The sequence below is a fragment of the Serratia sp. OS31 genome (genome assembly GCF_014164835.1).
GTDB classification, from domain to species: domain Bacteria; phylum Pseudomonadota; class Gammaproteobacteria; order Enterobacterales; family Enterobacteriaceae; genus Serratia; species Serratia liquefaciens_A.
Window position 1 is genome coordinate 1 of the sequence record NZ_JACJFQ010000024.1, and the last position, 81,129, is coordinate 81,129.

An 81,129-nucleotide genomic window follows, 5' to 3' on the forward strand; every position below is an offset into this window, starting at 1 on the left:
GCTGGGCGACTGGTTCTCGTTAGAGGAGTCGTTGTTCCCGGTCAGTGGAGGCGCATTATAGGGAGTTCTCAGAAGGCCGCAACCCCTAAATGCAAAAAACTTTTCAAGCGCTCAAATAACCATCAATAAAGCTATTTTAGGATATTTATTAGACGAAATTACGGGGTTTTAGCGCCATTTCCAGGGCAAACAGCTTGAACCTATCGAAAGCAGATAAAAAAAGGGAGCGGTCACCCGCTCCCTTCATGACTATATAGTCGTTACTGTTTGGCAACGATATGCTCGTCTTCCACATCCAGCGTCACCGGTATACCCGGAATCAGCTTGCCGGAAAGGATTTGCTGCGCCAACGGGTTTTCGATCTCCTGCTGAATAGCGCGTTTCAACGGACGAGCCCCATATACAGGATCGAAACCGGTCTTGCCCAACAGCTCCAACGCAGGTTCGGTCATAGTCACTTCGTAACCACGCTCTTCCAAACGTTTGTACAGACGCGCCAACTGAATCTTGGCGATCTCAGCGATGTGTTTCTGGCCGAGCGGGTGGAACACTACCACCTCATCTATACGGTTGATGAATTCCGGACGGAAGTGGTGTGTGACCATTTCCATTACCGACTCTTTCATCTGCGTATAGTTCATCTGACCAAAGTGCTCCTGGATCAGATCAGACCCCAGATTGGAAGTCATGATCACCACAGTATTACGGAAATCGACGGTACGACCCTGGCCATCGGTCAGACGACCGTCATCCAATACCTGCAGCAGGATGTTGAACACATCCGGGTGTGCTTTCTCCACTTCATCCAGCAGGATCACTGAATAAGGTCTGCGACGCACCGCTTCGGTCAGATAACCGCCCTCTTCATAACCGACATAGCCTGGAGGCGCGCCCACCAGCCGCGATACCGAATGTTTCTCCATAAACTCGGACATGTCGATACGCACCATAGCGTCGTCGCTGTCGAACAGGAACGAAGCCAGCGCTTTACACAGTTCGGTTTTACCTACCCCGGTCGGACCGAGGAACAGGAACGAACCGATAGGCCGGTTTGGATCTGACAGCCCGGCACGGCTACGACGGATCGCGTTGGATACCGCGCTCACCGCTTCGTTCTGGCCAATGACTCGCGAATGCAGCTCTTGTTCCAGACGTAACAGCTTATCCCGTTCGCCTTCCAGCATTCTGGCGACAGGAATACCAGTAGCACGAGCCAGCACTTCCGCGATTTCTGCGTCGGTCACCCGGTTACGCAGCAGCTTCATGGTCTTGCCTTCGGCCAGCGTGGCGGCGGCAAGCTGTTTTTCCAGCTCTGGGATCTTGCCGTACTGCAGCTCCGACATCCGCCCCAGGTCACCAACGCGACGCGCCTGCTCCAGGCTGATTTTGGCCTGCTCAAGATCCGCTTTAATATTTTGCGTGCCGGAGAGCGAAGCTTTTTCCGCTTTCCACTCTTCTTCCAGCTCTGAATATTCGCGTTCTTTCTGCTCCAGCTCACCGCTGAGCATTTCCAGGCGTTTCTTGCTGGCGTCGTCCGACTCTTTGCTCAACGCCTGCTGCTCCAGCTTGAGCTGAATAATGCGACGCTCAAGGCGATCGAGTGATTCCGGTTTGGAGTCCATCTGCATGCGAATGCTGGACGCCGCCTCATCAATCAGGTCAATGGCCTTATCCGGCAACTGACGATCGGAAATGTAGCGGTGCGACAGCGTCGCCGCAGCAACGATTGCCGGGTCGGTGATCTGCACGTGGTGATGCAGTTCATAACGCTCTTTCAAACCGCGCAAGATAGCGATGGTGTCTTCAACACTGGGTTCCGCCACAAACACTTTCTGGAAACGACGTTCAAGCGCCGCGTCCTTCTCTATATATTGTCGATATTCATCCAGTGTTGTCGCACCGACGCAGTGCAGCTCACCGCGAGCCAACGCCGGTTTCAACATATTGCCGGCATCCATGGCGCCATCGGCTTTACCCGCGCCTACCATAGTGTGCAGCTCATCTATAAACAGGATGACGCTGCCTTCCTGCTTGGACAGATCGCTCAATACGGCTTTCAGACGTTCTTCGAACTCACCGCGATATTTAGCACCGGCGATTAACGCCCCCATATCAAGGGACAACACGCGTTTATGTTTCAGGCCTTCCGGTACTTCACCATTAATAATGCGCTGCGCCAGACCTTCGACGATGGCGGTTTTACCCACACCAGGTTCGCCGATCAACACCGGGTTGTTTTTGGTACGACGTTGCAGCACCTGAATGGTACGGCGGATCTCTTCGTCACGGCCGATAACCGGGTCCAGTTTGCCCTGTTCAGCACGTTCGGTCAGATCGATAGTGTATTTCTTCAACGCCTGACGTTGGTCTTCAGCACCTTGATCTTCCACGCTATCACCGCCTCGCATTTGCTCAATGGCCTTACTGATTTTATCGGTCGTCGCCCCTGCGGCCTTCAGCAGATCGGTCAGGTTGCCGCGATCTTCAAGCACCGCCAGAACAAAGAGTTCGGATGAAATAAACTTGTCCGCCCGCTTTTGTGCCAGCTTGTCGCACAAATTCAGCACGCGCACCAGCTCATGGGACGGTTGAACGTCGCCACCGGTACCTTCAACTTGAGGCAGACGAGACAAGGCCTGCTCGATCTCGGTGCGCACGCGCCCGGCATCGATACCGGCAGAAGTTAATAATGGGCGAACCGTGCCCCCATCCTGATTGAGCAGAGCGCTCATCAGATGTAACGGTTCAATAAATTGGTTGTCGCGCCCAAGGGCTAAAGATTGGGCATCGGCGAGGGCAAGCTGGAATTTGTTGGTAAGACGATCCAGACGCATAACACCTCCAAGATTGGTCGAAATTGCTACTGGAGATTAAATGAGGTCATCCCTCAAATTTTCAAGGTTATTTCGACTGTATATTTTCGGTACTACATCATGCGCCGTTGGACCGTCCTAATTCAATAGGTTATATCAGCCAGATTAAACTTGCCAGACGTCCGGTTATTCCATCGCGTCGATAGGAGAAAAAATGACTGATTTCGCTCACCGTACAACGGTCGCCGCCGTAGATGGCGTGGACCCCTGCGCGCTGTAGACGCTGGCGAGCCAGTAAATAGATATCTGCGAGGTATTTATCGCCACGGGGCATAAAAGCCAGCTCAGCGGCGGCATCGACGGCAATAAATGCCGCACGGACTTCCGGCCCCACCTCAAATTGCTGCGGGCCGATCGCCGGGCCAAGCCAAACGCTGATGTCTGCAGGCTGAGCGGAAAACGCGGCTAAAGTCTGCCCGAGCACGCCGTTACACAACCCACGCCAACCGGCATGGGCTGCTGCTACTTCATCACCAGACTGCGAGCAGAATAAAACCGGCAAGCAGTCTGCTGTCATTACCGCACACACCTGCCCTGGCACATTGCTGTAAACCGCATCCGCTTGCAGATCGGCAGGCGTTTGCCCATCCAGCCGAACTACGCGCGTGCCATGCACTTGCTCCAGCCAAACCGGCATCTGCGGCAGGTTCGCCGCCGCGACCAGGCGTTGACGGTTATCCGCCACGGCCTGAGCCTCGTCACCCACGTGAGTGCCGAGATTGAGCGAACCGTACGGCGGCAGGCTAACGCCACCATTACGGGTGGTGCTGCAGGCTTTAACTCCAGCAGGCAGTGGCCAATCGGGCAGGATAAGCGAATCCATTACCAGTTCATCTGATCTTTGAATTCTTCGGTATCAAGCTTCAGCGCGTTAATCAGATCGACCATATCCTGCGGCAGCGGCGCATGCCACTCCATCTGGATACCGCTGATGGGATGATATAAACGCAGCATGGTGGCGTGCAGAGCCTGGCGATCAAAACCGCGCAGCGTAGCAATGAATGCCTCCGAAGCCCCTTTTGGCGGGCGTGGACGGCCACCGTATAGCTGATCCCCCACCAGCGGGTGGTTAATATGCGACATATGCACACGGATCTGGTGAGTACGGCCGGTTTCCAGACGCAAGCGCAGACGGGTATGCGCGCGGAAGTGCTCCATAATGCGGTAATGCGTCACCGCCGGTTTCCCCATCGGGTGCACCGCCATATGGGTACGCTTGGTCGAATGGCGCGAAATCGGCTCTTCGACAGTCCCGCCGGCGGTCATGGTGCCAATGGCGACAGCTTCATATTCGCGGGTGATTTCGCGTGCCTGCAGCGCTTCTACCAACCGGGTTTGCGCCGGAACGGTTTTCGCCACCACCATCAGACCGGTGGTGTCCTTATCCAAACGGTGCACGATGCCGGCACGCGGGACGTCGGCAATTTCAGGATAGTAATGCAGTAGCGCATTGAGCACCGTGCCGTCCGGGTTACCGGCGCCAGGATGCACAACCAGGTCGCGCGGCTTGTTGATGACCAGAATGTCGCTGTCTTCGTAGACGATATTCAGCGCGATGTCCTGCGGTTCCCAACGGGCCTCTTCTTCTATCTGTGCATCAATGGCGACCGTCTCTCCCCCCAGCACCTTCTCTTTCGGTTTGTTTATCGTTTTGCCATTGACCTGCACCCGATCGTCCAGGATCCAATCTTTTATGCGAGATCGTGAATAATCAGGGAACAATTCGGCCAAAGCCTGATCTAAACGTTGTCCGAGTTGAGATTCGGCCACCGTTGCGGTGAGTTGTACTTGTTGTGCCATATGCAGCTTCTTCGTTAACGTTGGGTTTTCACGGCGATGCCGTTTAATATAATGTGCTATTGTAACTGGTCTTTGTCGGGAGCTTAACGGACAGTCTCCCGGAATAACACCCTGAGGATAATCAAAACGTCATGACGCGTATGAAATATCTGGTGGCGGCAGCCACGTTGAGCCTGGCGCTGGCAGGTTGCTCCACATCCAAGGATGCGGTTCCCGACAACCCGCCTTCGGAAATCTATGCTACTGCCCAGCAAAAACTGCAGGACGGTAACTTTAAGGGCGCGATTACGCAACTCGAAGCGTTAGATAACCGCTATCCTTTCGGACCTTACTCTCAGCAGGTACAGTTGGATCTGATTTATGCCTACTATAAATCTGCCGATTTACCTATGGCTCAGGCATCTATCGATCGTTTCATGCGTCTGAACCCAACGCACCCAAACATCGACTACGTGATGTATATGCGTGGCCTGACCGATATGGCGTTGGATGACAGTGCACTGCAAGGCTTCTTCGGGGTCGATCGATCAGACCGCGATCCACAGCATGCCCGCGCTGCATTTCGCGATTTCAGCCAGCTGATTCAGCAGTACCCGAACAGCCAGTATGTTACCGATGCCAACAAGCGTTTGGTGTATCTGAAAGACCGCCTGGCCAAGTATGAGCTTTCGGTGGTGGAATACTACACTAAACGCGGTGCCTACGTCGCGGTCGTTAATCGTGCCGAACAGATGCTGCGTGAATTCCCTGATACTCAAGCGACGCGCGATGCGCTGCCGCTGATGGAAAATGCGTACAAGCAGCTGCAACTGAACGGCCAGGCCGACAAAGTGGCCAAAGTGATTAGCGCCAACCCGGCTTAGTCTGGTGAGTAGCGGCAGAAAAACAAAACGGCAGCTTCGGCTGCCGTTTTTATTGGCTGAGCATCTAGCCAACGCTGGATAAATACACAAGCAAAAACACGATGTTAGCAAGATTGCGACACCGCTTATCCTTTCAATAATGCGCGTTCCGATGCCAAGACTCAAGCGTTAGATGACCATTTCAAATGCTGAATCACAGATTGAACTAACTTTGCAAAAAGTGACAAAAAAACGTGATTTTCATCACGCATTTAAGCAAAAAGCGGGGTATGCTGGACTCATCCAAGACGGAAAGACAGAGAGGTAAGTTATATGACATTGAACATTACCAGCAAACAAATGGATATCACTCCCGCAATCCGCAGTCACGTCGAAGACCGTCTCACCAAACTGGAAAAATGGCAGGCCCAACTGATTAACCCACATATCGTCTTATCCAAAGAACCGAAAGGGTTTGTTGCCGATGCCACCATTACTACCCCTAACGGCCCGCTGGTCGCCAGCGCAAAACATGAAGACATGTACACCGCCGTTAATGAGCTGATCGCCAAGCTGGAGCGTCAGTTGAATAAGGTGCAGCACAAAGGCGAAGCTCGCCGTGCCGCCGCCAGCGTGAAGGACATCGTTCCGGAAGTGGAGCCGGAACAGGAATAACCGTTTAGCGGCTGTTTCGCATCAAACGCGCCTGAGGGCGCGTTTTTTGTCTGGTTTTTTTATTGACGGGATAAAAGCCTGCGGTTACTTTAAAACCTGTCTCATACACTTTGGATAGCACATGGCCCGTAAACCGTTTTTCTTCGCATTCTTTTTTACCTTCCCCTGATTGGGAGGCGTTTCGTCGTGTGATAAAGAATGCGAAGACGAACAGCAAAGCCTCCTGAAACCAGGGGGCTTTTTTTATGGCTATTTTACGACGTATAAAAAATAAGGCAGAAGCTGATTATGACCGACAACCCGTTACTCGTGCTGCGCAAACGCATCAGCGCATTGGATCTGAAACTGCTGTCTTTACTGGCAGAACGCCGTGAGCTGGCGGTAGAAGTAGGAAAAACCAAGCTTCACTCCCATCGGCCAATCCGTGATAAAGAGCGCGAGCGGGATCTGCTGGATGCACTGATCGCCGCAGCCAAACCCTACGATCTGGACGGATTTTACGTCACCCGTCTGTTCCAACTGATTATCGAAGACTCCGTGCTGACTCAGCAGGCACTGCTGCAGCACCAGCTCAACCAAATCAGCCAGCATTCTGCCCGCATCGCTTTCCTTGGCCCGAAAGGCTCTTATTCGCACCTGGCTGCCCGCCAATACGCCGCTCGTCATTTCGATCAGTTGATCGAGTGCGGTTGCCAGAAATTCCAGGATATCTTCACTCAGGTCGAAACCGGCCAGGCGGATTACGCCATCCTGCCAATCGAAAACACCAGCTCCGGCTCAATTAATGACGTTTACGACCTGCTGCAACACACCAGCCTGTCGATCGTCGGCGAACTGACCAACCCTATCGATCACTGTGTGCTGATCGCCAGTGATACCGACCTTGCTCAGATCGAAACCGTCTATAGTCACCCGCAACCTTTCCAGCAGTGCAGCCAGTTCATTAATCGCTACCCGCACTGGAAAATCGAATACTGTGAAAGCACCGCTGCGGCAATGGAAAAAGTGGCAAAGTTGAACTCACCAAAAGCGGCGGCGCTGGGCAGCGAAGCCGGCGGCGCACTCTATGGCCTACAGGTACTGGAACATAACCTGGCCAATCAGCAGCAGAACATTACCCGCTTCATCGTATTGGCACGAAAGGCTATCGAAGTTTCTGAGCAGGTGCCGGCTAAAACCACGCTGATTATGGCCACCGGCCAGCAGTCGGGTGCCTTGGTGGAAGCACTGCTGGTACTGCGCGACAACGGCATCATCATGACCAAGCTGGAATCTCGCCCGATTAACGGTAACCCGTGGGAAGAAATGTTTTATATCGATGTGCAGGCTAACCTGCGTTCTGAAGCGATGCAGAAGGCACTGAGAGATCTGACGCCTATCACCCGCTCGCTGAAGGTTCTGGGATGTTACCCAAGCGACACCGTGGTACCGGTTAACCCGTCCTGAACGCAATAAAAAAGGGTTCGGCATGACCGAACCCTTAACATTATTGCCGGCTGTCGTTCGCCTGACGTAGCAGCGAGCGGCTTTCCACCAGGAAACGCTGCGCATAGTCACCAAACCAATGCTCGACCTTCTGGAAGCTCTGGATAAACGCCTGTTTATCGCCCTGCTCCAACAGTTTTATTGCTTCGCCAAACCGCTGGTAGTAACGCTTGATCAGCGCAATGTTCTCTTCAGAAGACATAATGATATCCGCGTACAACTGCGGGTCTTGAGCAAACAGCCGCCCGACCATCGCCAACTCCAACCGATAGATCGGGGAAGATAGTGCCAGCAATTGCTCCAACTGCACGTTTTCTTCCGCCAGATGCAAGCCATAGGCAAAGGTCGCGAAGTGGCGTAACGCCTGAATAAACGCCATGTTCTGATCGTGCTCAACTGCGCTGATGCGGTGCAAACGCGCACCCCATACCTGCAGCTGTTCGAGCAACCATTGGTAGGCTTGCGGCTCGCGGCCATCGCAATAGACCACCACCTGCTTGGCCACGCTGCCTACGTCTGGGCCAAACATGGGATGCAACCCCACCACGGGGCCGCTGTGCGCCGCCAGCATGGCATTCAACGGGCGATTTTTTACCGAGGCCAGATCAACCAAAATACAGTCGGCAGGCAATGGCGGTAACCGCTCAATCACCTGTTCGGTCACGTGAATAGGCACGCTGACAATGACCATACCGGCATCGGCCAGCAGCGTATCAGCCTGAGCCCAGTCTTCCTGGTCCAACACTTTGACCTGGTAACCGGACAGCGTCAGCAAGCGATTAAACAACCGCCCCATTTGACCGTTGCCGCCGATAATCACGATTGGGCGCAGTTGCGGATGTAGCGTTTTAAAGCCTTTGTCATTCTCGCTGACGTAAGACTCGCGCATCACCCTGCGCAGCACGTCCTCAATCAGATCGGGCGGCACGCCAAGGTTTTCAGCTTCTTTGCGCCGCGAGGCCAGCATAGCCGCCTCACGCTCGGGAACATACACCGGCAAGCCATGGTGGCTTTTAACCTCTCCTACTTCCGCCACCAGGTGCAGGCGTTTCGCCAGCAGCTCCAGTAGCGCCTTATCCACTTCGTCGATTTGATCGCGCAACGCGGTCAGTTCAGCCACCATAACTTACTACTCTCCAGTGCGTGCCGTCAGCGCGGCGCCGAGTTCCTGGTGCATATGGCGCAACAGCGTCTCTGTACTTTCCCAGTTAATGCAGGCGTCGGTCACAGAAACACCGTAGCGCATATCTGCACGCGGCTGCTCAGACGACTGGCTGCCTTCGTGCAGGTGGCTTTCCAGCATGATGCCGGTGATCGAGCGGTTACCCGCCTTGATCTGCTCTACCATGGACTCGGCAACCGCCGGTTGACGGCGATAGTCTTTATTCGAGTTGCCATGGCTGCAATCTATCATCAAGGACGGGTGGAGTCCCGCATCCAGCATCTGTTTTTCACAGGCCGCTACGTCTTCGGCACTGTAGTTCGGTGTTTTCCCGCCGCGCAGGATCACGTGGCCATCCGGGTTACCTTGCGTCTGCAGCAGGCACACTTGCCCCGCCTGATTTATGCCGACAAAGCGGTGTGGCATTGCCGCGGCGCGCATGGCATTGATCGCCGTGCCCAGGCTGCCGTCGGTACCGTTCTTAAACCCGACCGGCATTGACAGCCCTGAAGCCATCTCACGGTGAGTTTGTGATTCCGTCGTACGGGCCCCAATGGCTGACCAACTGAACAAATCGCCCAGGTATTGCGGGCTGTTCGGATCCAACGCTTCGGTTGCCAACGGCAAGCCCATACCAACCAGGTCCAGCAGCAGGCGACGCGCAATGTGCAGACCGGCTTCAACGTCAAACGAACCGTCCATGTACGGGTCGTTAATCAGGCCTTTCCAACCGACGGTGGTACGAGGTTTTTCAAAATAGACACGCATAACGATATACAGCTGATCGCTCAATTCAGCCGACAGGGTTTTCAAATGACGGGCATAATCCAGTGCCGCATCCGGGTCATGAATAGAACAAGGTCCGCACACCACCAGCAGGCGATGATCGCGCCCCTGCAGAATATCGGCGATGGTTTTGCGTGCAGTGGCGATTTCATTCTCGTCGCTGGCACTAAGCGGGAACTGGTTCTTCAGCTCTTCCGGAGTAATCAGAATCTGTTCTGCACTGATATGAACGTTATTGAGCGCGTCTTTTTGCATGATGCTATTCCTGTCGTTTGCCGTTATGCGTAAGCGTTGATAGAACATTGAGCGTTTCAGGTTCTAACCCTACCACGAAATGTAAAGATTTCAATCCATTTACTGTAAATAAAAAATTACCGCTAATAAAAAGCGCTAAAGACGTCATAAAAACAATAAATATAACAAATTAAGATAATGATTATTAATGACTTTTTAGGCAATAGCCCCTTAAAGTTCTTTGTATACACTAAGATCCTAAAACTCGACACAAACGTAAACAATTCGATACACCACAAACTCAATAACCCACGTGTCCATCCACCGAACGTGCACAAAGCCTAAGGTTTACGTTTTCCCCCGCAGAGAACCTTAACGGGTAAATCAAATTACCTAAAAATTAAACAACTGAAATACAAATAACAAACAATTAACCGGGGATTTATTTTCAATTACTTTCATCTGTAAATTTCAATACGAAAAGATGAGTAAAACCATTGAATAAATATTGCGTAACCTCACAGTTATCACGCGAAAAATAAATAATTATGGTCTTATTCGTTCGCACCTCTTTAGGGGTAATCTGCGTAGACAGAGCCCGTGTCACCTGCATTGAGAATGTATGAGCGTCAGCAGCTTTTCATTTCTTGACAAGGGACTATCATGATCACTTTGCAGTTCTCCATTATTATAATCTGTTTATTAGTTGGCACTCGGTTTGGCGGTATGGGGCTGGGCCTAATAAGCGGCATTGGCTTATTCCTGTTGTGTTTTATATTCGGCCTGGAGCCAGGTAAACCTCCCGTTGAGGTTATGCTCACTATTCTTGCCGTGATAGGTTGCGCTTCGGTGTTGCAAACTGCCGGTGGTTTGAACGTGATGATGCAATATGCAGAGCGACTACTGCGCCGCCACCCTCAGCACATCACGCTGCTTGCCCCTTTCACCACCTGGACTCTGACCTTCCTGTGCGGTACGGGCCATGTGGTGTACACCATGTTCCCGATCATTTCCGATATCGCCATCAAAAAAGGGATCCGCCCAGAACGCCCAATGGCCGTGGCTTCCGTCGCCTCTCAAATGGCCATCACAGCCTCGCCAGTTTCCGTGGCCGTAGTCTCCCTGGTTTCAATCATTGCCGCAGGACATGGGATTGGCAAAGCTTACACGCTGGTAGAGATTCTTGCCGTTTCGATCCCGGCTTCATTAGTCGGGGTATTAATGGCGGCCTTATGGAGCCTGCGTCGCGGTAAAGATCTGGATAAGGACGCTGAATTCCAGGAGAAAATCAAAGATCCAGAGCAACGAGCCTATATTTTTGGCAGCACCGAAACGCTGCTCAACCAGAGATTCCCCAAGCAGGCTTACTGGTCCACAGCGATCTTCTTTGCGGCCATCGCCATCGTCGTACTTTTGGGGGCCTTCGCTGACTTACGCCCTTCCTTTGCAAACGCCAAAGGGGTACTGAAACCGCTGTCGATGAATCTGGTGATCCAGATGATGATGCTGATAGCCGGCGCCGTTATTCTGATGGGCTGCAAAGTCAAACCCGGCGATATCGCCAACGGCGCGGTTTTCAAAGCCGGTATGGTCGCCATTTTTTCCGTGTTCGGCGTGGCGTGGATGAGTGACACCTTCTTCCAGGCACATATGGGAGACTTAAAGCTGCTGTTGGAGGATGTGGTCAAAAGCCAGCCATGGACTTACGCGATCGTTCTGTTTCTGGTTTCCAAGCTGGTTAACAGCCAGGCGGCTGCGCTCACCGCCATTGCCCCAATGGCTCTGCAGCTGGGTGTCGACCCCAAAATGCTGCTGGCTTTCTTCCCGGCCGCGTACGGTTACTTCGTCTTGCCCACTTACCCAAGCGATTTGGCCTGTATCGGTTTTGACCGCTCCGGAACAACGCGCATCGGCAAATTCATCATCAACCACAGCTTTATTATTCCAGGCCTGATCGGCGTGCTGTGTTCCTGCATCACCGGGTATCTTCTGGTCACCACCTTCCTGTAATCACTTTCTGGGCGGCGACGGGATCCTGTCGTTGTCGCCAACACCATTATCCCTGCAAATAATAATGGCAATCAGTATTTTATGCCGTTAACAGCGTTAAAAGTCAGTAGAAGAAAAGTGAATAAGTGAGGACAAAAAATTAAAAACTTAAGCTAATAGTCGCTATTTTGGTCGCAATGGCGAACCGATATAATGTGACCGAAATCACTTATAACCACTCTTAACAACTGGATCAAAAATGCTCTCTTTACGCGCTCGCCGCGCTATTCCGCTGTTCATTAGCTGCTTAACGACTTTCACCAGTGTTTCAGCCCTTGCCGACAATACGCTTTTCACCGCGATGGACGATCCGGCCACCGCCAAAAAACCGTTTGAAGGCAACGTCCAGGCCGGTTACAACTCGCAGTCAGGCAACTCACAAAGCTCTACCCTGTTGGCCAATACCAGCATGACCTGGTTCAACAGCGACGCCGCCTACAGCCTTTGGGGAGCGGCCAATAACACCACATCCTCCAACGTGCGCTCGTCGGAGAAGTATCAGGCCGGCGGCCGTACTCGTTATAATCTGTCCGACCGCAACTACCTGTTCGGTCAGGCAAGTTGGCTGAGCGACCGCTTCAACGGCTATGATTCCCGTTCCACGCTGACCGGCGGTTACGGTCGCCAAATCCTTAATGGGCCACTGAGCGATCTGCGAGTTGAATTCGGTCCGGGCGTACGTCACGACGAATACCATGGCGGCGGGCGTTCAACCAAAGCACTGGCTTACGGCGCAGCCAACTATTCATACCAGTTGACCGACAACACCAAGTTCTCCGAAGGCGTTTCCGCTCTGGCGAACGAAGAAACTACGCTGAACTCCGAAACCGCACTCAGCGTCGCCATCAATGAGAAGTTCGCGCTGCGTCTGGCTTACACCGTGACATACAACAGCAAGCCTCCAGCCTCTGCGCCGAAAAATACCGACACCACCACTTCTATCAGCCTGGTGTACGGTTTGTAATTCTTCTCACTTCTGCACCTGTTATACGACTAAGCCCATCATTGATGGGCTTTTTTTATGCCTGGAAATCAAGTTTAGACATTTTGCTAAAAACATAACGTTTACTATTGACGAGTTTAGCAAATAGCTTAATACTGTATGTATACACAGTATTAATTGAATGGGTGCAGGGCATGAGCAAATTCAATCATCGCGGCTGAAGCCGCTACTACCATCAGGAGTGTCCGTTAATGAGCTGGGGGTGTAATTCCCACCTGATTGGGCTGGCTACTGATTTTGATTGTGGCTCAATGCCCAACCCGTTTTCACTTAAAATATTGCAAGGGGGTTTTTATGATGCACTGTCCACTCTGCGGTAGCGTGGCCCATACTCGCTCCAGCCGTTATCTAAGCGAAGCGACCAAAGAGCGCTATCACCAATGCCAAAACATTAACTGCAGCTGTACCTTTGCCACGCACGAGTCTGTCGCGCGCGTGATTGTAAAGCCTGGCGATATCGTTCCTGCGCAGCCGCATCCGGAAAAAAGCAAACAGCGCGCCGCAGCGCTGTAATGCAAAGAGCCTGCAAACGCAGGCTTTTTTATGCCTGTAAAAACAGACATCCTGGGAACATTTTCGCCTCTTGCAGATGCAATCCCCGATCTGCAGGCATAAAAAAAGGGGTTGGCACAGTGCCAACCCCTTCATAGCTATTAACTTTTGGATGCAGCGTTAGCCGACGCGGTTCAGACGCTCTTTGATACGAGCAGACTTACCAGTACGCTCACGCAGATAGTACAGTTTGGCTTTACGAACGGCACCACGACGTTTAACAGCAATGCTGTCAATTACTGGTGAGTGAGTCTGGAATACACGCTCAACACCTTCGCCGTTGGAAATCTTACGAACAGTGAATGCAGAGTGCAGACCGCGGTTACGGATAGCGATAACCACGCCCTCGAATGCCTGCAGACGTTTTTTGCTACCTTCAACGACCCATACCTTAACTTCCACGGAATCACCCGGACGGAATGCAGGTACGTCTTGCTTCATCTGCTCTTGTTCAATTTGCTTAATAATGTTGCTCATAATATGTCTCTTACCCTAGGTAAACTGATATATCGGTCCCGTCGAGCCAATTGCTCAGACGTTCCCTTCATAGTCCTGTTGCTTGGCCTGATGTTCCCGTTGGAACTCAGCCAGCAACACCGCTTGCTCGTCAGTCAGAGCTAGGCTTTCTAGAAGTTCAGGTCTTCTAAGCCAGGTACGGCCCAGCGACTGCTTTAAGCGCCAGCGACGTATCTCGGCATGGTTGCCCGACAGTAAGACTGGCGGAACCTCCACCCCTTCCAACACCTCAGGACGGGTATAGTGCGGACAGTCCAGCAATCCATCGACAAAAGAATCTTCTTCTGCTGAGGCCTGATGGCCCAGTACACCCGGTATAAAACGGGCGACTGAATCAATCAGGGTCATTGCCGGCAGTTCTCCGCCGCTGAGGACGTAATCGCCGATTGACCATTCTTCATCAATTTCGGTTTGGATTACGCGCTCATCTACCCCTTCATAACGACCGCACACCAGAATCATCTTCGGGTTGGTCGCCAGTTCGCGTACGCCGGTTTGATCCAACTTACGCCCCTGAGGTGACAGATAAATCACCTTTGCTCCCTCGCCTGCCGCTGCTTTTGCTGCATGAATGGCTTCCCGCAAGGGTTGCACCATCATCAACATTCCCGGGCCGCCGCCATAAGGGCGATCGTCCACGGTACGATGCCGGTCGTAGGTGAAGTCACGCGGACTCCAACACTGCACGCTCAGCAGGCCATTTTTTACTGCCCGGCCAGTCACCCCGTAATCGGTGATTGCGCGGAACATCTCAGGAAACAGGCTTACAATACCAATGAACACAAGCCAATCCCCATACTGTCATTCCACTTGTTTCGACCGTTTAATTCGGAGGTCAAAAACCAGGATCCCAATCTGCTTCAATCACGCGAGCAGTGAGATCGACTTTCTTGATAACCTGCCCATGAAGAAACGGGACCAACCGCTCCTTCATGCCGAATGCATCTTTCAGGTTAGCTTTCACCACCATCACGTCGTTTGAACCGGTTTCCATCATATCGACGACTTTACCCAGTTCGTACCCGGTGGTCGTGACTACCTGGCAACCCATAAGGTCTTTCCAGTAGTAATCATCACCCACCAGTGGAGGAAGTTGTTCCGAATCCACCAGAATTTCGCAATTGGTCAGTAGATTCGCAGCATCCCGATCGTCAACGCCTTTGACTTTGATGATCAGATCCTGACTGTGGCGCTTCCAGTCTTCCAACTCGACAAGCTGCCATTGACCCGCCCGCTGGATAAACCACGGCTGATAGTCAAAAATGCTTTCGGCGTTCTCGGTGGATGAAAATACTCTGAGCCAACCACGAATGCCGTAAGTAGACCCCATTTTACCGAGTACAATCGGCTGCTTAGGTGCTACCGGTTTGAGTTGCTTGCTCATTGCCACCACCGCGACAGATTAAGCTGCTTTCTTAGCGTCTTTGATCAGCGCGTGAACGCGATCAGAAACGGTTGCACCCAGACCGACCCAATGTTCGATGCGGTCCAGGTCCAGACGCAGTGCTTCAGCCTGACCAGATGCGATCGGGTTGAAGAAGCCTACGCGCTCGATGAAACGACCATCACGAGCATTGCGGCTGTCGGTCACTACTACTTGATAGAACGGACGCTTTTTAGCGCCGCCACGTGCCAAACGAATTGTTACCATAACATCCTCTTTAGTTAATAAAACAGCCGGGCCCCATTGAGGGAACGGGGCCCGGTTGCAATATAAAAAGCCCGAAAATTTTACTCATTTTGGCGCAAAAAGCAATCTAAAGCGTAGATCAGCGTCAACTACTTTTTCGGCCAGCAATATTTCGGGCGGTTTTTGCCGCGAGCGGCAAATGCTTAAACACGCTCACCCCAGAGGGCAAGCGCCTGTCAGCGGCCTGGGAAGCCCGGCGGCATCATACCTTTCATGCCGCGCATCATCTTCGCCATTCCGCCTTTCTTCATCTTTTTCATCATGCGCTGCATTTCGTCGAACTGCTTCAACAAGCGGTTTACGTCCTGCACCTGCATACCGGACCCCATCGCAATGCGACGCTTGCGCGAGCCTTTGATGATTTCCGGTTTGGCGCGCTCTTTCAGCGTCATCGAGTTGATGATTGCTTCCATACGCACCAGAACCTTGTCGTCCATTTGCGATTTCACATTGTCCGGCAGTTGGCCGGCGCCAGGCAGTTTGCTCAGCATGCTGGCCATACCGCCCATGTTACGCATCTGCTTCAGCTGTTCCAGGAAGTCGGTCAGATCGAAACCGTCGCCTTTCTTCAGCTTGTTAGCCAGTTTCTCCGCCTGCTCGCGGTCAACTTTGCTTTCGATATCTTCGATCAGCGACAGCACATCGCCCATGCCGAGAATGCGTGATGCCACGCGGTCCGGATGGAAGGGCTCCAGCGCTTCGGTCTTCTCGCCCACACCAAGGAACTTGATCGGCTTGCCCGTGATGTGACGGATAGACAACGCGGCACCGCCGCGCGCATCACCGTCGACCTTGGTCAGTACCACACCGGTCAGCGGCAACGCTTCATTAAAGGCCTTGGCGGTGTTGGCAGCATCCTGGCCAGTCATGGCGTCGACCACAAACAGGGTTTCCACCGGCTTGATCGCCGCGTGAACCTGCTTAATCTCGTCCATCATCGCTTCGTCAACGTGCAAACGACCGGCGGTATCGACGATCAGTACGTCGTAGAACTTCAGCTTGGCCTGTTGCAGTGCACGGTTAACGATGTCGATCGGTTTTTCTTTGACATCAGACGGGAAGAAGTCGATACCGACGCTTTCCGCCAGGGTTTCCAGCTGTTTGATCGCCGCAGGGCGATAAACGTCGGCGGAAACCACCAAAACCTTTTTCTTCTGTTTTTCTTTCAGGAACTTACCAAGCTTGGCGACGCTGGTGGTTTTACCGGCACCTTGCAGGCCCGCCATCAGCACCACTGCCGGCGGTTGCGCCGCCAGGTTCAGCTCGGTGTTCACTTCGCCCATCGCGGCAATCAGCTCGCTCTTGACGATCTTGACGAACTCTTGCCCCGGCGTCAGGCTTTTGTTGACTTCATGGCCTACCGCGCTCTCTTTCACGCGGTTGATAAAGTCCCGCACGACCGGTAGAGCAACGTCCGCTTCCAGCAATGCCATGCGCACTTCACGCAGGGTTTCCTTGATATTTTCTTCGGTCAGCCGCCCACGGCCGCTGATATTGCGCAGGGTGCGCGACAAACGATCGGTTAAATTTTCAAACATCGTCTCATGCTCAACGTGTAATGACAGGCCGCTCTGGCGACATAATTGCGGCGATTATAACACGAAGCGTAGAGGATCTCTGCCTCAGCGTTGGAGATCGGTTGGAGTGGGACGCGCTCGACGCTATACTGACAATCCAATTCACCACGTCGAAGCAAAATTAAACGCTATGCCAGTTTTCTCCATTGTGGCTTTGATCGCCTACCTGCTCAGCCTTGGACTGATTATTCCCAGCTTGCTGCGGAAGAACAGCGCATACCGTCGGCTTGCTCTCGTCTCGGCGGTGGTGGCGCTAATTTGTCACGCCATCGCACTTCAGCAGCGTATCTTTGACGTCAGCGCCGGGCAAAATCTCAGCTTGCTGAACATAGGTTCGATAGTCAGCTTGATCATCTGCTCGGTCATGACCTTCGTGGCTTCGCGCGACCGCGGCTGGTTCCTGCTGCCTATCGTTTACAGCTTTGCGATGATCAACCTGGCCTTCGCCAGCTTTATGCCGGGTGAGTTTATTACGCATCTGGAAGCCAGCCCGGAACTGATGGTACATATCGGCCTGGCGCTGTTCTCCTACGCTACGCTGATCATTGCCGCGCTGTATGCGCTGCAACTGGCCTGGCTGGATTACCTGCTGAAAAACAAAAAGCTGTCTTTCAGCGCCGATATGCCGCCGCTGATGAGCATCGAACGCAAGATGTTCCACATCACCCAGATTGGCGTCGTGTTGCTCACGCTCACGCTGTGCACCGGGCTGCTTTATATGGATAACCTGTTCAGCAAAGAGAACGTGCACAAAGCCGTGTTGTCCATCATGGCGTGGTTTGTGTATATCGTCTTGCTGTGGGGCCATTATCACGAAGGCTGGCGCGGTCGCCGCGTCGTTTGGTTCAGCTTTGCCGGTGCCTTCCTGCTCACGCTCGCCTACTTTGGCAGCCGTCTGATTCAGCAAGTGATGGTTCGCTAAGCTCTCAGGCACTCTTTCTCCATACATAAGGAATACCGCGTTGGAGCACGTTTCGACAGGGAGCCTGATCATTATCCTGGTGGTCATGATTGTGGTTTCCGCTTACTTCTCAGCATCCGAAACCGGCATGATGACGCTGAACCGCTATCGTCTGCGTCATCTCTCCAAGCAGGGCAACCGCTCCGCCCGCCGGGTCGAAAAGCTGCTGCAAAAACCGGATCGTCTGATAGGCCTGGTGCTGATTGGCAATAACCTGGTCAACATTCTGGCTTCGGCGCTGGCCACCATTGTCGGCATGCGCCTGTATGGCGATTTAGGCGTTGCCATCGCCACCGGCGTCCTGACCTTCGCCGTGCTGCTGTTCGCCGAGGTGCTGCCAAAAACCTTTGCCGCCCTGTATCCGGAACGCATTGCATTCCCCAGCAGCTTCTTGCTGGCACCGCTGCAAAAGGTGATGTTCCCGCTGGTGTGGCTGCTCAATGGTATCACCACGCTGATTTTACGGCTGTTCGGCATTCGCACCAATGTGCGGATCAGCGACGCGGTCAGCAAGGACGAGCTGCGCACCATTGTGAAGGAATCTCACTCGCAGATTTCTCGCCGTAATCAGGACATGCTGATCTCGGTGTTGGATCTGGAGAAGGTGACGGTCGATGACATCATGGTGCCACGCAATGAGATTGTCGGCATCGATGTCAACGACGACTGGAAGTCGATCATGCGTCAGCTAACTCACTCCCCACACGGTCGTATCGTGCTTTACCGCACCTCGCTGGATGATGCCATCGGCATGCTGCGGGTACGTGAAGCCTACCGCCTGATGACCGAGAAGAAAGAGTTCAACAAAGAGAACCTGCTGCGCGCCGCCGACGAAATTTACTATGTGCCTGAAGGTACGCCGCTGAACGTCCAACTTGTGAAGTTCCAACGCAACAAAGAGAAAGTCGGCATCGTGGTCGATGAATACGGTGATATTCAGGGGCTGGTGACGGTCGAGGATATCCTGGAGGAGATCGTCGGCGATTTCACCACGTCCATGTCGCCAACGCTGGCAGAAGAGGTAAATCCGCAAAGTGACGGCTCCGTTCTGATCGACGGCACTGCCAACGTGCGCGAGTTAAACAAGGCATTCAACTGGACGTTGCCGGCCACCGATGCGCGTACCATCAACGGCATGCTTTTGGAGGAGCTGGAAGAGATCCCGGAAGTCGGCATCCGAGTCCGCATCGGCCATTACGACATCAGTATCCTCGACGTGCAGGACAATATGATCAAACAGGTACGCGTCACGCCGATCAAATCGCTGCAGTCCAGCGTTCAGCAACACTGACCGCCCGCCAGAAAGGAAAAAAGACGCGAAAATCGCGTCTTTTTTTATCGCTGTAGCCCGATGGCGAACTAGATGTGCAGTTCCTGCAGCTTCTCTTTCGGCAGCGCCAGCTCTTCGTTGTGGTTCACTACGACGTCATGGTCAAGAATGTGCTTCGCGATTTCCTGCGCTTCTTCCAGCGAGTGCATATGGTAAGTCCCGCACTGGAATTCATTCAACTCAGGAATTTTACGCTGGTCAGTCACTTTCAGCACGTCGGCCATCGCCGCTTTCCACGCATCGGCAACACGCTGCTCTTCCGGCACGCCAATCAGGCTCATGTAGAAACCGGTGCGGCATCCCATTGGGGAGATATCGATAATCTCGACGCCCTGACCATTCAGGTGGTCACGCATAAAGCCGGCAAACAGGTGTTCCAGCGTATGAATGCCGCGCTCTGGCATCACTTCCAGGTTCGGTCGACAGAAGCGCAGATCGAACACGGTGATGGTATCGCCATGAGGAGTTTTCATGGTTTTCGCGACGCGGACAGCCGGGGCTGCCATGCGGGTATGGTCTACGGTGAAGCTATCCAGCAGTGGCATTTCGTTACCTCCTCGTAAAAGAGTATTTATTTCGAAACTTTTTTATCTAACCAGGAAACCTTTTCCAACCCAGCGAGTCTGAGTATGTGAAAGACGCGCATTTGTTATCATCATCCCTGTCATCAGAGATGCATATTTGGCCACATTGATGTGGCCTTTTCTTTTTTTAGCCCCCGCCGTGTTGCTTCAGGAACTCTTCAAAGCTTAGCGTATCACTGGCTTCTATGTTGCTTTGACGCTGCCACGACGCTTTCTGCTCTTGTGCCAATTCAGCTTCCGTCAAAATCTCCAACGGCTCCTCCGTCAGCATCTGACGATACTGTTCAGCCAGCTGCAGGCCCACACGCCCCGTCCCCTCTTCCTTCATGGCCTTCAGGATACGAGCGGAAAACGTCAAATCAGGATCGTCAAACGCCGCGACCAGTTCGTCACACACTTGTTGATACTGGCGATCGCCGGCTTCGCTATCCAACACTTCCGCCACACGACGCAGATCGTCAAACAGCGCTTTACCCACCTTGGCCAACGGCTCGCGGCTATCGTCACACCCGATGCCAATGGTTTGGCCCGGCTTGCGCCCTTCCAGGATCACCCGGTTCCAGTTCTTGCGCGTACACAGCAATTCATCGCTGCTCATCTCTGGCGCATCGGCCAGCACGCACCACACCAGGAACAGGTCCAGGAAACGCGCCTGAACCGCATCCACACCGATAGGCGAGAACGGGTTGATGTCCAGCGAGCGAACCTCAATGTATTCGATACCGCCACGCAGAAGCGCATCTGACGGTGTCTCGCCACTTTTGGTCACACGCTTCGGCCGGATTGGCACATAGAGTTCGTTTTCGATCTGCAACACGTTACTGTTCAGTTGCAGATAACGATCGCCATCCTTCACGCCCAGTTTGGCAAACTCTTCGGAAGGCGTGACAATCGCTCGCTTCAGGCCTTCAACATAGCTTTGCAGGTCGTTGAAGGTGATACCCAAATTGCTCTGAGATTTATTGGTATAGCCCAGGTCACTCAACCGCAGCGAGGTGGCATACGGCAGATAACACATGCCCTGCTCGGTACGCTCGAAAGGCAACGAGGTTTCACGCCCTTTCAGGAACGAGGAACAGATTGCCGGCGAGGCGCCGAACAGATACGGGATCACCCAGCCAAAACGGTAATAGTTACGGATCAGGCGGAAATAGCCCGCCGAAATCTGTTCTTTGCCGCTTTCGGCATCTTTAACGCCGGCCCATGCCTGCCAGAATTCCAGCGGTAATGAGAAATTGTAGTGCACGCCTGAAATGGTCTGCATCAGCGCACCGTAGCGGTTCTTCAACCCTTCGCGGTACAGCGTTTTCATGCGGCCAATGTTCGACGAACCAAACTGTGCCAGCTCAATGTCTTGCTCGGCTTCAATAAAGCACGGCATGCTGAGTGGCCACATACGCTCATCACCCAGATTACGCGCTACGTAACGATGAATATCACGCAAGAACGTCAGCATGTGATCGAGGTTATCGTCAACCGGCGTAATAAACTCTAACAGCGCCTCAGCAAAGTCTGTGGTTATCCAATGGTGCGTTAATGCCGCCCCCAGTTTCTCCGGATGTCCGGTTGTTGCCAGCGTTCCGTCTTCGGTAACACGCAGCGTTTCACGCTCAATGCCGCGACGGATGCCTTTTAATGCATGGGGATGGGCTTCCAACCAAGAAAGCGCCTGGGATACGTCCGGGATCAAATTGACCTCCCGCTTCTAAAAACAATAACTCGTAAGCATACTGAATCTGCACCCGAGAGAATATTGAGTTATATTCACGTCGTTAATGCCACCAGGCCATTCCCTGTAACGTTATCATAGTCAAAATGATGTAACGCAGCGCCTTTCCGATACACAGAAACAGCGCGACAGGGCCCCAGGGCATGCGCAGCCAGCCTGCCAACACGCACAACAAATCGCCCACTACCGGTACCCAACTGAGCAATAGCGCAGCCGGGCCAAAGCGTTGCATCCACCCGAGCGCTGTATCCAGCCCTCGCTGCGGTTTCAACGCCGGTAACAGGCGCCCGATAATGACATTGGTCAGCCCGCCAAGGGTATTCCCCAAGGTCGCGGCCAACACCAGCAACTCTGGTGAGGCACGGCTGTTGGTCAGCAAGGCGACCAAAACAATTTCTGAATTTCCCGGCAGCAACGTCGCACTGAGGAAACTGCTGCCGAATAACGACATGACTGCCAGCGTACTACTCACAGCGTACGGACGTCTACCACGGACATATTGGCGCTTTTCGCGGCCTGAATACCGAAGTCTGCGTCTTCAAACACCACGCATTTCTCCGGTGGCACGCCAATCAGTTCGGCGCAGCGCAGGAAGGTATCCGGCTCCGGCTTGTGGCGTTGCACGTCATCGGCACCCACAATCGCATCGAAACAGTGGAGCAGGCCCAGATGGCGCAGCAGGGTTTCTGCCATTCGGTGCTCACTGCCGGTGCCCACCGCCATTGGGCGGCGGCCATGATAAGTTTTGACTACCTCGATCAACGGCAATGGACGCACGCTGTCCAACAGCATCGCTTCTACCGCGCGGGTTTTCTCTGCAGCCAACTGATGGGGATCGAGATCGGCTTGATGGCTGGCAAGGATCGCCTGGGCAATGCGCCAGGTCGGAGAACCGCTCAACGCCACCATCGCCGCCTCATCAAACGTCATACCGTAACGGGACAGTACCTCGTGCCACGCCTTGCGGTGCGTCGGCTCGGTATCGAGAATGGTGCCGTCCATGTCGAAAATAAGACCCTGATAGCGGTCGTACATCGTTACTCCATGATCGTTGAGGAAAGAAAACTACTTTAGCGTAAAGCCGGAGGGTTGTCGCTGATCGCGTAATAGCGGAATGTGCTGTGCGGGAGAGTGAAGGGCCGGGGGGTCAATAGCCTATACCTGGAGCCAGAAAGCGAAAAACCCGCCGAAGCGGGTTTTTCTTTAGATGGTGCATCCAGGAGGATTCGAACCTCCGACCGCTCGGTTCGTAGCCGAGTACTCTATCCAGCTGAGCTATGGATGCATTACTAATTTTTGGTTTGTCTGCTTGAAGAAACAAGTGCGACAGAAAGAATGGTGCATCCAGGAGGATTCGAACCTCCGACCGCTCGGTTCGTAGCCGAGTACTCTATCCAGCTGAGCTATGGATGCACAGGAATTCTTTTTTGATACCGTATGGTACGTTGTTACTACCCCACCATACTGCAAAATATGGTGCATCCAGGAGGATTCGAACCTCCGACCGCTCGGTTCGTAGCCGAGTACTCTATCCAGCTGAGCTATGGATGCAAATGGCGGTGAGGCGGGGATTCGAACCCCGGATGCAGCTTTTGACCGCATACTCCCTTAGCAGGGGAGCGCCTTCAGCCTCTCGGCCACCTCACCATACGCTTCTTTCGAATTGTGCCTAACTTGCTTTGGAGAAGCTCATCGGCACTGCGTGGCGCACATATTACTTTCTCCGACTTTTAAGTCAAACAATTTTTCCCAACTCATGCGCGTTTGCACAATTCCCACTCAACATGGGCGATTTCACGGCAAAAAGAGTGTTTTATCAACAGGCAACCACAGCGAAATAGCAAACAAAGTCAGGGAGGCGGCAAAAAGATTTAATCGGAGAAGTCAGGAAAGGAACGGTGATGGGCACAAAAAAGCGCAGTAGCGTCTCGCTGAGCAACGAGACGCTGCTTCGAAATCAGTAAGTCGTCTGTTGAGACTTCTCTGCCTGAATGCGCTGATAGATTTCTTCGCGGTGAACTGACACCTCTTTGGGGGCATTCACACCAATACGAACCTGGTTGCCCTTGACCCCTAGCACTGTGACCGTGACCTCATCGCCAATCATGAGGGTTTCACCAACTCGACGAGTCAGAATTAACATTCTTTGCTCCTTGAAAGATTAAAAGAGTCGGGTCTCTCAGTTTCCCCGTCATTATCCATCATATGCTGTGAAAACGTAAGCCATGTAACCCACAATAAGTGTAAGCAGACTTGGTCTCACCTCAGATAATGATAAGTTTAGCCGACCTGAAAAACTTTGTTCCCGTAATTGTAACCAAATTGTGTTAGCACAGTTTAAAAACGCCATAATCAGCAATGAGTTATGGCGTTTATAAGTGCTATTTATTTATATTCACAGTTTCGAGGCCACCCAGGCTTCTACGCTGTCTAGTGCCGCCGGCAGGGCACTGACGTCGGTCCCCCCTGCCTGCGCCATATCAGGGCGTCCGCCCCCTTTACCGCCAACCTGCTGCGCTACGTTGCCGATCAACTCGCCGGCTTTCACCCGGTCGGTCAGATCTTTGGTCACGCCGGCAATCAGGCTCACCTTATCATCGGCCGTGGTGGCCAGCACGATAATCGCGGAACCCAGTTGATTTTTCAGATCATCAACCATGGTACGCAACATTTTTGGCTCGACGTTATCAAGCTGGCTGACCAACAGCGGGACGCCGTTAACCATTTTCGCCTTGCTGGACAATGAAGCGCTCTCCTGCGCCGCCTGCTGATCCTTCAACTGCTGCAGTTCTTTTTCCAACGCGCGAGTGCGATCGAGTACCGCACGCACTTTGTCCGTCAGGTTGTTGTTATCCCCTTTCACCAGGTGCGCAACGTCCTGCAACAAATCATTTTGCTGATGCAGGGTAGCAATCGCGCCTTCACCGGTAACGGCTTCAATACGACGAATACCCGCAGCGGTACCTGATTCGCTCAGAATGCGGAACAGGCCGATATCACCGGTACGGCTGGCATGGGTGCCGCCGCACAGTTCGGTCGAGAAGTCTCCCATGGTCAGTACGCGCACGTTATCGTCGTACTTCTCGCCGAACAACGCCATAGCGCCCTTCTCTTTGGCATCATCCAGCGCCATGACTTCGGTTTGTACCGGCAGGTTACGACGTATCTGCTGGTTCACCAAGTCTTCTACAAGGCGGATTTGCTCCGGCTTCATCGCTTCAAAATGCGAGAAGTCGAAACGCAGGTATTTATCGTTAACCAACGATCCCTTCTGTGCCACATGCTCACCCAGCGTCTGACGCAGTGCAGCGTGCAGCAGGTGAGTTGCGGAGTGATTCAGACGGATGCGATTGCGGCGAACGGTGTCGATCTGCGCATCAACGCGGTCCTTCACCTTCAAAGAACCTTGAACCAGCTTGCCCTGATGACCGATAGCCTGGCCATATTTCTGGGTATCGCTCACTTCAAAATCAGCGCCGGCGGCTTTCAGCACGCCTTTATCGCCAACCTGACCACCGGATTCACCGTAGAACGGGGTTTCATCCAGCACCACTACGGCTTCTTCACCGGCGTGGATCTCATTGACCGACTGACCGTCGCGGAACAGCGCGATCACGGTTGATTGTTGCTGCTCGTGGTCATACCCACTGAACTGGCTGGCGCCATCAACGCGGATCATGCTGTTATAGTCTGCGCCGAAACCGCTGGACTCACGTGCACGACGACGTTGTGCTTCCATAGCCAGCTCAAAACCGGCCTCATCCACTTTCAGGCCACGTTCACGGCACACGTCCGCAGTCAGATCGACCGGGAAACCGTAGGTGTCGTAAAGACGGAAGGCCGTTTCACCATCCAGGGTATCGCCCTGCAGGTTAGCCAGCTCTTCGTCCAGCAGCGTCAAACCACGCTCCAGGGTACGAGCAAACTGGTCTTCTTCCGTTTTCAGCACTTGCTCAACCAAAGACTGTTGGCGCTTCAGTTCGTCAGCGGCCGGCCCCATCACTTCAATCAACGGAGCAACCAGCTTGTAGAAGAAGCTGTCTTTCGCACCCAGCATGTTGCCATGGCGGACTGCACGGCGAATGATGCGGCGCAGCACGTAACCACGGCCTTCGTTTGACGGCGTAACGCCATCGGACACCAGGAAAGCACAGGAACGGATATGGTCGGCAATAACGCGCAAGGATTTGTTATCCAAATCAACTGCACCGGTCACCTTGGCCACTGCCGCGATCAGCGTACTGAACAAGTCGATTTCATAGTTGGAGTTCACATGCTGCAGAACTGCCGCAATACGTTCCAGGCCCATACCGGTATCTACCGATGGCTTTGGCAGCGGCAGCATGGTGCCGTCGGATTGACGGTTGAACTGCATGAAAACGATGTTCCAGATCTCAATGTAACGATCGCCGTCCTCTTCCAGGCTACCCGGTGGGCCACCCCAGATATGATCGCCATGATCGTAGAAAATCTCGGTGCACGGACCGCACGGGCCGGTGTCACCCATCTGCCAGAAGTTGTCAGAGGCAAAGGCTGCGCCTTTATTGTCGCCAATACGGATAATGCGCTCTGCCGGCACACCAATCTGCTTCTGCCAGATGTCGAAAGCTTCGTCATCGGTTTCATAGACGGTCACCCACAGCCTTTCTTTCGGCAGGTTAAACCAGTTTTCACCGGTCAGCAGTTCCCAGGCGAAGCTGATGGCGTCATGTTTGAAATAGTCGCCGAAACTGAAGTTGCCCAGCATTTCAAAGAAGGTATGGTGACGTGCGGTATAACCGACGTTCTCCAGATCGTTATGCTTACCGCCCGCACGCACGCAACGCTGTGAGGTGGTGGCTCGGGAATAGGCGCGCTTGTCCAGCCCCAGGAAAACATCTTTAAATTGGTTCATGCCGGCATTGGTAAACAGCAATGTCGGATCATTGTTAGGCACCAGGGAGCTGCTTGCTACAACCTGGTGGCCCTTACTATGAAAGAAATCGAGAAACGCTTGACGGATCTCAGCGGTGCTCTTGCTCATAATTTTCCCGGAAAGGCTAGAATAACGACACGTGAGCAAGATACGCGACATCCTGACGATGGCATCTAACTCACGAACAAAAAGTGGGGATAAGATAAATTTTCTTCAAGGGGAAGTAAAACCCCGTGTGCGTTCATTGCGCAAAATCACGGTAAATTGACTGAATTTCTTCCTGGAAGAAGCCACGATAGAGCAGATAACGCTGCACTTTTGCTTTCTCTTTCCAGTCCGTTGGCAGTTTGTCGCCAAATTTACGCTGAGCAACCTGTTTAGCCTGCTCACACCAGTCGATATCACAGTCTGCCAGCGCCGCCTGCGTCAGCTCTTTGTCCACGCCCTTTTGCATCAGTTCCGAGCGGATGCGCTGCGCACCATAACCTTTACGGCTGCGGCTACCGATGTAGCTGCGGGCAAAGCGTTGATCGTCCAACCAATTGTGTTGATAGCAATAGGCGATCACCTGTTCGATAACGGCAGGATCAATAGGTTCTTCGGAAGACGGAGCAGGTGCAGAGGAGGGAGACGTTTTGCCGCCAAATCTGGCTTTCGCCATAAATGGCTGCGCCGCAAGCTTGCGGCGCAGTTCAGCTTCACTATGATCGCGTTGCGACAGCAGGCGCATGGCACGGCTTAGCAAGTCATTCATTATTCAAGCCTGATGTAGTCGACGCCCGTAAACCCATAACGGCGTTCACAGGCGTCAGCAGCGATTAAAACTCTTCGCTGGTTTCAGCTTCGTCATCGAAGCCTTCGTTGGTTGCCGCAACCAGTTCACCGTTGCTGTGCAGCAGCAGGTCACGCAGTTTCTTGTCCAACTCGGCGGCAACCGCCGGGTTCTCTTTCAGGAAGTTACAGGCATTTGCCTTACCCTGACCGATTTTATCGCCATTGTAGCTGTACCAGGCACCGGCTTTCTCGATCATCTTGTGCTTCACGCCCAGATCGACCAGTTCGCCGCGGCTGTTGATACCTTCACCGTACAGGATTTGGAATTCTGCCTGTTTGAACGGCGCAGCAATTTTGTTTTTGACGACTTTCACGCGGGTTTCACTGCCGACGACTTCATCGCCTTCTTTCACCGCGCCGATGCGGCGGATATCCAGACGGACGGAAGCGTAGAATTTCAGTGCGTTACCACCAGTAGTGGTTTCCGGGTTACCGAACATCACACCGATTTTCATACGGATCTGGTTGATGAAGATCAACAGCGTGTTGGCGTTTTTCAGGTTACCGGCCAGCTTACGCATCGCCTGGCTCATCATACGTGCCGCCAGGCCCATGTGTGAGTCACCGATTTCACCTTCGATTTCCGCTTTCGGCGTCAAGGCCGCCACGGAGTCAACGATGATCACGTCAACCGCGCCAGAACGGGTTAAGGCATCACAGATTTCCAACGCCTGCTCACCGGTGTCCGGCTGGGAACACAGCAGGTTGTCGATATCAACGCCCAGCTTCTTCGCATAAATTGGATCCAGCGCGTGCTCGGCATCGATAAAGGCACAGGTTTTGCCTTCGCGCTGCGCCGCAGCGATAACCTGCAGCGTCAGGGTGGTTTTACCGGAAGATTCCGGACCATAGATTTCAACGATACGGCCCATTGGCAGGCCGCCTGCACCCAGTGCGATATCAAGTGACAGCGAGCCGGTAGAGATCGTTTCTACGTCCATAGAACGGTCTTCACCCAGACGCATGATGGAGCCTTTGCCGAACTGTTTCTCAATCTGGCCCAGTGCCGCAGCTAGCGCCTTTTGCTTGTTCTCATCAATAGCCATTGTTGCTCCTTCGTTACGCAATGTCGGTGTTACCCCACACTGCCACTGAATGTATGTTGTGCAGGAAATGTCACTAATTATACTGTATGGTCATACAGTATCAAGCCTAATTTCACAAAAATTCGTCAAGGGCGGTTTGCAGCGCGAAAATCGTCGCCTGAAGCCGCACCGCATCACGATCGCCGGAAAATTGCATCTTTTTCGCCAGCACGCGTCCTGAGGATTCGGCAAAACCAAACCAGACCGTACCCACCGGTTTTTCCACGCTGCCACCGTCCGGTCCGGCAATGCCGCTGACCGACAGCGCCAGGTTGGCCCGAGCCGCATGCAAAGCCCCCAGAGCCATCTCGCGCACCACCTCTTCGCTTACGGCACCATGGGCATTCAGGGTGGCTTCCGCCACGCCTAACAGCTCATGCTTCGCCGTATTGCTGTAGGTGACAAAACCGCGGTCGAAATAGGCAGAGCTGCCGGCAATATCGGTGATGGCCTTGGCGATAGCGCCCCCGGTGCAAGATTCTGCGCAGGTGATCCACTGGCCATTGGCCTTCAGTTTTTCCCCTACTGCAACGCTGAGTTTACGCAGTTGCTGTTCACTCATAACCTCTCCTTAGCGAATCAGGTATATGCGCCCGATAGTAGCATTTATCAAGCTTATCTGACGCGGCGATGACAGAAATGCGCGACGCTTCGCAGCCGATGCGGTGTTAAGCCTTAACCCAAACTGCTAGTATCGAATGTAGCGTTCGGGTTAATGAGCGGCGTTTTATCAAGAGGGATCTCACAGGGTTTTTTTTGCCGCCGGCATGGCCAGCCCATGGCAAACCAGGATAAAAGATTAGGATGATAGAGTGAAAAAAACGTTAGGCGTCTTCTTTCCGTTGTATACCACCACCCTGCTGATGCTGCTGGGTTCAGGGTTACTCACCACCTACATCTCCCTGCGTTTAACCTCTATTCACGTGACCGGCGCGTTGATCGGCGCGATTATTGCCGCCAACTACATCGGTTTGGTGATCGGCGGCAAGGTCGGCCATTTTCTGATTGCTCGCGTCGGCCATATCCGCGCTTACGTTTCCTGCGCCGGCATTATTACCGCGGCGGTGCTTGGGCATGGCCTGACGGAATACATTCCCGTGTGGGTGGTGCTGCGGCTGATTATCGGCCTGTGCATGATGTGTCAGTTCATGGTGCTGGAAAGCTGGCTGAACGATCAGTCGGAATCCAATCAGCGCGGGATGGTCTTCGGCTTCTATATGGCTGCCACCTATTTGGGCATGTCGTTAGGTCAGGTGGTGCTGATGCTGCAAACCAACCTCGGCATTACCACTCTGCTGGTGATCGCCCTGTGCTTTGCGCTTTGCCTGGTGCCTATCGCCCTGACTACCCGCACCAATGCACGTCATATGTCACCGGCACCGATGGAGCTACGCTATTTTATCGGCGCCATCCCCAAGGTGCTGGCGACCACGCTGGTCATCGGCATGGTGGTGGGATCTTTCTACGGGCTGGCTCCGGTTTATGCCAGCATGCAGGCACTGACCACCCAGCAGACCGGCCTGTTTATGGCGATATCGATCTTCGCCGGACTGGTGGCGCAATTCCCGCTCAGTTGGCTGTCGGATCGCTATAACCGTACGCTGTTGATGCGCATCAACGCCATTTTATTGATCGTGGCCGCGCTACCGTTGGCACTGGTGCCGCACATTGATTTCCCAGTGCTATTGGTGGTGGGCTTTATCGTCAGCATGCTGCAGTTTACGCTGTATCCCTTGGTGGTTGCCCTGGCGAACGATTTGATAGAGCCGGAGCGGCGCGTCTCGTTAGCCGCCTGTTTGCTGATGGCCTTCGGCGTGGGCGCCAGTGTCGGCCCCCTGGCGGTCGGCGCGCTGATAGAGCCGCTGGGCGGGAATACGCTGTATGCCTTCTTTGCACTCTGTGGTGTGCTGCTGGTGGCCTTCAGCCGGACGGTAAAACAGGACGAATCGCAGTTTGTGCAGGATGCGCCCTTGCCGCATATTCCCCTGCCGGACAGCCTGACCAGTTCTCCGCTCTCGCCGGCGCTGAACCCAACCTTTGATGAACAGATTATCCACGACACCATGCCACCACCGGAGGCGGCCCCCTATCCGATAGAACCGCAGGCCAGCGAAGCGTCGGGCGAGGAAGAAGCGGAGCCCCCCGTTCCGCAGGGCGCCGATCCTGATGAAGATACCGGGCTGAAAAAGGCCCACTCAATGCTTTAAGCGGGCCATCGCGGTATCCGATGGGCTTGTCACAGATCGAGGAAAGATCCCAGACGGTAACCGCGTTCCGCGATGGCGTTCTTCATGCCTGGCGAAGTCAGAACGTCCACTTCGGCAAGCCGTGGGTAGCAATATTTGCTCGCTAAAATCGTGTTATCCAGAAACGCCGGGTGGCACATCATCTCCACCGACTTGGCACCACGTTGATCGGCACGATCGAGCACCTGTAAAAACAGCGCTTCGGATATCGTTTCGCCATAAAAACCCGCATCAAACCACTCGGTACTGCGGTCATACCGTAATGGAATATCTTGTTGCTCAACTTCCTGGCGCCCAATGCGCAGCGGGATCGAGCGGGACTGTGCAAACGCCTCCACCAGCGGGTAAATCTGCGGCAGCATATGCACGTGGTGGTGGCTGTCGATATGCGTCGGCGCTTTGCCAAACACTGCCACGAACCTGTCGTATTGGCTCACCAACTCATCATGGATTTCGTCCAGGCTCAGCAACTCGGACTCTGCCCTTTCCCATAACCACTTGCCCAGTTCTCCGCGTTCGTTGACCAGCGAAGGCATGGCCGTCAACGGATGCCCGTGAGTCAGCACAAAGTGCAGGCCGATCTGCAGCCCAGGATAAAGCCGGCTGAGGCTGGCGGCATGCCGTACGTCCGGGCTGTTCACCATTGCCGTGGTTGAAGTGACCACCCCATAGTGAAACGCCTCAATCACCCCATAGTTCTGTCCCTTGCTCAGACCAAAATCGTCGGCATTCACTATCAGTAACTTTTCCATTTTGGCACCCATTTAACAAATTTTTGGCAAGGGAATACCGTCCGTCAGGTACGGCAATTCCCCTTCGCTTAAGCAAAGAAATTTATTTCATCAGGCTATTGGCGGCCTGAAAGGCATTCGGAATATCGGCGTTAATGCTTATCGGGATCGGCCCTAAACAGGGCCGTAGAACTTTTTTCGGTAATTCCCCGGCGTCACTTCAGTGAGTCTTTTAAAGTTTTTAATAAACAGGCTCACGTCGCCATAGCCGGAATCGAAGGCAATATCCGAAACCGAATAGTTGGTGACTTCAAGCTGCGTTTTGGCAAAGTTGATGCGAATTTCATTAATCACCTGCATCGGCGTTTTATGGTAATAGCGCCGCATCGCCCGGGTCAGGTACTCCTGCGTTTTTCCCGACAGCTCCACCATATTGAGCAGCGCCTTTTCACCAAACATGGCTTTATCATGCATGCCGGCCAGGGTGTTTTTCAGCCACTGCGGGATATCGTCCCCCTCGCCGCTCTCTTCCTTGTAGTGACGAATGCGGCTGATGATATAAAAGGTCAGCGTTTCCAGGAATTCGGCAAAGTCATCCTCGCGAAACTGCGGGGAACCCACCACCGACTCGATGTAGGCGAGGAATTCATTCTTCAGGCTATAGGCCTGGGAAGCGACAAAACAGCGTGGCAATTGTTGCAAATAGTTCTCTTCGAAGAACACCTTGCCAACCGCCACATTGAAGATTTTCGCGGCGCCGAACTCATAAAAGCTCTGATGGCGCGAACCAATGGGGATAAAGACAAAATCGCCCCGTTCCAGCAGCACGCGCTTGCCGTTGATCTCCTGATAACATTTGCCGCTCAGGACGATGGTGAACTCGTAGTAGTCGTGCTGATGCAGCCCAGTGGCGCTTTCCACCTTGTTATAAATAAACAAATGGAAATCTTTGCAGTTAAAGAAATCCTGCTCCCGTATCAGCTTAACGTCGTTCGCATTCAGCGAAACCAGGCTCTCAGACATCGCATGCGCTCCCGTTAATCAAAGCCGTTCTGCCGGGCCGTCTCGGCAAACCAATAGCCACTTTTCTTCAGCGTGCGCTGTTGGCTCTCCCGCTCGAGCCGAACTAACCCGTAGCGATTCTTGTAGGCATTAAGCCAGGACCAGCAGTCGATAAAGGTCCACAAATGATAACCTTTGCAGTTGGAACCCTCCGACAGCGCCTGATGCAGCCATTTCAGATGATCGCGGATAAAGTCGATTCGATAATCGTCCTCCACCCGCCCAGTAGGGCCGATAAAAGCCTCTTCACCCTCTACGCCCATGCCGTTTTCTGAAATATAGCAGGGAATGTTGCCGTAGTTTTCCTTCAGATCCATCAGGATGTCATACAGCCCTTTTTCATAGATTTCCCAACCCCGATGCGGATTGATCTTGCGGCCAGGCATGTCGTAATAGCTGAACAGATCTTCCGGCATCGTCACGGGTGCGTCGGCCCGGTAGCCTTCTTTCGCTTTAACCCTGCGCGGTTGATAGTAATTGACGCCCAGAATATCCACCACGCCGTCGGCAATCAGCTGTGCGTCCTCCGGTACCGTTTGTGGCAATAAATCATTGGCCCGCAGTATATCCACCAGATCTTGCGGATAACGCCCTTTGGTCACAGGATCGAGGAAGCTTTTGTTCAGCAACAGATCCGCATGATGGGCGGCCACGCCATCTTCCCGGCTGTTCGAACGAGGGTAAGTCGGGCTCAGGTTCAAAATAATGCCAATCGCACCTTGATGGCCCAGCGCCCTGAACGCCTTCACCGCTTTGGCATGGGCCAGCACGCTGTGGTAAGCCACCGCGACGGCCCTTTTAAAATCAACCACGCAAGGATAATGCAGGTCATTCAGATAGCCCGCTTCGACCGGCACAATCGGCTCGTTAAAAGTAAACCAATGAGTGACGCGATCGCCGAACAGGCTGAAACAGGTTTTGGCGTAGCGGGCGTAGGCTTCCACCACCGCCCGGCTTTCCCAGCCGCCTTTTCGCTGCATGCACATAGGCATGTCAAAATGGTAAAGGTTGATAAACGGCGTAATGCCCTCAGCCAGCAGGCCATCGATAAGCGCGTTATAGAAAGCGACGGCTTTTGGGTTCACCTCGCCTTCCCCATCCGGGATCAACCGTGACCAGGAGATGGAGGTTCTGAAGGTGTTATGTCCAAGCTTTTTTAACAGCAGGATGTCTTGCTGGAAATGGTCATAAAAGGTGGATGCCTCGGACGGACCGACCTGATGATGAAAGCGTTCTGGCGCAATGTCATACCAGTAATCGAAGATGTTCTGACTTTTGCCATCCCGTGCAGAGGCCCCTTCCGACTGCGGCGCAGAGGTCGCGCTTCCCCACCAGAAATCATCAGCAAATTGATATTTCATCCAAACGCCCCTAAAACCGGGGCAGCAACGGCTGCCCCGGACTGACAGTTAGAATTTCAGCGCCTTGGCGATGTCTTCTTCGCTTTCGGTAGCCTGATCGATCTGGCTCTGCGCCTTGTTGGAAATCATCACAAACGGCAGGTAAATCAAGGTCGCCACGCCCAGGTTGAAGAAGCTCAGCAACATGGCAACGATACTGCCGTTGGTGTTGAAGAACGCCCCCAGGCCCACCGGCATGGTCCAGGGCGCAATGTTGGTGATCGGCGGGATCATTCCGGTGTAGTAGGCCACCGTGGTGATGATCGTCAATACCGGTTGAACCAGGATGAACGGGATAAACATCACCGGGTTCATGATCACCGGCAGGCCGAACAGGATAGGTTCGTTGATCTGGAAGATGCCCGACGGGGTAGCCAGCTTGGCGACCTGACGATAGTCTTCACGGCGCGAGGCGATAAAGATGGCGATAATCAGCCCCAGCGTAGACCCGGTTCCCCCCAGATAGATATAGGAGTCGACGAAAGGCTTCGCCCACATGTGGAACTCTTTGCCGGCGGCAACGGCGGCTTCGACCGAACCATACTTGTTGTAAAGCTCTACGTTTTCCAGCGCGAATGGCGTCATGATGCCGCTGTCCAGTGCGGCTAGCGCCATAGAGCCATGCACCCCGAAGAACCACAGCAGCGAGGAGAACATCACATACACCCAGCCGACCACGCTGCCCATTTTCGCCAGCGGAGCCGAGATGCTGTCCATGATGATCTGGTGGAAGTTGGTTCCCCACAACGTCAGGCAATAGGCAATCACGCCCATGATCGACAGGATCAGGAAGCCGGGGATCAGTGCGGAGAACGAGCGAGATACGGAAGAAGGTACGCTGTCAGGCAGGCTGATGACCCAGTTGCGGCGCACCACAAAGGTAAACATCTCCGCCACCACCAGGCCGATCACCATGCCGGAAATGATGTTGGCGCCGCCAAGCCAGTTAGCACCGACGGCATAAGCCTCTCCGACGCTGAACGGCGTTACCGTCATAAAGGCGGCAACCGCCAGCAGCGCGGCCGCCAGCGGGTCAACCTTACGTTCCTCCGCTAAAGCCATACTGATAAAGAAGGGCGTCATCAGGGACATAATCCCCAGGGTGCCGTTATAAACGCTGCCACCGATGGTCTTCAGGCTGTTTAGCGTTTCAATGGTGGACGCATCCAGCCGTACCCCCAATGAAAAGAAGAACGAGCCTTCGCCGAAACTGAGGAATACGTTGTTGATCAGAACGAACATCGCCCCGGTCAACGTCAGCGGCATTAATCGAATGAACCCGTTTTTGATGGCATTAACATGGGGCTGTTTACCAATTTTCACGGCAAAAGGCAGTATGACCTTTTCCAACGAGGCAATTAACGTATTCACGGCAGACCCCTTTATTGGTTAGCTTTTTTTATGGTGGCGACCGCGGCCTTCAACACCCCAAGGCCATCGAGCTTGCCGTATAAAGCGGAGTCGATCACTTCGACGGGCTTATTAGGCAACTGTTTTTGTACTTCGGCTAACGTATAGGCAATCTGTGGCCCCAGCAGGATCAAATCTGCCTCAGCGCCCTTTTCTGCGGCCAGCGCCTCAGGATAAGCGGCAATGATCACCGGCACCTCGTACTTCTCGGCCTGCGCCTTCATTTTTGAAACCAGCAGGGAAGTCGACATACCGGCAGAACAAAACAGATAGATTTTTTTCTTTTCCATACCCAATCCCTCAAGATAATCAAAAAAGCCCCGTGTCATTTGTTTGCCAGATGCAATAGCGATTGCCTCACGCACTTTCCTTATGAAAATTTCCGTTGCTCTGCCCTGGTTGAGAACAGTATACGGAGGCATCGGAGCGGACCGGTAAGCTGTCGACAGAGAGAACCGTCTCTCCTTGACCTTCCCGATTGACCCTCTTCACATTTTGCATAAAAAATTAGTGTGACCGGGCTCACAAACAACCTTAAATTATCGAATAAATTCATCGAAAATAAATAAATACCAATTATAAACAATATGTTATAAACATGCAGAGTATTTATGGATTATTCTTATCGCGGGATCGTGCTGTGGGGGATAAGTGAGCAGAAAATAGTTCGCCCTTGATGAGAACCGGTCACCAAGGGCTGGCGTAAAGACCGACGAAAAAGCGGCGGGAATGAGAGTTTTTTTGAACCGGCAAGATTGGCTAACGGGCAAGCATTACTCTTCGTCATGGCCTGTCTGGCTGGGATAGCGCACCACATTAATGACGGTAGACAATGCCACCGAGTGGTTTCTGCGATTCGGGTAATAGAGATAAAAGCCAGGGAACGGCGCGCACCACTCAGCCATAACTTGCTCCAGACGTCCCGCGGCAAGGTGCTCGCGCACTTCCTGCTCTATCGCGAAGGCGATACCGGCATGGGTTAATGCGGCTTGCAGCATCAGCCTGGCATCATCAAGCACCAGCGGGCTGTTCACCGTCACCGAAAGCATTTGGTCACCTTTTTTAAAATGCCATTTGTGGAGCTCGCCCGAAGCAATCTTGCGCCATCCGATACAACGATGATTCAGCAAATCTTCGGGATGCTCAGGCCTGCCATAGCGCTGAAAATATTCAGGCGTGGCGACGATGGCAAACCGCAAATCCGGCGTAACCCGTACGGCTCGCATATCGTTATGCAGGTCTTCACCAAGCCTGATGCCCGCATCGAAGCCTTGTTCCACAATATTGGCAAACCCCTCCTCCGCCACAATTTCCAGCGTAATACCGGGATAATCGCGCGCCAGGCGCCCCAAATGCGGTACCAGCACCAGCTCAATGGCCGTTCGGGGGGCATTGATCCTGACCAGCCCCTGGGGTTGGTCGCGAAAGCCATTCAAGCCTTCCAAAGCGGTATCGATGTCCGTAAACGCCGGCGCCAGCTTCGCCAACAAATGCTCACCCGCCTCGGTCGTCGACACATTACGCGTGGTTCGATTCAACAAACGAATGCCGACCTGAGCCTCCAGCTCGCGCATGGTGTGGCTAAGGGTGGGTGGCGTCACACCAAGCCTGGCTGCGGCTCGCCTGAAACTGCGTTCTTTGGCAATAGCCACAAAGGCCACCAGCCCTGACAGGTCGGTTTTTTTCATTAGATTGATATAAATAATTTAATAGTGAGATGAATTTTTAACGGATAGTTATCCATATGGCAACAACATAGCATGGTGAAGTGTTCAATTACCCGGTATTAACGCCATGACTCAATATGCTGATTCAGTACAAACGCCGCTGCGCAAACGTCTGCAAGAAAAAGTCGTTCTGGTCACCGGAGGGGGCACCGGCATCGGGCGCGCCGCCGTCCTGGCCTATGCCCGTGAAGGCGCCAAAGTGGTGCTGGCCGGGCGGCGTTGGGCAGAAATCGAGGCCACCCGGCTCGACGTGATCAAAGAGGGCGGCGACGCGCTGGCCGTGGTGGCGGACATTACGCAGGAAGAGGATATCCGCCGCCTGCTCGCCACGGTGACGGCTCACTACGGGCGGCTGGATATCGCCTTCAACAATGCCGGCATTCTCGGTAACTTCGTCCCCATTCATCAGCAAACCAGCGCGGATTTCGACGCGGTGATAGCCACCAATCTCCGGGGCGTGTGGCTCTCGATTAAATACCAGGTCGAAACATTTCTGTCGCAGAATTCAGGCGGCGTGATCGTCAACACTTCCTCCTGGCTAGCCAAAGGCGCGCTTGCCGGTTCATCAAGTTATTCCGCCAGCAAAGGGGCCCTCGATGCACTGATCCGTGCGGTAGCGCTTGAATATGGCGAAAAAGCTATCCGCATCAACAACATCAACCCCGGCATTATCGATACGCCGATGGCCCATAGCAGCATCTCTGATCCTTCCGCCTTCACGCCGTTCATCACCCACACGCCCGCTCAACGCCTCGGCCTGCCTGAAGATATCGCTGATGTCGCCGTGTGGCTTTCAACGGATGACGCCCGCTTTATTACCGGCCAAAGCCTGCTGGTCGACGGTGGCTACACCATCGCCGGAATGCGTTGAAAGGCAGGCATGCCGACCCTTAACCCGCACCTCAGAAGGAAAAATGATGAACTACGTTCGCCTTGGTAACAGTGGCCTGAAAGTTTCCCGACTCTGTCTGGGCTGCATGACCTATGGGGCTCCCGCCTGGCGGCCCTGGGTATTACCCGAAGCCCAAGCCCGCCCTTTTATCCGTGACGCGCTGGAAGCCGGAATTAACTTTTTCGATACCGCCAATATTTACTCCGCAGGCGAAAGCGAACGCATTCTCGGCCGTGCGTTGAAAGACTTTGCTCGCCGGGAGGATATGGTGATAGCCACCAAGGCGTTCTTCCCTACAAGCGAGCATCCCAACAGCCGCGGTCTGTCGCGCAAACATATCATTCAGAGCGTCGAAGCTTCTCTACAGCGTCTGGGGACGGACTATATAGACCTGTTCGTCATGCACCGCTTCGATGAGGAAACGCCGATTGAGGAAACGGCCGACACGCTCGATACCTTGGTGCGTGCCGGCAAGATCCGTTACCTCGGCGCGTCTTCCATGCATGCCTGGCGCTTTATGAAAATGCTGGATTTTCAGCGCCATAATAAATTGGCCCCCTTTATTTCCATGCAAAGTCAGTACAACCTGATCACGCGCGAAGATGAGCTGGATTTAATTCCGCTGTGTCAGGAGGAAGGTATCGGCCTTACGCCCTGGTCGCCGTTGGCTCGCGGCACGCTGGCCGGAGCAAAGGGATCCGGCACATTACGCGCCGAAACTGACGAACAAAGCCCACGTTGGTACGGCGGGAGAAGCGAAGTAGAGCAATCCATCCAGGCCGTCGAAAGCATCGCCGCCGTTCGGGGAGTGCCTACGGCTCAGGTATCCCTCGCCTGGCTGGTGTCCAAAACGGCGGTCGCGGCCCCCATTGTGGGCATGTCCAAATCGCACCATCTCCAGGATGCCCTTAAGGCACTGTCTCTCACGCTGTCCAGTCAGGAAATCGCATCGCTTGAAGCACCCATGAAAGAGCAAATTCGCCCTCCGCGTTGGTAACCCCCATCATCCAGAACAAGAGAGGCTTCATGTTAAACCTATTGAAATATCACCCTGCACGGGCCGCACTCACCGCCCTGGCGCTCGCCATGATGATGCCTGCGGTTTCCGCTTCCGCGACATCCATTGCAACCCCCGCCTGCACATCAACCAGCCTGAAGCTACCGCCTGGCGCGCGCTATCCAAATGGCATAGCCCGTGCCTCTGACGGAACGCTGTACGTGGGCTTGGTCACCAGTGGGCGTATCCTGCGCAAACGTCCGAACGAGAATTGGCAGACCTTCTTTGCCGGGGCCGACACCGTTTTCTCCTCAACCACCCTGAGGCTGGATGAACAGCATGGGCTGTTATGGGGAAACTCTCCCGATTTCCTGCCGGCGGGCCAAACCCGCCCTCACCGTATTTTCGCCCTCAATATCTCGGATGCCACGATCAATCGAAGTTTAACGCTGCCTGAGGGAGGAATGGGCAATGACCTGGTCGTCGGCAAAGATGGCACGGTGTACGTCACCGAAACCAAAGCGGGCAGCATCATGAGGTTACGCCCGGGCGAGAGCGAGTTTAAGATCATCTTTCGCGATCCACGCCTGGCCGATCCAAGTGGCCTCGGTGCCGCAGGTATTGTCCTGATAAACGATCGGAGCATGGCAATCAGCAACTTCGGCAGCGGGAAGCTCTATACCCTGAGCTATGGGGAACAAACGCCAAAGCTGTCTGAAATAGAGCTGCCACGCACCATCGAGAATCCGGACGGCATGGGATTAGCCCCGGACGGCGCGCTGATCGTACTCGAAAATGGCATTAAAAGCGGTCAGGGCAGGATCCTGCGGATTATGTCCCCCGGCACTGCGGGCATGCACGCTATTGAAGTGATTCGCGAAGGAATGGAGTCACCGGTCAATCTGGATATCACGCCGCAAGGCTGCGCTTTCGTCAGTGAATCGCGCATTCGTCACCGCCTGCTGCCCGGGCGTGCAGCCGAGGTGCCCGACAGCTTTCGCATCTATCAACTCCAACTGCCCCTCTCCACTGCGGACTGACACTTGCCCTTCCGGGCTTGCGGGAGAATAAGCTCCTCAAGCCCGTCAAAGGTGGAGGATTATGATCTTTCGCGAGCGGCGTCCTGTTCGCTGCAACGATCTCCCTTGCCTTACAAACTCACTTTGTGCAGCGCTCCCAATTTTTACCTGTGACAGCGGATTGTCCGCTGGGCTAGTATAGCGTCGGTATAAAAAACTTATTGATCCCCATCGCCGGTAGCCGCGGTGCCCTCCGTTCCGTTTGGGATCGGTTTGATAAATGGCTTTACCTCGCCCTGCGGCCGCCTGCAGGCGTGATTTTTTGTAAAACGGCGTGAAACCTAACGATGAAAAACAACGTCAAAAATATTTTTAAATTCAATGGATTGGAAACAGTAATCTTATGAATAGCACCGACAAGCTCGATTCACACACGCCTATGATGCAGCAGTACCTGCGCCTCAAGGCCCAGCATCCCGAGATCCTGCTGTTTTACCGCATGGGCGACTTCTACGAGCTGTTCTATGATGATGCCAAGCGCGCGTCCCAATTGCTGGATATCTCGCTGACCAAGCGCGGTGCCTCAGCAGGGGAGCCTATTCCCATGGCCGGCGTTCCCCATCATGCGGTGGAAAACTATTTAGCCAAACTGGTGCAGCTAGGTGAATCCGTTGCCCTGTGCGAACAAATCGGCGATCCGGCCACCAGTAAAGGTCCGGTTGAGCGCAAAGTGGTGCGCATCGTCACGCCAGGCACCATCACCGACGAAGCCTTGTTACAGGAGCGTCAGGACAACCTGCTGGCCGCCATCTGGCAGGACGCACGTGGCTTTGGTTACGCGACGCTGGACATCAGCTCCGGCCGTTTCCGCGTTGCCGAACCGGCAGATATCGAGACCATGGCGGCCGAGCTGCAACGCACCAATCCCGCCGAGCTGCTTTATCCCGAAACCTTTGAACAGATGTCGCTGATTGAGCAGCGCCATGGTCTGCGTCGTCGCCCGCTGTGGGAATTCGAACCGGAGACCGCCCGTCAGCAGCTTAACCTGCAGTTCGGCACCCGCGATCTTACCGGCTTCGGCGTTGAACAGGCCCATCAGGCACTGCGTGCCGCCGGTTGCCTGCTGCAGTATGTAAAAGACACCCAGCGCACCTCATTGCCGCACATCCGTGGCATCACCATGGAGCGTCAACAGGATGGCATCATCATGGACGCCGCTACCCGGCGTAACCTCGAGCTGACCCAGAGCCTGTCCGGCGGCACTGAAAACACCCTGGCGGCGATCCTCGATCGCAGCGTCACGGCCATGGGCAGCCGCATGCTTAAGCGCTGGCTGCATATGCCGACTCGTGACATCAAGGTACTGAATGATCGTCAGCAAGCCATCGGCGCACTGCAGGATCTGTATGCCGATCTGCAACCTTCTTTGCGTCAGGTCGGCGATCTGGAACGTATCCTCGCCCGTCTGGCGTTGCGCAGCGCCCGTCCACGCGATCTGGCACGCATGCGTCATGCCTTCCAGCAGTTACCGGATATCCATGCGCTGTTAAAAGGCGTAAATACTCCGCATGTGCAGCACCTGCTGTCCCAGGTGGGTCAATTTGATGAACTGCAGGACTTGCTGGAGCGCGCCGTGGTGGAAGCCCCGCCGGTGCTGGTCCGCGACGGTGGCGTTATCGCCCCCGGCTACAACAGCGAGCTGGACGAATGGCGAGCCTTGGCCGATGGTGCCAGCGACTATCTCGACCGTCTGGAGATCCGCGAGCGCGAAAAGCTGGGGCTGGATACGCTGAAGGTCGGTTTCAATGGCGTTCATGGCTATTACATTCAGGTCAGTCGCGGGCAAAGCCATCTGGTACCGATCCATTACGTACGCCGTCAGACGCTGAAAAACGCCGAACGTTACATCATTCCCGAACTGAAAGAGTACGAAGACAAGGTGCTGACCTCTAAAGGGAAAGCGCTGGCCATCGAGAAAGGCCTGTACGAAGAGCTGTTCGATTTGCTGTTGCCACATCTGGGTGAATTGCAACAAAGCGCTGCGGCTTTGGCAGAGCTGGACGTGCTGGCTAACCTGGCTGAACGCGCCGAAACGCTGAACTACGCCTGCCCGACCATGAGCGAGCAGCCTGGCGTACGCATCACCGAAGGTCGCCACCCGGTGGTGGAGCAGGTATTGAGCGAACCCTTTATCTCCAACCCGCTGTCACTGTCGCCCCAGCGCCGAATGTTGATCATTACCGGTCCTAATATGGGCGGTAAAAGCACCTATATGCGCCAAACGGCGCTGATCGTACTGATGGCCCATATCGGCAGCTACGTGCCGGCAAGCAAGGCGGTCATTGGCCCGGTCGATCGCATATTTACCCGCGTAGGTGCGGCTGACGATCTGGCCTCCGGCCGTTCCACCTTTATGGTTGAGATGACCGAAACAGCCAATATCCTGCATAACGCCACCGAACACAGCCTGGTGCTGATGGACGAGATTGGCCGTGGCACCTCGACCTATGACGGTTTATCCCTGGCCTGGGCCTGTGCCGAAAATCTGGCCAGCCGCATCAAGGCCATGACCTTGTTCGCCACTCATTACTTTGAGCTGACCACCCTGCCGGAAAAAATGGAAGGCGTGGTTAACGTGCATTTGGATGCGCTCGAGCACGGTGACACCATCGCCTTTATGCACAGCGTGCAGGACGGTGCCGCCAGCAAAAGTTATGGGCTGGCGGTTGCCGCACTGGCCGGGGTGCCGCGTGAAGTGATCAAACGCGCGCGCCAGAAATTGCGGGAACTGGAAGCCATCTCCAGCCACACCGCCAGCGGTACCGTTGACGCCACCCAAATGACGCTGTTGAACGAGGAAACCTCTCCGGCGGTTGAAGCGCTTGAGGCCCTGGATCCGGATTCACTGTCTCCGCGCCAGGCGCTGGAATGGATTTACCGCCTGAAGAATATGGTCTAACTCGACGTATAAACAGCAAACGGTGAGCATCATGCTCACCGTTTTTATTTAATAAGGTTTATCGTTATTGTTACACAATGAAAGTAACAATGTTTCATATCCTGCTTTTGATTCGCCATGGCTATTAGCCATTGTCTATCAATTAAAATAATCAATTGGACGTGATGCATATCGAAGCGAATAATTAGGCCTCAATATATCCAGTCAGTTGTCAATGCGGGATCGCTCGCTGCTACTGCATTGGTGAAAGCACAATCCTTCCTACGGTGCTCTGCACCACCATACTGTTATTAAAACCCTTTTAAAACAGTACCGTTATAGCTGCATGTATTTAAATCAATAAAGTATTCTCACTTGAACAATGCCCCTTGCGAATGCTCACGTCAGTCATTTTATTTAATACAAACACCTATCCATCCTGTAGGAGTCATTTTATGAAACCTAAGCTTTTAGCTATAGTTTTTTCCATTCCGTTTATTTCCCTGACAAGCACCGGCGCCTTAGCTACGGACTCTCCCGACTATGCTACCATCGTGCAATCGGCTTATCAGAAATTTAAAAATGACAATCGTGGTAAGGTTGCGGATTATATTCCTGCATTGGCGGCTTACAGTGATAAAAATTACGCTATCGCGATTGCAACTGTAGATGGCAAACTCTATACCGCCGGAGATACACAAAAAATATTTCCACTGGAATCATTAACCAAAATATTCTCTTTATCTATCGCATTAAATCAACATGGCGCTGACAAAGTACTGAATGAGCTGGGTGCAAACTCAACCGGATTACCCTTTAATTCTGGCCTCGCCATCGAACTGCGTCCAGAGCGCCCGCAGAATCCACTGGTTAATGCCGGCGCCATTAGCACCGTCAGCTTTATCAATGCGAAAAATGCCAGCGATCGTTGGCAACAGATTATCGACAATATGAACGCCTATGCCGATGCTAAATTGAGCATTAATCTGGACGTTTATCATTCCGAATCCGTGACTAACCAGCATAACCAGGCGCTGAGTCGCTTGATGATGTCTTATGGCCGCATGTACAGCAATGCCGACGAAGCACTCGATATCTACACCAAACAGTGTTCGGTGAGCGCCACCACTGAGCAACTGGCCAAGATGGGGGCCGTATTGGCAAACGCGGGGAAATCCCCCTTCACTGGCAAGCAGCTACTGCAGCAACAATACGTCCCCAACGTGCTGTCAGAAATGGCGATCGCAGGTCTCTATGACGGCTCAGGGCAATGGCTATACAACGTAGGAGTCCCAGCCAAAAGCGGTGTTGGCGGCGGTATGGTCGCCGTCGTCCCTGGCCAATACGCCATTGCAGTCTACTCACCCCCCCTGGATAAAGCCGGCAATAGTGTCCGTGCACAGGAAGCAATCAGCTACGTTGCGCACGCAACCAAAGCCAACCTTTACGACTCTCACTGATCTCATTCCCGTCGTGCCAGCGCATCGGCGACTTCTAAGAATGTTCTATAGGCTGACAGCAAAAAGCTCGCATTAACCCTCGACCAGCGGGCGGCAGCAGGTCTTTCCCTAATCGCGGTTTTGCGGTATTCGTTAGAAAAAAAACGGCGAGCATTATGCTCACCGTTTTTATTTTGATGCGGTTCAACTGCCAACGTTACTCGCGGAACAGTGCCTCGATACTCAGGCCCTGCATCTGCAGTATTTCACGCAGGCGACGCAAACCTTCAACCTGGATCTGACGAACTCGCTCGCGAGTCAGGCCAATTTCACGGCCCACATCTTCGAGCGTCGCCGCTTCGTAGCCCAACAGGCCAAAACGACGCGCCAGCACCTCACGCTGTTTGGCGTTCAGTTCGAACAGCCATTTCACGATGCTCTGCTTCATGTCATCGTCTTGCGTGGTGTCTTCCGGTCCGTTGTCTTTCTCGTCTGCCAGAATGTCCAACAGCGCTTTCTCCGAATCCCCACCCAACGGCGTATCCACAGAAGTGATACGTTCGTTCAGGCGCAGCATGCGGCTGACGTCATCCACCGGCTTGTCGAGTTGCTCTGCAATCTCTTCAGCGCTCGGTTCATGATCCAGTTTGTGAGAAAGCTCGCGCGCGGTGCGCAAATAGACATTCAGTTCTTTAACTATGTGGATAGGCAAGCGGATAGTACGGGTTTGGTTCATGATCGCCCGCTCAATCGTCTGCCGGATCCACCAGGTCGCGTAGGTCGAGAAACGGAAACCGCGTTCTGGGTCAAACTTTTCCACTGCGCGGATCAGACCGAGGTTACCCTCTTCAATCAGATCCAGCAGCGCCAGGCCGCGGTTGCTGTAACGGCGGGCGATTTTCACCACCAGCCGCAGGTTGCTTTCAATCATTCGGCGGCGGGACGGCACGTCACCGCGCAGTGCACGCCGCGCAAAATAAACTTCTTCCTCTGCGGTAAGCAGCGGAGAATAACCGATTTCGCCCAGATAGAGCTGCGTCGCATCCAATACGCGTTGGGTCACGCCTTGTGACAACAACTCTTCTTCCGCTAGATCATTCTCACTGGCCTCTTCTTCTACCAGTGCTTTTTCGTCGAATGATTCCGCTTCCGTTGCGTTCTCGTCGAAATCCGCATCATCATGTAACTCGTTAACTTTCAGCGTATTTTGGCTCATATGCTGCTCCTACCCGTGATACCGCGAGCAGAATAACAGCGTATTCTGCCCAATCTATCGCTGCGGAAGATAACGCAGCGGGTTTACGGATTTCCCCTTGTAACGAATTTCAAAATGCAAACGTACTGAACTGGTTCCGGTGCTACCCATGGTGGCTATTTTTTGACCCGCCTTCACTTCTTGTTGTTCCCGGACCAGCATTGTGTCGTTGTGAGCGTAGGCGCTCAGGTAATCATCATTGTGTTTGATGATGATCAGATTACCGTAACCCCGTAAAGCGTTGCCTGCGTACACTACACGACCATCGGCGGTAGCGAAGATAGGCTGCCCACGGGACCCGGCGATATCGACACCTTTATTCCCACCTTCTGATGAGGAAAAGTTATCAATAATCTTCCCGTCAGTCGGCCATCTCCAGGTACTTACCGGAGCGCTGTTGCTGACGGTGCTGCTCACTGGTGGAGCAACGGCCGGTGCGGTAACAGGGGCTGTTGCGGTAGTTGCCGCCACTGCGCCTGCTGCAGGTAACATCTTACCTACATTCTGTTTACCCGAATTATCAGAATACGCGTTAGTTGATTGAGAATCAACCGTTGCAGTTTGTATCTGGGAGGTCGATGGCGGCTTTGGCACGCCGCCGCTGGTGGCATCTGTTGCCGCCAGCATACCGCCGTTTCCGGCCGCCGAACCATTACCAAGCTGAATGTTTTGACCCACATTCAGGCTGTAGGGTTCAGGAATATTGTTGCGTTGCGCCAGGTCACGGTAATCATTTCCGGTGATCCAGGCGATGTAAAACAGCGTATCTCCGCGCTTAACCGTGTAGGTATTGCCGCTGTAGCTCCCTTTGGGGATCGAAGTATAACTGCGGTTGTAAACAATGTGCCCCTCAGAGCCCACCTGTGCCCCAGCGTTGCTGGATGCAGCGGCTCCGGCACCACCACCGTTCACACTACTGATAGGGGCCGATGTTGACGCAGTGTTCGTACAACCCGCCAACCACAAACTTACCATCGTACACACCGCAACCCGGCGTAATGTAATCATTGGGCTTCCCGTGCTCATGCTTCCCCCATGACAGCAATATCAGCGATATATCCAAAATACCCTTTACATCGTAGCTGAGCTTTTAACATTCTCTACGTTCCTACAATGAAAGGTGCCCGCGGCCGATTCCTGAACGTCAGAAAACCTCATGCCGGAGCCTCAAAACAGCGCGCCAATGCTAACCACATTAGCGCTGCTGCACCATAAGACAACTGCGCAGAAAGGCAATTGTATTGAAAATTAGTTTTATTGAAACGCTAAAACCTTAACCGGAGGGGATGAAAGTGCAACAGATTTCATTTCCTGCCGAAAAATCAGACAATCGCTAGGCCAATTCGCCCTTCACCAACGGAACAAAGCGTACCGCTTCGACGGTATCGATAACAAATTCGTTCCCCTGACGCTGAATACGCTTGAGGGTTTGGGCCTGCTCACCGACCGGCAGCACCAAAATGCCACCGTCGTCCAGCTGTTCCATCAGCGCCGGGGGGATTTCCGGCGGCGCGGCGGTGACGATGATGGCGTCAAACGGCCCCCGCGACGCCCACCCTTGCCAGCCGTCGCCGTGGCGAGTGGAAACATTATGGAGATCGAGTTGCTTCAGGCGGCGCTTCGCCTGCCATTGCAATCCCTTGATACGCTCAACCGAGCACACGTGCTGCACCATATGCGCCAGGATGGCGGTCTGATAGCCGGAACCCGTGCCAATCTCAAGAACTCGCGAAGTGGGCGTCAGGTTCAGCAGCTCGGTCATCCGTGCCACCATATAGGGCTGGGAGATCGTTTGACCCGAGCCGATCGGCAGCGCGGTATTCTCATAAGCCTTGTGCTCAAGCGCTTCATCAACAAAGCGCTCACGCGGCACGGCCTCAATGGCCAGCAGCAATCGTTCGTCCTGGATCCCTTGTTGACGCAGTTGCGTCAGCAATGTGTGCATACGCTTGTTCACCATTCCCCGCCAACCCCTGCTTTGGTTAACCACGTTTTTACCACGTCCTGGGCCGCATAGGCGGTCAAATCCACCTGCAATGGCGTGATCGCCACATAACCCTGTTCTACCGCAGCGAAATCCGTGTCCGGCCCGACATCAAACTTATCACCAGGCGGCCCGATCCAGTAGAGGTTTTGCCCGCGCGGATCCTGTTGGCAGAACACCTTATCTGCCGGGTGACGGCTGCCGCAACGGGTCACTCGGATGCCTTTTATCTCATCCAACGGCAAGTCCGGCACGTTGATATTGAGAATTTTACCGGTGCGCAACGGCTCACGCAGCAAGGCTCGCAGCACCCGGCAGGTGATCGCCGCCGCCGCCGCATAATGCTGATGGCCGTTCAACGACACGGCCAGCGCAGGCAAGCCCAAATGGCGCCCTTCCATGGCGGCCGCCACGGTGCCGGAGTAGATAACGTCATCGCCCAGATTGGGACCGGCATTGATACCGGAAACCACGATATCCGGCGCAGGTTGCATCAGGGCATTCACCCCCAGGTACACGCAATCGGTCGGAGTTCCTTGCTGTACGGCGATATCCCCATTGGGCATCGTCAGGGTGCGCAATGGGGATTCCAGCGTCAGCGCATTGGAAGAACCGCTGCGGTTACGATCGGGTGCCACAACCTGCACCTCAGCAAACTCTCGCAGCGCTGCCGCCAGCACCTGAATGCCTGGGGCGGTAACACCGTCGTCATTACTCAGCAATATCCGCATAAGAGGTTGTCTTCTTTTTATCTCTCAACCAGGCACCGCTTAACGCAGCCTGGGATTTAACTACTCGGTATGACCGCCCAAAAGGAGGCGCTTAATCAGCAGATATTATGTTTACTGCCCCCGCCATGTCCAGTGACCATGGGAAAAGGCAGGGAACTCAAGGCTAAACTGCCGCGAGCCAATCTTATGGCGAAAAAAAACCTGCTTGCGCAGGTTTCAGGTTATTGACAAAGGGGGATAAAAGCGTGGTTTTTCCCCCTTTGTGTTATCAGTCGAAAATCAATAAATTGATTTTCCTGATTATTTTCAAAACCTTTAGCGCCTGCCGCCAAACATTATATGTTTGTCAGCAGTCTCAAACCGGCGTAAAACCGGTTTCTTGATTATTACTCGCTAATATCCGCATCGCTACTGTCCTGCCGCATAATTTCGCGCACCACGCTGGTGGCAAAACTGCCGGCCGGCAGCCAGAAACGCAGTTCGACGGTGGCATCATCCCACCAGTCCCACTGCATATCTTTCGGCTGTAACAGCAATGCTCGGCGGGCCGGATCTACGCGTTCGCGCTTTAAAAGCGACATCAGCTCCGGCTGTTCCAGCAGGCACTGCTGTTCGAAGCTCAACGCTTCCCCGGCGGTGCCCGGCTCACCATCACCCGGCAAAGGAGCGGTAATCATCAGCTCACCGGCCTCCAGGCGTTGCTGCAACGCTTCCAGCTCTTCCGGTTTGGCGACAAACCAGCTGCCACGACCGCTAAGCTGAAGGGCATCCCCTTCCAATACGGTATGTTGCTGCTGATTGGCCAATCGCCGGCTGGCGATCAGGTTAAACAGCGCGCTGCGGCTGGCGGAAAGATAAAAGCTACGCTTGCTGCGTTCTTTCACCCGGATCTCGTCATTCGCCCAGCGCCGTGCCATCACCAGATTGTTACCGCCGCGCCCAAAGCGCTGGCTGCCGAAGTAATTCGGTACACCGCCGGCCTCAATCGCCTGCAGGCGTTGTTCTACATCCTGACGATCGGAAATATGACGCAGCACCAGAGTAAAGGCATTGCCTTTTAACGTGCCAATCCGCATTTTGCGCAGGTGGCGGGCGCTGGCCAGCACTTCACAACCTTCCAATGAGAACTGGGTAAAGTCCGGCGTTTCTTTCCCTGGCAGATGCAAACAGAACCACTGTTCGGTTACCGCATGGCGATCTTTTAGGCCCGCGTAGCTGACGGAGCGGGCATGAATACCGGCAAAGCGCGCCAGATAATCGGCGACGAACTGGGTGTTACAGCCGTTTTTGCGGATGTTCACCAGCACGTGTTCGCCTTCGCCATCCGGCTTAAAGCCCAGATCTTCCACCACCACGAAATCTTCCGGGTTGGCCTTCAGCACGCCGGTGCTTTGCGGCTGGCCATGCAGCCAGGTCAGGTTAGCCATATCCATGCGCTTATTCCTTGATCAACAAGGCAACCGCTTCGCAGGCAATACCCTCGCCACGCCCGGTGAAACCGAGTTGTTCGGTGGTGGTAGCCTTAACGTTAACGTCGTCCATATGGCATTGCAGATCTTCCGCCAGGAAAATGCGCATTTGCGGGATGTGCGGTGCCATTTTAGGGGCCTGGGCAATAATAGTGATGTCCAGGTTCCCCAGACGATAGCCTTTGGCACGGATGCGTTTCCAGGCTTCGCGCAGCAACTCGCGACTATCGGCACCTTTGAAGGCCGGGTCGGTATCCGGGAACAGCTTGCCGATATCCCCCAGCGCCGCTGCGCCCAGCAGGGCATCGGTCGCGGCGTGCAGTGCTACGTCGCCGTCGGAGTGGGCCAGCAAACCTTTTTCATAAGGAATACGAACGCCACCGATCACCAACGGGCCTTCGCCGCCAAATTTATGTACGTCAAAACCGTGGCCGATACGCATGATGCGCTCCTTAATTGTCTAACTGAGTTAAATAGAATGCCGCCAGCGCCAAATCTTCCGGCCGCGTGACCTTAATATTGTCCGAACGCCCATTGACCAGCAACGGGTGATAGCCGCAGTGCTCCAGGGCCGAAGCCTCGTCGGTCACCGTCGCCCCGTCATCCAGCGCACGCTGCAGGCACTGCTTGAGCAACACCAGTGGGAACAGCTGCGGCGTTAACGCATGCCACAGGTCCTGACGTTCCACCGTATGAGAAATGGCACCGTGGCCAGGCTCTGCACGCTTCATGGTGTCACGCACCGGCGCGGCCAGAATGCCCCCCACGTCGCTGTGTTGGGTAATCGCCAACAGGCGCTCGAGATCGTCGGCATGCAGACAGGGGCGCGCGGCGTCGTGCACCAGTACCCATTTGGCCTCGCCGGCCAACTGCAAGCCCGCCATTACCGAGTCGGCGCGTTGCTGCCCGCCGATGGTGGCCTGCACTCGGGGATCTTGCGCAATCGGCAACTGGTGAAACTGCTGGTCATCCGGCCCGATTGCCACAATCACCTGCGAGATGCGCGGATGGCGCAGCAACGCATGGATCGCGTGTTCGAGAATGGTTTGGTGGCCGATGGTTAAGTATTGCTTTGGGCAATCAGCCTGCATGCGGCTGCCAATACCGGCAGCGGGCAGGACGGCGATCACCGATGGAAAGGTTCCTGCGGAGTGATTCATGCGTTACTTTTGTAGGTTATTTTGCGAGGCGGACGCCGCGTTGCGTCGGGATTGGTCAGGAACCAGACGATAGAAAGTCTCACCGGGCTTAATCATGCTCAGTTCATTGCGCGCACGCTCTTCGATCGCTTCCTGACCGCCGTTCAAATCGTCGATTTCGGCGAACAGCTGATCGTTACGCGCTTTCAATTTAGCATTGCTGCCCTGTTGGAGCGCAACGTCTTCATTGACCCGCACGTAATCGTGAATACCATTTTTGCCCAGCCACAGTGAATACTGTAACCAACCGAGCAATGCCAGCAATAGCAGCGTAAGTTTTCCCATCTCCGCCCCCTGAAAAACCGACCAATCATCCCACAACTTTTCGTTGGACTCCACACAGAGAACGGCATTTCGCCGCCAAATTCAGAGTAGGATGATAATTTCCTGAGTTTATAACCTAAATTCACTGCGAAAGCGGCAAAAAAAACCACTTTCACCGCAGAAAAACCAACCAACGCCCCCGCATTTTTCCCCTTCAGCGTTTTTTTCGGTTATGCAGCAAGAAAAACTGGCTACACGCTAATTTCACCAAAGCATTCGCCACCGACAAGCACAAACTGCATATTTAACACCATTAAAAATTTCATCATCAGGTAGGAGTTGTGTTTTTATTCATTAAAGATTATTTTTATGCACTCATAGTGCATAAATAAATCCAATGGATCATTTTTAATTACCGGGGATAGCGATGTTTAAATCTTTAGTTGTGATTGGCGCCTGCCTGGCCGCCACCCTGTCGGCCTCAGTCCTGGCGGCTGAGCCTACCTACGTCGTCGGCTCTGGCGGCACCTACCGTCCGTTCGAATTCGAAAACAGCAGCAAACAACTGGAAGGCTTTGATATCGATATCATCAAGGCGGTAGCCAAGGCCGAGAACTTTCAGGTCAAACTGGTGAATACGCCGTGGGAAGGTATTTTCGCAACGCTGAACTCCGGCGATCGCGACATCATTATTTCCGGCATCACCATTACCGACAAACGCAAACAAATGGTTGATTTCTCTGCACCTTACTTCCCGGCAGAGCAGGCTATCGTGGTTCCCAAAGACTCCGGCGTCGACTCCATCGCCGCCTTGAAAACGCTGAAGGTCGGCGTAGTCAACTCCAGCACCGGCGACATCGTGGTGTCCGACGTGTTAGGCAAAAACAACACCGCCATCAAACGTTTCGACAATACCCCGCTAATGCTGCAAGAGCTGTATGAAGACGGTATCGGCGCGGCCGTGGGCGACGTCGGCGTGGCCAAGTTCTACATCAAAACTCATCCGGAAAAAGAGTTCAAACTGGTGTCCGATGCCAAATTCGAACGTCAGTATTTCGGTATCGCCGTGGCCAAAGGCAATGACGAACTGCGCGGCAAAATCAACGCCGGCCTGAAGAAAATCATCGCCGACGGCACCTACGCCAAAATCTACCAGACCTGGTTTGACAGCAACGTCCCCACGCTGCCCGCCGAATAATAGACCGGCGCTCGTCAGCGCAGCAGCCTGAAAACTTTTTAAGAAGGAACCGACCTTGAATTTCCGTTGGGAGATAATCCAGGAGTACGCCCCGCTGTTTATGGAAGGCGCCTGGATGACCATCAAATGCACCATTATCTGCGTGATACTGGGCACCACCTGGGGGCTGCTCCTCGGGCTCGGCCGCCTGGCGCAGGCACCACACGGCATCTGGAAACCGATACTGCATTACGGCGTTCAGTGGCCGGTGCGCATCTACATCAGCGCCTTCCGCGGTACGCCGCTGTTTGTCCAGATTATGGTGGTGCATTTCGCGCTAGTGCCGCTGTTTATCAACCCACGTGACGGTCTGCTGGTCACCAGCGGTCTGATGAGCACCGATTTCGCCCGCGCGCTGCGCTCCGATTACGGCGCATTTCTCTCCTGCGTGGTGGCGATTACGCTTAACGCAGGTGCCTATGTCTCGGAAATTTTCCGCGCCGGCATTCAGTCTATCGATCGCGGTCAGATGGAAGCCTCACGCTCGCTGGGCATGAGCTACGGCAAAACCATGCGCAAAGTGATCCTGCCGCAGGCGTTTCGCCGCATGCTGCCGCCGCTGGGCAACAATGCGATTGCCATCGTCAAAGACTCTTCGCTGGCCTCCGCCATCGGACTTGCCGATCTGGCCTATGCCGCCCGCACGGTTTCCGGCGCCTATGCCACCTATTGGGAGCCCTACCTGACCATTTCGTTGGTCTATTGGGTCCTCACCTTCCTGCTTTCGCTGATGGTGCAACACATGGAAAAGAGGTTTGGGAAAAGTGATTCGCGTACATAACCTGCAAAAACAATTCGGCGAAAGCCACGTGCTGCGTGGTATTTCCTGCGAAATCGCAGCCAACGAAGTGGTCTGCGTCATCGGCCCGTCCGGCTCCGGTAAAAGCACCTTCCTGCGCTGTATCAATGCGCTGGAAACGCTGTCCGGCGGTGAGATCCTGGTGAACGGTTTTGCCATACACAGCCAGAAAACCGATCTCAATAAAATGCGTGAAAGCGTCGGCATGGTGTTTCAACGCTTTAACCTGTTCCCGCATATGACGGTGCTGGAAAACATCATCATGGCGCCGATGGGGGTGAAAAAACTGTCGCGCGCAGAGGCCATACTGCGGGCAGAGGCGCTGCTGCAAAAGGTGGGCCTGCTGGACAAAATTGACACCTATCCCAACAGCCTGTCCGGCGGTCAACAACAGCGGGTAGCCATTGCTCGCGCGCTGGCGATGGAACCGAAAATCATGCTGTTCGACGAACCGACCTCCGCGCTCGATCCCGAGTTGGTCGGCGAAGTGCTGGCGGTGATGAAGTCATTGGCGCACGAAGGCATGACGATGGTGGTGGTGACGCATGAAATGGGCTTTGCCCGTGAAGTGGCCGATCGGGTGTTGTTTATCGATCAGGGGATCATCCAGGAAGAAGGTACGCCACAGCAGATTTTCAGCCAGCCGGCCAATCCGCGCACTCAGGCTTTTCTGAGCAAAGTTTTGTAACCTTCGGCACGGCTTTGCAATGCTTTGGGCGCAGGCGACTGCGCCCTTCCCCTCACCAACCGGTCAAAAAGCTGAACACCAGCCAGAACAGGCACAGAACGAGGGTCCCGGTCAGCAGCAGCGTAAAAATCAGCCGACCACGCAGCAGCATGCTGAGCGTGATGCCAATCAGCACCGAAACCGGCATCAGCGCCAGGAAAAACGGCCAGGTGTAAAGCAGGAAGAAAAGGGTGTTAGAGCCATAAACCAAAAACGGCACCGCGAAGGCCAGCCAGTAGAAAACAAAGCCGCAGACACCGCCCAGGAAAGAATAAGAGGGCTCCTCTTTCTCCTGGTTCGCGTCAATCAAGATAGGCGAGACATTTTGCATAGCGATCCCTGGTTATTCGGCGCGCTCTCCGGCGGGCTTAGCGTAAAAAGCGTATGGCGCAAAAACGCCACACGCTTTTCTGAATTCAGGGTTTGATAATAGCCCGACCACGCAGCACGTCTAACAATTGCGCAATCAAATTTGTTACCAATTGTTGGCCATCAAGGTGAATATCCGGCCGTTGGGGTGCCTCGTAAACCGAGTCGATGCCGGTGAAATTACGCAGCTCGCCGGCACGGGCTTTTTTGTACAATCCTTTCGGATCCCGCACTTCACAAACTGCCAACGGCGTGTCGACAAACACCTCGATAAAACGATCTTCATCCAGGAGTTCACGTACCATCTGCCGTTCGGCGCGATGTGGGGAAATGAAAGCGGTCAACACCACCAGGCCGGCGTCCACCATCAGTTTCGCCACTTCGCCCACGCGGCGAATATTTTCGCGCCGGTCGTCGTCGGAAAAACCCAGGTCGCGGCACAGGCCGTGACGCACGTTATCGCCATCCAGCAGATAGGTGCTGACACCATGGGCGTGCAGCGCCTGTTCCAGCGCACCGGCGACGGTAGATTTGCCCGAGCCGGACAGCCCGGTAAACCACAGCACCACGCCTTTGTGGCCGTTGCGGACTTCGCGATCTGCACGCGTTACCGCATGCGGATGCCAGACCACGTTGTCATCATCCGGCCCGGTCGGCCGCAGTTGAGCGTCGGTCACGTTATTTTCCCCCAATCAGGTCGCGCGCGCCCCAATGTGGGAAGTGTTTACGCACCAGTGCATTCAATTCCAGCTCAAATGCGCTGAAGTCGCCGGCGGATGTCTGTGCGTCCTGCAAGGTTTCGCGGATCAAGCCGGCCCCCACGGTGACGTTACTCAGGCGATCGACAAAGATCAGCCCACCGGTATCATGGTTGCGTTGATAGCTGTCCAGTACCAGCGGTTCATCAAAGGTCAGTTCCACCAAACCAATGCCATTGAGCGGTAAAGTGTCCGCCTGGTGCTGCGCCAACGAGTTGATTTCCACCTGGTGGCGTATGCCTTCTACCCGCGCACGGGTCTTTTTACCGGCCACTTTGATGTCGTAGCTTTGGCCCGGCAACAACGGTTTTTCAGCCATCCACACCACGTCCACCAGCGCACTTTGCGCCGCTTTCAGAGTTTCCCCGGCATCGACCAGCAGATCGCCGCGGCTGATGTCCACTTCATCTGCCAGCACCAGCGTAATCGCCTCGCCCGGCACCGCTTCCTGCAGATCGCCATCAAAGGTCACAATGCGCGCTACGGTAGACTCCAGGCCGGAAGGCAATACCTTCACGCGTTGCCCGACGCGCACCACACCCGCGGACAGCGTGCCCGCATAGCCCCGGAAATCCAGGTTAGGACGGTTGACATACTGCACCGGGAAACGCAGCGGCTGCGTCTCGCGTTCGCTGATCACGTCCACGCTCTCCAGCACCTGCAGCAGCGTTGGGCCGCTGTACCAAGGCATCTGGGCGCTCTCACTGGCCACGTTGTCGCCATCCAGCGCCGACAAGGGCACAAACTTGATGTCCAGATCGTTCGGCAACTGCTGGGCGAAGGTCAGGTAGTCCTGCTTGAACTGCTCGAACACCGACTCTTGGTAATCCACCAGATCCATTTTATTGACCGCCACCACCAGATGGCGAATGCCCAACAGCGTGGCGATAAAGCTGTGCCTGCGGGTTTGATCCAGAACCCCTTTGCGCGCATCGATCAACAGGATCGCCAGATCGCAGGTTGAGGCCCCGGTCGCCATATTGCGGGTGTACTGCTCATGCCCCGGCGTATCGGCAATAATAAATTTGCGCTTTTCGGTCGAGAAATAGCGATAGGCCACGTCGATGGTAATGCCCTGCTCGCGCTCGGCCTGCAGGCCATCGACCAGCAGCGCCAAATCGAGTTTCTCGCCCTGGGTGCCAATGCGTTTGCTGTCGCTGTGCAGCGTAGACAGCTGATCTTCGTAGATCTGACGGGTATCGTGCAGCAAGCGGCCAATCAGGGTACTTTTGCCGTCATCGACGCTGCCGCAGGTCAGGAACCGTAACAGACTTTTGTGTTGCTGCGCATGCAGGTAAGACTCGACCCCGCCCTGCTCAGCGATTTGTTGTGCAATTGCGTTGTTCATCCGGCGGCTCCTTAGAAATACCCTTGACGCTTTTTCAGCTCCATCGAGCCGGACTGATCGCGGTCGATCATCCGTCCCTGGCGCTCACTGGTGGTAGACACCAACATCTCTTCGATGATCTCCGGAAGCGTCTCCGCTTCGGAATCCACTGCGCCGGTCAGCGGCCAACAGCCCAGCGTGCGGAAACGCACCATGCGCTGGCTGATCACTTCGCCCGGCTGCAGATCGATACGATCGTCGTCCACCATCAGCAACATGCCGTCGCGCTCTACCACCGGACGCGGTTTTGCCAGATACAGCGGCACGATGTCGATTTTTTCCAGGAAAATGTATTGCCAGATATCCAGCTCGGTCCAGTTCGACAGCGGGAACACGCGAATGCTCTCGCCCTTGTTGATTTGGCCGTTGTAGTTGTGCCACAGCTCCGGACGCTGGTTTTTCGGATCCCAACGATGGAAGCGGTCACGGAATGAATAGATACGCTCTTTGGCACGTGACTTCTCTTCGTCACGGCGGGCACCGCCAAAGGCAGCATCAAAACCGTATTTGTTAAGCGCCTGCTTCAGGCCTTCGGTTTTCATGATATCGGTATGCTTGGCGCTGCCGTGAACGAACGGGTTGATGCCCATCGCCACGCCTTCCGGGTTTTTGTGGATCAGCAGTTCAAAACCGTACTCTTTTGCAGTGCGATCGCGGAATTCGTACATTTCACGGAATTTCCAACCGGTATCCACATGCAGCAACGGGAACGGCAGCGTACCCGGGTAAAATGCCTTACGCGCCAGGTGCAGCATCACGGAAGAGTCTTTACCGATGGAATAGAGCATCACCGGGTTGCCGAATTCAGCGGCGACTTCACGGATGATATGGATACTCTCCGCCTCCAATTGCCGCAAATGAGTGAGTCGTTTTTCGTCCATAACAGATCCTTAAGCCAAATTCACGACGGCGGGCCGTGATGCCCCTTCCGTCTGCGGTTGATGCCCAAACCAGGCAATTTGATGATGCAGCTCCACCACTTCGCCGATCACCAGCAGCGCCGGCAAAGGTGCCTGTTGAGCCAATTTTTCAAGCTGTTGCAGCGTGCCGGTTTGCACCAGCTGATCCGCACGCGTACCGCGGCTGATCACCGCCACCGGCGTCGTGGGCGCGCGGCCGTGGGCTATCAGGCGCTGGCTGATGTCCGCCGCCTTCATGGTGCCCATGTAGATAGCCAGAGTCTGACGCGCTCGCGCCAAGTCTGACCAGTCCAGCCCGTCGCCGTCAGGACGGCAGTGGCCGGTAATAAAAGTCACGCTCTGCGCATGATCGCGGTGCGTCAGCGGAATGCCGGCATAGGCCGTTGCGCCGGCCGCCGCGGTGACGCCAGGCACCACCTGGAACGGAATGCCCGCGGCGGCGGCCACCTGCAGCTCTTCGCCGCCGCGGCCAAAGATAAAGGGATCTCCGCCTTTCAATCGCACCACGCGCTTGCCCTGCTGCGCCAGTTCCACCAACAGGCGGTTGGTTTCTTCCTGGATCACCGAGTGTGCTCCTGCACGTTTTCCCACGCAGATGCGTTCGGCATCGCGACGCACCAGATCCAGAATTTCATCGCTGACCAGATGGTCATACAGCACCACGTCAGCCTGCTGCATCACCTGCAGCCCGCGCAGGGTTAATAACCCCACGTCGCCAGGCCCGGCGCCCACCAGCGCAATTTCCCCCTGGGTACCTTCACCGCCCAGGGCAAACTGCTGTAAATCCTGCTCCAACTGCCGCTCGGCCTGCGCGGACTGGCCATTAGCTACTAGCGTGGCAAAACGTCCGCCGAATGTTTTTTCCCAAAAACGACGACGTTCGCCGATGGCATTCAGTCGCTGTTTTACCTGGCCGCGCCAGCGTCCAGCCACCTCAGCCATCTGCCCCAGACTGGCGGGCAACAAAGCTTCGAGCTTTTCACGCAGCATACGTGCCAGCACCGGCGCCTGGCCGCTGGAAGAGACGGCAACCACCAGCGGGGAACGATCGATAATCGACGGAAAGATGAACGAACAGCACGGCTGATCATCGACCACGTTGGCCAGCACCCGACGTTTATCCGCTTCGGCAAAGACTTCTGCATTCAGCGCGCTGTCGTCGGTTGCGGCGATCACCAGGAACACCTCATCCAGTTGCTGAGCGGCAAAAGCCTGCCCCTGCCAGCGGATGTGCCCCTGCTGACGCAGTTCTTCGAGTATGGGTGAGAGTGACTGCGCAACTATCCGTATTTCAGCCCCGGCGCGCAGGAGAAGATCCACTTTGCGCGCAGCCACTTCGCCGCCGCCAACGACCAACACCGGGCGTTGTTTCAGGTCGGCAAATATAGGTAGATAGTCCACAACAGCCTTTTCATATATGCAGAATGATAGTGTGACTATACGGGCTGAGATTTGGCCTCTGAAATGACGAAAAGGAATGACTAGTTCAATAATGGAATAAGGCGCAGTGCGTCGGGGTTTGCGGCAGTTATGCGCTGGACAAGGCCGTGATCATTATTCAGACCAGGTATGCGTCAGGAGACAGATGTTAAAACCAAAACTTCGCGACGGTCATGCACAAAGCAGCGGCGGCCAATATAGTGCTAACCATCCATTTGGTTTGATTGGACATCTCTTTATGGACCAAACCGATCTCTCGGTGCAGCAATCCCACTTCCTTATGCAAATCGCCTTTGGTGACAAACTCCACTGAACGTGTGGTCAGCGTGGCCAAATCGGTTTTGACCTGATTAAGAGCATGATCCACATACTCAGCTTTTTTCTCTATCAGGCCGATCCTGTTATCACATTTGTCCAACATCAGGGTTTCTCCTTCGATCCGTAAGAACCTTACCGCCGAATAATAAACCACTCTACGGGCAGGGTTAAATAGTGATACTCGTAATATGCCAAGCATTTCGCAAAATGAGCCGCACGGGCCATCAATCGATATTCATCGTTGCGCACAGCACCGAAACTTTGCCCTGGCAGCACCAAATTTAAGAGCGGGAGAAATTGTTTAATCTTGCCGACCGTCTCATACTGGACACCGCAAAAAAACAATCGGTCTCGTCGATATCAAAGAAGGATTTTTCGGTATGTTTTCCCGTTTTTACCTGAAGACCGGCCTGCTGCTGGCAGCGCTCGGCGGTGTTTTCAGCGTTTCGGCAGCCACTCAGCCCGCAAAAGATGCCCCGATGGGCAGATTCGCCGCCGAGCAGACTCGCCACATCGCCACCTATTTTCCTGGCCGCATGGCCGGCAGCCCGGCAGAATTGCTCACCGCAGACTATCTGAAACAGCAGTTCAGCAAGATGGGGTATCAGAGCGATATCCGCAGTTTCAACACGCGCTATCTGTACACCAGCAAAGACGGCAAGAAGAACTGGAATAACATTACCGCCAGCTCGGTAATCGCCGCTAAAAATGGCAGCCTTCCGCAGCAAATTCTGATTGTGGCGCATTTTGATACCTACACGCCGCAAAGCGACGCCGATCTGGACAACAACCTTGGCGGCCTGACGTTGCAGGGGGTCGATGACAATGCCTCTGGCGTCGGCGTAATGCTGGAGCTGGCGGATCGTCTGAAGAACATTCCCACCGCTTACGCCCTGCGCTTTGTCGCCACCAGCGCCGAAGAGCTGGGTTCGCTGGGTGCGCAGAACTATCTGCAGCGCATGAGCGAAGAGGAGAAACGCAATACCCTGCTGGTGATTAACCTCGACAGCCTGATTACCGGCGATCGCCTGTATTTCAACGCCGGCCTCAATACGCCGCCAAAGCTGGCGAAACAGAGCCGCGATCGCGCATTGGATATTGCCCACCGCTACGGCATCGCCGCAGCCACTAACCCAGGCAGCAAAGCGCACCCGAAAGGCACCGGCTGCTGTTCCGATCAGGAAGTGTTCGATAAAGCCGGTATCCCGGTGCTGTCGGTAGAAGCCACCAACTGGTCACTGGGCGATAAAGACGGCTATCAGCAGCGCGCTGTCAGCCCCCATTTCCCGCAGGGCATCACCTGGCATCGTCCGCAGTACGATAACCTGCAGTATCTGGAGCGCAATCTGCCAGGGCGTATCGACAAGCGCAGCCGCGAGAGCGTACAGATCCTGCTGCCACTGATTAAAGAGCTGGCTCAGGCGCACCCGCCCAAAGTCCAAAAACAGAAAAAGTAGTCTTCCTGAAAACGCCAAGGGCCCAGCAGATGCTGAGCCCTTAAAGAGGTTAATGCGCTATTAGCCTTCGTGCAGGCCGCACTCACGCTTCAGGCCGAAGAAGCGAGTTTCTTCTTCGCTCATGCCCGGTTCCCACTTCTGCGTGGTATGGGTATCCCCCACTGACAGATAGCCCTGTTCCCACAGCGGGTGATAACTGAGGCCGTGCTCAGTCAGGTATTGATAAATCTTGCGGTTGTCCCAGTCGATAATCGGCAGGATCTTGAACACCCCACGTTGCACCGCCAGCACCGGTAGATTGGCGCGGCTGCCGGATTGCTCGCGGCGCAGGCCGGCGAACCAGGTTTGTCCGCCCAGCGTTTCCAATGCGCGGTTCATCGGCTCAACCTTGTTGATCAAGTTGTATTTTTCGATACCTTCAACGCCCTGCTCCCACAGCTTGCCGTAGCGGGCCTCTTGCCAGGCTGGCGACTGTTCGGCACGAAACACCTGCAGGTTCAGCTTCAGTTTGTCGACCAGTTGATCGATAAACTGATAGGTTTCAGGGAACAGATAGCCGGTATCGGTGAGGATCACCGGAATATCCGGTTTGATCCGCGTGACCAGATGCAGGCACACCGCCGCCTGAATGCCAAAACTTGAAGAGAGCACAAACTCGCCGGGCAGATGTTCCAGCGCCCATTCCACGCGTTGCTCGGCGGAAAGCGTTTCCAACTGGCCATTAACTACCGCCAGTGCCAACGCCTGCCCAGACTTGGGCAGCGCATTCAGCGCCGCCAGATCGAATTCAGCCATGTTGCCTGCCTCCTGATGCTTGAATCATACCGCGCGGATCCGGCCCCCGCTGTAAGCGGGGCCAAACGGCGTCAGTCCCAGAAATCCTGCGCCGAATCAATCACCGGCTTGACCACGCCGACGCGGATGGTGAAATCACCAAAACCTTCGCCCGTGTTACGCTCTGTGGCCCAGCGGCCCACCAGTTGGTCAATCTCTCGCAGAATTTCTTCTTCGTTGATATTTTCCCGGTACATGCGCGGAATACGCGTACCTTCCCGGTTGCCGCCCAGATGCAGGTTATAGCGGCCAACCGCTTTCCCCACCAGGCCAATTTCCGCCAATAACGCGCGGCCACAGCCGTTCGGGCAGCCTGTAATACGCAACACTATGTGCTCGTCACCCACGCCGTGGCTGTGCAGGATCCCTTCCACTTTAGTGACGAACGCCGGCAGGAAACGCTCAGCCTCCGCCATGGCCAACGGACAGGTCGGGAAGGATACGCAGGCCATCGAGTTTTGACGTTGCTCGCTGATCCCGTCGTCGATCAACCCGTGTTCACGAGCGATCGCTTCGATCTTCGCCTTCTCACTTTCCGGTACGCCGGCGACAATCAGGTTCTGGTTGGCCGTCAGACGGAAATCCCCTTTGTGGATCCTGGCGATCTCGGCAACGCCGGTTTTCAACGGGCGCCCTGGATAGTCCAGCAGGCGGCCATTCTCGATAAACAGCGTCAGGTGCCACTGGTTATCAATGCCTTTAACCCAACCAATGCGATCGCCACGGCCGGTAAACTCGTACGGACGGATCGGTTCAAAGGTGATACCGGCCCGTTTTTCCACTTCGGCACGGAAGGTATCAACCCCAACGCGTTCCAGCGTGTATTTGGTTTTGGCGTTCTTGCGATCGGTACGGTTACCCCAGTCGCGCTGGGTGGTCACCACCGCTTCAGCGACCGCCAGCGTATGCTCCAGCGGGATATAGCCAAATTCGCTGGCCTTGCGCGCATAGGTTTTCTTGTTGCCGTGTTCAATCGACAGGCCACCGCCTACCAGCAGGTTAAAGCCCACCAGCTTGCCGTTTTTGGCAATCGCGACAAAGTTCATGTCGTTGGCGTGCAGATCCACGTCGTTTTGCGGCGGGATCACCACCGTGGTTTTGAACTTGCGCGGCAGATAAGTCGCCCCGAGGATCGGTTCCTCGTCGGTGCTCGCCACTTTTTCCTGATCCAGCCACACTTCGGCATAGGCTCGGGTACGCGGCAGCAGATGTTCGGAGATCTTTTTCGCCCACTCGTAGGCTTCCTGGTGCAGCTCGGACTCCACCGGGTTAGAGGTGCAGAGCACGTTGCGGTTGACGTCGTTAGCCGTGGCCAGCGCGTCCAACCCCAGGCGACCCAACAGCTGGTGAACCGGCTTAACATTGCCCTTCACAATGCCATGGAACTGGAAGGTCTGACGGTTGGTGATGCGGATGCTGCCGTACAGCGTGCTTTCCTGCGCGAACTTGTCAATGCCCAGCCACTGCTGTGGGGAGATAATCCCCCCCGGCAGACGGCAACGCAGCATCATGGCGTGGCGCGGTTCCAGCTTCTGTTCGGCGCGTTCGGCGCGGATATCACGGTCGTCCTGCTGGTACATCCCGTGGAAGCGGATCAGCAGGAAGTTGTCACCGTTAAAACCGCCGGTCAGGCCATCCTTCAAGTCTTCGGCGATGGTGCCGCGCAGGAAGTTGCTTTCTTTCTTCAAACGCTCGGCATCGGCCAATTTGCCTTCGACCACCAGAGGTCCCGGGTGTTTATCACTCATCAGTAGACATCTCGCTGATAACGGCGCTCAAGGCGCAGCTCACTTAAAAATTCATCCGCCAGCTCGGTATCCATGCCACCGTGCTCGGCCACCAGTTCCAGTAATGTGTTTTCCACGTCTTTCGCCATGCGGTTCGCATCGCCACAAACGTAAATGTGCGCGCCTTCCTGGATCCAACGCCACACTTCCGCGCCCTGTTCGCGCAATTTGTCCTGGACATAGACTTTATGCTGCTGGTCACGTGACCAGGCCAGATCGATGCGGGTCAGCAGGCCGTCTTTCACATAGCGCTGCCATTCGACCTGATACAAAAAGTCTTCAGTAAAGTGCGGGTTGCCGAAGAACAACCAGTTCTTGCCGCCGGCACCATCAGCATCACGCTGTTGCATAAAGGCGCGGAACGGCGCAATGCCCGTGCCTGGCCCAATCATGATCACCGGAGTTTCCGGGTTGGCCGGCAGGCGGAAATTGTCGTTATGTTCGATGAACACCCGCACGTCGCCATCTTCTTCCAGCCGATCGGCCAGGAAACTGGAGGCTCCGCCTGCGCGGGCCCGGCCTTCGATGTCGTAACGCACCACGCCGACGGTCACGTGCACTTCATTTTCGTTTTCGGCTTGCGACGAGGCAATGGAATACAGCCGCGGCGTCAGCGGACGCAGCAGGCCAATCAACTGCTCTGCGTTCAGATCGGCCGGTGCCTGCCGCACCATGTCGACAATCGGCGTGTTGTGCGCGTAATGCTGCAAAGCCGCGTTATCCGCCAGCAGGCCAATCAGCTTTTCGTCGCGCGACAGCGCCGCATATTTATCGACAATCAGCGTGGTGTTCTGCGTCAGTTCAAAATGGCTGCGTAACGCCTGCGAAAGCGGCAAGGTTTTACCCTCGACCTCCACCGGTTCGTCGCCCTTCAGCCACAGCAGTTGCACCAGTTCATCCACCAGCGCGGGGTCGTTATCGAACCACACGCCCAGCGCGTCACCCGGCCGGTAACGCAGGCCAGAATCCCCCAGATCGATTTCAATATGGCGCACGTCTTTGTCTGAGGCGCGGCCGGTAATTTTTTGCTTCACCGCCAGCTGTGCGGTCAGCGGTTGTTCTTTGCTGTACGGGCTGCTGTCGATCAGGTCAACCGCGCCGCTGGCCAGAACGCCCGGGGCGGCGTTTTCAGCCGGTGCGCGCGCTTTCAACACCTCCACCACCTGTTTACGCCAGGCAGTAGCCAAGTCCTGGTATTCCACGTCGGCGTCTACCCGCTCAACCAGACGCTCAGCGCCCAGTTCGGCCAGCTTGCCGTCGAAATCTTTACCCGACTGACAGAAGTTCTCGTAGGAAGTGTCCCCCAGGCCAAACACCGCAAACGCGGTTTCGTTAAGCTTCGGCGCTTTCTTGGAGAACAGGAATTTATGCAGGGCAACCGCCTCTTCCGCCGGTTCACCTTCCCCTTGGGTGGAGGCGACGATCACCAGCAGACGTTCCTGGGCAATTTGCTTGAATTTGTAGTCGCCGGCGTTAACCAGCGTGACGCTCAGCTTGGCGGCCAACAGATCGTCGCGCAATTGTTCCGCCAGGCGACGCGCATTGCCGGTCTGCGAAGCGGAAATCAGCGTGATGCTGGCGGCAGCGGTGGCAGCCGGCGCAATGGCTACCGCGCCAGGCTGTTGATTAACCATTCCCCAGAAATAGCCTGACAGCCACGCCAGCTGCGTAGGTGAATATTCACCAATCGCCGCCTGCAGGCGCGCCAGCTGTTCGGGTGTCAGCGGGAGCATCGATGTTGGAGGAGCCTGAGTCGTCATTGCAGTACTTATTTCCTTACTTATAGCCTATGAATTTCAAGCTGCAGCCAGGCGGCCAGCTCGCTCATCCCCAGTCGCTTACTTAGGTAAGTAACTGGGGTTAGCGAGTGCAGGTAACAACGCTGCAGTTTGAAAGGCAACGGGTATGGCACCTATCCAGCCAGGTGCTCGCCTGTGTCAGTCGCTGTCTTTTCGTTCAGTCTGCGGTCCTGAAAAGATCAGGAGAGTTTGTAAGGTTACCGAGCACAATAGCAACGATTAAATAAGGGATAGCAATAATTAATAACCAAAATGACTAAGCTGTTTTTCTGGTAAAGGATAGTGCTTAAAGCGTTAAGCAGAGATTTTTATCCAACTGAAAATAAAGCTGTTTTTTTGACGTTATTTGAATGAATCGTATTTACTACTCATTACCCCAACCGATAGGTCCGGTCGGCACCAAACAAAAAAAGTGTTAACCGTGCATTTACCACGGTGGCAGTAGACCATAGCGGTATAAATGGCAAGCAGGCTCCGTTTCCGGTAAACTTCGGCGGTTTTTGAGTCAATGAGGCCGTAATAATGGCAACCACGCTGTTTAAAGATTTTCAGTTTGAAGCCGCCCACCGTCTGCCGCACGTACCTGAGGGCCATAAATGCGGCCGTCTGCACGGGCATTCGTTTATGGTGCGTCTGGAAGTGACCGGTGAAGTGGATGCGCACACCGGTTGGGTGATGGATTTCGCCGAGCTTAAAGCCGTGTTCTCCCCTATTTGGGAGCGCTTGGATCACCATTATCTGAACGATATTCCAGGATTGGAAAATCCCACCAGCGAAGTGCTTGCCGCCTGGATCTGGCAACAGCTCAAACCTCAGTTGCCGGAGCTGACTGCGGTGATGGTGAAAGAAACCTGTACCGCAGGATGCGTGTATAAAGGTTAAAGAAAGGGCGCCCCATGGCGCCCTGAATTTTATGCGATGTTCAGATATTTATGCGTCTGCATCGACAGCCGCCAGTTGCGCGCAATGCAGGTTTCAATGCACAAACGGGTCGCCTCTTCCTTCTGGCTGATCGGTTGCAGTGCAATAATGCGCGGCTTCTCATCATGCAGCGTCGCCAACAACGCATCCAATGCTTCGATATCGCGCTCACGCCCAACCGGGTGCTTCACTTCATCAGCACGTTGCAAAGCCTGATCCAACACCTTCATGCCACCGCGCATATTCACCTTGGGGGATACCGTCACCCAGGTTTTCGCCGAGCACCGGATTTCGTGGGTGCCGCTGGTTTCAATCTGGCAGCCGTAACCGTTGTCTTCCAGCAGTTGGGTCAACGGGGCCAGATCGTAAATGCAGGGTTCGCCGCCGGTGATCACCACGTGGCGTGCGGTATACCCTTGCTGACGCATCACCGACAGCAGCTGTTCGGCACTGGCACTGCCCCAGGCATCACTTTCTTCGGTTTTCACCAGGATCCGTTGCATGTCGACTTCCCGATTGGCTTCCTTTTCCCAGGTATGTTTGGTGTCGCACCAGCTGCATCCTACCGGGCAGCCCTGCAAGCGAATAAAGATGGCTGGAACGCCGGTGAAAAAGCCTTCGCCCTGCAAGGTTTGGAACATTTCATTAATCGGGTACTGCATCGGTTTCTCAATCTGGAAAGGTAAAAAGAGATTATCGCAGATTCCAGCCCGGCGACCAAACAGGCGAAATTGTATTAAATTTTATCCTCCGCCCTTGGGCCAGTTGATCTCACCGGCTATCCACTTCATTTAATTCGCTTCCCGGGCAATCCCCTTACGCTGACGATGTAATCTGCTTCGCAAAAACAACATTTATTTAACGCATAAGATAAATATATTTGACATAAAGCGCCTGCGCGCAGATGTATATACAGGCAAGCACAAGCCGGGCATCAGTTCCGGCGGTTCATCCACACCATCACATCTGCGTTAGAGGTTGCCATGGCTCATTCCACCGAGTTGAACATTCAGCAGGCCATCGACGACAGCAAATTCTCGCTGTTTCACTGGACTTTGATCATTTTGGGATTCCTGATCCTGGCCATTGATGGCTTTGACACGGCGGCCATGGGGTATATCGCCCCTTCGGTCGCCAAAGACTGGGGCATTGTGAAACAGGATCTGGGCCCGGTACTGAGCGCCGCGCTGCTGGGCCTGTCCCTTGGCGCCCTGGTTGCCGGACCGATTTCCGACCGCATCGGCCGTAAGCGGGTACTGGTGTTTTCATGCCTGTTCTTCGGCCTGTCGAGCCTGGCGACCGCCTACGCCGCTTCGCTCAATAGCCTGACGCTGTGGCGCTTCCTCACCGGCCTGGGGCTGGGGGCCGCGATGCCGAACGCTATCACGCTGATTTCCGAATATGCGCCAAAGCGCTGTCGTTCGTTGGCGATTAACACCATGTACTGCGGTTTCCCGCTCGGGGCGGCCGGCGGTGGCGCGATTTCGTCGTGGCTGATCCCGGCCTACGGCTGGCACAGCGTACTGCTGCTGGGCGCGATCGCTCCGTTGGCGCTGACGGTATTGTTGATCCTGTTCCTGCCGGAATCGGTGAAATACATGGTAAACCGCGGCAAGGAGGCGGCAAAAATCAAACGCATTGCCCAGCGTTTTGTCAGCCAGAATCTCGATAACGTGACGCGCTTTTATCTGTATGAAGAGAAATTGGCACAGTCCAAAACCAGCGTCGGCCTGTTGTTCACCCGCCCTTATCTGACCGGTACGCTGATGCTGTGGCTGACCTATTTTATGGGCCTGGTGATTTATTACGTGCTGCTGAGCTGGATGCCGATCCTGATGCAGGGGCTGGGCTATCAACTGGAGCAGTCGGCCATTTTGACCTCGCTGTTCACCTTCGGCGGCACGCTCGGCATTCTGGTGGCCGGCTGGCTGATGGACCGCTGGAACGCCCATAAAGTGGTGTCGAGCGGCTTTGTGATCACCGCCCTGCTGATTGTGGCGATGGCGACCGAGGACAGCCATATCGTGCTGCTGGGTACCTTTATCTTCCTGATGGGCATCACCATGAACGGTGCGCAGTCCGGTCTGCAAACGCTGGCGGCCACCTTCTACCCGACCCACAGCCGCGCAACCGGCATAGCCTGGATGCAGGGTATCGGCCGCTTTGGCGGCGTGGCGGGAACCATGATGGGGGCACAGTTGCTGGCCATGCAGTGGGAAGTGCAGAGCATTTTGATGTTCCTGTGCGTGCCGGCATTGATTGCCGCCATCGCCACGGTATTCAAAATGACCCGAAGAGCGCTGCTGCAACCAGCTGACAAACCCGTATAAGGGCTAAACCGGTAGGGGTCGAACATGTTCGACCCGATTTAACCCATTGATTATGCTATTGGGCGCAGCATGCAGCTGCCCCTACCATAAAACAACACAGCACTCTGTCAACGGCTCCCCCCCCTCCAGCGATAGGACTTTTTTATCGCTCGCCCTAACTTGTAATGGGTATGTAAATTTATTGTGATTCGCCGCTCAAAAATGACCCATTTTTAATTCATTTTTGTTGAATAGCTCACTGTTCTTCAGTGCGAGCCTAATGGCCCAGCCGTCAAAATAGAAATCATGCCATTGATTTAAAACAAGAATAACTTTCTCTTATGCCTTTTTGGCCGCCCACTGGTCGGTGTTGCATATGCTTGTACATACAAGTATATGTTAATAAACCCTACGCATTGTTATGGCGTGGTGATTCACCCCACCGCACCATGGGATCTGCACCGATACTGTTTGAGGAAAATGCTGTGACTGCAAATAACAAAGTTCGCAATGTCGATGTACGCGCGCCACGCGGCACAAAATTAAATGCAAAAAGCTGGCTGACCGAAGCGCCGTTGCGCATGCTGATGAACAACCTCGATCCGGAAGTGGCGGAAAACCCGCATGAGCTGGTGGTCTACGGCGGTATCGGCCGCGCCGCGCGTGACTGGGACTGCTACGACAAAATTGTCGCCACCCTGAAAACGTTGGAAGAAGACGAAACGCTGCTGGTTCAGTCCGGCAAGCCGGTCGGGGTATTCAAAACCCACAGCAACGCGCCACGGGTGCTGATTGCCAACTCTAACCTGGTGCCACATTGGGCCACCTGGGAACACTTTAACGAACTGGACGCCAAAGGTCTGGCCATGTACGGCCAAATGACCGCCGGCAGCTGGATCTACATCGGTAGCCAGGGCATCGTCCAGGGAACCTACGAGACCTTCGTGGAAGCGGGCCGCCAGCATTACGACGGCAGCCTGCAGGGCCGCTGGGTGCTGACCGCCGGGTTGGGCGGCATGGGCGGCGCGCAACCGCTGGCCGCCACGCTGGCAGGTGCCTGTTCACTGAACATCGAATGCCAACAAAGCCGTATCGATTTCCGTCTGAAGACCCGTTATGTCGATGAACAAGCGACAGATCTGGACGACGCGCTGGCTCGTATCAAGAAATACACCGCCGAAGGCAAAGCCATCTCCATCGCCCTGTGCGGCAATGCGGCAGACATTCTGCCGGAACTGGTGCGCCGCGGCGTGCGCCCGGACATGGTCACCGACCAGACCAGCGCCCACGATCCGCTGAACGGCTATCTGCCAAAAGGCTGGAGCTGGGAAGAGTACCGCGAACGTGCACAGACCGAACCTGCGCAGGTGGTGACCGCCGCCAAACAGTCGATGGCAGAACACGTCGAAGCCATGCTGGCCTTCCAGAAGATGGGCGTACCGACCTTCGACTACGGCAACAACATTCGTCAGATGGCGAAAGAAATGGGCGTCAACAACGCCTTCGATTTCCCAGGCTTTGTGCCTGCCTATATCCGTCCGCTGTTCTGTCGCGGCATCGGCCCGTTCCGTTGGGCTGCACTGTCCGGCGATCCGCAAGACATCTACAAAACCGACGCCATGGTTAAAGAGCTGATCCCAGATGACGAGCATCTGCATCGCTGGCTGGATATGGCACGCGAACGCATCAGCTTCCAGGGCCTGCCGGCACGTATCTGTTGGGTCGGTCTGGGCCAGCGCGCCAAGCTGGGCCTGGCATTCAACGAAATGGTGCGCAGTGGCGAACTGTCCGCCCCGATCGTTATCGGCCGTGACCATCTGGACTCCGGCTCGGTCGCCAGCCCGAACCGCGAAACCGAATCCATGCAGGACGGTTCGGACGCCGTTTCCGACTGGCCGCTGCTTAACGCCCTGCTCAATACCGCCAGCGGTGCGACCTGGGTTTCCCTGCACCACGGTGGCGGCGTCGGCATGGGCTTCTCGCAGCATTCCGGTATGGTTATCGTTTGTGACGGCACCGATGAAGCCGCCGAACGTATCGCCCGCGTGTTGCACAATGACCCAGCCACTGGCGTGATGCGTCATGCGGATGCCGGCTACGACATTGCGATTGAATGTGCCCGTGAGCAAGGTTTGAACCTGCCGATGGTGGCCGCGACTCAAGGAGACAAAGCATGAAAGCGCTGACTATCCGCCCAGGCCAACTGACACTGGCTCAGCTACGCGAAGTTTATCAACACCCGGTGACCCTGACGTTGGACGACAATGCCTACGCCGCAATCCAGCAGAGCGTGGCCTGCGTTGAACGCATTGTCGAAGAAAACCGCACCACCTACGGCATCAATACCGGTTTCGGCCTGCTGGCATCCACCCGTATCGCACCTGAAGATTTGGAAAATCTGCAGCGCTCGATTGTGTTGTCACATGCCGCCGGCGTTGGCGCACCGACCGACGACAATCTGGTGCGCCTGATTATGGTGTTGAAGATCAACAGCCTGTCGCGCGGTTTCTCCGGCATCCGTCTGGAAGTGATCCAGGCACTGATGGCCTTGGTCAATGCCGAAGTCTATCCGCACATCCCGCTGAAGGGCTCCGTGGGCGCCTCCGGCGACCTGGCGCCGCTGGCGCACATGAGTCTGGTGCTGCTGGGCGAAGGCAAGGCCCGCTATCAAGGCGAATGGCTGCCCGCTACCGAAGCGCTGGCTAAAGCAGGCCTGAAGCCGCTAACGCTGGCGGCGAAAGAAGGCCTGGCGCTGCTGAATGGCACCCAGGTTTCCGCCGCCTTCGCGCTGCGCGGCCTGTTTGACGCAGAAGACCTGTACGCCGCAGCCACGGTCACCGGCAGCCTGACGGTGGAAGCCGCTCTGGGCTCTCGTAGCCCGTTTGATGCACGTATTCACGCCGTACGCGGTCAACGTGGCCAGATCGACGCCGCCGCCGCCTACCGCCACCTGCTGGGCGAACGCAGCGAAGTGTCCGACTCGCATCGCAACTGTGAAAAGGTACAAGACCCCTACTCCCTGCGCTGCCAACCGCAGGTGATGGGTGCCTGCCTGACGCAGATCCGCCAGGCCAGCGAAGTGCTGGAGGTCGAAGCCAATGCGGTGTCCGACAACCCATTGGTGTTCGCAGAACAGGGCGATGTCCTGTCCGGCGGCAACTTCCACGCCGAACCGGTCGCGATGGCCGCCGACAATCTGGCGCTGGCATTTGCCGAAATCGGCTCGCTGTCCGAGCGTCGCATCTCGCTGATGATGGATAAGCATATGTCGCAACTGCCGCCATTCCTGGTCGACAACGGCGGCGTCAACTCCGGCTTTATGATTGCCCAGGTCACCGCCGCAGCGCTGACCAGCGAAAACAAAGCGCTGGCGCACCCGGCCAGCGTCGACAGCATTCCGACCTCTGCCAACCAGGAAGACCACGTTTCCATGGCACCGGCCGCCGGTCGTCGCCTGTGGGAAATGGCGGATAACGTTCGCGGTATTCTGGCCGTCGAATGGCTGGCGGCCTGCCAGGGGCTGGATTTGCGCAAGGGCCTGAAAACCACCGAAAGTCTGGAGCAGGCACGTCGCGTGCTACGCGAGCAAGTCAGTTACTACGACAAGGACCGTTTCTTCGCCCCCGACATTGAAGCTGCCAGCCTGCTGTTGGCAACCGGTCATCTGACCTCGCTGATGCCTGCGGCATTGCTGCCTAGCCAGGCATAAATAAAACCTACCACGCAGTTTGTTCTGTCCCACCGGGTGCGTTCCACCCGGTGCGGATAGCGCGTGCCTGTTCTGCCGTAAAAACTCGACGGGAAGCAACATGCATAACGAAACAACACAACTCAGACGCGGACTAAACGCGCGGCATATCCGCTTTATGGCGCTCGGCTCGGCCATCGGCACCGGTCTGTTCTACGGCTCCGCCGGAGCCATCCAGTTGGCCGGCCCTGCGGTGCTGCTGGCATATCTGGTCGGCGGTGCAGCGGTCTTTATGGTGATGCGCGCGCTAGGTGAAATGGCGGTGCATCAGCCGGTCTCCGGCTCCTTCGGTCATTATGCCAGCCACTACCTTGGCCCCTTGGCCGGTTTCCTCACCGGCTGGACCTATACCTTCGAAATGGTGATCGTTGCCCTGGCGGACGTCACCGCCTTCGGCATCTATATGGGGCTGTGGTTCCCGGACGTCGCCCAATGGGTGTGGGTGCTCAGCATCATCATGTTTATCGGTGCGCTCAACCTGTGCAGCGTGAAAGTGTTCGGCGAAATGGAGTTCTGGCTGTCGTTGATCAAGGTGGCGGCGATTGTCGCGATGATCATCGGCGGGGCGGCGGTCATGCTGTTTGGCTTCGGTCAGACCCAGCACGCTACCGGCCTCAGCAACCTGTGGCAGCACGGCGGCTTTATGCCTAACGGCATCGGCGGCGTGGTCGCCTCGCTGGCGGTGGTGATGTTCGCCTTCGGCGGCATTGAGATCATCGGCATTACCGCCAGCGAGGCAAAAGACCCCGCGAAGGTGCTGCCGAAAGCGATCAATGCGGTACCGATTCGCATTCTGTTGTTCTACGTGCTGACGCTGCTGGTGCTGATGGCAATTTATCCCTGGAACAGCATCGGCCAAAACGGCAGCCCGTTTGTTGAGATCTTCAGCAATCTGGGGATCAGTTCCGCCGCCAACGTGCTGAATGTGGTGGTGATCACCGCCGCCATTTCCGCCATCAACAGCGACATTTTCGGCGCCGGCCGCATGATGTACGGCATGGCGCAGGAAGGTCAGGCGCCCAAAAGCTTCACCCGCCTGACCGGCAACGGCGTGCCCTGGATGACGGTGCTGGTGATGTCCATTGCCCTGCTGTTGGGGGTGGTGCTCAATTACCTGATCCCAAAACAGGTGTTTATGATCATCGCCTCCATCGCCACCTTCGCCACCGTCTGGGTATGGCTGATGATCCTGCTGTCGCAGATCGCCATGCGCCGCACGCTGACGCCGCAAGAGGTCAGCAAACTGAGCTTCCCGGTGCCCTGGTGGCCGGTTGCACCGGCACTGGCGACGGTATTCATGCTGTTCGTCATCGGCCTGCTCGGTTACTTCGAAGACAGTCGCATCGCCCTGTACGTGGGGTTGGTGTGGGTAGCCTTCCTTACCCTGGCTTACTGGTTGTGGGTGCGTAAAAAAGGCGGGGGTTCACCCGTCACGTCCTCACCACAGTATTAGTCTCACGAGCCCGCCGTTCCCGGGCTCTTCGTCATTAAAGTGGAGTATCAACATGCAAACACGACACAAATTATGGATACCGCTGATCGCGCTCGGGCTGATGACAGGCAGCCTCTCCGCACGCGCAGCAGGCTGGTGCGAATCCGGCAAACCGGTCAAGTTCGCCGGACTGAACTGGGAAAGCGGCATGCTGCTGACCGACGTGATGCAATACGTACTGCAAAAGGGTTACGACTGCAAAACCGACGCGCTGCCGGGCAACTCCATCACCATGGAGCAGGCGGTCGGCACCAACGACATTCAGATTTTCGCCGAAGAGTGGATCGGCCGCAGTGAGGTCTGGAACAAGGCCGAGAAAGCGGGCAAAGCGGTCAGCGTCGGTGCCCCCATTGTCGGCGCGGTTGAAGGCTGGTACGTGCCGCGTTATGTGATTGAAGGCGATGCCAAGCGTAAGTTGAAACCGCTGGCACCGGACCTGAAAAGCATCCCAGATCTCGCCAAATACGTGCAGGTGTTTCGCGATCAGGAAGAGCCGGACAAAGGCCGCTTCTACAACTGCCCAGCCGGCTGGACCTGCGAACTGGACAACAGCGCGATCCTGAAAAAATTCAACTTGGACGACAAGTTCACCAACTTCCGCCCTGGCACCGGCCCGGCGCTGGATACCGCCATTCTTTCCAGCTACCGTCGCGGCGAACCTATCCTCTTCTACTATTGGTCCCCTACCCCGATTATGGGCCAGCTCGATCTGGTGAAACTGGAAGAGCCGGGCGTGGACAAGAACATCCACATCAAGGTCGGCATTTCCAGTGTGTTTAACCAGCAGGCACCTGAGCTGGTGCAGGTGTTGTCAAAAGTGAATCTGCCGCTCAGTCTGGTTAACCAGAATCTGGCGCGTATGAGCAAGGAACGCATCAGCTCCCAGAAGCTGGCGCTGGAGTTCTTCAAGCAGCACCCGGATATCTGGAAACAGTGGGTCAGCGAAGACGCAGCGAAAAAAATTCAGGCTTCCTTGTAACCGCTTTGGCATTCCGTGAACACCCACCCGTAATCGGATAGGTTTCGGGCCAGACAGGGGAAAACTTATGTTTCCAGAACGCTTTACCTTTTCCATCGCCGATTGGATCAACCGCTGGGTCGACGTGTTGGTCACCAACTATGGCGATATGTTCCGCAAGATCTCCGACACCCTACTGTGGGCGGTAATCCACCTCGAAAGCCTGCTGCGCGCCACCCCATGGTGGGTGATGCTGGCCGTGGTCGGGCTACTGGCCTGGCACGCCACCCGCCGTTGGCTGCCAACCCTGGTGATCGTCGGCCTGTTGCTGCTGGTCGGTACCGCCGGGATGTGGGACAAATTGATGCAAACCCTGGCACTGGTGCTGGTCGCCACGCTGCTGGCGGTGATTATCGGCATTCCGCAAGGCATATTGGCGGCGCGTAGCGATCGCGTACGGGCGGTAATGATGCCGCTGATGGACGTGATGCAAACCATGCCGAGCTTCGTCTACCTGATCCCGGTATTGATGCTGTTCGGCCTGGGCAAGGTGCCGGCCATTCTGGCGACGGTGATCTACGCCACGCCACCGCTGATCCGCCTGACCGATTTGGGCATCCGTCAGGTGGACAAGGAAGTGATGGAGTCGGTGACCGCCTTTGGCGCCAACCGCTGGCAGAAGCTGTTCGGCGTCCAGTTGCCGCTGGCGCTGCCGAGCATCATGGCCGGTATCAACCAGACCACCATGATGTCGTTGTCGATGGTCGTGGTCGCTTCAATGATCGGCGCTCGTGGGCTGGGCGAAGACGTGTTGGTGGGCATTCAGACGCTGAACGTCGGACTGGGACTGGAAGCCGGGCTGGCGATCGTCATTCTGGCCGTGGTCATTGATCGCATCACTCAGGCTTACGGCCGCACCGCCGTTGCGAGGTAACCCCGATGAACAAAATAGAAATCAAAAACGTCTACAAGATCTTCGGCCATAAAACGGCGGCGGCACTGGCACTGAGCCAACAAGGAAAAACCAAGCAGGAAGTGCAGGCCGCGACGGACTGCGTGATCGGCGTGCACGATCTGTCGATGTCGATCGAAGCCGGTGAGATCTTCGTGATCATGGGCCTGTCCGGATCGGGAAAATCCACCTTGGTACGTCACTTCAACCGCCTGATCGATCCCACCAGCGGCCAGATCCTGGTAGACGGTGAAGATATCCTGCGCTACGACGAAAAGCAGCTTGAGCACTTCCGTCGCCACAAGATCAGCATGGTGTTTCAGAGCTTTGGCCTGCTGCCGCACAAAACGGTGCTGGACAACGTGGGCTATGGCCTGAAAGTGCGGGGGGAGAATAAAGAGGTGTATCAGGAGCGTGCGCAGCACTGGATCAACACCGTAGGGCTGAAGGGCTATGAGAAATCCTACCCCCATCAACTCTCCGGCGGCATGCGTCAACGCGTCGGGCTGGCGCGTGCGCTGGCCACCGATACCGATATCATTTTGCTGGACGAAGCCTTCAGCGCACTGGATCCGTTGATTCGCGCCGAGATGCAGGATCAACTGCTGGCGCTGCAAAAAGAGCTGCACAAAACGCTGGTGTTTATCACCCACGATCTGGATGAGGCGGTACGCATCGGCAACCGGATCGCGATCCTGAAGGACGGTAAACTGATCCAGGTCGGCACGCCGCAGGACATTCTTAACAACCCGGCCGACGAATACGTTAACCGCTTCGTGCAACGCCGCCTGGCGCTGGATGAAAATGTGCAAAAACCCCGTCCGATGAGTGTGGCCCGTGCCTGAGGAACCCCAAATGCAATATCCTTCTTCAGTAGAGATCGACCGCCAGCCGCTGCGCTGGCAGGACGTGGTAGCGGTCGCGCGCCATAGGGCGCCGCTCAGCCTGTCGGGCGCGGCCTGGGCACGTATTGAGAACGCGCAGGCTATCGTCCAGCAAATCGTCACCAGCGAACAACGCGCCTACGGCGTCAATACCGGCCTGGGCGCGCTCTGTAACCAGGCACTGCATGGCGAACAGTTGGCGCAGCTGTCGCGCAATACCTTGATGAGCCACGCCTGCGGGGTAGGCACACCGCTGAGCGATGAACAGACCCGCGCCATTATTTGCTGCGCTATCGTGAACTACAGCCACGGTAAATCCGGCATCCAACGGCCGGTGGTTGAGGCGCTGCTGGCGCTGCTCAACCGCAGCGTCACGCCCCTGGTGCCGTCGCAGGGGTCGGTCGGCTATCTGACTCATATGGCGCACGTCGGCGTTGCCCTGCTCGGGCTCGGTGAGGTCAGCTATCGCGGGCAGGTCGTCGCCGCCGCTCAGGCGCTGGCGGAAGAAGGCATAGCGCTGCCACCGCTCGGGGCCAAAGATGGCCTGTGCCTGGTCAATGGTACGCCCTGCATGACCGGGCTGAGCTGCCTGGCGCTGGCCGACGCCTGGCGACTGGCCCGCTGGGCAGACGTGTTGGGGGCCATGAGCTTTGAAGCCTTGCGCGGCCAAATTGCCGCCTTCGACGAGGAAATACTGGCGTTGAAACCGCACCCAGGCATGCAACGGGTGGGCGTAAATCTGCGGGCGCTGCTGAACGGCAGCGAGGTGATTGCCGCCAGCAAAGGTATTCGCACTCAGGATGCGCTGAGCATTCGCTCTATTCCACAGGTGCACGGCGCCTGCCGCGATCAAATTATCCATGCCGAACGACAGATTGAAACCGAACTGAACGGCACCACCGATAACCCGCTGCTGCTTGGCACGCCGGATAACTTCCGCGTCATGTCACAGGCCAATCCGCACGGCGAATCGGTCGCGATGGCCGCCGATGTGTTGGCGATCGCTATCGCCGAACTCGGCGGTATCGCCGAACGGCGTATCGATCGTCTGATTAACCCGCTGGTCAGCGGTTTGCCACCATTTTTGGTCAGTGAGCCGGGCGTCAATTCCGGCATGATGATCGCCCAATACGTGGCGGCTTCGCTGTGCGCAGAGAACCGCCAGTTGGCCCAGCCTTGCGTGGTGGATAACTATGTCACTTCGGCGCTGCAGGAAGATCACCTCAGTCTGGGGACCGGTGCGGCATTGCGGCTGCATAAGCTGTTGGCCAACGTTAACCAGATCCTGGCGATTGAATACCTGCTGGCGGCCCAGGCCTTCGAGTTTTTGCAACGGCAACGCTTCGGCGAAGGTACCGGGCGCGCCTGGCGACTGCTGCGCCAAAGGGTCGAACCTTACCATCAGGATCGCTGGTTGGCGCCCGACATTGCCAGCAGCGCCGCGCTATTGCAGGACGAACAGGCGCTGGCCGAGATTGTCCCTACGCTAGGCTAGCGCTTGCCCCTTCCCGCTGGGCGGGGGCATCAAGGCTCTTTTTGCGCCAAGGCCTGACGAATATCGGCCTGCAGGTCGCCAAGATCTTCCAGGCCGGCGGACAAGCGTATCAGCCCATCGCTGATATGGTGACGCTGCCGCTCTTCGGGGCTGTAGGCCGAGTGGGTCATGCTGGCGGGATGCTGTGCCAGCGATTCGCAATCCCCCAGGCTGACTGCGCGCAAGATCAAACGCAGCGCATTGAGGAAGCGGATGCCCGCCGCCATTCCGCCTTTGAGTTCAAACGCCAGCATGCCGCCCGGCCGCGCCATTTGCCGCTGCGCCAACTCGTACTGGGGAAAATCCTCCAGTCCGGGATAATAGACACGTTCTACCGCCGAATGCTGAGCCAGCATTTCCGCCAGACGCTGGGCGTTGTCGCAATGGCGTTCCATACGTAACGGCAGGGTTTTCAAACCACGCAGCAGCAATGCGGCATCCTGGGCCGACAGCACCGCACCGTTCATGTCTTTCAGCCCGACCAAGCGGATGTCCTGAGCCAAATCCTGACGTGTCACCACCAGTCCGGCCAATAGATCGCCATGCCCCCCGATGTATTTGGTGGCGGAGTGCACCACTATATCGGCCCCCCGTTCCAGCGGCCGTTGCAGATACGGCGTGCAATAGGTGTTATCCACCAGCAGCAGCGCCTGTTGGCGGTGAGCGATTTCGGCCACTGCGGCAACATCGACCAAACGCATATTCGGGTTGGCCGGCGTTTCGCAATATACCATGCGGGTCCGGGGACCTATCGCCGCCGCCAGCCGCTCCGGTCGGGTCAGGTCGACGTGGGTGATTTTCACACCGTAGCGCGCCAATCCGTGATGGAAATAACTGAAGGTACAGCCGTAAATGGTTTCATCGACGATCAGCTCATCCCCCGGATTGAGCAGCGTCCAGCAGCAGGCGGTAATTGCGCCCATGCCCGAAGCAAAGGCCACCGCAGCCTCTCCGCCCTCGAGATTGGCGATCCGCTGTTCCAGCAGGTTAAGCGTCGGGTTGGATATACGTGAATAAAAATACCCCGACTCGCTGCCGTCAAAACAGGCACCGCCATATTCCGCCGTCGGGAAGGTAAAGGTCGAACTCATAAACACCGGTGGGCTTAGCGCCCCGAGGAACTGCTGAGGATCGTAACCATGATGGATGGCGCGTGTTGCAAAGGCTTGCCTGAAGGTGGCAGACATGACAACTCCTTACCTGAGTGAGTGAAAGCAATGACGATTAGTTCGATCAAACGTCCGTGGGCAGTGCGCTGCTGCGCATACGCTGGCCAACGATTTGCAAAGTGCGCAGTACCAGCATCAGGCCCAGCAAGGTGTCCGGCTGTCGCAACAAGGCATACAGCGCACGAAAAGTGGCGGGAGACGAGTCCAACTGCAATTCGGTATGCGCCATTTTCAGCGCCGTTCCACTCTCCCACCCCGCGGCTACCAGGTCTTCAAAAACGCCGGCCAACTTTTCCACCAGTGCGTTATCGGCGATATCCACCAGATCAGACAGCAGCGACAACAGATCGACCACATTATCGAGCCGACCACCGGCCAGCAGCGGCTGTAGTTTTTCCAGCAAAGCCGCCAGCGGTTCATGTTCAGATGCGTTCATAGGCCCTCCGTTATATCAGCCCGCGTACCGTTGCCCAGTAGAGCCCGCGATTAAAGCCGTTGCGCAGCATGCCGCCCGCCTTGGTTGATGGAGTTGGCAACACATCGTGACGGTAGTCATAAACCAGCGGCATCCCGGCCTGCAGCCCCATTTGGGCAATGGCCTGCACCTTGCCGTCGTAGTGGCTGACGGTCTGGCCCAGCCTCAGTTCCGCCACGATATTGTCGGCAATCACCGGCGCCTGATTGTGGCAGGAGCCACCGGCCTTGCTGACCGGCAGATCCACCGTATCGCCGATGACATAGACCCCCTGTTGACCATAAACCTGTAACGTCTGGTGGTCGGTCGGCAACCAGCCTTCGCCGTTGTGGCTCTCGCTCAGCCCCGTGTTGCGCACCGCCTCTACCGCACGGATAGGCGGGGTAGCCATCAAAATATCGAATGGCTGTTGCTCACCTTCGGCGGAATAAGCGATTTTCTGCTGTGCATCCACCCGACTGAGAGTAAACCCGCGCTGATGGCGAATATCCCGCGCGGCGAAAATACCCGGCAAGGCCTCCGCGGTTGGACGCTGTAAAAACAGGCAGTTACGCAGCAACTGCGAAACACTCGGATAGGTATAAACAATTTCAACCGCTTTACGCACTCCGCGTCGACGCAGGTAATCATCGAGCATCAGGGTGGTTTCTATCGGGGCAATACCGCACTGGTGCGGCACATTGGGCGTCTCAGGGAAGGAGACGGTAATGAAAATACGGCCTTTTTCGATGCTCGACAACTTCTGCGCCAACTGCCGGGCCGCCTGATATTGGTAAAAATGATCGCCTGCCTGCGCCAGCCCTTCAATACGTTCAGGCCAGGGTACGCAGCCGGTGGCAAACACCAAAAAATCATAGGAATACTGTTTGCCGCTGCGGGTATGGATCACACGCTGAATTAAATCAAAGCGCTCCGCTTTATCGACAATAAACTGAATTTCCGGCCGCAGCAGGCTTTGCTGTGAGCGGGTTAATTCCTGTTTGAAAAAAGCGTTAAAGGCAACGTACATAAAAGCGGGTTTATAATAATGGACCGGAGAATCCGAAATCATCAATAACTCAACTTTATTATTCAAGATTTCCCGATGTAATTTCGTGGCCAGTAAATTGGCCAATATGGTCCCTCCGGTGCCGCCACCGACAACCACAATCCTGTTACGCATCAAGCCCTCGCCCAGCCGGCCCGCAGGTCGACGATTTTATGAGGAAACGAACGGAGGCAGGAGTACAGGCTTTATCTTTCTGCCTTACTGGCAGTCTAGTAACTAAATAATATAAATCAATACAAAATAGAATATATAAATAGGAATTTTATTATTATAATTAATACATCAAGTTAAAAAATAGACAATTCGATATTAGTTCAATAATAATAAATAACGTACTATCACTCCTGTAAATAATCAGTGAT

Annotated in this window: 74 protein-coding genes, 4 tRNA genes and 1 other annotated feature; of the genes, 28 read left to right on the top strand and 50 right to left on the bottom strand. The window is 55.1% G+C overall.

Annotation, left to right across the window (positions count from 1 at the left end):
- Positions 1-260: 260 nt before the first annotated feature.
- The 3 genes from clpB to rluD all read right to left on the bottom strand — a co-directional run bounded on the left by clpB (position 261) and on the right by rluD (position 4,673).
- Positions 261-2,834: an ATP-dependent chaperone ClpB gene (gene clpB / locus H5P17_RS18495; RefSeq protein WP_020825302.1), complete on the bottom strand. Its 2,574-nt coding sequence runs from the start codon at positions 2,832-2,834 to the stop codon at positions 261-263.
- 130 nt (positions 2,835-2,964) lie between these two features.
- Positions 2,965-3,696: a purine nucleoside phosphorylase YfiH gene (gene yfiH / locus H5P17_RS18500; RefSeq protein ID WP_182824498.1), complete on the bottom strand. Its 732-nt coding sequence runs from the start codon at positions 3,694-3,696 to the stop codon at positions 2,965-2,967.
- Positions 3,696-4,673 carry a 23S rRNA pseudouridine(1911/1915/1917) synthase RluD gene (gene rluD / locus H5P17_RS18505; protein WP_020825300.1) on the bottom strand — a complete coding sequence of 326 codons (978 nt, stop codon included), beginning with the start codon at positions 4,671-4,673 and terminating at the stop codon, positions 3,696-3,698. The genes yfiH and rluD overlap by 1 nt, the downstream gene beginning before the upstream one ends.
- Positions 4,674-4,804: 131 nt before the next feature.
- Here rluD and bamD point away from each other — a divergent pair, with 131 nt between their 5' ends.
- The 4 genes from bamD (at position 4,805) to pheA (ending at position 7,636) form a co-directional block, all read left to right on the top strand.
- Entirely contained in the window at positions 4,805-5,536 is a 732-nt protein-coding gene (bamD, locus tag H5P17_RS18510) for an outer membrane protein assembly factor BamD (RefSeq protein WP_020825299.1), read from the top strand.
- A 312-nt stretch (positions 5,537-5,848) separates the two neighbouring features.
- Complete coding sequence (raiA, locus tag H5P17_RS18515) at positions 5,849-6,190, top strand: ribosome-associated translation inhibitor RaiA (protein WP_020825298.1); 342 nt, start codon at positions 5,849-5,851, stop codon at positions 6,188-6,190.
- A gap of 120 nt (positions 6,191-6,310) precedes the next feature.
- Positions 6,311-6,437, top strand: a sequence feature (Phe leader region).
- Positions 6,312-6,359, top strand: coding sequence for a hypothetical protein (locus H5P17_RS26560; protein WP_193378397.1), 48 nt, complete (start codon positions 6,312-6,314; stop codon positions 6,357-6,359). It overlaps the preceding feature by 48 nt.
- A gap of 41 nt (positions 6,438-6,478) precedes the next feature.
- Entirely contained in the window at positions 6,479-7,636 is a 1,158-nt protein-coding gene (pheA, locus tag H5P17_RS18520) for a bifunctional chorismate mutase/prephenate dehydratase (RefSeq protein ID WP_182824500.1), read from the top strand.
- A 40-nt stretch (positions 7,637-7,676) separates the two neighbouring features.
- Here pheA and tyrA read toward each other — a convergent pair whose 3' ends face one another.
- Both tyrA and H5P17_RS18530 read right to left on the bottom strand, forming a co-directional pair.
- Positions 7,677-8,798 (bottom strand): bifunctional chorismate mutase/prephenate dehydrogenase, encoded by a 1,122-nt coding sequence (gene tyrA, locus H5P17_RS18525; RefSeq protein WP_044554251.1) that lies wholly within the window; start codon positions 8,796-8,798, stop codon positions 7,677-7,679.
- A gap of 6 nt (positions 8,799-8,804) precedes the next feature.
- Positions 8,805-9,878 carry a 3-deoxy-7-phosphoheptulonate synthase gene (locus tag H5P17_RS18530; RefSeq protein ID WP_182824502.1) on the bottom strand — a complete coding sequence of 358 codons (1,074 nt, stop codon included), beginning with the start codon at positions 9,876-9,878 and terminating at the stop codon, positions 8,805-8,807.
- Positions 9,879-10,520: 642 nt separating this feature from the next.
- On the opposite strand from H5P17_RS18530, the gene H5P17_RS18535 reads away from it, so the two are divergent.
- The 3 genes from H5P17_RS18535 (at position 10,521) to H5P17_RS18545 (ending at position 13,422) form a co-directional block, all read left to right on the top strand.
- Positions 10,521-11,867 carry an anaerobic C4-dicarboxylate transporter gene (locus H5P17_RS18535; RefSeq protein ID WP_182824504.1) on the top strand — a complete coding sequence of 449 codons (1,347 nt, stop codon included), beginning with the start codon at positions 10,521-10,523 and terminating at the stop codon, positions 11,865-11,867.
- A gap of 238 nt (positions 11,868-12,105) precedes the next feature.
- On the top strand, positions 12,106-12,870 hold the full coding sequence (locus H5P17_RS18540; protein ID WP_020825294.1) for a YdiY family protein: 765 nt from the start codon (positions 12,106-12,108) through the stop codon (positions 12,868-12,870).
- Positions 12,871-13,203: 333 nt separating this feature from the next.
- Positions 13,204-13,422, top strand: a complete 219-nt coding sequence (locus H5P17_RS18545) for a DNA-binding transcriptional regulator (protein ID WP_020825293.1) — start codon at positions 13,204-13,206, stop codon at positions 13,420-13,422.
- 159 nt (positions 13,423-13,581) lie between these two features.
- Here the strand turns inward: H5P17_RS18545 and rplS are convergent, their stop codons facing one another.
- From rplS to ffh, 5 genes are all read right to left on the bottom strand, one after another.
- A complete protein-coding gene (gene rplS, locus H5P17_RS18550) occupies positions 13,582-13,938 on the bottom strand; it encodes a 50S ribosomal protein L19 (RefSeq protein ID WP_012005300.1) in 357 nt (118 codons plus the stop codon).
- A 54-nt stretch (positions 13,939-13,992) separates the two neighbouring features.
- Positions 13,993-14,760 (bottom strand): tRNA (guanosine(37)-N1)-methyltransferase TrmD, encoded by a 768-nt coding sequence (trmD, locus tag H5P17_RS18555; protein WP_182824506.1) that lies wholly within the window; start codon positions 14,758-14,760, stop codon positions 13,993-13,995.
- A 52-nt stretch (positions 14,761-14,812) separates the two neighbouring features.
- On the bottom strand, positions 14,813-15,361 hold the full coding sequence (rimM, locus tag H5P17_RS18560) for a ribosome maturation factor RimM (protein ID WP_044554248.1): 549 nt from the start codon (positions 15,359-15,361) through the stop codon (positions 14,813-14,815).
- A gap of 18 nt (positions 15,362-15,379) precedes the next feature.
- The gene (gene rpsP, locus H5P17_RS18565; RefSeq protein ID WP_004932501.1) at positions 15,380-15,628 is read right to left on the bottom strand and encodes a 30S ribosomal protein S16; all 249 of its coding nucleotides are present in this window, start codon (positions 15,626-15,628) and stop codon (positions 15,380-15,382) included.
- Positions 15,629-15,843: 215 nt separating this feature from the next.
- Positions 15,844-17,205 carry a signal recognition particle protein gene (ffh, locus tag H5P17_RS18570; RefSeq protein ID WP_020825290.1) on the bottom strand — a complete coding sequence of 454 codons (1,362 nt, stop codon included), beginning with the start codon at positions 17,203-17,205 and terminating at the stop codon, positions 15,844-15,846.
- A gap of 169 nt (positions 17,206-17,374) precedes the next feature.
- On the opposite strand from ffh, the gene H5P17_RS18575 reads away from it, so the two are divergent.
- Both H5P17_RS18575 and H5P17_RS18580 read left to right on the top strand, forming a co-directional pair.
- The gene (locus tag H5P17_RS18575; RefSeq protein WP_020825289.1) at positions 17,375-18,166 is read left to right on the top strand and encodes an inner membrane protein YpjD; all 792 of its coding nucleotides are present in this window, start codon (positions 17,375-17,377) and stop codon (positions 18,164-18,166) included.
- Positions 18,167-18,206: 40 nt separating this feature from the next.
- Entirely contained in the window at positions 18,207-19,496 is a 1,290-nt protein-coding gene (locus tag H5P17_RS18580) for an HlyC/CorC family transporter (RefSeq protein WP_182824507.1), read from the top strand.
- A gap of 68 nt (positions 19,497-19,564) precedes the next feature.
- On the opposite strand, the gene luxS is transcribed toward H5P17_RS18580, so the two are convergent.
- The 13 genes from luxS to pncC all read right to left on the bottom strand — a co-directional run bounded on the left by luxS (position 19,565) and on the right by pncC (position 29,244).
- Complete coding sequence (luxS, locus tag H5P17_RS18585) at positions 19,565-20,080, bottom strand: S-ribosylhomocysteine lyase (RefSeq protein ID WP_020825287.1); 516 nt, start codon at positions 20,078-20,080, stop codon at positions 19,565-19,567.
- Positions 20,081-20,246: 166 nt separating this feature from the next.
- Positions 20,247-21,809, bottom strand: coding sequence for a glutamate--cysteine ligase (gene gshA / locus H5P17_RS18590; RefSeq protein ID WP_182824509.1), 1,563 nt, complete (start codon positions 21,807-21,809; stop codon positions 20,247-20,249).
- An 82-nt stretch (positions 21,810-21,891) separates the two neighbouring features.
- Positions 21,892-22,320, bottom strand: a complete 429-nt coding sequence (locus tag H5P17_RS18595) for a YqaA family protein (RefSeq protein ID WP_044554245.1) — start codon at positions 22,318-22,320, stop codon at positions 21,892-21,894.
- Positions 22,317-22,883 (bottom strand): fructose-1-phosphate/6-phosphogluconate phosphatase, encoded by a 567-nt coding sequence (gene yqaB / locus H5P17_RS18600; protein ID WP_182824511.1) that lies wholly within the window; start codon positions 22,881-22,883, stop codon positions 22,317-22,319. Before yqaB ends, H5P17_RS18595 begins: the two co-directional genes overlap by 4 nt.
- Before the next feature lie 173 nt (positions 22,884-23,056).
- Positions 23,057-23,133 (bottom strand) — tRNA-Arg (locus H5P17_RS18605).
- 51 nt (positions 23,134-23,184) lie between these two features.
- A tRNA-Arg gene (locus tag H5P17_RS18610) sits at positions 23,185-23,261 on the bottom strand.
- Between the two features lie 61 nt (positions 23,262-23,322).
- Positions 23,323-23,399, bottom strand: a tRNA-Arg gene (locus H5P17_RS18615).
- A 3-nt stretch (positions 23,400-23,402) separates the two neighbouring features.
- Positions 23,403-23,495: transfer RNA gene (locus tag H5P17_RS18620), tRNA-Ser, on the bottom strand.
- 310 nt (positions 23,496-23,805) lie between these two features.
- Positions 23,806-23,991 (bottom strand): carbon storage regulator CsrA, encoded by a 186-nt coding sequence (gene csrA, locus H5P17_RS18625; protein ID WP_004091602.1) that lies wholly within the window; start codon positions 23,989-23,991, stop codon positions 23,806-23,808.
- A gap of 252 nt (positions 23,992-24,243) precedes the next feature.
- A complete protein-coding gene (alaS, locus tag H5P17_RS18630) occupies positions 24,244-26,871 on the bottom strand; it encodes an alanine--tRNA ligase (protein ID WP_182824513.1) in 2,628 nt (875 codons plus the stop codon).
- A gap of 133 nt (positions 26,872-27,004) precedes the next feature.
- On the bottom strand, positions 27,005-27,517 hold the full coding sequence (gene recX, locus H5P17_RS18635; RefSeq protein ID WP_182824515.1) for a recombination regulator RecX: 513 nt from the start codon (positions 27,515-27,517) through the stop codon (positions 27,005-27,007).
- Between the two features lie 64 nt (positions 27,518-27,581).
- Entirely contained in the window at positions 27,582-28,643 is a 1,062-nt protein-coding gene (gene recA, locus H5P17_RS18640; protein ID WP_044554241.1) for a recombinase RecA, read from the bottom strand.
- A gap of 112 nt (positions 28,644-28,755) precedes the next feature.
- Entirely contained in the window at positions 28,756-29,244 is a 489-nt protein-coding gene (pncC, locus tag H5P17_RS18645) for a nicotinamide-nucleotide amidase (RefSeq protein ID WP_182824516.1), read from the bottom strand.
- Between the two features lie 250 nt (positions 29,245-29,494).
- On the opposite strand from pncC, the gene H5P17_RS18650 reads away from it, so the two are divergent.
- Positions 29,495-30,889 carry an MFS transporter gene (locus H5P17_RS18650; protein ID WP_182824518.1) on the top strand — a complete coding sequence of 465 codons (1,395 nt, stop codon included), beginning with the start codon at positions 29,495-29,497 and terminating at the stop codon, positions 30,887-30,889.
- A gap of 29 nt (positions 30,890-30,918) precedes the next feature.
- Here H5P17_RS18650 and chbG read toward each other — a convergent pair whose 3' ends face one another.
- The 6 genes from chbG to H5P17_RS18680 form a co-directional block, all read right to left on the bottom strand.
- The gene (gene chbG, locus H5P17_RS18655; protein WP_182824520.1) at positions 30,919-31,680 is read right to left on the bottom strand and encodes a chitin disaccharide deacetylase; all 762 of its coding nucleotides are present in this window, start codon (positions 31,678-31,680) and stop codon (positions 30,919-30,921) included.
- Between the two features lie 153 nt (positions 31,681-31,833).
- Complete coding sequence (gene chbR, locus H5P17_RS18660; protein ID WP_044554237.1) at positions 31,834-32,682, bottom strand: transcriptional regulator ChbR; 849 nt, start codon at positions 32,680-32,682, stop codon at positions 31,834-31,836.
- A 14-nt stretch (positions 32,683-32,696) separates the two neighbouring features.
- Positions 32,697-34,082, bottom strand: coding sequence for a glycoside hydrolase family 1 protein (locus tag H5P17_RS18665; protein ID WP_182824522.1), 1,386 nt, complete (start codon positions 34,080-34,082; stop codon positions 32,697-32,699).
- Between the two features lie 48 nt (positions 34,083-34,130).
- Positions 34,131-35,492, bottom strand: coding sequence for a PTS N,N'-diacetylchitobiose transporter subunit IIC (gene chbC / locus H5P17_RS18670; RefSeq protein ID WP_020825275.1), 1,362 nt, complete (start codon positions 35,490-35,492; stop codon positions 34,131-34,133).
- An 11-nt stretch (positions 35,493-35,503) separates the two neighbouring features.
- Positions 35,504-35,821, bottom strand: a complete 318-nt coding sequence (locus H5P17_RS18675) for a PTS sugar transporter subunit IIB (protein WP_020825274.1) — start codon at positions 35,819-35,821, stop codon at positions 35,504-35,506.
- A 483-nt stretch (positions 35,822-36,304) separates the two neighbouring features.
- Positions 36,305-37,219 carry a LysR family transcriptional regulator gene (locus tag H5P17_RS18680; RefSeq protein WP_182824524.1) on the bottom strand — a complete coding sequence of 305 codons (915 nt, stop codon included), beginning with the start codon at positions 37,217-37,219 and terminating at the stop codon, positions 36,305-36,307.
- A gap of 106 nt (positions 37,220-37,325) precedes the next feature.
- On the opposite strand from H5P17_RS18680, the gene H5P17_RS18685 reads away from it, so the two are divergent.
- From H5P17_RS18685 to glsA, 5 genes are all read left to right on the top strand, one after another.
- On the top strand, positions 37,326-38,129 hold the full coding sequence (locus tag H5P17_RS18685; protein ID WP_182824526.1) for an SDR family NAD(P)-dependent oxidoreductase: 804 nt from the start codon (positions 37,326-37,328) through the stop codon (positions 38,127-38,129).
- A gap of 46 nt (positions 38,130-38,175) precedes the next feature.
- Positions 38,176-39,147 (top strand): aldo/keto reductase, encoded by a 972-nt coding sequence (locus H5P17_RS18690; protein WP_182824562.1) that lies wholly within the window; start codon positions 38,176-38,178, stop codon positions 39,145-39,147.
- A gap of 29 nt (positions 39,148-39,176) precedes the next feature.
- Positions 39,177-40,187, top strand: a complete 1,011-nt coding sequence (locus H5P17_RS18695; protein ID WP_044554232.1) for a hypothetical protein — start codon at positions 39,177-39,179, stop codon at positions 40,185-40,187.
- A gap of 382 nt (positions 40,188-40,569) precedes the next feature.
- A complete protein-coding gene (gene mutS / locus H5P17_RS18700; RefSeq protein ID WP_182824528.1) occupies positions 40,570-43,125 on the top strand; it encodes a DNA mismatch repair protein MutS in 2,556 nt (851 codons plus the stop codon).
- Positions 43,126-43,559: 434 nt separating this feature from the next.
- The gene (gene glsA, locus H5P17_RS18705; protein WP_182824530.1) at positions 43,560-44,564 is read left to right on the top strand and encodes a glutaminase A; all 1,005 of its coding nucleotides are present in this window, start codon (positions 43,560-43,562) and stop codon (positions 44,562-44,564) included.
- Positions 44,565-44,760: 196 nt separating this feature from the next.
- Here the strand turns inward: glsA and rpoS are convergent, their stop codons facing one another.
- The 8 genes from rpoS to ftsB form a co-directional block, all read right to left on the bottom strand.
- Positions 44,761-45,759: an RNA polymerase sigma factor RpoS gene (gene rpoS / locus H5P17_RS18710; protein ID WP_044554227.1), complete on the bottom strand. Its 999-nt coding sequence runs from the start codon at positions 45,757-45,759 to the stop codon at positions 44,761-44,763.
- Between the two features lie 54 nt (positions 45,760-45,813).
- Positions 45,814-46,806, bottom strand: a complete 993-nt coding sequence (gene nlpD, locus H5P17_RS18715; RefSeq protein WP_182824532.1) for a murein hydrolase activator NlpD — start codon at positions 46,804-46,806, stop codon at positions 45,814-45,816.
- A gap of 325 nt (positions 46,807-47,131) precedes the next feature.
- Positions 47,132-47,758, bottom strand: a complete 627-nt coding sequence (locus H5P17_RS18720) for a protein-L-isoaspartate(D-aspartate) O-methyltransferase (RefSeq protein ID WP_182824534.1) — start codon at positions 47,756-47,758, stop codon at positions 47,132-47,134.
- Positions 47,752-48,513, bottom strand: a complete 762-nt coding sequence (gene surE, locus H5P17_RS18725; RefSeq protein WP_044554224.1) for a 5'/3'-nucleotidase SurE — start codon at positions 48,511-48,513, stop codon at positions 47,752-47,754. Before surE ends, H5P17_RS18720 begins: the two co-directional genes overlap by 7 nt.
- 386 nt (positions 48,514-48,899) lie before the next feature.
- Positions 48,900-49,946 (bottom strand): tRNA pseudouridine(13) synthase TruD, encoded by a 1,047-nt coding sequence (gene truD, locus H5P17_RS18730; RefSeq protein ID WP_182824536.1) that lies wholly within the window; start codon positions 49,944-49,946, stop codon positions 48,900-48,902.
- 4 nt (positions 49,947-49,950) lie between these two features.
- Positions 49,951-50,424, bottom strand: coding sequence for a 2-C-methyl-D-erythritol 2,4-cyclodiphosphate synthase (ispF, locus tag H5P17_RS18735; protein ID WP_004950274.1), 474 nt, complete (start codon positions 50,422-50,424; stop codon positions 49,951-49,953).
- A 10-nt stretch (positions 50,425-50,434) separates the two neighbouring features.
- Entirely contained in the window at positions 50,435-51,142 is a 708-nt protein-coding gene (ispD, locus tag H5P17_RS18740; RefSeq protein WP_044554221.1) for a 2-C-methyl-D-erythritol 4-phosphate cytidylyltransferase, read from the bottom strand.
- A 3-nt stretch (positions 51,143-51,145) separates the two neighbouring features.
- Positions 51,146-51,466 (bottom strand): cell division protein FtsB, encoded by a 321-nt coding sequence (ftsB, locus tag H5P17_RS18745; RefSeq protein WP_020825266.1) that lies wholly within the window; start codon positions 51,464-51,466, stop codon positions 51,146-51,148.
- A gap of 406 nt (positions 51,467-51,872) precedes the next feature.
- On the opposite strand from ftsB, the gene H5P17_RS18750 reads away from it, so the two are divergent.
- The 3 genes from H5P17_RS18750 (at position 51,873) to H5P17_RS18760 (ending at position 54,169) form a co-directional block, all read left to right on the top strand.
- The gene (locus H5P17_RS18750) at positions 51,873-52,643 is read left to right on the top strand and encodes a basic amino acid ABC transporter substrate-binding protein (RefSeq protein WP_044554219.1); all 771 of its coding nucleotides are present in this window, start codon (positions 51,873-51,875) and stop codon (positions 52,641-52,643) included.
- Between the two features lie 100 nt (positions 52,644-52,743).
- The gene (locus tag H5P17_RS18755; protein ID WP_044554269.1) at positions 52,744-53,463 is read left to right on the top strand and encodes an amino acid ABC transporter permease; all 720 of its coding nucleotides are present in this window, start codon (positions 52,744-52,746) and stop codon (positions 53,461-53,463) included.
- Positions 53,447-54,169 carry an amino acid ABC transporter ATP-binding protein gene (locus H5P17_RS18760; RefSeq protein WP_044554268.1) on the top strand — a complete coding sequence of 241 codons (723 nt, stop codon included), beginning with the start codon at positions 53,447-53,449 and terminating at the stop codon, positions 54,167-54,169. Before H5P17_RS18755 ends, H5P17_RS18760 begins: the two co-directional genes overlap by 17 nt.
- A 52-nt stretch (positions 54,170-54,221) precedes the next feature.
- On the opposite strand, the gene H5P17_RS18765 is transcribed toward H5P17_RS18760, so the two are convergent.
- From H5P17_RS18765 to H5P17_RS18790, 6 genes are all read right to left on the bottom strand, one after another.
- A complete protein-coding gene (locus tag H5P17_RS18765) occupies positions 54,222-54,539 on the bottom strand; it encodes a DUF3561 family protein (protein WP_044554218.1) in 318 nt (105 codons plus the stop codon).
- An 85-nt stretch (positions 54,540-54,624) separates the two neighbouring features.
- Complete coding sequence (gene cysC / locus H5P17_RS18770; protein WP_041414213.1) at positions 54,625-55,254, bottom strand: adenylyl-sulfate kinase; 630 nt, start codon at positions 55,252-55,254, stop codon at positions 54,625-54,627.
- Position 55,255: 1 nt separating this feature from the next.
- Positions 55,256-56,683, bottom strand: coding sequence for a sulfate adenylyltransferase subunit CysN (cysN, locus tag H5P17_RS18775; RefSeq protein ID WP_182824538.1), 1,428 nt, complete (start codon positions 56,681-56,683; stop codon positions 55,256-55,258).
- A gap of 11 nt (positions 56,684-56,694) precedes the next feature.
- Positions 56,695-57,603, bottom strand: coding sequence for a sulfate adenylyltransferase subunit CysD (cysD, locus tag H5P17_RS18780; RefSeq protein WP_044554216.1), 909 nt, complete (start codon positions 57,601-57,603; stop codon positions 56,695-56,697).
- 9 nt (positions 57,604-57,612) lie between these two features.
- A complete protein-coding gene (gene cysG, locus H5P17_RS18785) occupies positions 57,613-59,043 on the bottom strand; it encodes a siroheme synthase CysG (protein WP_182824540.1) in 1,431 nt (476 codons plus the stop codon).
- A 187-nt stretch (positions 59,044-59,230) separates the two neighbouring features.
- Complete coding sequence (locus H5P17_RS18790; RefSeq protein WP_182824542.1) at positions 59,231-59,503, bottom strand: hypothetical protein; 273 nt, start codon at positions 59,501-59,503, stop codon at positions 59,231-59,233.
- A gap of 277 nt (positions 59,504-59,780) precedes the next feature.
- Between H5P17_RS18790 and H5P17_RS18795 the strand changes: the two genes are divergently transcribed.
- Positions 59,781-60,857, top strand: a complete 1,077-nt coding sequence (locus H5P17_RS18795) for an aminopeptidase (RefSeq protein ID WP_182824544.1) — start codon at positions 59,781-59,783, stop codon at positions 60,855-60,857.
- A gap of 60 nt (positions 60,858-60,917) precedes the next feature.
- Here H5P17_RS18795 and H5P17_RS18800 read toward each other — a convergent pair whose 3' ends face one another.
- From H5P17_RS18800 to cysJ, 3 genes are all read right to left on the bottom strand, one after another.
- Entirely contained in the window at positions 60,918-61,652 is a 735-nt protein-coding gene (locus tag H5P17_RS18800; protein WP_020825257.1) for a phosphoadenylyl-sulfate reductase, read from the bottom strand.
- Between the two features lie 71 nt (positions 61,653-61,723).
- Positions 61,724-63,439, bottom strand: coding sequence for an assimilatory sulfite reductase (NADPH) hemoprotein subunit (gene cysI, locus H5P17_RS18805; RefSeq protein ID WP_182824546.1), 1,716 nt, complete (start codon positions 63,437-63,439; stop codon positions 61,724-61,726).
- Positions 63,439-65,238 carry an NADPH-dependent assimilatory sulfite reductase flavoprotein subunit gene (cysJ, locus tag H5P17_RS18810; RefSeq protein WP_182824548.1) on the bottom strand — a complete coding sequence of 600 codons (1,800 nt, stop codon included), beginning with the start codon at positions 65,236-65,238 and terminating at the stop codon, positions 63,439-63,441. The genes cysI and cysJ overlap by 1 nt, the downstream gene beginning before the upstream one ends.
- Before the next feature lie 561 nt (positions 65,239-65,799).
- On the opposite strand from cysJ, the gene queD reads away from it, so the two are divergent.
- Complete coding sequence (queD, locus tag H5P17_RS18815; protein ID WP_020825254.1) at positions 65,800-66,159, top strand: 6-carboxytetrahydropterin synthase QueD; 360 nt, start codon at positions 65,800-65,802, stop codon at positions 66,157-66,159.
- 29 nt (positions 66,160-66,188) lie between these two features.
- Here the strand turns inward: queD and queE are convergent, their stop codons facing one another.
- Complete coding sequence (gene queE / locus H5P17_RS18820) at positions 66,189-66,860, bottom strand: 7-carboxy-7-deazaguanine synthase QueE (protein ID WP_182824550.1); 672 nt, start codon at positions 66,858-66,860, stop codon at positions 66,189-66,191.
- A 321-nt stretch (positions 66,861-67,181) separates the two neighbouring features.
- Here queE and H5P17_RS18825 point away from each other — a divergent pair, with 321 nt between their 5' ends.
- The 8 genes from H5P17_RS18825 (at position 67,182) to hutH (H5P17_RS18860) (ending at position 78,036) form a co-directional block, all read left to right on the top strand.
- Positions 67,182-68,528: an aromatic acid/H+ symport family MFS transporter gene (locus H5P17_RS18825; protein ID WP_182824552.1), complete on the top strand. Its 1,347-nt coding sequence runs from the start codon at positions 67,182-67,184 to the stop codon at positions 68,526-68,528.
- 464 nt (positions 68,529-68,992) lie between these two features.
- Positions 68,993-70,684 (top strand): urocanate hydratase, encoded by a 1,692-nt coding sequence (gene hutU, locus H5P17_RS18830; RefSeq protein WP_044554208.1) that lies wholly within the window; start codon positions 68,993-68,995, stop codon positions 70,682-70,684.
- Positions 70,681-72,216, top strand: coding sequence for a histidine ammonia-lyase (gene hutH / locus H5P17_RS18835; protein ID WP_182824554.1), 1,536 nt, complete (start codon positions 70,681-70,683; stop codon positions 72,214-72,216). Before hutU ends, hutH (H5P17_RS18835) begins: the two co-directional genes overlap by 4 nt.
- A gap of 100 nt (positions 72,217-72,316) precedes the next feature.
- Positions 72,317-73,708: an amino acid permease gene (locus H5P17_RS18840; protein ID WP_044554206.1), complete on the top strand. Its 1,392-nt coding sequence runs from the start codon at positions 72,317-72,319 to the stop codon at positions 73,706-73,708.
- 52 nt (positions 73,709-73,760) lie between these two features.
- Complete coding sequence (locus H5P17_RS18845; RefSeq protein ID WP_182824556.1) at positions 73,761-74,726, top strand: ABC transporter substrate-binding protein; 966 nt, start codon at positions 73,761-73,763, stop codon at positions 74,724-74,726.
- 67 nt (positions 74,727-74,793) lie between these two features.
- Complete coding sequence (locus H5P17_RS18850; protein ID WP_044554204.1) at positions 74,794-75,639, top strand: proline/glycine betaine ABC transporter permease; 846 nt, start codon at positions 74,794-74,796, stop codon at positions 75,637-75,639.
- Positions 75,640-75,644: 5 nt separating this feature from the next.
- Complete coding sequence (locus tag H5P17_RS18855) at positions 75,645-76,502, top strand: glycine betaine/L-proline ABC transporter ATP-binding protein (RefSeq protein WP_182824558.1); 858 nt, start codon at positions 75,645-75,647, stop codon at positions 76,500-76,502.
- A 10-nt stretch (positions 76,503-76,512) separates the two neighbouring features.
- Complete coding sequence (gene hutH, locus H5P17_RS18860; protein ID WP_182824560.1) at positions 76,513-78,036, top strand: histidine ammonia-lyase; 1,524 nt, start codon at positions 76,513-76,515, stop codon at positions 78,034-78,036.
- Between the two features lie 29 nt (positions 78,037-78,065).
- Here the strand turns inward: hutH (H5P17_RS18860) and H5P17_RS18865 are convergent, their stop codons facing one another.
- Genes H5P17_RS18865 through H5P17_RS18875 form a run of 3 tightly spaced genes read right to left on the bottom strand, consistent with a single transcriptional unit; the run spans position 78,066 to position 80,881 of the window.
- The gene (locus H5P17_RS18865; RefSeq protein WP_044554202.1) at positions 78,066-79,262 is read right to left on the bottom strand and encodes a methionine gamma-lyase; all 1,197 of its coding nucleotides are present in this window, start codon (positions 79,260-79,262) and stop codon (positions 78,066-78,068) included.
- 46 nt (positions 79,263-79,308) lie between these two features.
- Positions 79,309-79,680, bottom strand: coding sequence for a hypothetical protein (locus H5P17_RS18870; RefSeq protein WP_044554201.1), 372 nt, complete (start codon positions 79,678-79,680; stop codon positions 79,309-79,311).
- A gap of 10 nt (positions 79,681-79,690) precedes the next feature.
- Entirely contained in the window at positions 79,691-80,881 is a 1,191-nt protein-coding gene (locus H5P17_RS18875) for an FAD/NAD(P)-binding oxidoreductase (RefSeq protein ID WP_044554200.1), read from the bottom strand.
- Positions 80,882-81,129 lie beyond the last annotated feature (248 nt).

Excerpts from the sequence above, each read along its gene's own strand:
- clpB (WP_020825302.1), bottom strand. The coding sequence starts at position 2,834 with ATGCGTCTGGATCGTCTTACCAACAAATTCCAGCTTGCCCTCGCCGAT.
- yfiH (WP_182824498.1), bottom strand. The coding sequence starts at position 3,696 with ATGGATTCGCTTATCCTGCCCGATTGGCCACTGCCTGCTGGAGTTAAA.
- rluD (WP_020825300.1), bottom strand. The coding sequence starts at position 4,673 with ATGGCACAACAAGTACAACTCACCGCAACGGTGGCCGAATCTCAACTC.
- bamD (WP_020825299.1), top strand. The coding sequence starts at position 4,805 with ATGACGCGTATGAAATATCTGGTGGCGGCAGCCACGTTGAGCCTGGCG.
- raiA (WP_020825298.1), top strand. The coding sequence starts at position 5,849 with ATGACATTGAACATTACCAGCAAACAAATGGATATCACTCCCGCAATC.
- pheA (WP_182824500.1), top strand. The coding sequence starts at position 6,479 with ATGACCGACAACCCGTTACTCGTGCTGCGCAAACGCATCAGCGCATTG.
- tyrA (WP_044554251.1), bottom strand. The coding sequence starts at position 8,798 with ATGGTGGCTGAACTGACCGCGTTGCGCGATCAAATCGACGAAGTGGAT.
- H5P17_RS18530 (WP_182824502.1), bottom strand. The coding sequence starts at position 9,878 with ATGCAAAAAGACGCGCTCAATAACGTTCATATCAGTGCAGAACAGATT.
- H5P17_RS18535 (WP_182824504.1), top strand. The coding sequence starts at position 10,521 with ATGATCACTTTGCAGTTCTCCATTATTATAATCTGTTTATTAGTTGGC.
- H5P17_RS18540 (WP_020825294.1), top strand. The coding sequence starts at position 12,106 with ATGCTCTCTTTACGCGCTCGCCGCGCTATTCCGCTGTTCATTAGCTGC.
- H5P17_RS18545 (WP_020825293.1), top strand. The coding sequence starts at position 13,204 with ATGATGCACTGTCCACTCTGCGGTAGCGTGGCCCATACTCGCTCCAGC.
- rplS (WP_012005300.1), bottom strand. The coding sequence starts at position 13,938 with ATGAGCAACATTATTAAGCAAATTGAACAAGAGCAGATGAAGCAAGAC.
- rimM (WP_044554248.1), bottom strand. The coding sequence starts at position 15,361 with ATGAGCAAGCAACTCAAACCGGTAGCACCTAAGCAGCCGATTGTACTC.
- rpsP (WP_004932501.1), bottom strand. The coding sequence starts at position 15,628 with ATGGTAACAATTCGTTTGGCACGTGGCGGCGCTAAAAAGCGTCCGTTC.
- ffh (WP_020825290.1), bottom strand. The coding sequence starts at position 17,205 with ATGTTTGAAAATTTAACCGATCGTTTGTCGCGCACCCTGCGCAATATC.
- H5P17_RS18575 (WP_020825289.1), top strand. The coding sequence starts at position 17,375 with ATGCCAGTTTTCTCCATTGTGGCTTTGATCGCCTACCTGCTCAGCCTT.
- luxS (WP_020825287.1), bottom strand. The coding sequence starts at position 20,080 with ATGCCACTGCTGGATAGCTTCACCGTAGACCATACCCGCATGGCAGCC.
- yqaB (WP_182824511.1), bottom strand. The coding sequence starts at position 22,883 with ATGTACGACCGCTATCAGGGTCTTATTTTCGACATGGACGGCACCATT.
- csrA (WP_004091602.1), bottom strand. The coding sequence starts at position 23,991 with ATGTTAATTCTGACTCGTCGAGTTGGTGAAACCCTCATGATTGGCGAT.
- alaS (WP_182824513.1), bottom strand. The coding sequence starts at position 26,871 with ATGAGCAAGAGCACCGCTGAGATCCGTCAAGCGTTTCTCGATTTCTTT.
- recX (WP_182824515.1), bottom strand. The coding sequence starts at position 27,517 with ATGAATGACTTGCTAAGCCGTGCCATGCGCCTGCTGTCGCAACGCGAT.
- recA (WP_044554241.1), bottom strand. The coding sequence starts at position 28,643 with ATGGCTATTGATGAGAACAAGCAAAAGGCGCTAGCTGCGGCACTGGGC.
- pncC (WP_182824516.1), bottom strand. The coding sequence starts at position 29,244 with ATGAGTGAACAGCAACTGCGTAAACTCAGCGTTGCAGTAGGGGAAAAA.
- chbG (WP_182824520.1), bottom strand. The coding sequence starts at position 31,680 with ATGGAAAAGTTACTGATAGTGAATGCCGACGATTTTGGTCTGAGCAAG.
- chbR (WP_044554237.1), bottom strand. The coding sequence starts at position 32,682 with ATGTCTGAGAGCCTGGTTTCGCTGAATGCGAACGACGTTAAGCTGATA.
- H5P17_RS18665 (WP_182824522.1), bottom strand. The coding sequence starts at position 34,082 with ATGAAATATCAATTTGCTGATGATTTCTGGTGGGGAAGCGCGACCTCT.
- H5P17_RS18675 (WP_020825274.1), bottom strand. The coding sequence starts at position 35,821 with ATGGAAAAGAAAAAAATCTATCTGTTTTGTTCTGCCGGTATGTCGACT.
- H5P17_RS18680 (WP_182824524.1), bottom strand. The coding sequence starts at position 37,219 with ATGAAAAAAACCGACCTGTCAGGGCTGGTGGCCTTTGTGGCTATTGCC.
- H5P17_RS18685 (WP_182824526.1), top strand. The coding sequence starts at position 37,326 with ATGACTCAATATGCTGATTCAGTACAAACGCCGCTGCGCAAACGTCTG.
- H5P17_RS18690 (WP_182824562.1), top strand. The coding sequence starts at position 38,176 with ATGAACTACGTTCGCCTTGGTAACAGTGGCCTGAAAGTTTCCCGACTC.
- H5P17_RS18695 (WP_044554232.1), top strand. The coding sequence starts at position 39,177 with ATGTTAAACCTATTGAAATATCACCCTGCACGGGCCGCACTCACCGCC.
- mutS (WP_182824528.1), top strand. The coding sequence starts at position 40,570 with ATGAATAGCACCGACAAGCTCGATTCACACACGCCTATGATGCAGCAG.
- glsA (WP_182824530.1), top strand. The coding sequence starts at position 43,560 with ATGAAACCTAAGCTTTTAGCTATAGTTTTTTCCATTCCGTTTATTTCC.
- rpoS (WP_044554227.1), bottom strand. The coding sequence starts at position 45,759 with ATGAGCCAAAATACGCTGAAAGTTAACGAGTTACATGATGATGCGGAT.
- nlpD (WP_182824532.1), bottom strand. The coding sequence starts at position 46,806 with ATGATTACATTACGCCGGGTTGCGGTGTGTACGATGGTAAGTTTGTGG.
- H5P17_RS18720 (WP_182824534.1), bottom strand. The coding sequence starts at position 47,758 with ATGGTGAACAAGCGTATGCACACATTGCTGACGCAACTGCGTCAACAA.
- surE (WP_044554224.1), bottom strand. The coding sequence starts at position 48,513 with ATGCGGATATTGCTGAGTAATGACGACGGTGTTACCGCCCCAGGCATT.
- truD (WP_182824536.1), bottom strand. The coding sequence starts at position 49,946 with ATGGATATGGCTAACCTGACCTGGCTGCATGGCCAGCCGCAAAGCACC.
- ispF (WP_004950274.1), bottom strand. The coding sequence starts at position 50,424 with ATGCGTATCGGCCACGGTTTTGACGTACATAAATTTGGCGGCGAAGGC.
- ispD (WP_044554221.1), bottom strand. The coding sequence starts at position 51,142 with ATGAATCACTCCGCAGGAACCTTTCCATCGGTGATCGCCGTCCTGCCC.
- ftsB (WP_020825266.1), bottom strand. The coding sequence starts at position 51,466 with ATGGGAAAACTTACGCTGCTATTGCTGGCATTGCTCGGTTGGTTACAG.
- H5P17_RS18750 (WP_044554219.1), top strand. The coding sequence starts at position 51,873 with ATGTTTAAATCTTTAGTTGTGATTGGCGCCTGCCTGGCCGCCACCCTG.
- H5P17_RS18755 (WP_044554269.1), top strand. The coding sequence starts at position 52,744 with ATGGAAGGCGCCTGGATGACCATCAAATGCACCATTATCTGCGTGATA.
- H5P17_RS18765 (WP_044554218.1), bottom strand. The coding sequence starts at position 54,539 with ATGCAAAATGTCTCGCCTATCTTGATTGACGCGAACCAGGAGAAAGAG.
- cysN (WP_182824538.1), bottom strand. The coding sequence starts at position 56,683 with ATGAACAACGCAATTGCACAACAAATCGCTGAGCAGGGCGGGGTCGAG.
- cysD (WP_044554216.1), bottom strand. The coding sequence starts at position 57,603 with ATGGACGAAAAACGACTCACTCATTTGCGGCAATTGGAGGCGGAGAGT.
- H5P17_RS18790 (WP_182824542.1), bottom strand. The coding sequence starts at position 59,503 with ATGTTGGACAAATGTGATAACAGGATCGGCCTGATAGAGAAAAAAGCT.
- H5P17_RS18795 (WP_182824544.1), top strand. The coding sequence starts at position 59,781 with ATGTTTTCCCGTTTTTACCTGAAGACCGGCCTGCTGCTGGCAGCGCTC.
- H5P17_RS18800 (WP_020825257.1), bottom strand. The coding sequence starts at position 61,652 with ATGGCTGAATTCGATCTGGCGGCGCTGAATGCGCTGCCCAAGTCTGGG.
- cysI (WP_182824546.1), bottom strand. The coding sequence starts at position 63,439 with ATGAGTGATAAACACCCGGGACCTCTGGTGGTCGAAGGCAAATTGGCC.
- cysJ (WP_182824548.1), bottom strand. The coding sequence starts at position 65,238 with ATGACGACTCAGGCTCCTCCAACATCGATGCTCCCGCTGACACCCGAA.
- queD (WP_020825254.1), top strand. The coding sequence starts at position 65,800 with ATGGCAACCACGCTGTTTAAAGATTTTCAGTTTGAAGCCGCCCACCGT.
- queE (WP_182824550.1), bottom strand. The coding sequence starts at position 66,860 with ATGCAGTACCCGATTAATGAAATGTTCCAAACCTTGCAGGGCGAAGGC.
- H5P17_RS18825 (WP_182824552.1), top strand. The coding sequence starts at position 67,182 with ATGGCTCATTCCACCGAGTTGAACATTCAGCAGGCCATCGACGACAGC.
- hutH (WP_182824554.1), top strand. The coding sequence starts at position 70,681 with ATGAAAGCGCTGACTATCCGCCCAGGCCAACTGACACTGGCTCAGCTA.
- H5P17_RS18840 (WP_044554206.1), top strand. The coding sequence starts at position 72,317 with ATGCATAACGAAACAACACAACTCAGACGCGGACTAAACGCGCGGCAT.
- H5P17_RS18845 (WP_182824556.1), top strand. The coding sequence starts at position 73,761 with ATGCAAACACGACACAAATTATGGATACCGCTGATCGCGCTCGGGCTG.
- H5P17_RS18850 (WP_044554204.1), top strand. The coding sequence starts at position 74,794 with ATGTTTCCAGAACGCTTTACCTTTTCCATCGCCGATTGGATCAACCGC.
- H5P17_RS18855 (WP_182824558.1), top strand. The coding sequence starts at position 75,645 with ATGAACAAAATAGAAATCAAAAACGTCTACAAGATCTTCGGCCATAAA.
- hutH (WP_182824560.1), top strand. The coding sequence starts at position 76,513 with ATGCAATATCCTTCTTCAGTAGAGATCGACCGCCAGCCGCTGCGCTGG.
- H5P17_RS18865 (WP_044554202.1), bottom strand. The coding sequence starts at position 79,262 with ATGTCTGCCACCTTCAGGCAAGCCTTTGCAACACGCGCCATCCATCAT.
- H5P17_RS18870 (WP_044554201.1), bottom strand. The coding sequence starts at position 79,680 with ATGAACGCATCTGAACATGAACCGCTGGCGGCTTTGCTGGAAAAACTA.
- H5P17_RS18875 (WP_044554200.1), bottom strand. The coding sequence starts at position 80,881 with ATGCGTAACAGGATTGTGGTTGTCGGTGGCGGCACCGGAGGGACCATA.